Source organism: Psychrosphaera haliotis (assembly GCF_039523615.1).
Lineage (GTDB): Bacteria > Pseudomonadota > Gammaproteobacteria > Enterobacterales > Alteromonadaceae > Psychrosphaera > Psychrosphaera haliotis.
Window position 1 is genome coordinate 57,672 of record NZ_BAAAFQ010000005.1, and the last position, 115,343, is coordinate 173,014.

Below are 115,343 nucleotides of genomic sequence, written 5' to 3' on the forward strand. Positions count from 1 at the left end.
TCATTTTTGTTAGCAATTTTTGTTGTTTCATTTTTTGGTGGGCATTTTCTATACTCTGGGGTGGGTGTGATTTTTTTAGCGTTGTTTTTTACGGTATTAAATAGAAATGAATGCTAAGTTTTTAGCTCTTATAGCTACAGGGATGCCAGGTTTGCATAAGCTGCTTTCTTTAGTAGCAGCAACGGCCGTTTGGGGTAGCGTTGGCGGCGGTGTTTATGCTGTAGAGTTTGCGCTTATTTATTTTCTGTGTATTTTTTCATCATCAGGCATTAATGCATTAATATTAAAAGAAGTGCCGGCTAATAAAACTGAAAAACGAATTGAAATACTATGTACTGCAATATTAAGTTCTCTAGGTATCTCTTTTTTGACATTGGTTATTTGGTTGATTGCTGCACATATGTTTCCTTTGCTTAATAGTGATTATAAATTTGGTGTTATTTTATTTGTAATGTCAATTTCTGTTTATCAACAGATAAGGATGTTTCTTTTAGCAACTAAATGCTATTACAGGCTTATAGCATTTGATACGCTGCTATTACTTAACTTCGTTTTACCAATATTTATATTTACAATAGAAAAATATTTTCTTTTTGCGCCTTTGGGTAGCGTATTAATTATTGGAGGATATTTTGTAATATTTGAACTGTATAAAAACTCCCGGATAGACATTCCAATGTTTTTGAATGGCACAGTGGCACTCTATACGTTTAATATATTGGTCAGTACAGGGATTATAGCGATTTTCCCTAAAGTTATTGACTTTTATTGGGGGGTGGAAAATGCAAATAAGGTTGCTATGTTGATGTCTGTTTTTGGGTTTTTTACATTGTTTTCTAGAGGGTTGAGCAACTACTATTCTCCCGATTTATCTAATGCGATTAATTCAAAGGGAAATACAAAGATTATTCTTGAGAAGTTTAGAAACGTGGTGAAGATTGTATTCTTAATTTCTGGAGTATTTTCAATCATAGTGATTACTAGTTTAGTTTACCTAAATCTAGGTGCAGTTAACCCGTTCGTATCAAATAACTTTCTGCTACTAGGAGTGTTTCTTTTTACGTTAGCCCCATCGTTTTCTGTTCCAGAGGGGCTTTTGCTTTTCTTTGCTTCAAAGCAAAAATACAACGTATCTTCGAATATGGCATACTCGTTATTTTTTGTTGTACTTTCTGTGTTAATTAGCAGAAAAGTAGGTGTTACAATGGAATGGTACATTCTAGTTCTTTCTCTTGCTAGTTTTGCGAGAGTCGTTTATTTACGTCAAAAGGTAAAAGGTTTTTATAAATATGCAAGCAGTAATAATAACTAGTCTTATAGATTTTGAGAAGCTCGAAAGTCAATGGGCCGACATTTCTGGGGAGACATCTGTATTTTCAGAGTATGTCTGGCTCAAGTCTCAATGGGAAAGCGGTTGTTTAGACGTGAGATTGATTTGCATATTTGATGGTGAGGCTCTAATTGGAGCTCTTCCTCTTCAGGTTGTGGAATATAGATTTCTTTGGAAGAGAATTAAGGTGTTGACGGCCCTAAACAATAAGTATTCTGATTATGTGGACGTAATTATTAGTGGCGGTGTAAGTCGTGTTAAAGTAATTGCGAAAATTTCGAAATCTATTTCACAACTATATAATGAAGTGGATTTTGTGAAGATCGATAACCTATCTAGCGGTGAGCGTAACTGTAGGTTGTTGTTAAGGCACCTTAAAGATATGCAGGGGTATAAGTTATACTATCAAAATGTAACAACCCCTCGACTTAAATTTGATAATTTCAGTGAGATACCAAACAAGCAGGCCAAAGATGTTGAGCGTAGGTTGAAAAAACTTAAGAAAAATCATGTGATTAAGTTTAATCATCAAGACGGTGTTAAAGGTTTAGGTGGGCAGTGGTTTAAGTTAGTGGAATTCCACAAGAATAAGTTTCCAAATATTGGCTTTAATACCCCCAAGCAACAAAGTTTCTATAGGAAATTATTTGAAAACGGTTTTGAGCAGTTTGTTGAGTTTTCATATATGGAAATTGATGGAAAGGTCGTAGCCTGCCACTTTGGTTTTAAGAAAAACTCAAAAGTATATTATTATATCCCTAGCTTTGACAAAGAGTACCAAAAACACTCAGTTGGTATGATGTTACTATTTAGCATTGTGGAACATTATAAGTCACTTGGTTTCAATGAGTTTGACATGTTACGGGGCGCAGAGGCTTACAAGCGTTATTTCTTGACAGACGAGTACTTAAATATGTCTTTCTGTGCGACAAATAAAGGGTTATTAAAGCGAGTTCTATTACTGTGTTTTTCTTTGTTCAAAAATAGGCCGTTTAAAAATGAGGCTTAAAATTTTAAAAAAACTCTTTTATCGTATTAGAAAGAGATTGAATTCCAATGTTTGTCTCGAGATTTTTGAGATTGAAGGTGGTAAATCGGAGGTTTTATTACCAAACGGCTTAAATGCTAAGGTTGTTAGCACACAATCGGAGTTACAAAGCCTTCAGCTTAAAAATTGTTACTGTTTGGGTATCGTCGAAAAAGAAATTGAAAAAGGGAGTCAAATCTTACTGTTTGTTGAAAATAGCATAATTGTACATTTTTCTTGTTTTACAAATAAACATATGTATGCAGGCGAAGTGAGGCGTACTTTTTGTTTTCCTAAAGGCAGCCTTTATATATACAACTGTTATACGAAAACCAGTCACCGCAATAGGAAGTTGTATTTTTATGCTTTATCCATCATTTCAGGGCAGTCTAAAGGTGAAGTTTTTATTGCGTCTCTAGTTGAAAATCTAGGATCTATTCACATTATAAAGAAAGTTGGTTTTAAATCTGTTGGGCTTATTTACTATACCTCATTTATGTTCTTTGAAAATGTTTCGAGTGAACTGTTACAAACAAAAATAGAGATTAGGCATTAGAATGATTAAAATTTCAAAATGGTCTAGAGGGTTCAGAAGTCCATTGTTGTTTATGGTCGATGACTTGGCTAATATTTACTTTTCTAGGGAAGGTGGAGACTGGGGAGGGAAAACGACCGAAAAAGATGGGCTTTTTAGTTTTCTAGAGGAGCATTTTGTTGCTAGATGTTCGGGTTTAAGGTTTACATTTTTTTTAGTGGCAGGCGTTCGAACTATTCAGTCCTCCGGAGATTATGACTATGCACGCAGTTGTGATGTTGGGGCGTTTCCTGATTTTATAAAATATATAGAAAGTAAAGGTCATGAAATCGCCTATCATGGTCTGACCCATGGTACGCTATTGCCGAACCGTCAGTTTGTGCAGGAGTGGTCGGCTTTTGAGAGTTTAGAGGAAGCAACAGAAACGACACAAAAAGGGCTTTCGATAGTATCAAAGGCACTAGGGAGGACTATCCGTGGAGGGAAATTCTGTGGGTACGAAAGCGGTAGTTATGGGCACAACTCATTAGTTGAAAACAATATTGCGTGGTGGTTTGATAAGTGGGACGAGAATGAATTGGCACGCCCTGATGGAGAGCTAATAGATTCTGTCTTTTATTTCCCATCTAATGTGGATTGTTCTAGGTACGGTTTGGAGCAAATATTTAATGTTCCACTTAAGAAATACCTAACTTCTAATTACAGAAGTTTTTTTCATGGCTCTATAAAAAGAAAAATATCAAAAATATATCAAAATCAGGGTATTATAACACTTCAAGAACACACTTCTCCCTTGAGGACTGATGGGGTTATCCAGTACCCTAATGTTGTTTCAGATAAACCACAAATACAAACTATTTTGGACTATATAAGTGATATGAGTATTTGGTATGCGACTGCAACAGAGGTTTATTGTTACATCATGATGAGAAGAAATACCAAGTTGCTTGAAACAGATAACGAATTAGTAATTGTGTTCACAGGCTCCTCAAAACTGCTCAATTATTTGATTGGGGAAAATACAGAAATAACAATATTACTTGATAGAAACATTGAATTACCCATAGGTTATAAGGTCGAGTGCAATAAAAATGGAATGTTTTTTCAAATTCCAGCAAGAAAACTACAACAACCTTTACAGTTTAAAAAATGCAAAGGGTTGTAATGTGAGAAAAAAAATAGTTGTTATTGGGCCGGATATAAATTCGAATGGTGGTGTGGCGAAGCAGTTATCAGGCTATCCAAGTATTTTCGCTGGCAAGGTAGACATACGCTTTTTATATACATACAAAGATGCTTCTAAACTTAAAAAAATTTATATTTTGTTTCTAGCATTAGTAAAGCTCGTTTACTTGTTTTTATCATATAAACCAGACCTTATTCATATTCACTGTGCAAGCAATGCCAGTTTTTATCGTAAATCCTTATTTGTATTACTTTGTAGATTATTTAGATTCAAATATATATTTCATATTCATGGTGGGGGTTTTGAAATATTCTATAAGAAATCAAAATATTTAAACAAACTTTTTATAAAACATGTTTTGATTAATTCAAAAAGAGTTATTGTAGTCTCTCAGTACTTTTTTAACTTTTTCTCGACTGTTGTGGAATTGACAAATATAACATTAATCCACAATTACTCTCTGATGAACGCCAATGACAAAAGCCGTGTACTCCCTAAAGCCGGCGCTAGCCTATTGTATATGGGTAGAATTAGCAGAAATAAAGGCTTTTTAGACTTTTGTAATGTTGCAAAAGCCTTGATTGAAGGGGGGTATAATTTAACTTACTATATCGCTGGGATTGACGAAGAGGGCTTGTTGCGTTCAGAAGAGTATAAGTCTATTGAATCCAACTGTAAGTATTTAGGCTGGGTCAATGAGCTTGAAAAGAAAGCTGTGCTAGAGAAGTCCACATTACTATTATCACCAAGTTATTTTGAGTCATTTGGATTGGCAGCGTTGGAAGCTAGTCTATCCGGTGTCCCTGTGGTAGCTTATAATGTGGGTGGTTTAGCAGATGTTATTGTAAATGGTCAAACTGGTCTTTTAGCTCATCCGGGAGACTTAGATGAATTAGAGAGAGCAGTCAGAAAAATATTAGATAGTGAAAGATTGTATTCTGACTTAAGTAAATCCGGGCTCACATACACAAACCTAAAATTTTCTGAATCGGTTTATACCCGAAAACTAACATCAATTTATTTATCAACATAAGTGCACCATGAATAAAAAGTTAATATTAGAGTTAATAAGCAAACTTCCAGTCAGGTTTAATTTATATTTAATGAAGCTGAATGCCTTTCCATCGCTAATTTATGGCAAGGAATACAAAAAAATACGAGAGGAGTTTTTTGATAGTCAAACTTCTGAATTTATAAATTTCGCTAATTTAACCTTGGAGAAAAATTGTTTTTATAAAGCTCTGGATTATCCAACGGTTAAAAGCGAAGAAGATTTTAAACGATATGTAAACTTTATTGATAAAGAAATAGTAATTAAAAATACGGATACTCTGTTTAATGGAGATACTGAAAATACTGACCTTTGTACAACTGGTGGAACTAGTGGTAGACCTTTGTCTATATATTTGCCAAAGACTCGCTATCGAAATGAGTTAGGCGCTTTGCACGCTATTTGGCACAAAATTGGATGGGATAATGATATACGGGCGGTACAACGCAATGATAAATTGGGGAGTAAGACCCATTTAGTGAACCCAATAACAAAGGAAGTTGTTTTTGACGGGTTTAGACACAACGATGACTATTTATTTAAAATATATAATACGATGAAAAAGTTACGAATTAAGTTTTTTCATGGTTATACATCCAATGCTGAAAGGTTTGTGAATTTCTTGCTAACACATAAATTGGATTATAGCTTTATGAAGGGAATAATTACGTCTTCAGAAAACCTATATCCTCATCAAAACCTGCTTTTTGCTAAGTTAGAAGGCGTAAAACACCTTAATTTTTATGGTCATAGTGAAAAACTGATTCTAGGCGCTTGGTGCGAAGAGAGCCATTCTTATCATTTTTATTCATCTTATGGGTACCCCGAGTTAGTTGACGAAAGTGGTAATACAGTTGAAGAAGAGGGGCTGGTAGGGGAGTTGATTGGCTCAACGAACTATAATAGGCAAATGCCCTTAATACGCTATAAAACTGGAGACTTTGCAGTAAAAGGAAAAAGTTCTTGTAGTTGTGGTTTTAGTGGACTTTCGGTTTCTAAAATTCTTGGGCGGTGGAATGGTGAGAAAATATATCTAAAAGATAATAGTTTTATAACTACAACAGCGCTTAATCTGCACTCAGATTTGTATTGCCATATCGAAGAGCTTCAGTATAAGCAAGATACGAAAGGTGTTTTAAAAGTTCTTATTGTTCCTGGTCCTACTTTCAATGAGAAAGTTAAACTGCAGTTATTGAGCACAATTCAAAAAGGGTGTTTGAATAGAGCAGAAATAGTGTTAGAGATCGTAAACGAAGTAACACGTCACGCTAATGGTAAGTACCAACTATTAATATCTAATTTGTAATTTATGGAAGTAGAACAATTTAATCAAGACCTTTTAAAACAGGTTAAAAAAGATAACTTCGCAGGTAATGATCCATTTGATGGATTAAACTCAAAATTTATTGATTGGAGCCCAGCACTAAAAAAATCCATTTTAGGCTTGGCATGGACACAGTTTTTTAAACGTTCACCAGTCAACTTTAGACCGCTGTTTTTGGTCCCTAAAAAACGAAATCCTAAAGGGATTGGTTTGTTTATTTTGGGCTTACTAAATGACTTTCACCGAACCAAAGACACTCATTATTTAGATGAAGCAGAGTCTTTAGGTCGTTGGTTGTTAACGCAACAATGTGACAAGTCGGTATGGGACCATAGTTGTTGGGGCTATCATTTTGATTGGAAGGCAAAGGCGTTTTATGTCCCTAAAGGGAAACCTAACGTTATTACTACCATATATGTCGCGCAGGCATTATATGAGCTTTCAAAGGCTATACCGAATGGAAATGAATTTGAGGCTGCCGCATTTGATTCGGCACTATTTATTCAAAAGCACCTGTATAGCAACTCTAATAGAGAAGGTGATTATATTGCCTATATTCCGGGTGAAATTGCGTTTGTTCACAACGCCAGTTTGTGGGGAGCTGCATGGTTAGCTGTTGTTGGAAAAGCAACGAACAATACAACCCTTAAAGAGATAGCGAAAAAGGTAGCGAAGAAGTCGGTAAACCAGCAGGCAGACGATGGTTCATGGGTTTATGGGGCTATGCCTCATCATCAATTTATTGATGGTTTTCATACTGGGTATAATTTGGAAGCTTTGGATATCATCCGAAAGTCACTAGGTATAGACGATTTTAATAATAGCATTGAAAATGGCATGGACTATTATGAAAGAACGTTTTTCACTGAAGACGGCGTAGCCAATTATTACCATAACAGCACCTACCCGCTAGATATGCACTCGGTTAGCCAAGCTATAATTACACTGTTAAAAATAGCTCCAACCAAAGCAAGACAGGAGTTAGCGGAACGGATAATTGAAAAGTCTTTTTTTACTTTGTATTTGCAGAAAGAGAATCGATTTGCTTATCAAAAAACTAAACAGCAATTAAATAAGGTAAACTACACTCGATGGACTCAAGCTTGGGTTTATTACTCTTTTGCCTATTATTTAAACTTTAAAACGGACAGTAACAGTTAAATGAAAGAAATATCGTTTCTAAACAGTAGAATGAATGCAGTATCGATGAAAGAAACGGTGGCATTAATAAAGGCAAGTATTGAAAAGGAAAAATTTTTTCAACACGTTGTTGTTAATGTGGCTAAACTAGTTAATATGCAATCAGACAAAGTATTACATGAGTCTGTACAGGCTTGTGATCTAATAAATATTGATGGTCAAGGTGTTGTGTTGGGCGCTAAGTTCTGTGGCCATGATATTCCTGAAAGAGTCGCTGGCGTTGACCTATTTCATGAATTGCTTGCTATGAGCCAAGATGAAGCCTTTCCAGTATTCTTGCTTGGTGCCACTCAAGAAGTAGTAGAGCAGACTCAAAAGAATGTAGAAAAACTTTACCCTAATCTAAAAGTGGCGGGAATAAATAACGGTTATTTTTGGGATGATGAGGAAGCGGTTGTTGCAAAAATTAGGGAATCTGGAGCAAAGTTGTTATTTGTTGCTATTACTTCTCCTAAAAAAGAAAACTTTATTAACAAATGGCAAGATCAATTAGGTGTAAACTTTGTGATGGGCGTTGGTGGTACTTTTGACGTTGTTGCAGGTAAGGTAAAGCGTGCGCCGGTTTGGATGCAAAAGTATGGACTTGAGTGGTTATATAGAGTGTTACAGGAACCAAGGAGAATGTTTATGCGCTATTTAGTAACCAATTCAAAATTTGCGGTTCTGTTGTTAAAAGAGAAATTTGCAAAAAAAGCTGAGCCAAAGGGTTAATAATGAAGTTTAGTCAAAGCGGTATATTACACAATAATCAAACCTTTGTTTCTTTGATGCAAAGAGTTATTGATATCATTGTTATTGTAGGATCATTATTGGCAGCAGTTCTTTATTTGGGCTTTACGTGGAAGCTAGAACAGACAACAGCTGCAGTTATTGCAGTTTTCCTTTTTCATTTTACTAGTGAGTTAGACAACCTTTATATATCCTGGCGCGGCTTATCTGTATTCAAAGAGCTAAAAAAAGCTTTTGTACATTGGTTTATAACCGCAAGCATTATGTTTTTGTCGGTAAGCTTTGTGTTTACTGACTATTTGAAATCTCAACAAATGCAGTTGATTTGGTTTATGTTAGCTGGTTTTTTTCTTATCTTATATCGACTGGTTTTAAGATTAGCGTTAAGAAAACTTAGGCAAAATGGTCATAATACCCGTACAGTGGTGATAGCAGGTGCTGGTGATCTGGGTCATAAGTTAGCTTACAAAATGCAAGAGTCACCATCATTAGGATTGGTTTTTAAAGGCTTTTACGATGACTCAGCTAAACCACGACACCCAGAACAGGTGAAAGGTAACTTGATCCAGTTAGTTGCCGACTGTAAAGCAGGTGGTATAGACCGCGTTTATCTTGCTTTACCAATGCGAGCCGAAGAGCGTTTAAAGTGGCTAATGAAAGAGTTAGCGGATACTACAGCTTCGGTTTATCTAGTACCTGATATTTTTACTTTTAATTTATTACATAGCCGAAGTGACGTGATTAGCGGTATTCCAACAATAAGTATCTATGACTCTCCGATAGATGGTAGCAATGGGATTATCAAGCGTATTGAGGATGTTGTATTTGCATCAATCATTCTTGTCATGATATCCCCATTTTTGTTGGCAATAGGCCTCGCCGTTAAGTTTACTTCTAAAGGGCCTATCCTATTTAAGCAAAATAGATACGGTATTGATGGTAAACCGATTAAAGTTTGGAAATTCCGCTCAATGAAGGTGATGGAAGACGGCGCTACAGTTACTCAAGCTACAAAAAATGACTCGAGACTTACACCAATAGGAAGCTTTATCAGACGAACATCTTTGGATGAGCTACCACAGTTTTTTAATGTTATTACCGGCCAAATGTCGATAGTAGGCCCAAGGCCTCATGCTGTAGCCCACAATGAGGAATATCGTAAACTTATAGAAGGCTATATGTTACGTCATAAAGTAAAACCGGGTATAACTGGTTGGGCACAGATAAATGGTTGGCGGGGTGAAACCGATACGTTAGAGAAAATGGAAAAGCGTATTGAATATGACTTAGAATATATTCGTAATTGGTCACTATGGTTCGATGTTAAAATCATAATAGGTACAGTATTTAAGGGATTCATTAATAAAAACGCCTACTAAACTAAGATTAAATGGAACTTATATGAGGGCATCACACCTAGTGATGCTCTATTTACCCTCGTACTTGGTCTAATCTATCAGTTTTTTATTTGTTGTATAAAAACAGCAGATTTGTCACTATATTTAAAGGATTTACGTAGCATACGCGTAAACACCAATTCAAATTAAAATAGCCAGACGGAACCTTGATGACCCATAACCAGCACTCTCACTTAAAAGATTTAGAAGCTGAATCTATTCATATATTAAGAGAGGTGATGGCGGAGTTTACTAATCCTGTGATGATGTACTCCGTGGGCAAAGATTCCGCGGTTTTACTGCATTTGGCTCGCAAAGCCTTTTTCCCAGCAAAAATTCCTTTTTCACTGCTTCACATAGATACCGGATGGAAGTTTAAAGATCTCATTAAGTTTCGCGATGAAACTGTTGAGAAATATAATCTAGATTTAATCGTGCATTGCAACCCTGATGGTATAAAGCAAAGTATTAACCCATTTAAGCATGGCAGCGCTGTTCATACCGACATTATGAAGACTCAAGCTTTAAAGCAAGCACTAGAGGCCGGCGGTTACGATGCGGCCATTGGCGGTGCAAGAAGAGACGAAGAGCGCAGTCGAGCGAAGGAACGAATTTACTCATTCAGAAATGCAAATCATGGCTGGGATCCTAAAAACCAGCGACCAGAACTGTGGAATATATATAACGGCAAAGTAAGAGAAGGTGAGAGCATTCGTGTTTTTCCTTTGTCTAATTGGACAGAGTTGGATATTTGGCAATATATAGAATCTGAAAAGATAGACGTGGTGCCTTTGTATTTTGCGGCCTCAAGACCAGTAGTAAAAAAAGAAAATACTCTGTTGATGGTAGACGATGAACGTTTTCCTGTTGCCAAGGAAGATGTGGTTGAACATAAAATGGTTCGATTTAGAACACTTGGGTGTTATCCCTTAACGGCGGCAACAGAATCAACGGCCACAACAATTCCCGAATTAGTAAAAGAAATTTTATTAAGCCATTTCTCAGAACGACAGGGCAGGCTTATCGATCATGATCAGGCTGGGTCTATGGAAAAGAAAAAGTCTGAGGGGTATTTTTAGTGAGTAATGAAAATGACGCTATTAGCCAAGAGTTTATTAAAAACAACATAAAAGGCTATTTAGATGCGCACCAGCATAAGTCGTTATTGCGCTTTATTACCTGTGGCTCAGTGGATGACGGAAAAAGCACGTTAATAGGCCGGTTATTGCTGGACTCAAATGCCATTTTTAAAGATCAAATCGATACCTTAGAACAAGACTCCAAACGATATAATTCAACTGATCAAGCGGTAGACCTGTCTCTGATTGTGGATGGTTTGCAGTCGGAACGTGAACAAGGCATTACTATTGACGTGGCCTACCGGTATTTTGCGACGTCAAAGCGTAAGTTTATTATTGCAGACTCACCAGGGCACGAACAATATACCAGGAATATGGCCACCGCAGCCTCAACGGCTCAAGCGGCGGTTATTTTGATTGATGCCAATAAAGGCTTGCAGCCACAAACCAATCGTCACAGTTTTATCGCTTCGTTGCTTGGCATTAAACATATTATTGTGGTGGTCAATAAGATGGATCAAGTGCAGTTCTGTGAGTCGGTATTTAATAATTTAGTGGCAGACTATAAAGCACTTGCCGAGCAGTTTGATTTTACGAATATCACCTATTTACCTGTTTCAGCCATTCACGGTGACAACGTGGTTCATCGTTCAAACTCTTGCCCTTGGTATCATGGGCCAACGTTAATACAGTGTTTAGAAAGTGTGCCCATTTTTAAAGGAGCTTATAACAGCCATTTCCGATTTCCTGTGCAATATGTAAATCGAGCGGATAGCAACTTTAGAGGATTTGCTGGAACTATTGCGTCTGGCTCAATTAGAGTGGGCGATGAAATCGCGGTGCAGCCAAGCGGAAAAACCTCAACAGTAAAAACAATAGTCACCTTTGATGGCGAGTTGTCAGAAGCTGAGGCAGGCCAAGCGGTGACTCTGGTATTAGAGGGTGAAGTTGATATCGGCAGAGGCGATTTATTAGTTCATAGTAATCAATTAGCCTTGGTTTCGAACAAGCTTAACGTTGACGTTATTTGGATGTCGGAAACGGCGATGATCCCAAAAAAGCAGTATGACTTTAAATTTGCATCTAAGGTGGTGAGTGGTTCGTTTTGGGCATTAGATCATAAAGTTAATATAAACAATTTAGAAAAACAGGACGCTTTACGTCTTGAATTAAACGAAATAGGTCAGGCTCAGTTGTCGCTAAACCATAGGGTAGCAGTGGACGCTTATAAACAGAATAAAACAACAGGTGCTTTTATTGTTATCGACCGAATGACAAATGCCACAGTGGCAGCAGGTATGGTAAATGCACTGAACAGAACAACAGAAAGCGAACATCAATTTTCAGAGTTTGAACTAGAATTTAACGCATTGGTAAGAAGGCATTTTCCACATTGGGAATCGAGAGACATTTCTAAGCTTTAACGAATAATGAGCGTAATCTATGAATGAAATACTCGTACTGGTCATTTTTGCATGTACGTTAATAGGACTTGTTAAGTTTCAGGACAGCCCAGAGAAGGTTTTTGGCGTTGCTAGCTTAACTTGTTTAGGGTTTAGCTTTGTATCAACTCAAGAGTTGTTGGTGAATGCGGTAAACCCAGGTTTAATTACTCTTATACTATTAGTGATTTGCGCTTTTGTATTAGAACGTACTAGCTACATTAGACGTTTGGCCCAGCTGTTAATAGGGCCTACGGTTATCGCCACAAATTTGAAAACGCTATTATCTACTTTTTTTGCCTCGGCATTTTTGAATAATACAGCCGTGGTGGCAACACTAATTAACCCAATTAAATCGAATAAGCTAATCCCCGCCAATCAATTATTGTTACCAGTTTCCTACGCCGCCATCTTGGGAGGCACACTCACACTTATTGGTACTTCTACCAACTTAATAGTTAACTCAATGTTAATAGAAAAAGGTTACAAGGGTTTCCAGTTTTTTGACTTTTTTGTGGTGGGCTTAAGTATATCGCTGGTGTGCCTAGTTGTTGTTATGATTCGAATGGTGAGACTGAAGGGAAAGATATCTGAGGACACAGACAGTCCTATCTATTTTTTAGAAGCGACAGTGGAAGCCGAGTCACCGCTAATTGAAAAAACCGTTGAAGCCAATGGCCTTAGAAATATTGATCAGCTGTTTTTAGTAGAGATTGTAAGAAGTGGACGATTGATTTCACCTGTGTCTCCTGCGGAGGTTATTTTACCCAACGATCGACTTATTTTTTCAGGGGATGTAACAAAAGTAAGTGTGCTGCAGCAATTTGAAGGTTTGTCTTTGTATGCTGAAGTAAATGGCGAATTACGAGACAATTTGACGGAAGTGGTTATTAAACCTGGCAGTGCAGTGATAGGACGTTCAATAAAAAGCAGCGGTTTTAGATCACGGTTTGATGCTGCCGTGGTCGCCATAAGAAGAGACGGTGGGCGCTTATCCGGTAAGTTGGGTGAAATTAGAATTAAGTCCGGTGACTTTTTAGTACTGGCTGTAGGTGCTGACTTTAATAAACGACAAAACATCACCAAAAATTTCTTTTTATTGAATGACATGCAACTTGAAAATGCACTCTCAGGCTGGCGAGAGAAGTTAGCATTATGGGGGTTTATTGGTGCTGTACTGATATCAATATTTAGCCCCATTAGCTTACTAACCAGTTTTATTTTTTATCTTGCGGTGTTGGTTGCCACCAATTGTTTAGACTTAAATGAAATAAAGCGACGATTCCCATTAGAGCTTTGGATAATAGTAGTGAGCGCACTCACCTTAGCGACCTCATTGGACAATGTTGGTTTGAGTGGACACCTTGCTGAAATTATTGAAACATCATTGTCAGGCCTTCATGTATGGTGGGCTTTTGCTTTTGTATTGCTGGTGACTATGGTGCTCACGGAGCTGATCACCAACAACGCAGCGGCTGCCTTGATGTTTCCGTTAGCGTATTCAATTGCCGTTGGTTTTGGTGTTGATATTGTGCCCTTTATTATGGCGGTAGCTTTTGGTGCTAGTGGCAGCTTTGTTAGCCCTTATGGGTATCAGACAAATTTGATGGTATATAACGCGGGCAGTTATTCTTTAAAAGAGTTTGTTCGTTTTGGTTGGCCAATATCTTTGGTTTATTTGGCCATGGCGTCCATTATGATCCCTATTGTATTTCCGTTTTAACTAAGCACAAAAAAAGCCCAAGTCGTTTTCACGCTCAGGCTTTCTCATTATTTTTAAAGAAAAGGACTAGTTTTCTAATCTTACTTTTTTAAACTTATTTGCCATTAAGATAGTCGCTAAAGGCTTCGCCCAAAAGAGGGTGGCGTTTACTGTATTCAACAAAGGCTTTCATGTAACCAAGTTTGTCGCCACAGTCATGATAGCTGCCTTTCATTACATAAGCGTTTACTTGTTCCCAATCCATTAGCGTAGCTATGGCATCGGTAAGCTGAATTTCATCGCCTGCGCCTACAGGGGTTTTTTCAAGAATGTCCCAAATATCACCAGATAGAACATAACGTCCTACTACTGCTAAATTAGATGGTGCGTCTTCAACATTTGGCTTTTCTACCATGCTTACCATGGCTTTTGATTCGCCCGCTTTGATTTTTACGCCATCTACGTCTGCAATACCATATTTATTCACGTCTTCATTTGGAACAGCGTCAACCATGATTTGGCTAGCTCGCGTTTCATTATAAAGACTGATCATTTCCGCTAGGTTGTCTTGCTTTAAATTGCTGTCGTAGTCATTAATCATAACGTCTGGCAGTACCACGGCAAAAGGGTGGTTACCAACTAGTGGACGCGCACATGCTACTGCATGGCCTAAGCCTTTAGCTTCACCTTGACGTACATGCATAATAGTTACGTCTTTTGGGCAAATGGCCTGAACTTCATCAAGTAATTGTCTTTTTACACGTTTTTCAAGAATGGACTCAAGCTCAAAGCTTTTGTCAAAATGGTTTTCTATGCTGTTTTTAGACGAGTGAGTCACTAAGATTATTTCTTTAATTCCCGCCGCGATTATTTCATTAACCACGTACTGGATAATTGGCTTGTCGGCTATTGGTAGCATTTCCTTTGGGATTGCTTTAGACGCAGGAAGCATGCGAGTGCCTAAACCGGCCACTGGAATAATAGCTTTTTTTACTTTTGATAACGATTTTGTTTGGTTTGTCATTGAAATCTCCTAAATGTCCTTTAATTCAATGTTATTGGATACTGATAATGCGCGTTTACCCTTTGTATTTAGCCAACAGGTTGCTGAAGTTAGTTCTTCACTACAACACTATTAGTACGACAATTGGCACCAAAATTCATGATGACATTAACAATATTCCAACTGCACTATAACAATATAATAGAATGACTTCATGAAATAATTATGACCTTAAATTGGCAATGGCTTTAAATATCTGTAAATCTAAGGTACATATAGGTTTGTTATATAAAAAAGAGCATTGGCATCATGAACGTGAGTTGGCACCCTCAGAAGGTTTCGCACCTGCAGCGGCAGCAATTTAATGGCCACCGTCCGGTTTTGTTATGGTATACGGGCTTAAGTGGCTCTGGTAAATCAACCTTAGCAAATGCCGTAGACGCATTATTGTTTGAACAAAACTGCCATACTTATTTGTTAGACGGCGACAATATCCGCCATGGGCTTAATGGCGACTTAACATTTTCCGACATAGACAGAGTCGAAAACATTCGACGCATTGGAGAAGTGAGCAAGCTTTTTATAGACGCGGGTTTAATTATATCTACTGCCTTTATTTCTCCTTTTAGTTCAGACCGAAAAATGGTGAGATCACAATTGCCAGAAGGGCAATTTATAGAAGTGTTTGTGGATACGCCTTTGCACGTTTGCGAAGCGCGTGATCCGAAAGGTTTATATAAAAAAGCCAGAAAAGGTGAGATCAAAAACTTTACGGGTATTGATTCCCTGTACGAACCACCAGAAAATCCAGAAATTCATATAAAAACCGGCGAACCAGGATTTGAAACTATTGAGGTGTGTGCGCAACACATAGTTACTCTTTTACTCAATATGGGCATTGTTTCAGCAAAATGAATTACGACGTATTTAATGGCGATGCCGACGGCATTTTGGCTCTGTTGCAGTTACGTTTAGCCGCGAAGAGTTCAGGTGATTCTGCATTATCAATGCGTTCGTCAGTAGAGTCGTCAATCAAAACACCTAATGAGCCAACGCTAATTACAGGTGTAAAGCGTGACATATCTTTGTTGCAGAAAATCCCCATCGATACTCTTAACAGCAACTCAGTGGTTACAGTGCTGGATATTTCAATGGAGAAAAACAGTTCTGCGTTAAAGCAAGTATTGAAAACTGGCGCAAATGTACTTTACATAGATCATCATCGTGCTGATGCTCATTTAGAGTCGGACAATGAGTTAGCAAAAGGCAACCTCCAAGCACATATTGATTTGTCGTCGGATACTTGCACAGCTTTAATTGTAGATAAGCTGATTGATGGTGCTTTTCACCACTGGGCTATTTGCGGTGCTTATGGTGACAACTTGGTTTCTATCGCGGATAGTCTATGTAAAGCCGCTAGCCTCAGCAATTTACAATCTGATCAATTAAAAACGCTAGGTATGCTTATTAACTACAATGGTTACGGTGCTGAGATAGGTGATTTGGCCTATCATCCGGCAGAGCTATTTACGCTTCTTTTACGTTATCAAAGCCCCTTTGAGTGCATTGAAGATCTGTCTTCGCCATATCATTTATTAAAAAGTAAATTTGAAGCTGATATGTCGCAGGCAAAACAGTCCGAGATAATATTTGAATCTGAGCATTTACATGCTTCTGTTATGCCTGATATGCCATGGAGCCGACGAATTAGTGGTACTTATGGCAATCAGTTAGCTAATGGAACACCAGAGCGTGCCCATTTGGTTTTTACTATTGTTGACTCTGAACACTACCTCGTTAGTTTGAGAGCGCCTCTTAACAATAGAGTAGGCGCAGGAGATTTGTGCTCTCAGTTTGATAGTGGTGGTGGACGAGCAGGAGCTGGCGGTATTAATCAGTTACCTCAATCGGAAGCTTTGGTTTTATGTCAACGAGTTCATGACTTTTATGCGAAATTAGACACTCGTTAATTAGTCATTCGTTAAATAGCCACACGTTAAATTACAGCCAACAGAAAATTTAATCGCTTTTTTACTTTTTTGTTCATGTACGTCCCTGTATATTAAACATTGCTAACAATAATTATAATAATAAGCACGGCAAACAAGCCCAAATGACCCGACGTAACTTTCTTGTTTTACTACTAATCGCAAAAGTCATCTTTTGTTTCATATCGTGGTACGTAATTGGCAGTATTACTAAGTTGGGCGATACTCAAGACTACCTCAGAGGTTATTTCTTATTTAGAGAAACTTGGACCTCCACTGCTTTCATAATGTCTATAACCGGTAAACTGTTTTCCAGTCTGGTAGGTTATAACGTTATTGCAAATTTTCCGTTCATGTTGATAGGCTTTTACGGTATCTACTTAGGTACCAAACAACTAGTTCTTACTAACTCGCAGTGGTTTGGTTTATTGGTCTGTTTGTGCTTTCCTTCCACGTTAATGTGGACCTCTATTCATTCTAAAGAAGCGGTATTAAACTTATTTTTTGGCGTGTTGGCGTTTTTACTTATCAAACGTTTAAATGGAGAGACTTGGAACGTTAAAGAAAAAATAATGTTGTTGATTACCTTTGCACTCATTAGCTTTTTTAAGCCTCTGTATGCCCCTGCTGTGTTTTGGTTTGCCTTTTATTCATCAACTTATAATCTTCGCGTAAAAAAATTACTTATAACCTTAACTATTAGTTTATTGGGTATAGCGTCCTTTATTGCGCTGCTGTATATATTTGAACAAGAGTTAGCTAGCTACCTTCAAACCTTCCACCGAAACTTTTCTGCAACAGGAGAGTTAACTCGAGTAGGCCGAGTATGGCAAACGGTGGACGACTTTTTACTCGATGCTTTAAATGGAATGCTCATCGCCTTTGTTGGCCCTACTTTTAACGAGGCTGCTGATAAAATAACCTTGCTGCCGTTTTTCTTTGAGGGTATAGCAACGTTATTTATATTTGCGGTATTGTTGCTCAAGTCTGTTGCTGCACCTAAAGGCATGTACGTACACACCTTTTTCATGTTGTTTGGCGGCGTTGTGTTGTTTTTCTTTGCGCAATATCCACTAGGCTTTTTTAATCCAGGTAGTGCCCTGCGTTATAAACAGGCCTTCCAACCCTTCTTGTTTATTATGTTTTTTTATTTTGCATTTAGCAGTCGCAACGGGCAAGTGAATACCCAAAAGAGTGGTCAGAAGTATGTTTCCTAAAATTTTTATTCAATCTATTTCTTTGGTATTGATTCAGTGGTTAGTCATCAAGTTTGTTTTGAACAATGAAGGCGTGGAGGGAATAGGGCTTTATTTCCTTTATATAAGTATTTTGTCGCCTGTTTTTATGTTTTTCACAGGGCACTTTAAAAACTACGGGACGCAAAACTTATACGGTGATTGGCCAACGCTGGTTAACATTAGGCTAATGCAGCTCGCCGCAACTTCTGCTTTTGTTGCTATTGCGTTTGTTTATTTCCCCTCTGCTATTTTTCTACTTGTTGTTGCACTCAAGTTGTTTGAAGTTGGGGTAGATACCAAACTTGCCCAAGAAACACGAAGAGGCCGTATTCACGTTACTTTTTTATGTATAGTTTTAAGCCTTGTATTAATGGCTTTTGCTACGTTTTATATAAGTGACGTAGAAATTTTAGTTATTTGGTTTTTAACCATCTTCACTGTATTTATTCTAAGTGTGGCTGTGCCACAAAAAAAGGAGTTGAGCCTAAATTCTGTACCAGTAAGACATTCATTTTTAACCATATTAAAAAGCGTAGGTTTACAGTCTGCCGTTGTTGCATTAGTGGGTACCGTACCAAGGTTATCTTTAGAACACTTTGTTGGGCTAGAGGCCCTCGCAGTGTTTGGCACCATGAGTTATTTTGTATTGCTGGCACATGTCATCACTATGTCTGTATTTCAAAGTAGTATTAGCAATGAAAATGAAACGCTCAGTTTATTAAAAGTTAAAAAGAAACTGTCCTTGTTGTTGTTAGTGGGACTTTTGGGCTTAGTTATCTCTTATTTTATTCACCAGCCTCTTATAGAAATTATTTTTGATGAGTCTATATCTCAGCATTCTCATTGGTTACCTTGGTTTGTGGGTTATATTGCAATTTGGGCCTTGGTTTCATTTTTAGAGCAAACAGCTATACAACAGGGCGGTTCTAACTATTTAGTTAAGCTCAATTTAGGTATTTTGGTTGTTGCACTAATAACGTGTCCGGCGCTCATTTACTTTTTCGAATTTAATGGCGTTGTAGTATATATGTATGCATTGAATACTGGTAAGTTAGTGTTGTTGTGGTTGTACCTGACCAAAAAGGTTAGGCTTGAGCATTAGGCAGTATCTAAATGAAAACATTATTATTTGTAGTTAATGTAGATTGGTTTTTCAAATCTCACCGTCTTCCTATCGCTGTAGAGGCAATAAAGCAGGGTTATGATGTGCATCTTGCCTGCTTAAATACTGGCTTATTTCCAGAGCTTACTAAGCTGGGTATTACCTGCCATAACGTTCCATTTTCGCGTTCAGGTGTGAATCCTTTAAATGAATTTAAGTGTATGTGGGTGTTGGCACGTTTGATTAAACGACTGAAACCAAGCTTAGTTCACACCGTCACCATCAAACCAGGTTTGTATACTGGTTTAGTATCAAAATTTGTAAAGATACCGGCTATCGTATTTGCTATTTCAGGTTTAGGTTTAGTTTTTTCTTCTAAATCGCAACAAGTTAAACGTCGTTTAGTTGAGTTGTTATATCGTGCTGCTTTTAGCCATAAGAATAAAAAAATAATTTTCCAAAATCCAGTAGATAGAGAAACCTTATTGAAGGTATTAAAGACGCCATTGGATGTAGCAGAAATGATTAAAGGCTCCGGCGTTGACTTAAACGAGTTTAACTATGTTGAGCCACCAACTGGTGATGTAAAAGTAGTTATGGCCGCTCGTTTACTTAAAGATAAGGGCGTTTATGACTTTGTGGACGCCGCACGTTCATACTCCGATTCGCACGCCAAAATGGAAGTGGGATTTGAGACTAAAGTAGAGTTTGTATTAGTAGGTGGTCCTGATTTAGAAAATCCGACCAGCGTCACACCTGCAGAATTTGAAAGCTGGCAACAGTCTAATTTTATTACCGTATTGGGTTCGCGTTCAGATGTGTCTGATATTTTTCAAAATAGCCATGTGGTGGTATTGCCTTCTTATTATGGTGAAGGTTTACCTAAGGTTCTAATTGAAGCCGCTGCTTGCGGTAGAGCCGTGATCACGACGAATAACCCTGGTTGCATTGAAGCTGTGATCCCTAATGAAACGGCGTTGATTATTGAGCCTAAAGATTCATCGGCACTGCTTGGTGCTATTTGTGACTTAGCTTTGAATGAAAGTAAACGTAAACAAATGGGTATTAAGGGCAGAGAGTTTGCCTTGAATACTTTTAATGTTAAAGCGGTTGTGCAACGTCATTTGACGATTTATAAGATGTTGGAATTAGAACAGTGAAACGAATATTAATTACCGGAGCGAGCGGCTTTGTGGGTAGCCACGTTGTCAATTATTTTGCTGATCTTGTTGGCGATTATGAGGTAATCGCGGCGGTAAGAACCTTACCCTTGAATACTGAATCTCCCTTGTTATCACCGAAGTTATCGCCGAAGTTAACGCTCATTGCCGTGGGGAATTTAACCGATCAAACTCAGTGGCAACAAGTCCTGCAAGATGTTGATGTAGTTATTCATTGCGCGGCGATTGCTACGGCACTGAACTCTGATTCATTGGCAGAGCAAAACAATGATTTTACTATGGTGAACACCTTGGCCACATTACATTTGGCTCGCCAAGCAGCCGAAGCTAAGGTAAGTCAGTTTGTGTTTATGAGTAGTATAAAAGCTGAAACCGCCGATGATGCTTATGGAAAATCAAAACAGGCTGCTGAAAAAGGGTTGCAAGCTCTTAATACTGATATGGTGGTGAGTATTTTAAGGCCGTCTATTGTTTATGGTAGCGGAGTAAAAGGGAATATTGCCAGTTTAACTAAAGTCTTAAAAAAGCACATACCTCTACCATTTGGATTAATTAAGAATAAACGTAGCTTTTTATCAGTACAAAACTTAGTTGGGCTTATTCAATATCTTATTGAGCAGAATAGAGCCGGTGTTTACAACGTATCTGATGGTCAAACAATTTCCACTACTGATTTGCTCAAGGCGATGAGGGCAGGAACGAACAGTAAAAGTATTTTATTACCAGTGCCTACCAGCGTATTTAAACTTGCCGGCAGGTTGCTGAACAAACAAGATGTTATCAGCCGTCTGGTGGGTGACGCTGAAGTGGATATTTCACATACCTTAAAAAACACAGATTGGAAGCCAAGTGGGAACACGGCTGAATTAATCACACAGTATTTAAAAAGTGAGCGATAACATGTTACGAATTCTTGATATTTTGTTTTCTTTAATGGGTCTGGTTTTAGGTTTTCCTATATTGCTGGTTATTTATTTGGTGGGTTTGTTTGATACTGGCTCACCGTTGTTTTTTCAACAACGAGTTGGTCGAAATAAAAAGCCGTTTACGTTAGTTAAATTTAGAACTATGTCGGTGAATACTAAGTCTGTTGCCAGTCATTTAGCCAGTGCATCAGCAATTACGCCTTTAGGTGGTTTCCTTCGTAAAACCAAATTAGATGAACTTCCTCAACTTTGGAACGTACTAAAAGGTGAAATGAGTTTAGTTGGACCGCGTCCAGGTTTGGACAACCAACTTGAGCTTACCAATGCCCGTGATAAACATGGCGTTTACAGTGTGAGACCTGGCATTACAGGAAAAGGCCAAGTTAATGATATTGATATGTCGACGCCAGAACGTTTGGCCAAAATTGATGCTGAGATGATAAATGAGTTATCCCTCAAGTCGTATTTTGTGTATATCATTCAAACAGTAACGGGAAGTGGTCAGGGCGACCGAGTCGGCTAGCAATGATGTTTGTCTGATGAGATGCCTCATAGGACATTAATAGCTTAAAGAATTATAAGAATAAGAAAAATAATAATAACAATAAGAAAAACAATGAATAAAAACTTTAGTTTATTTGATATATCGCGCGCATCTAAAACCATTATTGCGATTATTGTTGATAGTATGTTAATCGGTATTGCTTTTTTTGCCGCGCTTGCCGCTCGTTGGGACGACGTTTCAGTTATTTATGATCCCGCACATTGGTATATTTTTTCACTCGTGTTATCGGTTTCATTACTTGTTTTGATTCGTCTAGGGCTTTATCGCTCTATGCTTCGTTACCTCAACAATCAAGTGTTTTGGTCTATAACCTTAGCGGCGATGGTTGCCTTGTTTGCAACAATTAGCTTTTCCTTCTATTTAAAAATAATGATCCCCAGAACGGTGCCGTTTATTTTTGCTGGCTTTTTTATCTTGCTAGTGGGCGGCATACGAATGATTGCACGTGCTTTCTTGGCAGAAAAATCACTACGTGAAAAACAAACAGTAATTATATACGGCGCTGGCGCTGCCGGGCGACAACTGGCAACAGCATTAACTCACGGGTTAGAAAACTCAGTTGCTGGCTTTATAGATGATGATGAAAATAAACGAGATACCATCATTCAAGGCATTCAGGTATACAGTAGAGAAGAGTTACCTCAACTCATTGAAAAAAGAGCTGTTCATCATGTTTTACTCGCCTTGCCTAGCATCTCTAATGATGAGAGAAGAAACGTGCTTAATTTTCTTGAGCCTTTACCAATAAAGGTACTGACAATCCCTGCTATTTCTGATCTAGTAAATGGCAACGCGGCATTAGAGCAGTTTAAGGAAGTTGAAATTGATGATCTGTTAGGGCGAAACCCTGTTTTACCGAAACCAGAATTAATGGCCAAGAATATTAAAGATAAGGTAGTTTTGGTATCTGGTGCTGGTGGCTCAATTGGCTCAGAGTTGTGTCGTCAAATTATTAAACAACAACCAGCCCAACTATTACTTTTTGAACTAAACGAGTTTTCCTTATACGCCATTGATACTGAGTTAAAAGGCTTAGGTTTAGACAATGTAGAAGTAATTTCCTTAATTGGCAGTGTGCAGGATAAAAGGCGTGTTGAGTCTATTCTATCCACTTTTAGTATTGATACTATTTATCACGCGGCGGCTTATAAACACGTGCCTATTGTTGAGCATAATGTTACTCAGGGCGTTCGTAACAATGTGTTTGGTACTCTCGCAATGGCGACATCGGCGGTTAAGTATAAAGTTGCTACTTTTGTGCTGATTTCTACCGATAAAGCAGTGCGCCCAACTAATGTGATGGGAGCAACAAAGAGAATGGCTGAGTTGACGTTACAAGCGCTCGCTAAGCAAAAAAGTGATACTACCTTTTGTATGGTTCGTTTTGGCAATGTACTTGGCTCATCAGGCTCTGTAGTACCATTATTTAGAAAACAAATTCGAAATGGTGGACCAGTGACCATTACTCATATGGATATCACTCGGTACTTTATGACGATTCCGGAGGCATCTCAGTTGGTTATTCAAGCTGGCGCAATGGCGAAGGGCGGTGATGTTTTTGTTTTAGATATGGGTGAATCCGTTAAGATTGTGGACTTAGCTAAAAAGATGATCCGTTTTAGTGGTTTAGAAGTGAAAGACCAAAACAATATAAATGGGGACATTGAAATTAAGTGCACAGGCTTGCGACCTGGCGAGAAACTGTATGAAGAGTTATTGATAGGGGATAATGTAGCTGGAACGTCTCACGAGCGCATTATGACCGCGCAGGAAGTGATGTTGCCTTGGCCTGTATTGGAAGAGCTGCTTGATAGGTTAAATGAGGCATGTCGTGATAGCGACCAAATTATGATACGCCACTTGTTGTTAGAAGCGCCAACGGCCTTTAAACCTACAGACGAAATATGCGACCTAGTTTGGGGACAAAAGAACCGAGAGTTGGAAAGAGAATTGGCCATGTCATTGGAAGCATCAAAGGCCTTTGATGAAAAACCTGAGGACTTTCAGTCAGAGCAAGCAGGCTAACGTCTGCTCGCTTACATTTTTTGCAAGTTAGAAATAACTCGTTAAAAGTTATAAGACAAAGTAACGGCCAGTCCAATCATGTTGGTAAATGTATCTGGGCCGGTACTAGCTGGTAGGTCGTCTGGATGAATTTTATCACGGGCGATTTTGTCCATTAATTGCATTTCTGTGCCAATAGACCAGTTTTTCCAGCCTTTAGGTTGGTAAAAACCACCGAATCCAACAGTGTAACCATAAGCTGGCGAACGATAGTCGTATCGCGCTGCACCAATAAATGCACCGATTTGCCATTGCTCATCTAAAATATAGCGATAATCGATAGCTCTAAATGTTGTTAATAGGCTGCCTTCAATTCGTTGAAGTTCTATTTTTGTACCTACTAAACTATTAGCGCTTACCTTTTTGTTAATACCATAACCAATAATTGGCGAGGTTTTAACACTGCCGTAGTTCACTGACGGGCCGTCATGATCTTCAATGACTTTAAGTTGTAAAAAACTCGCACCAATATCAAAACGCGCATTCAGTTTTTCATCGCTATTTAAATCGATTGCCTGGTTATAAAAAGACGTTGTTAATAAAGTAGCGGCAATTGCACACTGTAAAGATGATTTTTTCATTATAAGTCCTAAAACAATGTAAATTGAGCTACCAAGCAACGCTTAAGGTTAAGCCAGTATGTTTTTCTGCAAGGGTATTTTTACCAGTAAGGAAGGTAAGCGTGGCTGGGAATTCATCAATATGACTGTACCAAGTAAGCTCTAGCTGGCGGCCAGTAACATAATCAAACGACGATAATGGTTCGTTTTTAGTTTGATTAAAGTTAAATACAAGCCTGTCTTGAGGGGCTATTTGCCAGCCAACGGTAATGTTGTGATGAGTTGAACCAATTGCATCGCCAGCGATTGACGCGGTTCTTAAACGTTGCTCTGCAGCAAAGTGGCCAATTAAGCTAGCGTCATTTTGTAGCCCGTCCCTGTATACGTGATGCGCGTACCATGCATTTTGCCACTGGCTGTATTCGTAGTTAATAGAAAGCGTTTTAAATACGATAGGTAAATCGACACCTGCGGAAATTGAGCTATTGCCTAAGCGATAGTTGGTACCACGGCTAGTATCTTCACCAGCGTATTCAAAATAAACAGAGAATGGCACTGAACCAATAAAGTCAAAACGGGAGACGATAGAGGCGGCTTGGTTGCCAAATTCTTCATCGGAATTTAAGTCTACGTTGGTATTGTCAGAGCCACTTGGATCAATAAAGGCTTCAAATATTTCTTTTAAACTTGGCGTTCCGCGCTCGTCGCCACCCGATTGAAAAATACGGTTTACCGCTAAGGTAAAACCATCAAAAGGGGACGCGGAAACATGAAGACCGGTAAGTAGTGGTTTACCAGAGGTGAGTTTTCCACCGAATGAAATGTTGTTGGTTTCAGACAATTCACCGGCAAACAATTCGTAGTTTATATTCCAGCTTGTCAGTGGGGTGTTGTTTGATAGCGATATATTGGCAAATGTCGGCGCGTGCGTACTCAGTAACATGGCTGATTGTTTGAATGGGGATAACCAATGAGGCTTATAGCCAATATCTAGCTGTGCTTGTGGTAGGCCAATAGAAACATATGTGTCTTCTAAATTAGAATCACCTTTCCATGCTTTTGCACCACCGCTTAACATTAAGTAGTTGTTAACGTTAAATACGCCTTGAGCTTGCACAGACCAGCTAGAGTTAAACGCTTCACCGCGCTGATTTTTTAGTGTCATTTCTGGTTGCGAAGCATAAAGGCCTGTTTGCTCTTTAATTCTAAGATCTAGGCTTGCGTGATTGATGTATAGCTTTTTATCGGTTTGCTTGAGGTATTTGTTTATTTCTAAACAGCCTTTTTGAATAGCAGGCTGGCCACGTTGCTCACGGTGACATACTTTTGCCACTGCCTTTTTAATGGTATTGATGGCATAAGGACGTTTAACCGCACCTAATTCCGCTGCAATCATTATTCTATTTACATGCGATTCTAACAATGTATTTTGGTTTAGTGGTAAGTAACCAGAAACTCCAGATTCACCCGCAAAAGAAAGGGTTGGTATGAGTGTACTTACTGAGAAAAGGGAGATTGCCGATACTAGGCGCAATAGCGTCATGTTTTTGATATTCCATTAAAGATCTTATGCCGTTATTCTAAACGACCAAGTTAGCTGAAAAAAGCCTTATTTCCAACTATCTGGAAATTCCCCCCTTAGTACATAACTAAATGCAATTAGCTCTGCTATTACAACGTATAAATTAGGAGGAATTGATTGACCTTTTTCAAGATGCTCTAGGCGCTTAAATAGCTCTGGATCTTGATGCACCAGAAGATCGTTTTGCTTAGCATGGTCTAATATTTCTTGCGCAAGTAGGTGATAGCCTTTAATAGCAACATTTGGTGCGTTTTTACCATCATATAGCAACGATAAAGCACCAAGCTCAAAGTTTGTATCCGTTGATTTGTTATCGCTATTGTTCACAAGGTGTGCCTTTTTTGTTTTGCTAGGTTCAAAATTCAAAATTCAAAATTCAAAATTCAAAATTCAAAATTCAAAATTCAAAATTCAAAATTCAAGGTTCAAGGTTCAAAATTTAAGGCTCAAAATTAATAGTTTAGACTTCAGGTTTTAAACTTTTATGTCGATCAAGCGTGTTCCTTTGTGCTCAGGCGCTAACGCTAAATTTTCATCCATTATACTTTCATTTTTCACGCTAAATCCAAACTTAGAAAGCCGCTCTTGTAACATGGGCCAATACTTCTCTACCTTTTGAAGCAAAGGCGTATTGCTGCAAGTGCATATTGATTGTAAGTTTAGTGCGTTAAGATTGATGTCGATAACAAGCAACCCTGTATCATCCAAATCAAACGTCAGGCTGAAAGACAGTGCTTGGTTATTACCTGGAGTATCGGACTGTCCTGTGCTTGATGAACTTCGTTCGTTAACTCTATTCTGGTCTTGCTCTTGTGCTGCGGTTAACTGAGCTTGTTCGTTGGTTTGTTTAGCCTGCTCTGCTTGCTGAGATTGTTGCAGCGACTGCGATTGTTCGCGAATAATTAAGCTGGCTTTGTCTTGCATTGATATTGGGATAAGCAATTTGAGTAACCCGCCGACCATAGCTTGGTTTACTTGACTCACAGAGCTACTTTTACTGGCCAAGCTTGATGAACCAATTAACCAAGATATCCGTAAAAGAGTAGAGTTATTGGCAAGCGCTGCTGTTTGTGCAAGTGCTGCGGCTGTTTGTGCATTAGGCGCGGAATTAAGCAACTGCATTTTCGTAATAAGTGGCAACCATTGCGACAGAGTTAAAGAACTAAGACCTTGCTGAGCTTGCAGTTGATTTAACGCAGGGACTAGCCAATTCTTTATAGCAGCTGGCATGCTTTCAATCGTGGGCGCTGGTTTACTCGTTAACCAAAGTGATAACTCGGCTTTTAATTTGTCAGGCACAACGAGTGATTGTTGTTGGACTTGGTGACTTACATGACCAGCTTTATCTGCAAGTTGTTTGAAAAGCACAGACGCCTGCTGACTCGTACTTGTGTCAGATTTTGTGTTCGCTTGTGTTGACGTAATAGGGAAAGTTTTTGATTCCATAATAAAAACCATGCTAGAGCCGCGATAGCAAATAGGCAAGCTGTTTTCGCTATGATACAATTTTGCCGCTGATATTTAGGCAAACTCATTTAATGTTTAGTATAAGAAAAGACGAAGTATGATCCCAGAACTTGGTAATTTTGCGCTATTTATAGCGTTCGCTTTCAGCCTATTGTTGTCTATTTTTCCGTTAATTGGTTTACGAACTAATAACCTTAAACTTATGCAACTTGCTCCAAACCTCACGGTAGGTTTGTTTAGCTTCACCTTATTTTCCTTTGCATGTTTAGTTTATTCGTTTTTAACGGATGACTTTACGGTTTTAAACGTAGCGGAAAACTCGAATTCACTATTGCCTATTCAGTATAAGTTCGCTGCTAGTTTTGGTAGCCACGAAGGCTCATTCTTGCTTTGGCTTGTGATGCAGTCTGGTTGGGCTTTTGCCGTTGTTTTAAAGTCTAAGTCTTTACCACCAGAAATGCGCACTCGTGTGCTTATGGTTCTTGGTTGGATTTGTGTTGGTTTTTACGCGTACATCATTACCGCTTCTAATCCCTTCGATCGCACTTTACCTTATTTCCCAGTAGATGGGCGCGACTTAAACCCATTGCTGCAAGACGTAGGGATGATCATTCACCCGCCGCTTTTATATATGGGTTATGTTGGTTTATCTATTAGCTTCGCCTTTGCGATTGCCGCGCTTTTAAGTGGCAAGTTAGATTCAACTTGGGCTAAATGGTCAAGACCTTGGACCGCAGCGGCGTGGGCCTTTTTAACATTAGGCATCACAATTGGTAGCTGGTGGGCATATTCCGAGTTGGGCTGGGGCGGCTGGTGGTTTTGGGATCCAGTTGAAAATGCTTCCTTCATGCCTTGGTTAGTGGCCACTGCATTACTGCACAGTTTAGCCGTATCAGAAAAACGAAATGCCTTTAAAAGCTGGACGGTATTTTTAGCAATCGCTGGTTTTTCTCTGAGCTTATTGGGCACGTTTTTAGTGCGCTCGGGTGTTATTGTATCGGTTCACGCGTTTGCTACCGACCCATCGCGCGGTGTGTTTATTCTTATTCTGTTGGCCTTGGTGATTGGCGGAAGTCTAACCTTGTACGCATTGCGTTCAGGCGCCATTAAAAGTGTTGGTAAGTTCTCTACTTTTTCAAGAGAAACCATGCTTTGGGCTAATAACGTATTGTTGGTAGCCGCCACTATCATTGTATTGTTAGGTACTTTGTTACCACTGGTTCATAAAGAAATTGGCTTAGGTTCTATCTCTATTGGCGCGCCATTCTTTAATCAAATGTTTACTTATTTAACGGTACCTTTTGCGTTGCTATTAGGTATTGCCCCATTTGTAAGATGGAAACAAGACAAGCTGAATAAATTTTTAACCATGCCTGCCGTGGTTGGCGTAATTTCTATTTTACTGTCAGTAGTTTGGCTTAAATTAGAATTTGGCGAAGTTAAGTTTTACGCTGCACTTGGCGCAACACTAGGGTTATGGGTCACCTTGTTTACGGCTTTAGAATATCGAAAAACAGCGAGTAAACTAGGCGTTTCGAAGGTTCCGTTAAGTCATTATGCGATGGGACTAGGGCACATTGGTATTGCGTTTGTAATTGCTGGTGCCGGTTTAACCTCGCAATATACGCAAGAAAAAGACGTAAAACTTTGGCCAGGCGATTCAGCGGAGTTAATGGGATATACCTACCAGTTTAATGCAATTAAAGATGTAAACGGTTCAAATTACAACGGTTGGGCTGCCGACATTTCAGTGTACAAAGGTAACTATTTAGAAGCGGAGTTACTGGCGGAAAAGCGCTATTACCCAGTGCAGCGCAATACCATGACAGAAGCAGCTATTGATGATGGCTTTACTCGAGACTTGTATGTGTCATTAGGAGAGCTATTACCAGATGATTCATGGGCTATTCGTATTTATGTTAAGCCTTACGTTCGTTGGTTATGGTTAGGCGGTATATTAGTGGCGCTTGGTGGTTTCTTAACACTGTTCGATAGACGTTATCGCGGTGTTAAATTATCTAAACAAGCTGGAGCAAACGCATGAGCGCAAATAAGTCCTCAAAAAGATTAGCTTTTTTGCCGCTGGCGATATTTGCTGTGCTGTGTGTCTTTTTGTTAAAAGGGTTGTTCAGTAATCCAAATGAACGCGAGTCAGCTTTAATCAACAAACCGGTACCTGAGTTTTCGTTACCTGATTTATACAATGAATCTCAAATTCATAACAAACAAACATTAATAGGAAAGCCCGTCATTCTTAATGTTTGGGGAACTTGGTGCACAACCTGTAAGTACGAACTTCCTTATCTTACAAAACTCCGTAACGAATACGGTGTAAGAATTGTTGGCGTTTACTACGACCAAAATCATGCGCCTGCGTTTGGTGAGTTCGCAGATGTTAACGAAATAAGAGTGGATGTTCGTAACATGTTGGGACAATTAGGTAACCCTTATGAGTACAATATTCTGGATTTAGACCGAACTTTGTCTCTTAATTTGGGCATTAGTGGCGCGCCTGAATCTTTTGTTGTTGATGCAAACGGCGTTATTCGTTTTCATCACATGGGAGATATTAACGAGCGTATTTGGCGAGATAAAATTGCGCCAATATGGAATGAGGTATCACAATGATTGCTAAGTTTAAGACCTCAAAAGAGTTGGCAACATCAACTAACGATTCAAACTCACTTTCAAGTTCAGATTTACTTTTTAGCTCAGCAAAAGGGCTATTTTTGTTAGCTGGAAGTTTTGTTTTAGTAATTGCTTTAACCACACTAACTTCGACTCAGGCATGGGCATTTTCCACCTCAGGTGAAATCATCAAGTTTAAAGATGACGCACAAAAATCTGCTTACCAAGAGTTGGTGATGGAATTGCGTTGTCCTAAATGTCAGAACCAAAACATCGCCGATAGCAATGCGGTGATTGCACGGGACATGCGAGTTAAAACAAAAGCCTTGTTAGATGAAGGTTACTCTAGACAGCAAGTTATTGATTATATGGTGGACCGTTATGGTCAGTTTGCTCATTATCAACCGCCAATGACTATTGCGACCAGTATGTTGTGGATTTTACCTGGCGCATTTGTTTTGTTTGGCATTATCGTGCTTATAAGACGTTCGCAAAATGTTAATCGAGTTCAGGAAGATGCTGATCAAGAATATGCAGGTCATGCTGAACAAGAGCAAAAAAAGATTAATGACGATGAAATGGAAAAGCTCGATGCCGAGCTAAATGCACTACTAGAATCTGGTGAAGAGAAGAAATAAAACATGACTTTAAGTATTTCTACATTTTGGGCTTTAGCTGTATTAATGATCGCAATTGCTTGCGTATTTGTGGTGGTGCCATTTTTTAAGTTTTCACAAGCCAATACTAACAAAGGGCTAAAATCTAACTGGTACCGAACTCGCTTGCAGGAATTAAATGCAGAGTTAGAAAAAGGCCAATTTAGCCAGCAGCAATACAATGATGCGTTAAAAGAGCTAAAACTAACGGCCACCGATGAACTTCGTGAAGAGCAGAATCAAGAACTGAATCAACAGCAAAGCCAAGAGCTAGGCCAACAATCGAGCCAACAGCTAAGTCAACAAAACGCTGAGAGTCAAAAAACAGCGCAATTGTCAGAAGACTCTAATAAAGCGACCAACATTCAGCGTTATACGTTTACGGCACTTGTTTTATTAGTAATAACGACATTCACGGGCTATTGGTTTTACGGACAACAAGAAAAGCTAGTGCATTGGGAAGACGCGTTAGAACGCTTTCCAGCTTTATCAAAAAAGGTAGTAGAGGACAGAACTAGCACACCTACAAGTGAAGAGCTACGCGATTTATCATTAGGCTTGCGTACCAAACTGCAAACGGATCCAAAAGCAATAGGTTGGATGTTACTTGGTCGAAATTTGCATATTTTAGGTGATGTTAAAGGCGCAATTGACGCATTTGAAAAGTCATATAACTTAGATCCTAATTCAATCGGCAATATGATTAGTTATGCAGGTGCCTTACAGCAAAATGGTCAGCCGGGTGACTATTCGCGCTCTATTAGAATATTAAAAAATGCGTTAACACTGCAGCCTCAAAATTTGACTGCGCTAATTTTAACGGCAGAAGGGTACATGTTAGACGAGCAGTTTGAACGGGCTTACACTGGCTTTGAATTGGTTTCCCGCGTAATAGACCCTCAAGACCCTCGCGCTTTACCTATACAAGACAGGTTACAGTTTTTGAGCAAGGAACTTGAAGTTGCAGACAGCCAACAAGCTTCTAATGCAAGCCAAAGCACTGATCAGAACACTAGCCAAGATAGAATTGAGAACAATAGCGAAAACGCCAGTCAGGAAAAGGGTTCGTCGGCTGACTCAGCTGAAGTGTCAGGGCCAGATTTGGAAATTGTTTTAAATGTGAGGATTGGCGATAATATTGACTTAAGCCAGTTTAAAACGCTGTTTTTATTCGCGAAAAAGCCGGGAATGGCGATGCCATTGGCTGTTAAAAAGCTAGACGTAGAGAAATTAAACTTTAGCAGAGCTAGAAGATCAGAAGCTAATGCCACTGATGGAAATTATTCTGAAGGCAGTTCTTCTGAGAGCATTGCCACTGACAGCAATACCGCTGAAGTGAGAACTTTTGTTGTCTCGCTAACAGATAAAAACGTAATGGTGCCAGGAATGTCATTGTTAGGTGAGCCTCAAGTAGATATATTTGCAAGGTTGTCGAAAGATACATCAGCACCAAAAGAGCTTGGAGATTTAGAAGCGTCAGTGACAAACTTATCATTGCCTGCAACTAAACCGGTTGAGCTATTAATTAAGAAATAAAACAAGGTAATTTAATGAACGCATTTTTGAAGGCGTCGCTAATAACGGCGATCTTAGTATTGACGACTGCTTGTGCTCAGCAGCCAGATACAACGTCAGTTGCTGTTACGACTAATACAAGCCAACAGCAACAGGACGCTGAATCAACAGTAAATGAATCACCAAAAATAGCGTCGGTGCCTGTTGATGAACAAGTTGAAGATGCGCCATTAACGGCTCAAATTCCTGTTTATGTAGATGAACGAGACCCATTTGAAGATTTTAACCGTTCAATGTGGGACTTTAACTGGGAAGTACTTGATGAGTATCTTTTACGTCCATTAGCGGTAGGTTACACGTCATTACCGCAAGGTGCGCAAACCAGCGTGAGAAGTTTTGTCACTAACCTAGAAGAGCCTGGTTACGCATTAAATAGCTTGTTACAAGGCAAGCTTAAAAAGACAGGTGTGGCAACAGGGCGCTTTTTAATTAACTCAACCATTGGTTTGTTAGGGTTATTTGATGTAGCCAATCACATGGGTTTAGTGCGTCATAAAGAAGATTTTGGTCAAACCCTCGCAGTTACAGCAAACGTTGGCAATGGCCCATTTTTAATGTTACCAGGATACGGACCGACTACCGTTCGTGATGGTGTAGGTGACTTTGTTGATGGTCAAATTTTTCCATTATATTTAATAGACTGGCCGTGGAATTTAGTTAAAACAGGCATCAAAGCCGTATATAGCCGTGCAGACTTATTGCAACAAGAACAGCTAATTAACGACTCTACGGACCCGTATATATTTGTTAAAGAAGCTTACTATCAAAATCAAAACTATCAAATCTTTGATGGTAATCCACCAATTAAAGAAGAGTTTGAGCTAGACGAAGCTTTACTTGATGAAATTGACTAATAGCTTTTGAAATATGGATTTTTAAATAAAAACTATCTTAAGCTGGATTTATTTTAAGTAGAAACTATTTGAAATAAAAACTGGCCAGAAGGCTTTTAAGCAGAAATGTTTAAAAGCCTTTTTTGTAGGAAAGGCTCGTCAGTTGTCAAAGAAGTGTCAGTAGGGGAGTCAATTTTATCCTTTGGCCGTTTTAGTATAAGGACTCAAAGTAGCTTTCTAAGATAACAACAGCGGATTGCGCGTCGATATTACCTTTCTTTAAATTACGGTATCCACCACTTTCAAACAAGCTCGCCTTGGCATCTGTTGTACTAAGGCGCTCATCATGCATGTGAACTTGCACACCAAAACGGCCATGAACTCTATTCGCGAATTTCTTCGCTTTTTGCGTAACAAGCTGCTCAGTGCCATCCATATTAAGCGGCAAACCCACTACCACTAAATCAGGTTGCCACTCGGTTAATAACTTACCCACGTCGTCCCAGTTAGGAATGCCTTCCTTTGCCTTAAGCGCTTTGATAGGCGATGCGGTGCCAGTAAGAGATTGGCCGATAGCAAACCCGATGCTTCCAGTTCCAAAGTCTATGCCCATGACGGTTTTTGGTGATGTAGATTCTGTCATTATGAATGGCCCGCAATATGTGAAAGTTGAGAACTAGAAATACCTAACTTTTTAAGTGCTAACTCCCAACGTTCTTTTGGTGGTGCGCCAAAAATAATCTCTGGGTCTGCATCAACCGTTAACCAAGCATTGTTGGCAATTTCATCTTCCAATTGTCCAGCGCCCCAGCCTGCATAACCTAGCGTAACAACAAAATCTTCTGGACCATCTGTTGTGCCTAAGTTTTCTAGAATATCTTTAGAGGTAGTGACCATGAAGTTTTGCTCTAGTTGTAAACTCGATGACCAAACTCGACTGCCAGTATGTAAAACAAAACCGCGATCTTCTTGCACTGGGCCACCTGACATTACCTTTTTATCGTCAAGTGGAGAGTACTCAGGCACGGCGATGTCGATTTCTGATAGTAAGTTTTTCACTGACATATCTGTTGTTTTGTTAACAACTAGGCCCATTGCGCCATGTTCGTCATGTTCACAAATGTAAGTTAGCGAGCGACCAAAATAACTTTCGTCCATCGACGGCATAGCAATTAGAAATTGGTTCGCCAGACTTAAGTGGCTTGATATTTTTAAAGTCATCGTTTTGTTGTTCGCTTCTATTTTGCTTCTAAACGCTTTTCAATGGCATCAAATAAGTGGCCGGTAATGCTGATGTCGTAAGCAGCTTCTATTTCTTTAATACACGTTGGGCTGGTTACGTTAATTTCCGTAACACAATCGCCAATCACATCTAAGCCAACAAAAATTAAGCCTTTTTCCTTTAACGTTGGACCAATCGCCTTGGCAATTTTCCAGTCAGTATCGCTTAATGGCCTTGCTTCTCCGCGACCGCCTGCAGCCAGGTTTCCGCGTGTTTCACCTTTTGCTGGAATTCTTGCTAACGTGTATGGCATTGGTTCGCCATCAACAATAAGGATGCGCTTGTCACCATTTGTGATATCAGGAATAAAGGCCTGAATCATTGCATAATTTTGGGCATGAGCCGTTAACGTTTCAATGATCACCGATAAGTTTGGATCGCCTTCTTTTACTCTAAAGATAGACGCGCCACCCATACCATCAAGCGGTTTTAAGATGATGTCGCCATGCTCATTGTAAAAGTCTTTTATAAGACCAGCATCACGAGTCACAAGTGTCGGCGGTGTAAATTCTGAAAACCAACTGGTATAAAGTTTTTCATTAGCATCACGCAGGCTCTGCGGTTTGTTAACTATTAATGTACCTTCATCTTCAGCGCGCTCAAGCATGTAAGTTGCGTATACAAACTCGGTATCAAAAGGAGGATCCTTGCGCATCAAAATAACGTCTAAATCGCCCAGTGGCATAGTTTGAACATCACCAAGTGAATAAAAATCGTGAGCGTCATTTTTAACACTTAACGGCTTACAACGACCAAAAGCTCGACCATCACGCAAGTACAAGTCATTCATTTCTAGATAAAATAACTCATAGCCTCGAGACTGAGCTTCTAATAACATCGCAAAACTAGAGTCTTTTTTGATGTTGATGTCTTTGATGGGATCCATCACGATGCCGAGTTTAATAGTCATAGTTGTTCCGTTCTTAATAGGTTTTCGTCGTTTTTAAACACGTTTTCTAACGCCCAACTTAGCAGGCCAAATCACCAAACTTCACTTGCAGAGCTGTTAATAAAGTTAGTGCTGCTGTTTCTGTTCGCAGTACACGAGGCCCCAAAAGTATGTCTTGGTAACCCGCATTGTTCGCCGCTTCAATTTCTTGATCGTTCAAACCGCCCTCAGGACCGATTACAAATCTTACACCTGTTTCAGGCATATTTAGCGATGAAACAGATATGGAGGCACGTGGGTGTAAATTCAACTTTAGCTGTTCAGTTTGCTGTTCGATAAAGGCTTTGAACTCAATAGGGCGGTGGATAGTTGGTACAATTGCACGGCCAGACTGTTCACAAGCTGCAATGGCTATTTTTTGCCACTGTTGATGTTTTTTGTCGAGACGTTCGCCTTTAAGTTTTACGCCACAGCGCTCTGTAAAAATTGGGGTGATATCCGTTATGCCTAACTCAACCGACTTTTGTATAGTGAAGTCCATTTTATCGCCACGAGAAATACCTTGTGCTAAATGAATAGCTAGAGGACTCTCGTTTTCTACTTTGACGCTACTGTTAACAACAACTTGAACTGTCTTTTTAGACACGCCAACAATACTTGCTTGATAGTCAAAACCATCACCGCAAAAAAGGGCTAGCTCATTACCTTCGCTCATTCGTAATACGCGGCCAACATGGTTCGCAGCGTCAGCGTCTAGGTCAAATGGTGTGTCTAATTCAATCTGAGTTGAGTGATATATTCTTGGGATCCGCATACTTTGGCAAATAGTTGAGTTTTAATGGCTTTATTCTAGCAATCAAACCCCTAGATAGAAATGAAGAATTGGTGTCTAATGATGTTAATGATGTTAATGATGTTAATGATGTTAATGATGTTAATTGCGCGATTTCGAGGAAACAAAAATGTCAGCTGTAGTTGAAGTCAAAAATCTTCGCAAAATATATGACGATGTAGAGGCCGTAAAAGGTGTGTCATTTAGAGTTGAGCAAGGCCGTTGCTTTGGCTTACTAGGACCAAATGGAGCCGGAAAAACAACAACCATTGAAATGATGGAAGGTCTAATTGAGCCATCAGGTGGCGAGATTTCGTTTTTTGGTTCGCCTTTAAACAAAGAGTCGCTAAAGGAAATTGGCATTCAGTTTCAACACACGGCATTGCAAGACTTTTTAACCGTTGGTGAAACCTTAGATTTATTTGGTGCGTTTTACCCCAATTCCGCCAGCAAACAGTCTGTGATGGAAATGTGTAACCTAATTGATATTGAAAATCGCCGACATCAAAAACTATCGGGCGGTCAGAAACAACGACTTTTGTTAGCACTTGCGTTAATTAATGATCCTAAAATCCTCTTTCTTGATGAGCCAACAACAGGCTTAGATCCTCATGCAAGACGAAACTTCTGGGACCTAATTACAAAAATAAAGCAACAAGGTAAAACCGTTATCTTAACCACGCATTATATGGATGAAGCTGAGTATTTATGCGATGACATTGTCATCATGGATCAAGGTGCCATTATTGCTCAGGACACACCATCTCGTTTACTCAATCAACACTTTTCGGGTGCTATTATTCGCCTGCCAATAGAAAATTTAGGTAGCTTGGATATTAGTGAGTTTGGGCGTCCATTTGGCCATCATCATGTAGATATTGATGCTAAGGATGTAGAAGTTTCTATCTCTAATTTACTCGAAAAAGGCGTTAAATTAGACGGGCTGCAGGTAAAATCAGCAAACCTTGATGATTTATTCATTAAGTTGACCGGACACCAATTAACGGAGGCTAAAAAGTCATGAAGGTATTTTTTACGCGATTTTATGCCATCCTGAAGGCGCGCAATTTAGAGTTTTTTAGAGACCGTTCCTCTTTGGCTTGGAGTGTTATATTTCCAGTATTGTTGCTCGTTGGTTTTGCAGTGGTTTTTTCTGGTGATGGCAAAGATGTATATAAAGTAGGAGTGTTAAACTCAGAGTCTTCATCACCTTCTGTTCAGCCGCATCCATTTTTGCAGACTAAATATATTGAGTTTGTTGATTATAGGGATCCTAAAAAGGCGTTATCAAAGTTACACCAGCACAGACTTGATCTTTTGGTAGATTTTGAAAAACATCAATACTGGCTAAATGAATCATCGCCGAATGGTTATTTTGTTGAAAAATTACTGATGGCATCGTCGCTAAAGGTTGAAAAAGATGGTTCGAATACTTCTGTTGATGGCGAACTAGATTCAAACGGTAAGACTCTTAAAGCTCTTACCACCGAAAACTGGCAGCAACAAACGGTGGATGGCCGTCAAATTCGGTATCTAGATTGGGTCTTACCTGGAATTTTAGGTATGAATATGATGTTCAGTTGTCTATTTGGTGTAGGTTATGTGATTGTTCGATATAGAAAGAACATGGTTTTAAAACGACTTAATGCCACACCGGTTACAGCGTTAGAGTTTTTAACCGCGCAAATTGTTTCTCGACTTATGATTGTGATGTTTTTGTCATCAATGGTTTTCATTGGTTGCGATTTATTATTTGATTTTTATATGTTGGGAAGTTATTTAGATTTAATCGTTATTGCGGCATTAGGTGCGTTTGCGCTTATCTCATTAGGCTTAATGATTGCTTCTCGTTCGAGAAGTGAAGAGCTAACGGGGGGTTTATTAAATTTAGCAACGTGGCCAATGATGATTTTATCTGGCGTTTGGTTTTCTTTAGAGGGCAGCCCGGAATTTATTCAAACTATTTCTATGGCGTTACCTCTTACACACTTAGTTGAAGGCGCGCGAGCTATTATGACGGAAGGCGCAAGCTTGATGGATATCAAACATCATGTGTTTACTCTTTTAGGCATGATAGTTGTGTTTTTAACGGCGGGAACGCTTTTGTTTAGATGGGAAGGGGATGGTCGATAACCACCGCTTGTCATGACTGCGAGCTTAGCTTTGATAGCGGGCTTAGCTGTGATTGTTATGCAACGAGGACGGCATAAATACGTCCTTGTAGCCTCAACGATTCATCCCTGAATCGAACGCCTCGTTGATAAGCAATCATCAGCGCGCCTTGCCTGCTCTTATCTCAAAGCACACACCGCATACACCGCTCAAACCCAAAGCCCAGCTCAATTACTTTCCTAATGAGGTTTCCAAGGCATGGATGCCTTGGCGAAGCGCTTCATGGATGAACTCGAGCGTCCGAAGTGGGAAGTAACTGAGCTGGGTTACCCAATCAAATGGATGCCTTGGCGAAGCGCTTCATGGATGAACTTGAGCGTCCGAAGTGGAAAGTAATTGAGCTGGGTTCACAACAAAAATCTTGTTACAAATTAAAGACTAAAAAACGCCCAAGGACAGTTTTTTTATTAGCCATATCATGCCATTCTAGGAAAAGCCCAAATAACTAAACGGAATTCAAATGTTATCAATTTCAAACTTATCAAAAACTTATAACAATGGTGTGAAAGCACTTAACAACGTGAACCTAACTGTTCCAAAGGGAATGTACGGATTGCTTGGACCAAATGGTGCAGGTAAATCATCGTTAATGAGAACCATTTCAACATTGCAAATGCCAGATTCAGGCAGCATTACTTTTGATGGTATCGACGTATTAAACAACCCAAACGAATTACGTCAACGTTTAGGTTATTTACCGCAAGATTTTGGTGTTTATCCTCGTGTGAGTGCTTATGACTTGCTAGATCATTTAGCGATTTTGAAAGGTCTTGAAAATAAAGCTGAACGTAAAGAGGCGGTAGAAGGCTTATTAGCTCACACCAACTTATTCCAGCATAAAGATAACGCGGTAAGTGGTTTTTCGGGCGGCATGCGCCAACGTTTTGGTATCGCGCAAGCTTTATTAGGCGACCCAGATTTGTTAATTGTTGATGAGCCAACGGCTGGATTAGATCCAGAAGAACGTAACCGTTTTCATAATTTATTGGTAAGTTTAGGCGAAGAGAAAGCCATCATTCTTTCTACACATATTGTAGATGACGTCACTGAATTGTGTCCAAACATGGCGGTATTAGGTGCGGGTCAAATTCTGTTAGAAGGAAATCCTATTGAGCTGACTAACCAGTTAGGTCAACAAATTTGGAGAAAGACAGTTTCACAGCAAGAGTTTGCTGAGATTGAAGCTAATCTGCCAGTGATTTCGCAGCGCTTGTTTGCAGGTAAAACAATTGTACATGTGTATGCCGATACTCAACCTGAAGGTTTTGAAGCGGCACCAGCTAATTTAGAAGATGTCTATTTCTCGACACTTTATAATTCTCGTCAATCAGCTCCATCTAACAGCACAGCAGCTTAGGGGCTTTGTATGTTTTTAAATATGCTTAAATTTGAGTGGCGATACTACGTTCGTCAACCGTCGTTTTATGTAACGTGTTTAACGTTCTTTCTATTGCCATATTTGGCGATGGTGAGCGACTCCGTCATAATTGGTGGTCAGAATACAACGTTTAATGGCTCTTACGCTGTTGCACAAACCATGTTGATCTTAGGGATTTTCTCTATGTTTTTAGTGGTTAATTTTATGGCCACTACCGCAACTAAAAATGACTCGTCTCACATGGCCGAGTTACTTTATACCAAACCAATGAATCCGTTAAAATATCAATTGGGTCGCTTCTTTGGTACATACCTAGTGATATTAGTTGTGTTTGCCATGGTGCCATTAGGCATTTTAATAGGCTCCTGGATGCCTTGGTTAGACACTGACAGACTTGGGCCAACTAACCTTAGTTTCTACTTGTCTACGTACTTCTATTTTTCTGTACCTACGTTATTTGTGTTCTCGGCTATATTTTATTCAGTAGCGCAAAAGTTTAAATCGATGATGTCGGTTTACTTGGCTGCAGTGGCAATGTTTATCTTGTACATCATTAGTGGCAACTTTATTAGTGAACCTGAATATCGTTTTATCGGAGCGTTAACTGATCCGTTTGGAATTAGAACTTTTGCCGATATTACTCGTTACTGGACGCCGGTAGAGCGTGACAATCAAGTCATTAATTTAGAGGGAGTGCTGCTATACAACCGCTTAATTTGGTTGGGTATCAGTGTTGCTATATTAGCCCTGTTTGGCAAGTTAGCGTCACCGTTAACATTAGCGCCAAAGCCAGCACCTAAAAAGAAAAAGGCTAAACAAGCAGAAGTAGCACCGGTAAACGCAAAAATTAATTACAAAAGCGTAACCTCTGGTACTTGGACTAAGTTCAAAACCAGAACCTTGTTTGAAATCAAACAAATTATGTTCAGCCCTCCGTTTTATATCCTATTGATATTTTCAGGGTTTACTATTATCTCTTCGTTTTTCGGAAACGGCCCTTTTTACGGTACATCTGAGTGGGCATTAACTAAATCCATGGTCACTCAAATATTTGGTAGTTTTAGTTTGATGATGATTGTCATCATAACCTATTACAGTGGTGAAGTTGTTTGGCGTGAACGCAGCTCAGGAATGGGTGATATTGTCGATAGTATGCCGGTGTTTAATATGACGTTCTGGTTATCTAAACTCATCGCAGTTTGCTTAACGTTATTGTCATTATTTGTCATTGGTATGTGTGTCACTATTACTTATCAGCTAATTGTTGGAGTAAATGATCTTGAATTAGGCCAGTACTTTATTAGTCTATTCTTTTTCCATGCGCCAGGCATGTTGATGATGGTGGTTTTAGCGTTTTTCCTTCAAGTTTTAAGCCCAAACAAGTTTGTCGGTATGCTTTTGTTCTTAGGCTATTTCTTAGCAAGCTTGAGCTTTTATCAATTAGGCTTAGAACACAACTTACTTAATTTTGCCGCAAGTCCAATGATGCAATATTCAGACTTAAATGGGTACGGATGGTACTTGGAAACACAAGCTTGGTATCTAATTTATTGGGGCGCAATGTGTGTCATTTTAAGTACAATTAGTTACGCGCTGTGGCAACGAGGCCCTCAAGTCGCATTAAAGCATCGCTTTAAACAAATGGGTTATCAGATGCAGACCGGTGGTAAAATTACACTTGCTTCAGCTGCTATCGTCTTTGTACTTTCTGGTAGTTATATTTACTACAACACAACGGTCGTTAATGAGTATTACTCTAGTGACGAGATGATGGAGATCCGCACTGATTATGAAAAGCAGTTTGATCAGTATGTAAACGATCCGGTTCCCGTTATTACTCGCGTTAATGCAAAAGTAGATATCACGCCAAGTGAAAGGACTATAGTTGCGGCCGCTGAAATAACGGTTAAAAATAAGTTTGATAAGCCAATTACTCGTTTCTTGGTGAACGCACCTCGTTTCGCAGAGACTTGGGGTGTGCAGCTCCCTAATGGTTTAATGCAGGAAGTTGATTCACGTTTGGGTTCAGCTTGGTTTGTATTTGAAAAGCCTTTACAGCCTGGCGAGACTTTGGAAGGTGAAATTACCGTAACCCGAACTGTTAAAGGCTTTAAAGATAAAGGCTTTGATGTACAACTAGTTAAAAACGGTACCTTCATTAATAACTTTGAGTTATTCCCAATTTTTGGTGTAAACACACAAGGTTATTTATCCGATAGACATGAGCGAAGAAAGCGAGATTTATCACCGCCTAAAAGAGCTAATAAGTTAGAAGATGAAGAGTTTCATAATCAAAGTTTCTTTGGAAAAGGAAACGATTTCATAGACTTTGAAACTACAATATCTACTGAGTTAGACCAAGTGGCGATAGCGCCTGGTTATTTGCAGAAAGAGTGGGTGGAAGGTGATAAACGTTATTTCCATTATAAAATGGACTCGCCTATGATTAACTTTTACTCCATTTTGTCGGCTCGACTGGATGTGAAAAAAGAGGTTCACAAAGGCATAAATATTGAGGTTTATTATCACCCTCAACACTTTATGAATGTGGATGTCATGATTGAGTCTACCAAAGACTCTATCGATTACTTCACTGAAGCATTTGGCCCGTATCAGCATAAGCAAATGCGCATCATTGAGTTCCCAGGATACCGAAGCTTTGCTCAGAGTTTTGCTAATACGGTGCCTTATTCTGAAAACATAGGTTTCACTACAGATTTACGTGACCCTGAAAATATTGACCCTGTTTATTATGTTACTGCGCACGAACTGGCACACCAATGGTGGGCTCATCAGGTAGGTAGTGCGGATGTACAGGGTAGTGCAATTCTATCTGAGTCGTTGTCACAATACAGTGCGATTATGGTAATGGCGAATAAGTATGGTGAAAGCAAATTACGTAAGTTCTTAAAGTATGAACTCGACAGTTATTTGCGTGGACGAACTCGAGAGTCGCTTGAAGAGATGCCATTAATGCGAGCTGAAAATCAGTCGTATATTCATTATCGTAAAGGATCAGTGGTAATGATGGCGATTAAAGACAGGTTAGGCGAAGAACGTTTGAATCAAGCGTTAAGAAGCTTATTGCAAGAGTTTAAGTTTAAGAGTGATCCGTATCCAACAACTTTGGATTTAGTTGCTAACTTAAATGCAGTCAGTAATAGCGAAGAGCAGTCGTTTATAAAAGACTTGTTTGAAGAAATTACGCTTTATGACTTACAAGCTAAAACAGCAGACATTGTTGAACTAGATAACGGTAAGTATGAAGTAGTATTTACCATCGAAGGCAAACGTTATAATGCTGATGGAAAGGGTGCTGAAACACCGGCTGATCTTAAAGAGTACGTTGATATTGTGCTATTTAGTGAAGATCCAGAAGACTTAAATGCGGGTGATATTGTCTTGTATGAAAAGAAACACTTAGTCATAGAAGGTGAAAATACCTTTAAGCTTATCGTGGATTCAAAACCTAAATTTGCCGGTATTGACCCATTCGTTAAGTTGATTGACCGAGACAGCTCTGACAATGTCATCAAGCTTTAATACCTAAACTTGACGATTCAAGTTTTAAGTCTTAAACCAGACTAGCTTGAACATCGCTGAGAGGCGACACTATTAAAAGGACCTTCGGGTCCTTTTTTGTTTTATAAACGCCGTTGTTGATAATCAATCACAGCACGCTCGCGGTGGAGAGGCAGGGCTTAGCTGTGATTGTTATGCAACGAGGACGGCATAAATACGTTCTTGTAGCCTCGACGATTCATCCCTGAATCGAAACGCCTTCGTTGATAATCAATCGCAGCACGCCGTTGCCCCTTGCACTCAAACTGGCCACTACATGCCGAACACACAGCGCACTCCAAATCAAAACCCAGCCCAATTACTTTCCAAATGAGGTTTCCAAGGCAAGGATGCCTTGGCGAAGCGCTTCATGGATGAACTCGAGCGTCCGAAGTGGAAAGTAATTGAGCTGGGTTCACAGCGACAAGGATGCCTTGGCGAAGCGCTTCATGGATGAACTTGAGCGTCCGAAGTGGAAAGTAATTGGGCTGGGTTCACAGCGACAAGGATGCCTTGGCGAAGCGCTTCATGGATGAACTTGAGCGTCCGAAGTGGAAAGTAATTGAGCTGGGTTAAAGCTCAGTATGGAAAGTAATTGAGCTGCAGTCGTTAAATTGGAGGCACAAAAAAAGGACCCGAAAGTCCTTTTTTAAAGCAGCGCCTGTCTCACTCATTTGCTGCAAAAGCTTTTTATAAACCAGCGTCAGCGCGCAAGGCTTCAACTTTGTCAGTGCGTTCCCACGGGAACTCTTCACGACCAAAGTGACCGTAGGCAGCTGTCCCTTTATAAATAGGACGCTCTAGGTCTAACATTTGTGTTAAGCCATATGGACGTAGGTCGAAGTGACGACGTACTAATTCGATTAGTTTGTCTTCTTCAAGCTTGCCTGTACCAAATGTTTCAACACTGATAGACGTTGGTTCAGCAACACCAATTGCATAAGAAACTTGAAGCTCTGCTTTGTCAGCAAGACCAGCTGCAACCAGGTTTTTAGCAACGTATCGAGCTGCATATGCGCCTGAACGGTCAACTTTTGATGGATCTTTACCAGAGAATGCTCCGCCACCATGACGTGCCATGCCGCCGTATGTATCAACGATAATCTTACGACCTGTTAATCCACAGTCACCCATTGGTCCACCAATTACAAAGCGGCCTGTTGGGTTGATGAAGTATTTAGTATTAGCAGTTAACCATTCTGCTGGAAGGGTAGGCTTTACGATTGTTTCCATTACCGCTTCAACTAGATCTTTTTGGCTGATGTCTTCGCTGTGCTGAGTTGAAAGTACTACCGCATCGATGCCAACTGGTTTGCCATCTTCATAAACAAACGTAACCTGTGATTTTGCATCAGGGCGTAACCAAGGAAGCGTACCGTCTTTACGCACTTGCGCTTGACGTTTAACTAATCGGTGAGAGTACTCAATTGGAGCAGGCATTAACACTTCAGTTTCGTTACATGCATAACCAAACATTAAACCTTGGTCACCAGCACCCTGTTCGCTAGGGTCTTTACGGTCAACACCTTGGTTGATGTCTGGAGACTGTTTACCAATCGTGTTCAAAATTGCACAAGAATCAGCATCAAAGCCCATGTCTGAGTGTGTGTAACCAATTTCACGTACTGTGCTACGAGTTAACTCTTCAATATCAACCCATGCAGACGTTGTTACTTCACCGCCAACCATAACCATGCCGGTCTTAACGTATGTTTCACACGCAACACGTGCCTTAGGGTCTTGCTCTAAAATAGCGTCTAATACCGCGTCAGAAATTTGGTCTGCGATTTTATCCGGATGACCTTCAGATACGGATTCCGATGTGAACAAATGTTTTGCCATTTAAACTGTCTCTTGTATTACCTAAATTTGGCGTAATTTTAGCTAACTTTTGTAGATTTGCCTAATACTTTTTTACGCCTAGACGTCTAAACATTCAAATGGTTGGTGAATCGTAACAAACTGTTACAAGTTTGAAGTTAGAAACCGTGCCTAATTTTGGTATAAAACAGGTATTACAATAAGTGATATAACAATAACTCCAGGGAGCTTCATTTAATGAAGATTTTCACTAGTAAAAACAAATCAAAATTTACTAAAACTTTATTGGCGTCGGCTGTATTTGTAGCATTAGCGGGTTGTTCGGCAACTCAACAAAGCGCGGCTCCAGAAGTAGTGGTAAAAAATGCAACAATGGATTTTGTTCGCAATGTTGAAGGCATCAATGAGTACACTTTGTCTAACGGCATGAAAGTATTAATGTACCCAGATGAAGCTCAACCAAAAACGCTGGTTAACATAACTTATAAAGTAGGTTCTGTTCATGAGAAATATGGCGAAACCGGCATGGCTCATTTATTAGAGCATATGTTGTTTAAAGGCTCTGACAGCTATAAAGCTATTGATACAGAATTTAACAAACGTGGTATGCGCGTAAATGCAACAACTTGGTTAGACCGCACAAACTATTTTGAATTGTTTGAATATGATGAAGCAAACCTAGAGTGGGCTTTAGGAATGGAAGCAGACCGTATGGTTAATGCAACATTCACAAAAGAGCAATTAGACTCAGAAATGACAGTGGTTCGCAACGAAATGGAACGTGGTGAAAATAGCCCATTCCGTATGTTGTCATCTCGTTTAGCGTCAACGGCGTTCTTATGGCACAACTACGCAAACTCTACAATTGGTGCGCGTTCTGATGTTGAAAACTTCCCATTCCAAGTATTAAGAGATTTCTACAAACGTCATTACCGTCCAGATAATGCCGTACTTACTGTTGCGGGTCGTTTTGATAAAGAAAAGACTATCGCAATGATCGAAAAAACGTTTGGTAAGCTTCAGCAACCTGAAACGCCAATCGAAAAATTATACACAGTAGAGCCAACTCAAGACGGTGAGCGTGAAATAAACTTACGTCGTACTGGTGATGTGCCAATGATTGCTGCGGTTTATCATGTACCTTCTGCGTTACATGAAGATACGCCTGCTATTCAAGTTCTATCTCAAATCTTATCTGATAGCGCTCGTGGACGTATGCAGAAGAAGATGGTTGAGCCTGGATTAGCAACAGGAGCTTATGCCTATTCTTATCTATTAAAAGACCCTTCAACGTTCACTATTATGGCGCAAGGCTCTAAAGGCAAAGAAACGTCTGCTATGGAGAAAACGTTAATCTCTATGGTTGAAGGCATTAAAGAGAACACAATTTCAGAAGCTGAAGTAGCAGTGGCTAAAGCTGCACTACTGAAAGAAACAGAAGAAGCGTTACGTAACGTAACTTCGGTAGGCATGGAGCTATCTGAGTACATTGCGATGGGTGACTATCGTTATATTTTCTACTTCCGTGACTTAGTAGAAAAAGTAACAGCAGCAGATGTGCAACGTGTAGCAGAGCAATACTTTGTAGAAAGTAACCGTACGCTAGGGCGCTTTATCCCAACCAAAGAGCCTGTGCGTGCGGAAATTTCTGAAGCAAAAGACATTTCTGAATTGTTAGCTGACTATAAAGGTCGTAAAGCAGTAGCAAACGGCGAAGTTTATGACAACAACGTTGAAAATGTATTGGCTCGATTAAAAGAGTTTACATGGGCAACGGGCACGCAAGTGAGTGTTTATCCTAAAAAGCTTCGTGCAGGCGAAGTTAACATGGCAATGACATTCCCAGTTGGCTCAGCTAAATCTTTAAAAGGTTATGAGTCAGACTTTAAAATGTTAGGTGGCTTATTAATGAGCGGTACTGAAAAGTACAGCAAAGAACAAATCGCCTCTAAAATGGATGAGCTTAAAGCGAGCATCAGTATTTCTACTCGTACTTTAGGAGAAATTAACGTTTCTGTTAAAGCGGTAAAAGAAAACTTAGATGCAACATTAGACTTTGTTCAAGAGTTATTAGCTAACCCTACGTTTAAAGCATCTGAAGTTGAAATTGACCGTAAAGCCATGATCACAGGTTTAGAAATGAATCGCAGTGAGCCAAGCTCTGTAGCGGTATCAATTTTAAGTAAAACGTTTAATGGTCACGAAGCGGGCCACCCATCGGCGTTTAAAACGATTGATGAGCAAATTGATGGCTTGAAAAAAGTAACAAGCAAACGCCTTCAAAAATTACACTCTTCACACTTTAATGTAAGCAATGGTTTTGTAGCGATTGTAGGTGACGTTGATCCTAAAATTATTTCTACCCAATTAGAAATGCGTTTAAGTGAATTAAATGGCAAAGCAACCTTTGCGAAGCTAGAAGATGAAGTTAATGAAGTAACTGGCCAAGAAAACTGGATTGAAACACCAGACAAAGCAAATGCTCAGTTATACATTGCTCATGTTGTTGACTTAAACCCTCAAGAAGATGATTACTATGCGGCGTACATCGCGAACCAAATTTTTGGTGGCAGTGGTTTTGCTTCTCGTTTAATGCAACGTATACGTGTTAAAGAAGGTTACAGCTACGGTACTGGTTCTTGGTTACAAATGGAGTTTGATGAAGAGAAGGGCATGTACATTATGTCTGCTATCGCCGCTCCAGAGAATATGAAAAAAGTAGTTGAAGCATACAAAGAAGAAGTTCAAAAAGTATTAGACGAAGGTTTCTCTGACAAAGAAGTAACCGACGCTATTAACGGTGCTTTAAAATCACTTCGTGTAACTTGGTCAAGTGAAGCTTACATTGCTCGTATGCTTAACGGCAACAAGCAAATGGGTCGTGATATGAAGTGGTTCTCTGATTATCAAGAAACGCTTCCAACGGTAACCGTTGAGCAAGTAAACGCAGCATTTGCAAAATACATTGCACAGCAAGAACTAAACATCTTTGCTGCAGGTGATTGGGCAAAGTTAGAAAAATAAGGCTCAGCCTTTTTTCTAATGCTATTCGTTAGATACGACTCATTAAACGTGATTTGTTAATACGACTAGCAAAAAATGTGAAAGCGCGGCAGTTAATATTGTCGCGTTTTTTTGTGCCTGATGTTTATTAAAATGTGAATGTTGGCATTCTATCGTAGGTTGTTTGTTTTTTATTCATAAATAAGAGTACAATCTTTATCAACTCATTAAGAAATAAAGGATTTGAGATGAAACGCTATACTTGGTTATTACCTCTAGTTCTGCTCTCTACGCAGAGTGTCGCTAACGAAAAAGTGGAACCAGAAAACTCTTCAAAACTGTTCCAAGCTGAAGATATTTTTGAGCTGGAATATGCCTCGTCACCTCAAGTTTCGCCTGATGGAAAGTGGGTGATCTACACACGCAGAAGTCACGATATTATGACGGATGGAACGCGTTCTAACTTATGGGTGGCTCGCACTGATGGTTCTTTACATCGCCCATTATTGTCGGGTAAAAAAGCCTTTTATGGCGCTAAATGGTCTCCAAGTGGTGACCGCGTAGCTTATTTATCAAATGAAGAAGGCCGAAGCCAGCTTTACGTGCGATGGATGGATACTGGCCAAACCGGTGTGATCACTAATGTTCAATCAGGCATTGGTAATGTGACTTGGTCGCCTGATGGCACTCAAATAGCCTTTACAATGTCGATAGCAGATACAGACCGACCGCTTTCAGTAAAAATGCCAAAACGCCCAAAGGGAGCAAAATGGTCAGAGCCTGTTCAATACGTCACAAAAGCTCGTTATCAGGCTGATGGTGCTGGTATTTTAGAGCCAAAGTTTAGCCACATTTTTGTTGTGCCAGCAGAAGGCGGGACACCTAGACAGTTAACTCATGGAAACTTTAATCATGGTGGAACTCTAGCTTGGTCGACTAATGCTGAAGATATTTTCTTTTCGGCATATCGCAACGATGATTGGGAATACCAAACACGTGAATCAGATATTTATAGCGTTAAGGTCAAAGGTGACAATGCGGGACAAATGACGCAAGTCACAAACAAGCCAGGTGGAGAATACGGTCCGGTTATTTCACCGGATGGTAAAAAACTAGCGTACGTTAGTATTGATAACAAAAAGCTCGCTTACCGAAATCGAATCTTAGAAGTGTTGGATTTAGGCACGAAGAAAAACAAACAAATTACTGCCGACATAGACAACTCTGTAAGTGGCCTAAAGTGGAGTGAAAACAATTCGGGTTTGTATTATCAAATGACGGAAAGAGGGCTGATCACTGTTGGTTACTCAACGTTGTCTGGTCGTCATATGAAAATTGTTGAAGGGTTAGGCGGCACTACCATAGGAAGACCATACGCGTTTGCTAACTTTGACGTAGACGCTGATGTAGTGGCTTATACAAAAGGCAGCGCTCAACGTCCAGCAGATATATTTGTTCGAAGAAAAGGCAAAGACTTTCAAATTTCTTCATTAAACGAAGATTTGTTAGGTCATAAAACGTTAGCCCAAGTTGAAGAAGTGGTTTATCAATCGTCAATTGATGGTGAAGAGATCCAAGGTTGGTATTTATTACCACCAAATTTTGATAAAACAAAAAAATACCCTTTGATTTTAGAGATTCATGGTGGACCACACTTAGCTTACGGCCCTCATTTTTCTGCAGAAATGCAACGTTTTGCTGCTGAAGGATATGTTGTATTTTATGACAATCACAGAGGCTCTACAGGATACGGTGAGCGTTTTGCACTGCTATTACAGAACAAATACTCCAGTAAGTGGGATTTTGCCGACCATATGTCGGGTGTTGACGCCATGATAGCTAAAGGCTTTGTAGATCCTGATAAGCTTTATATTACAGGCGGCTCAGCTGGTGGCATAGCCTCAGCTTACGCTATTGGTTTAACCGACCGATTCAAAGCCGCTGTAGTAGCGAAACCGGTTATAAACTGGATTTCTAAAGTATTAACAGCAGACAGCTATTTAGGACAAATACCATTTCAATTCCCAGGGATGCCATGGGACAACTTTGAACATTACTGGGAACGTTCGCCTTTATCACTGGTTGGCAATGTTACAACGCCTACTATGTTGATTACCGGTGAAAATGACCGTCGCACACCTATCTCAGAAACAGAGCAATTTTATCAAGCTTTGAAACTTCGCAAAGTGGATACAATCATGGTTAGAGTACCAGGTTCTCCACACGGAATTGCAGGTAAGCCTTCAAGAATGGTCGCAAAAATCGAAAATATTCTAGCCTGGTTTAAGAAGTACCAGTAAAACGAGTTAATAATGGACAAAAAATTGTTGGCTAAAGTGTTGAGTCAAGCACATGTGAAACCCAGCTGTTTTTTGTCCAGCTTTAATGACTTGTTATACTTTTTAGACTAAACTGTACGACATTACCGTACATAAGGTTTTTATTATGAATAGCATAAGTGTGAACCAATTTCGAGACAACTTAAAAACATACGTTGAACAAACAGTTAGTGAACATGAGCCGATAAAAGTGACAAGACGAGCAGGTGAGGCTTTTATTGTAATGAGCGCAGACGACTGGGAAAGAGAGCAGGAAACATTACACGTTTTACAAAGTAGTAGCTTAATGCAGCAAATTGCTGAGTCTATGAAAACGCATACGAATAAGAAAGGTTATAAACCAACAAAAGAGCAGTTAGATGAGATCACTAATCTTTGAAGGTGAGACTTGGCTCGCATATGAAAAATTAAGAGAAAAAGATAAAAAGTTACACAAAGCGTTGTGCAAAATATTAAAGGAAATGCTTCGCTCAGATCCTAGTTCAGGCTTGGGTAAGCCTGAAGCGCTAAAGCACAACTTGTCGGGGTTATGGTCAAAAAGAATATCCCAGAAAGATCGACTGATTTACAAATTCGATGAAGATTACGTCTATATATTCGCCATTGGTGGGCACTACGCCGATCATTAAAAAAGATAGTACCTTAAAAAAGAACAGTTAAATGCACTTCGCCGGTTTAGGCAGTCCTGCAATTCTAGTGGCTTGTTTTGCAGGCCCTTTTGGAAATAACTTGTATAGATAAATACTATTTCCTTTGTCTGCGCCTAGTTGTTTAGCCATCGCTTTTACCAACATTCTAATTGCAGGTGAAGTTTTATATTCTTTGTAAAAGTCACGCACAAAATTAACCACTTCCCAATGATTATCTGTCATGGTGATTTTCTCTAATTCTGCGATATGCTCTGCTAGTTCCACACTCCAATCATCCAAGTGCAGCAAGTACTCGTGCTTATCTGTTTCATATTCTTTATTATTAAATTCAATCATTTATTGTTTTTACCAACTAATTATATTCTGTGCTTGTGCTGTTAATTTAACCCAAAGCTCATCGTCAATTGCCTCAACTAATACAGTACCAGTCACAGCAGAGTCACTTACACTATTTTCAGTTAGGTTATTTCCTAGCAGTTTTATTTTTCTAGCTGAAACGTCTAACGCTCTTGCATATAACAACTCACTTGGGCTTTGCAGGTCGCTTTGTAGCAGGTACACAGCGTCTTGCAGAAATAGAATACGATCGTTTGATTCAATGGTATTTTTTGCTAATGCCCAGCTATCAGGGCTAAAGATTAAATGGAGAGTATAACGATGAGAAGAAAAAGGCATGTTTAACTCCGATTAAATTACAAAAACGTGATCAACGTTATTTTTTAAAGCAAGAAAGTCCGTATGTTCTATAGGTAATACATTACTTAAACGCTCATTGTTTTCTAGCCCATATTTAACAAGGCTGTTTGTATGAACATACACTTTTTCAATGTCGTAAATGTCTAACGCTTTGATTGTGCTTGTATAATCTTTCTGCGAAAAAGACTCAGGATCTTGATGGGCTAAGGTTTGAAAAACACCTTGTTGATAAAAAACGACAGACACGTCCTGTTCGTATGACCCCAATATCAAGCTTAAATCTAACGCCTCTTTACCCTGTAAGTCATTAAATGCAGGTTGCGTATGAATGATTAGAATGGATTTTATATTCATTACTTTCCTACTTAAATTGGATTACTTTATCAACGATGGAGCAACGCTCCGCAAATTCGGCTAAACCTGCGATTTTAAAACCATGCTCAACATGAGTTTCGTGAATGCCGCGTTTTACACCAGCCGTCACGCAAAGCCATAACGGTACACCAAAAGCTTTATGTAGTTTGAGCAACTCTGACTGGCCGTTTAATTCATCGCTACTTATTTCAAGATTAGGAAGGGCGTTTGTTACGCCGTCTTGATATAAAAAGATAGCATCAATAATGTGGCCTTGTGCAATGGCCGCTTCGCTAAACTGACAAGCTGATAGTACGGATTGTTCCGACCAAGCTTTACCATGAAGCATTATTAAATAGCGCATGAAAGTCTCTTAGGTAAATGTGAATAGGTATAGTTTAAATCATATTGAAGGGTTAACCCATCTCTGCCTTGAAAAACAGGCAAAAAAAAGCGCCACACGAAGCAGCGCTTTTAATGGTTTTGGCGATTAGTCGTCGTTGCCGCCGAATGCCATTAAGATATTAATTAAGCTGATAAAGATATTGTATATAGATACAAATAACGTCACCGTTGCAAGAATGTAGTTAGTCTCGCCGCCTTTAACAATCGCTTGCGTTTGCATTAGGATTGCGCCAGATGAGAATAAGATAAACATTGCACTAATAGCTAAAGATAACGCTGGAAGTTGTAAGAAGATGTTTGCTACAACTGCTGCGATTAGTACCCAAAAACCAGCAACCATCATTCCGCCTAGGAAAGACAAGTCACGCTTTGTAGTTAATGCATAAGCAGAAACACCAAAGAAGGTAAGGGCTGTGCCACCTAGTGCCATCATTACGATTTCACCGCCGCCAGCACCAATAACCATATTAAGGATTGGGCCTAACGTGTAACCAAGGAAACCAGTGAATGCGAATACAGCTACTAAACCCATTGAAGAGTTAGCTGCTTTATGGACAAAGAATAATAAGCCATAAAAACCAACCAACGTCACAATTAACCCCGGGTGAGGTAAGTTTAATGCCATTGCACCGCCAGCAACCATAGCAGCGAACGCTAAAGTCATAGCCAATAATGAATAAGTGTTTCTTAGTACCTTGTTCTGCTCTAATACAGAGGTTTTAGTACCTTGATACGCCATTCTGCTGTCCATTTTGAACTCCTGTTGTTTCATAATATAAAACGTTGTTTAAAAACTAATGGTAGTTTTCATTAAATTGCATTCCTGGTCAATATATATAGGTAAACAATTTAGTTTCAAGATATTTATACGAAATAAAGTCACGATTGATTCACTATTTCACACTAATTTCGACTACATACCATTTGATAGGTTCCCCCAAATATAAAACTTTGTTGATTTGCTCAAGCGGATATATTTGGTTTTGCCTTGGTAATGAAGTAACTGGCTGATTTCGATCAAAAACCAACAAACTCAGCTAAAAAAGCCTCACTTTGATTTAAAATTAGCCGAACAAACCAGAAAACCTAACTTTTTTTAAACTTTGACTTTACAAGAGTTAGTTAGGTCTCTAATATGCGCTTCATCAAGTGGAGAGGTGGCAGAGTTCGGTCGAATGCACCTGACTTGAAATCAGGCGAAGGGTTAAACCTTCCGGGGGTTCGAATCCCTCCCTCTCCGCCACTTATACAAACTATGAGTTTTTAATTAAACTTGTGGCAAACGACTTAGGAAAGCTGGCAGAGCTCGGTCGAATGCACCTGACTTGAAATCAGGCGAAGGGTCAAACCTTCCGGGGGTTCGAATCCCTCGCTTTCCGCCAAATCAACGAAGCCCGATCATTTGATTGGGCTTTTTTGTATCTAAAATTTACCTTTCATTTATAGCATCAGTTGCTTCGTGAGTAGTAACGCTTAGCTGTGATTGTTATACAGCGAGGACGGCATAAATACTTCCATGTAGCCTCGACGATTCATCCCTGAATCGAACGCCTTCTTGATAATCAATCAGCAGCACGCTACCTCGACATTGGTAATGCTTAGCTGTGATTGTTATCCAACAAGGACGGCATAAATACATCCATGTAGCCTCGACGATTCATCCCTGAATCGAACGCCTCGTTAATAATCAATCAGCAGCACGTTAGTTCGATACTGGTAATTCTCAGCTGTGATTGTTATGCAGCGAGGGCGGCATAAATACATCCATGTAGCCTCGACGATTCATCCTTGAATCGAACGCCTCGCTGATAATCAATCATCAGCACGCTAGCCACTCTCGCCTAAACTGGTCATGAATTCACTGCACACGCCAAACCAAAACCCAGCTCAATTACTTTCCTAATGAGGTTTCCAAGGCAAGGATGCCTAGGCGAAGCGCTTCATGGATGAACTTGAGCGTCCGAAGAGGAAAGTAATTGAGCTGGGTTCACAACGACAAGGATGCCTTGGCGAAGCGCTTCATGGATGAACTCGAGCGTCCGAAGTGGAAAGTAATTGAGCTGGGTTCAAGCTAAAGAGTGGGTGAGTTTGAGCAGGGCTCAATCTAAGTTATGCATCTTCCCGGCGCACTCAATCGCACTTAAATATGCACCTTCAACACGACCACCTTTTGCCCATTCACCAATGATCGCAAATTGCTCTTTATCATTAAAAATCACATTGCTGTCATCTGCTTTATACTTTTCAAGATAACTTTCCGTTGGTCGAGCGTATCGCCAATAGTGCACATAACTATCAATCAATGTAACTGGCTCACCTAGATTGTTATTTACGATAAGTTCGTTCAACCAATTTAATGCTTCCTGCTTTATTACATTGGCATTTTCTCCAATGTTTTGCTTTGTATATTCGGCAGAAAAATGGATGTTCCAAATGTCTTCGATTTGCTGTGACTTCTGATTCTCTGTTATTTCACGAGCTGGTTTGTGGCTTTGTTTTGCTAACCAAGACACTTTTTCTTTACTGAACACGCCTTGTAATACTGGGTTAACGCTACCTTTTGTTGCTAACGTTACGGCCCAGCAAGGATCATGCACGTCAGATGGGATTTGTTTACTAATATCAGGAAGGTCATTAAATAGCTCTCTCGCTTGTTCAGCTGGAATGGTTGAGATGAGCCAGTCAAAAACACCAACTAATTCCATATTATCTCGCCATAAGAGCCACTTTCCGTCATCAAATGTAATGTGGTTAATCTTTGTGTTTAGTTCGACTTTTTTGTCGTTTAAAAGCTGTTTGGCGATGCTGTTCATTTCAGGTGTTGCAACATAACGTAATTCTGCATCGGGTGACGTAGCGAGCGTCTTTTCTCTTAAAAGTTGAGGTTCAAGGGTCCAGGGCGACACTAAGCCTTTCATTTCCCACTTTTCAACAGCACTGACGAAGCGAGAATCCCGGGCGGTAAAGTATTGAGCACCCATATCACAGTTGCCCCAAGACAAACGTTTGGTATTCATTCGGCCGCCTCGACCTCGAGACTTTTCAATCACGGTAATGTCGTATCCTTTCGAAGACAATTCGTCAGCTATGACTGCGCCAGTTAATCCAGCTCCAACAATCGCTACTTTCATTTAAACCTCATTGTTTTCATTATTAAAATGTCATTACCCAAAATAAATGGAACACTTCTACAAATTACAAATTACAAATTACAAATTACAAATTACAAATTACAAATTACAAATTACAAATTACAAATTACAAATTACAAATTACAAATTACAAATTACAAATTACAAATTACCAACTGATGGTTTTACCTTGCCAATCAACATAACTTAACTCTTGGTCAAACCTTTGGTTTTCAACCACCGTTAAAAAATACTTTGCTGATTGCTCTGAGGAAAAAAGTTGTTCCGATGGCACATTAGCTTGGAATGGCTTTGATAGTGGGCTGTCGGTTGTGCCTGGGTGGTAACTTATAAATTTAAGGCCTTTATAACTTCGCGCGCATTCAATGGTGATGTTTTTGAGCAACATGTTAAGTGCAGCTTTGCTAGCACGATAACTATGCCAACCACCAAGTCCGTTATCAGTGAGACTACCTATGCGAGCAGACAAAGCCGCTACTTTAAAAGACTGATCTTTATTAATAGCTTTTAAAATAGTTTGAATGATTAGTATTGGAGTTGTGGTATTTGCTTTGATTACCTTTTCGAATGTGAGCGGGTCAAATTGGCTCAAGGCTTTTTCTGGTCGAAATTGTTGGCTGTGTAAAATCCCATTAAAAATATACAAGCCCGTTAAGTTTATTTGGTTGATATCTAAATATTGAATAACTGAATCAAGTGTCGCCTGCTCGTAATCACTAACTGCGTGGTGTGTGATATTCGGCTTATTCCAGTCTAATTGAGTACGGCTAAAGGTAATAACCTGATGATTTGGGTTAACGCTTAGTTGCTCAACAACGGCCTTGGCGATAGCGCTAGAGGCGCCAAAGATTAAAAATGTTTTGGTATTGTCTGACATGTAAACTAGTCCTTGAGGCGACCGACTTGGCAAGACTCACACCGAGCCTTTCCGGTAAAGAATGCTGAAATTGAATATCTATTTTTTGCAAACCACAAGTAAACAGGGTCAGCGAAAAATCGAACCCAAGACCAAGTTAAAGGTTTAAACAACCAGCCTTTGCCTACTGTGTCCCACGCTTTGTAGGTAACATCAAGCCCAAGAAGTAATGTCCCGTTGTTATCGATAGCGTGTAGGATTCGGTTTGCATAGTCAGGATCAACATTGGGGTATTCGTTCATATCAACGCTGTTCTGAATATTAATAAATTCAATAGCATCGTTAGTATCGGCGTTGGCCAACTTTTTCATTTCAGCAACACATAATGGGCAACAGCCATCGTAAAACAAAATAAGATCGTGAGATGTTTGAGTCATAACAAACTGCCTTTATATTTTCCAAAAACTAAAAAACTAAAAAACTAAAAAACTAAAAAACTAAAAAACTAAAAAACTAAAAAACTAAAAAACTAAAAAACTAAAAAACTAAAAAACTAGCGCGTTAACCTTTTAAAACATCATGTAACGCAGGCGACAATGTTTCAAATTTGAAGGTATAGCCGGAGTCTAATAATTCTTGTGGTACTGCTTTTTGACCATATAAAACCAAATCAGCCATTTCACCCATCGCGAGTCTTAAAACAAACTCAGGAACTGGAAACAGGCAAGGGCGACCAAGCTCAGAAGCCAATGTTTTACTAAACTCTGCGTTTGTTACAGGGTTAGGTGCCGTAAAGTTAAAAGGCCCAGTAAGTACAGGATGTTCAACTAAATATTCTATTGCACTCACCATATCGTCAATATGAATCCAAGGCATAAATTGACGTCCTGTGGCAATACGTCCACCAAGCCCTAATTTAAAGGGCAACAGCATTTTATCTAATGCGCCACCTTTGTTACTCAATACTATGCCGGTTCTGATCACGGCGACATTTGCATGTTTGGCGTGAAGTGCAATATCTTCCCATTGATGGCAAAGTTTATGACTAAATTCTGGGAAATGGTTTGTGAATTGCTCAGTTATTACCGTTGAACCTTGTCTTCCATAAATACCAACAGCACTGCCACTAATTAAGCGGATAGGGCGATCGTCAGAGCATTCTTTGCTAATTTTATTAACGACTTGATCCGTCAACGTCCATCTACTTTTGCATAAACGGTCTTTTTGTTTGTCAGACCATCGTTTTGATACGATAGGCTCACCAGCCAAGTTCAACACAACGTCAAAGTCTTTAAAATTAACTTCTGATAAATCACTAACAATTAGTACATAAGACGGGAGCTTTTTTTGAGCTTGGGCTTTATCTCGAGTTAGTACCGTAAACTGAGCATTCGCATTAGTTATGTGATGTTGCTCAATAAATGCTCGACCAATCAAGCCAGTACCGCCTGTTATAAAATAATTCATAATAAAAAGCCGTTTAAGTGGGATTTAACTTGTTAATTAATCATAGTTCTTTTACGGTATTTAGCTGAAAAACGGTCACAAATTACGAAAAAGAATTTAAGGATGAGTGATGCCCAAGCTAGAAGTCAATTTTGCTACCAAGTTTTTGTTTATTATGGCGTGTCTTGTCATTTTATTAGCGGGCATAAAAGCCTCTAGCGCAATTTTGGTACCTTTTTTACTGTCCATTTTTATTGCAATTATTACAAATCCACTGGTTGCTAAGTTAGTCTCTCTAAGAGTCCCTAGAGTTGTGGCTGTGCTCATTGTACTGTCGTTATTACTCGTTGTTGGTATGAGCTTAGCGGGTGTTGTAGGGCAATCATTTAATGACTTTTCAAAGTCCTTACCAGAATACCAAGAAAAACTAGCTGGCGAATTACATTGGTTAGTAAGCCAGTTGGCTTTGTTTAATATTGAAGTAGATAAGTCTCAGTTAACGGAATACTTTAACCCTGGCGTTGCCATGCAAATGGTTGGAAATTTGTTAAGTGGTTTTGGTGGCGTAATGGCCAACTTATTCTTAATTGTTTTAACGGTAGTGTTTATGTTGTTTGAAGCGCCTGATGTGAACAAAAAAATTCACATTGCGTTGCACGATCCAAAAATGAAGCTTCACCATATTGATAGATTTTTAGAGTCTGTAAACAGCTACTTAGCGATTAAATCCCTAGTGAGTTTAGGCACCGCTGCACTGGTTGCCATTTTGTTGTGGGTACTCGATGTAGACTACGTTCTACTTTGGGCTGTGTTGGCTTTTCTATTTAACTTTATTCCTAACATTGGTTCTATCATCGCTGCTGTGCCAGCCGTATTATTGGCGATAGTAGTACAAAGCCCAGCAGTTGCAGGTTTGGTAGCGCTTGGGTATGTAGGCATAAATACGATAATGGGCAATATTGTAGAGCCTAAGTTTATGGGCAGAGGCTTAGGCTTATCAACGTTGGTTGTATTCTTGTCGTTAATATTTTGGGGATGGTTATTAGGGACGGTTGGGATGTTATTGTCCGTACCTTTAACTATGATTGTTAAAATAGCCTTAGAAGCAAATGAAGATAGTAAATGGCTTGGCTTGTTGCTTGGCAATGTTGATGAGCAAAAATTAAAATCTGAATTTGAAGAGTTGTCAGAATAAACAAGGAGTTGATGTGATTAGTCTATTAGCAAAATTATTAAGTGTTCTTAATTCCGATACGAAACCGAGTCAAATAGCGTTGGCAATTGCATTAGCATTGCTTGTTGGTTTTAACGGTGTTGTAAGCAGCATTGGTTTATTAGTGATTTTATTATTGTTTGTGGTGCGTTGTAATTTAACAATATTCTTAGCTTTTACTGCGGTGTTTGCTGTTCTTGGAAAATTGTTTTCTTTCCTAACTCATTTAATAGGTGAGGCTGTTCTAACCGCTGAAGGTTTACAAAGCTTGTTAACAGATTTGTACCAGACATACTGGTTTAGGCTAGATGAATTAAACAACACGGTTGAAATGGGAAATTTGATTTTCTCCGTTGTTGCCTTTGTGCCTGTTTATTTTATAAGCATAATTATTGTGAATAAATACCGCGTCTCATTAATGGGATTTGCGAACAAATTTAAAGTAGTACAAACGCTTAAAGCGTCTAAGTTTTATCGTATTTACGCTGCAACACAAAGCTAAGAAGGACCACTGAATATGGAAACTGAAAACAAGAAACAGCCAGGGCCAATTCGTGTTGGTGGTATAGCAACACTAGCAATCTCAGTCGGAGTGATTACCGCAGCTGGATACTTTTTAGCGGCACCATTTGCTAAGAGCCTTATTTCTACTGGCATGGAGCAAGCTTTTGGAGCAGAAACGAATATTGATTCCGTTGATATTAATTGGCAGCCATTTGGCCTTACGATTAACGGCTTGAAACAAACAAACCCTGACAATTTGGGCGAAAATTTATTTGAGTTTAATCAAGCCGCGGCGAGTGCTAACTTGTGGGAATTGCTTATAGGCAACGTACTCATTGAACAGTTGACGGTTGATAACTTGATGTTCAATACACAGCGCGCTGAAAAAGGCGAAGCAATAGAGTCAGATGACGAAAGTGAAGAAGGACTAGAAAAGGGTGACTCTGAGTTAGGCGGCGGAATTGAAGTTCCTAGTGCCGATGAGTTGCTAGCTAAAGCAGATTTAATTACTGAGAAAAAAGCAAAAGCACTAAAACAAACATGGAATACGGAAAACGAACAGTTAAAAGCAAAAGTTGATGCATTGCCAAGTAAAGATGCGCTTAAAAAATATGAGGCGCAGTGGAAAGAGATAGAGAATACAAAAGTAAAATCGCTTGAAGACTTAGAAACATTAAAGAAAAAAATCAACGTTTTAAAAGCGGATCTTAAAAAAGACAAAGCCGCGATTTCAGAGTTAAAGTCTCAATACAAAGAGAGTAAAGAAAAGGTTGATACTGCTTATAAAGAGTTAAAAGCCGCGCCAGATCTAGATTGGCAAAATATTAAGTCTAAATTGCCTATTGATGATCCGAATGCTGTTGCCATTTCAAAACTAATATTTGGCGATGAAGTAACGGGTTATATCGTTAAGGCGGAAGAGTTATATCAAGCAGTAAAACCATTCATTGATGCAAACAAAGAAGTTAAAGCACAAGACAAGTTGTCAGCCGATAAACTTGAAACTGGCAGAGACATTGAGTTTAAACTGGAAGATAAATGGCCAACGTGGGTTATTAAACAGTTGCTGATAAATGTTGTTGCACCTAACCAACAAAAATTTAAAGTTACTGGCGAAGAAATAAATGTAGAAAACTATGTTCGTAATAAACCAAGTCAATACAGTGTAAATTTAGACTCTGAAATTAAAGGTGAGAGCTTAACGTTATCAGGTAAGTACTTTGTTGATACGGTTGGTGATATCTCCACTGACGGCGACTGGTCTGCAAGTGGAATTAATGTTGATAGCAAATCTCTAACGGATAGCAGTGATTTAACAGTAACAATGCAAGACGCCATTCTGTCGGGTAATGGTCGTTATCAAGTTAACCGGCTGCTAGAAAGTCAGAACACCGTTTCATTTAGAAACGTTAACTTAGCGGGCGAAGCATCAACAAAGCTTGCTCAACTGACTTTAGATACCTTAACAAAAGTATCTGAGTTTAACCTTAATGTGAACCTCGACGGTGAAGTATCATCGCCAAATGTATCAATTAAATCAGATCTAGATAACCAATTGAATACAGCATTTAAAGAGCAAGTTTCAGATCGCTGGAATGACTTACAAGATGAAACAAAAGGCAAACTAAAGGATAAGTTACAGGCAGAGTTGAACTTAAACGCAAAAGATCTCCAAAAGTTTAACGAAGTCAAAGCACAGTACGAAGCTGCTGAGTCTGATTTACAGAAGTATGGACAAGAGCAACTGGATAAGTTTTTAGACGAGAAAAAATCTGAGTTGAAAAACAAAGCTAAAGATAAACTAAAAGACAAGCTGAAGGATAAGTTGAAAGGTTTTGGATTTTAAATAACCTTTGACGCTGGCAGTTACTTGGATAGGCAGGTAACTACTTGGATAGGCAGGTAGCTACTTGGACAGCTAAATAGTTATTTAAAACTGTTCATTCAACAGAAACAAAAAAAGCGCTCATAGAGCGCTTTTTATTTGAATAAAGTTAGTCTAATAAGTTACTAGACTAATTCTAACTATTATTTTGACTTATAGCGTCTTGCAGTAAATGCCAAGCCAGCAGCCATTAACAACCAAGTAGAAGGCTCAGGTACATTATTAGAACCACCTGATGGTGGTATTGGCTGACCTAAATTGCCATTTCTCATTGCCATTGAATACTCTCTATCCATACCTTCAATCAAAATTAGATTATCTAGGTCGGTAAGCAAAAAGCGACCACCACCGTCTAGATCAAGAGTAGGTTCATGAAATATGACTGTATCATACGAAGTGCCAAGCGCTGGAATAGCTGGAGCGTTTAAATTAGTGCTTTCTATAGCGAACGAGCTCTCACCAGAGCCACCATTACCCCAAAATACGGTGTTAAGATCGTTGGCAATAAACAAACTAAAATTGTACATACTTGGAGTGAAAACGTTTGTCATTATAGATATTACGTCTATTTTGTCGTCACCAGGGTTGGTTTGATTTATGAAGTTAAAACTTGCTTGGTAAGACAAATTTGAAAAACCTGCTGATGTTATTGCATTTATACCGAAATCTAGCTCTCCGAATAGGCTGAATAAACCAGTGCCTTGCACTTCATATTCATCAGCTCCGATAAAGGTAGTACCTGAATAATCAATATCAAATTCATATTCAATTGGAGATGCGACAGCAACACTTGATAAAAGCATCGACGCTGCAATCACGCCATTTTTGATAAGTTGTTTCACTATTAACCCCTTAGACTTCTAACAGTGTTTTGATCATTTTGGCCGAATATTAATCAAATAGCAATAAACTTTTGTTTTCAAGATATAAATAATTGGCTAGACTGGATAAATACTTTGTTGAAGTCCGACCAGTCGCTGTTTTGTCTTGAGCAATTAACAAAAGGATAAGTAACATGGATATCGAATCGATATTTGAAAATTTTAGTGAGAAGCAAGAAAGTTATAAGCTGACTATCCCAGATAATTGGTCTCAAGGGCGTACAGTATTCGGAGGCCTTTCTGCTGCATTAGCTTATCAAGCCGCTGAAAACTTAATCTCAGATGGACGAGAGCTAAGAGCGTTCCATTGTAATTTTGTTGGACCATTAAACGTTGATGAAGAAGTTGAAGTTAGCGCTGAAGTGTTGCGAACCGGAAGGAACGTAACTCAAATATTAGCTAAAGTAGTTCAAAACGGTCAAGTAGGTGTAATGGTACAAGTTTGTTTTGGTGTTTCTCGAGAATCAAAACTTAATCACATAGACCACCCTAAACATGACATGCCCATCCCTAAAAAAGCTAAGTTCATCCCACAAATACCTAAAATCGTGCCTAAGTTTATTCGACATTTTGATCTTGCGTTAGAAAAAGGAAGCTTTTCAGTTGGAACTAAAAAGGATCCTGAAATGCACGGTTGGTGCCGACTATCTAAAGCCCCAAGCGAAATGAAAATGGCTTACCTAATTGCATTAATGGACGCGTGGCCGCCGACTATGTTCCAAATGATGAAGTTACCCGCTCCAGCAAGCACAATGAGTTGGGACATAGAGTTTATTCACCCAATAAGTGAAATATTACCAACAGACTGGTTAGCTTGTGTAGTAAAAGCATCGCATGTAAACCAAGGGTATGGTCACGAAGAGGCAGACTTTTGGGATCAGAACGGTAGACTTGTCGCTTTATCAAGGCAGGTCGTAGCGGTATTTGGTTAAAAGTAAAAAATTGCTGACGCATATCAGTTAAATACTCGTATACTATTGCTAAGTCATTGTTTAAGAGGACATGCTGGTGGAATTATCTAATCTCCGTCGCGAGTATTGCCAAGGCAATTTAAGTGAATCGGATGTAAATCCGAATCCGTTTTTACAGTTTGAGTCTTGGTTGCAACAAGTTATTGAGGCAAAACTTCCCGATCCAACGGCGATGGTTGTTGCTACAGTTGATGCAACCGGCCAGCCATCTCAACGAATAGTATTGTTGAAAAACTGTGATGAAAACGGGTTTGTCTTTTTTACTAATTTAGGTAGCCGAAAAGCTCAAGAGTTAAAAAACAACCCAAAAATATCATTACATTTCCCATGGCATATTTTAGAGCGACAAGTCATTGTTTATGGTGAAGTAGAGCCTCTAAGTACCAAAGAAAATATGGCCTACTTTTTATCTCGGCCTAAAGAGAGCCAGTTGGCAGCTTATGCTTCTCACCAGTCTCAACCAATTAAATCAAGAGAGCTTTTAATGCAAGGTTTTGCACGCATGAAAGATAAGTTCTTAAAAGGTGAAATACCTGCGCCTGATTTTTGGGGTGGCTTTAGAGTTAAACCAATTAAAATTGAGTTTTGGCAAGGTGGTGAGCATAGACTTCACGATCGCATGCTTTACACAAAAACACCGCAGGGCTGGTCAATTGAGCGTTTGGCTCCTTAAGCCCTAACGTTAAGTCATGAGCTTTATTAAATATAATGTTAGTTGATAGCCATTGTCATTTAGATTTTGAGGTGTTTGCCAAAGATCTTGATCAAGTTTTGTCAGATGCCCATCAAAACCATGTGGAGAGGTTTTTTGTACCCGGTATTAAATCTCAACAATGGGCATCTTTAAAACAGCTTTCTCAAGTAAATACGTCGATTAAGTCGGGCATTGGCTTACACCCATATTTTTTAAACGAATTTATTACCAGCGACTTAGACCAGCTTGCTCGTTGCTCAACAGAGAACTGGGTTAGTGCCATAGGTGAATGTGGCATTGATGGTGTTCTTGCAGAACGTAAGGAAGAAGAGTGCTTCAGTGTAGCGCATCAGCAAACTGTTTTTGAGGCGCACATAGACATCGCTAATCAATGTAACAAACCGCTCGTTATTCATCATCGCAAATCACATCATTTGATTCATCAAAGCTTTAAACGAATACAGCCTCTTAGCGGTGGTGTAATTCATGCCTTTTCTGGCAGTTTGGTAGACGCGCAACGATATATTAATTTAGGCTTTAAGTTAGGCTGTGGCGGCACTATTACTTACGAGCGAAGTAAAAAAACTCAGAGCACTTTTAAAAACCTAGATTTGTCACATATCGTGTTAGAAACGGATTCACCAGATATGCCTTTAAATGGCAAACAAGGGCATAGAAATGAACCTGCTAACATTTTAGAAATTGCATTATGTTTGGCAAGCTTAAAGGAATTAACACTTGAAGAAGTGGCTTTAAAGACTAGCGAAAATTGCAAAGAGTTATTTGGATTTAGTCTTTAACCATATAGGCATTTGCTGAAAATGGTTTGAGTCCATTCGTAAACAAGTAGCCAATTAATCCGGACAGTAACATGATCAATATCACCTGTTTTGTCATTGTATAGACGTAATTAATGCCAGATGTTTGTAGATTTCTAATTAATACGGTTACACGAATAAAACCGAGCAAACGTCCGTCCTCACTATAAATGTCGGTAACATAGGGTGTTGGCAAGAAACCATTTAGTTCTTTGTCTATATTCACAAAGCGTTCCTTAGCAGGAACTGCGTTACTACTTTTACTCAGTAATTCCCCATATTTATTATAAATTAGCATTTCGTAAATGTTTTCTGAAACTAAAGCCGAAGCTGTTAATATTTCTAAAGATTCAATGTCATTTTCTGAAATATAATAGGCAGCGCTGTGACTGCTTTGTTGCAATAAATTATCGGCAAGTACGATGGCACTTTCTTCTAACAACTGATTGCCTTTTGTTTTTATGTCTACCCATAAACTCAAGGTAAAAATAACTAAAACTACGCCTGCCAATAACTGCAGTAGCTTTTTATTTACCGATGAAGTTTTAATATAGGTAACTTTGGTGGCCATATTGGTCCATTTAGCTTGTTAGAAACAAAAAGAAGATTAATAAATAGTGCGCATTTATTCCAAAAAAAGCAATGTAGTTTGGTATATTCTAAGAAATTGTATTTTAGAGTCTTAATTCGAATGACATCAACCGCTCCATTTTCTTATAGCCATGTTTTTAATCTTAGTGACTGTTCACTTGTTGAAGTGATGGCCGAGTTACAAACAACTCAGTATTTTACACTTAAGTTTTTAACGGATAATACAGAAGGCGCAAATACAGCTGAAAGTGCGGTGTACGTTAAATTCGAGAAATTCAGTACAAAAGAAGATTCGCAAGTCAGCAAGGTTGTCGTTTTTAAAAACAACATATCAGCTAATACAGCTAATAACACAGGAAATTCATCTTCTAGTTCTGGTTTTGAATGGCAAGCCTTGTTTCAGATTTATTCGGTTATTAAAGGCCTTGGTGTTGAAGTCGTTGCGCGTATCGTTAAACCGTTAGCGTCGCTACCTGGTGCGGTTGAGTTTTTGATCCCAAATCATTCTAATATTAAAAGCTCAAATATTGAAAACTCAATTAATGCTATCGCTGATGAGTATAGTCTTGAGGTTGCATTCATTAATAGTGAATCCAAAGTACCGGGCCTAAAAGCTCCTGCACTTAATAAACCTGGGTTATTGGTCATGGACATGGATAGTACCGCTATTCAAATTGAATGCATTGATGAAATTGCCAAATTAGCAGGCGTTGGAGAACAAGTAGCGGCGGTTACAGCCTCGGCAATGCGCGGTGAGTTAGACTTCGCAGAAAGCTTACATGCAAGAGTAGCAACATTAAAAGGGGCACCTCAATCGGTAATAACAGATGTTGCGAGTAAATTGCCCTTAATGCCAGGTTTAGAATCGTTAGTATCGTGTTTAAAACAACACCACTGGAAAATTGCCATCGTTTCAGGTGGTTTTACAGCAATGACAGAAGCGTTAAAAGAACAATTAGAACTTGATATAACGTTAGCTAATAACTTAGACATTAAAGACGCTAAGCTCTCGGGCACCGTTAGTGGTAAAGTAATAGATGCACAAGCTAAAGCTGACGCCGTTTTAGACTTATCAAAACAATTTAACATTCCAATGTCGCAAACTATTGCCATGGGCGATGGTGCAAACGACTTAAAAATGATGGCAGTTGCCAGTTTAGGTGTCGCGTTTCATGCTAAACCTCTAGTGTGTGAGCAAGCAGATGTATCAGTTAGGCAAGGTGGGCTTGATCAGTTATTGTACTTAATTGGTTAAAATTAAAGTGTAAAACGTGGTTGGTTTGTTAAAATGCCGCCATTAAGGAATTAGTGTGTCAGCAAGGCTACACTAATTAAGCAACTCAACAAAAACTAAACAGAATCAGGAAAACACATGTTACGCATTTACAATACTTTGTCCCGTCAAAAAGAGACGTTTAAACCTTTAGTAGCAGGCAAGGTAGGCATGTATGTGTGCGGTATCACTGTATATGATTTATTGCATATGGGTCATGGTCGTACTTATGTCGCGTTTGACGTAATGCAGCGCTATTTTAGACATACCGGATATGACGTAACGTTTGTTCGAAATATTACAGACGTTGACGATAAAATCATCAAACGTGCAATTGAAAATAACGAAACCTGTGATGAGTTGACGAATCGTACAATTGCGATGATGCATGAAGACTTTGATGCATTAAAAATGTTACCAGCGGATATTGAGCCAAGGGTAACAACGCATATGCCTGAAATAATTGACGTTATTGAACGTTTAATTAAAAAAGGGCATGCGTATGTAGCCGGAAGCGGAGATGTATTATTTGAAGTGTCTACTTTTAAAGAATACGGCGCGCTAGGTCGTCAAGATTTAACGCAATTGGTTGCTGGTGCAAGGGTTGATGTTGAAGAGACAAAACGTGATCCACTTGATTTTGTTTTGTGGAAGTTAGCAAAACCAAATGAACCAAGCTGGGAATCACCGTGGGGCAATGGTCGTCCTGGTTGGCACATTGAGTGTTCTGCAATGAACTCAAAACATTTAGGTACACACTTTGACATTCATGGCGGCGGTTCAGATTTACAGTTCCCTCACCATGAAAACGAAATCGCTCAGTCATGCTGTGCATTTGACACGCCGTATGTAAATTACTGGATGCATACAGGCATGGTGCAAGTTGATAATGAAAAGATGTCAAAATCTTTGGGCAACTTCTTTACTGTCCGTGAAGTATTAAAGACTTATGATGCGGAAACCGTTCGCTACTTTTTATTGTCAGGTCATTACCGTAGCCAGTTAAACTATTCTGACGACAACTTGAAACAAGCAAAGTCAGCATTAGAGCGCCTATATTCTGGTTTAAGAGATGTTGAGCCTAATATGGATGTTGATGTATCGACTTACCCTCAAGCTGCAGACTTCTATGAAGCGATGGATGATGACTTTAATACACCAATCGCCTTGTCAGTTTTGTTTGATTTGGTTAAGCAATTAAACAAAGAAAAAGCGGAAGGTTTAGCTTCGGCCAACAATACGGCAGGTGTACTGGTTAAATTTGGTGAAGTTTTAGGGTTATTGCAAAGCAACCCAGAAAGCTTTTTCAAAGGCGAACAAGATGACGATGAAGTAGCTAAGATTGAGCAATTGATAGTTCAGCGTAATGAAGCTAGAGCGAGTAAAGATTGGGCAATGGCCGATGAAGCACGTGATGCGTTAAATGCATTAGGTGTTGTGCTAGAAGATGGGGCTAACGGTACTACTTGGCGTAAAAGCTAGATATTAGTTTTAGTAAATAAAAGAACATTAATTTACGAAAGAAAGTTAATGTTTAAATAAAAAAGCCGACTGTGATGTCGGCTTTTTTGATGGTTGATATTCTATTTGAGTTGTTGGCTAGGTCTAAATAACTTACTCAACAACTTATTATCAAATGTTAGTCTAGTGGCTAAACGCTGGTGCGTAACCTGAGCTCCAGAACATTGCAAACGAGGTCATAATACACACTAGTAATATAAGACCACAAGTTACCACTGAACTAGCATAAATAAAGCCACGCTCTTCTGGTATATGCATTAAAATTGGCACGCCTGCATAAAGTAAATATACAGAATAAGACAATGCAATTAAGCCAACAATCATTACAAACCAAACTTCAGGATATAGTGCAGCAAAGCCAGCCATAAATAACGGTGTTGCTGTGTATGCTGCTAATTCTAATGTTTGTGTGTAAGTTGGTTCTGAACCAAACGTGTGAGCCATCCAATGCGCTAAGTAGCCAAGCAAAAATACGCCAGCGATTAACGCGAAGTACATTCCTGCGCAAAGTAATAGTGCAGTGTCAGGGGTCATTTTAAGAGGTTCACCAACGCCTACACTCCAACCCATTTGAGTTACTGAGAAATAGCCACAAATTGCTGGTATTAATGCGATGATCATTATGTGAGACATCGAATATTTAAAACTTTCATGACGATTGTCAATGGTGTGCCATTCTTCAACCGGATGCGCGTACAGACCCCATAGGTGGTTTAGTATCATAATTATGTTCCTTACTGTCTAGTGATCGCTTAATTGCGCAAATGTTACACAATATGAGTATGTTATGGTCAAATTTTGTCTCAGAGTCAAGACTAGAATCGATTAATAAATCATCTAATTAGACGATGTAGTTATAAAGAGACAACAAACTCTCGCCGAGTAAATATTCTAAAAGTAGACTCAAATAGTTGTGTTTGTTGATGATTTTAGTGCTTTTATAAAAATAAAACTAAAGCGGTATTACAAGATAAAAAAGATCTAAAAATTTAAGCGTTTTATTAGATCCTGATTATACTCTGGGTAAGAAGTCCTTATTTCTACCATTTCTGCATGGAAAATATGTAGGTCAACTTTTATGTCAATCAGTATTCCTGTTTACTAATTAGAGAGTAACTATGATATTCGGATCTAAACAAAAAGAAGAAATTAAAACACTCAAGGAACAGTTAGAAAACATTGTTTCAAAAAACGAACAGCTCGAAAGTGAATTAAAAGACGTCAAAATTGAAAACAGTAGACTCAGACATCAAGAACAAGATACGAAGGAAAAAGATAGTACGACGTTAAGTGATTACGGAAAACTTTGGATTCAATCTTCTAGTTTAGTAAATCAAATTCGTGAAAGTTTAGCCGAGTCATCGGCCCAGTTGATAAGGCATCGTGGTGACTTTGATGAGTCAAAACAGTTATTTGATTCAGTAACTAAAATGTTATCAAGTACATCAGGCTCTACTATTGAGATTACCGAAAATACAAAAAAAGCGTCTGAATCAGCGGATGAGCTTAAAAATGTTATGTCGGGAATAAATGACTTTGTCAATATTATCAAAAGTATCTCAGACCAAACAAACCTATTAGCACTAAACGCAGCTATTGAAGCCGCCAGAGCTGGTGAGCAAGGCCGGGGTTTTGCCGTAGTTGCCGACGAGGTGAGAACATTAGCACAGCGTTCATCAGAGGCCTCAAATGAAATATCGAGTTTGATTGAACAAGTGAACCAACAGATGACCGGAGTTATAGCTGGTATCAATAGTGTTGGTGAGAAAAGCAGCGAAATTAGTGATAGCACAACCACAATAGAGAAAAAGGCCAATGAAATCGTCACAATGTCTAAAAGCATGTATTCGGTTATATCTTACTCGTCGGCAAACTCGTTTATTGAAACTGCAAAAATGGATCACGTTGTGTGGAAAGGAGAGGTATATCAGCTTTTACTAGGTATGTCTGACAAAACGATTAACGACTTTACTGACCATACCGAATGTCGATTAGGCAATTGGTATTACAATGGTGATGGCGCTGACCAGTTCTCTCACTACTCTGCGTTTTCGAAAATAGAGAAGCCTCATGCAGATGTTCATAACTTTGGTAAACAAGCTTTGGAGGCTCATGTTGAGGGTAACAAAAAGAGATCAATAGAGTTATTGGCGCAAATGGAAAAGGCGAGCTTAGCGGTCTTTTATCAACTGGAAGAGCTTTCTGAACAGATAGAGTCAGATTCGATGAAAAAAAATAAATAAGGCATATGAAATAGGATTGTGAGATTTGGGCCTGAACACGTTAGAATAACGGCAATAGAGAAACTAATGTTTTGGCCCAATGAATTTAGATAACCTGATACAACCAATAACGTCCTTTTTAAATTGTTCTACTCCTAATGAGTGGATAGCAGCCGCAATTCAACCTGAAAACCTAGATGTACTTCTTATCGATCACATGATTTGTGAGCTCAAGGCCGCACAAACAGCAATGTGGTTAATGCGAAAATACGCTGTTGATAAAGCAAGCGGTGATCAATTGTTGGCGTGGCTTAGTCCATATGAAAATTTCATTTATAAACGAGAAGGGCGTTTAGAAGATCTCAGGGACTTAAAAGGTATAAGTAAAAAATTAGTGATTAGGCCAGATAGTAAATATGGCCAAGACTTAGTTGATAAGATGGTGATGCTTATTAGAGAAGAGTTACACCATTTCTATCAAGTATTAGAGATTATGGAAGAAAAAGGCGTAGATTATAGAAGTATTACGCCAGGCCGTTATGCTAAAGGCATGATGCGACATGTTAAAACTCATGAGCCAGACACTCTTATTGATAAACTTATTTGCGGTGCCTACATCGAGGCCCGTTCATGTGAGCGTTTTGCAAAACTAGCACCGCATGTAGAAAAACGCCTAGGTGATTTCTATGTTTCATTATTGCGATCTGAAGCTCGACATTTCCAAGACTACTTAGTGCTCGCCGAAGAAATTGCAGGGCACGACATTTCTGAGCGTATTGTTTATTTTGGGAAAGTAGAAGCCGAACTAATCTCAACTCCAGATAGCGATTTTAAATTCCATAGTGGTCTACCCGTTTTTATCGTGTAATTAACTCTTTTATATAACTTTATTTTTACTTCTGGTAGTCTAAATTACCAAAAGAAACAGTTATATAAATATTAAAGGGTTAAAATGAAAACATTTTTTTACGCTTTGCTTTGTATAGGCATTGCTGGATGCGGTGGAGGCGGTGGTTCTGATGAAAAGCCTTCACAATCCTCTAGTACAGTACCAACATACACGTTATCAACGAGTGCAGATGACGGCGGTTCAATATCCCCGAGTTCTCAAACTGTAAATAGCGGCGAGTCAACTACCTTTAATATAACTTCTGATGATGGTTATGCTATTAGTACTGTTGAAGGGTGTAATGGGAGCTTAGCTGGCAATACATATACAACAGGTGCAATTAGCTCTAACTGCACTATTACAGCCACTTTCTCAGTTACGACTCCAACATATACAATTGCAACCAGCGCCGATGACGGCGGTTCAATATCCCCAAGCTCTCAAACTGTAAATAGTGGTGAATCAACTACGTTTACCGTAACTCCCAATGATGGTTACAGTATTGGTTCTGTTGAGGGGTGTGATGGAAGCTTAACCGATAACATATATACAACGGGCCCTGTCAGCTCTAACTGTACGGTAACCGCCACTTTTTCAATGGTAAACAATTCAGATTCTTTAGGGGCTCAAAAAACACTTTTTGCATTAGTAGGTTTTTCAGACCAAAAGAAAAAAGTGACAGAAGAAGAGTTAAAAAAATTAGTATTAGACAATACAGACTCTTTAAATAAATTTATTTTAGAAAACTCTAGTGGGAAGGCATGGGTAGATGCCGAATTTACAAACTGGATCGATTTGGAAAAAGCCTCAACATTTTACTTCAATGATAATGATAGAAAAAATGATGAGTTTCACGCAGATGCTGTGACAGCGATTAGCAAAGTAAAAGATTTAAGCTTATTTGATCGCTTAGTATTGATAGGTACTAGAGCTGAGCAAGGTAATCCTGGCTGTTATGCCTATCAGCAGAAAATAACTTTAGGCAATGATAACGAATACGAGGGTTACTTTGCTGTTCTCGGCGGTGGTGGAAGTACCGAGGATGACATCGGTTGTATTAGTCCTGGACGAATTGCACATGAGTATGGGCATACCTTTGGTTTTGGTCATACTTTTGAAACGGCTTGTCCTTTAGACTATTTACCAATTAGCTTACTTGATCGACACTACGAAAACTCTTGTGTTAATAATGGGTATTGGGAAATGTACGATACCATGAGCTATGACATTAACTATCCCTTGTATTCATCAATATGGCGAAATAGTGTTAACTGGTTGGATGAAGCTCAAGTGTTAACAATAACCGAGTCTGGTGTATATAAACTAGAGCAATCATCGGCTGATTCGAACGGCGTTAAACTGTTTAAAATTCCTTTAGGCAAAGGATTAGAAGAGAAAGAGCTATTTTACTATATAGAATATAGAAAAAAATTAGGCTTGTTTGATATTAAAGAGTTTGAAAGCACTGGGGATGAGTATGAAGTCCTTGTTAGGCATACTGATTTTAAGTTTGGTAAGTTTAATAAGGATAATATTGGTTACAGTTATAGTTCATCAGAAATCAATGCACTCGATGTAGGAACAGACTTTGTAGATCAACATCGCGATATTAGTTTTTCTGTCGTGTCTATGTATGATAATCAAGAAGCATCAACTGTTGATATAAAAATTCAAGTACCTAGGGTCCAAATAACACCTTCTTATGTGCTTTCCTTTGATGATAAAGACCAATTAAAGAAAACCTTTACGATAAAAAACATATCAAACTCTACGTTTAAAGTTTCATCAATAACAATGGGTGGGAGAACGGCAGAGGCACTAACAGTTGTATCTGAGGACTGTATAGATGTTGATATTGCGGCTAACGGCGAATGTAACGTTGAAGTGGAGAGAGTTAGTCAAATGGCAGTATTGGCTTTTGCAGAGGTGCAAATCAATAGTGGTGAAATAAAGCAAGTTGTTGAATTAACAGGTGCAAACATAGCTGAAACAGAGCCTTATGATCCGAACAAAGAGCTTGAGTGGCAAAATTTGGATAATGATTATGGAAAAGATCTAAATTGGCAAGCTTCTGTAAGTTATTGCCAAAACTTGTCATTTAATGGTTCGAATGACTGGAGACTACCAACTCTTGACGAACTAAGAGCTGAGTTTCAATTAAGTAATGAGCCACTATATGATGTATCTATTGATTTATGGTCAATTAGCGAAGATCTCGATGATATTCTTAGTGCTTATTTTATTCGTGGTAACTCTGAATGGTATAAAAATGACAAGAGCCAATCATATAATGCTCTTTGTGTCAGGGATAAATAAAACGTAGCGTCCTGTAAAACATTATTCTTAACCAAATAATCGCCGGTAAAACTTATTATCGGCGATTTTTATTTTGGAATTACCCTATTTATTAGTTTAGTAATGAAAGCGCAGCTTGTGGCAGTTGATTTGCTTGACTTAATATTGACGTCCCGGCTTGTTGAAGTATTTGATGTTTAGTTAACTGTGCCGTCTCTTTTGCAAAGTCGGTATCTCGAATTCTAGCTCTAGCTCCAGATGAGTTTTCTGAAATATTAGAAAGGTTTTGAATAGTCGAGTTGAGTCTGTTTTGGATAGCGCCCAAAGTCGCTCTGCTTTTATCTATTTTTGCAATGGCCCCGTCTATAACACTAATTGCATTTTGTGAGCCTTCTGATGTTGTTACATCAATTGACGCTATTGAAACTTCACTCGATTGAATGACTGCGCCAGAAGCAGTGGCGCCAGTTAAGTCACTATTAGCTTCACTGGATGTTACATTAAAACTTGTCGAGCTATCTAATTTTACTTGTCCTTTTACCGTTACATCTTTGTTAACTGCATTTAACGTCAAAACTGATCCGAAGCCGCGTACACCATCATAACCACCACCTTCAACATCTATTGTTGCATTGCCATCTGTAAGATCATTCCAATTTGAGACGGTAATATTATTTCCACCCTCTGAGGTCAACTCAAGGATAGGGGCGCCATTACTTTCTTTTGGAAAGTAATGTGCAGAGATTCCTAAGACTGCAGCTGACTCATTAATTTTATTTTGCAGTTTTTGAAAGTCTAAATGAGCAGAGCCTGAGGATGAAAAAGAAATTGTTTCTGTGTGACTTCCATTACTTAAGTCAAAACGGATAGAGTCACCAACAGAACTATTAGAATAGTTAGACATAGCTAACACGGTTCTAGAATCTGCGATGATGCCAGTGGCATTGGATACTGAATTTATTTTACTGGCCACCTCTGACGCGGCGTCAAATTGGTCAATAGAAACTAGCTCTTGGTTTATTCCATTTAAAGTCAAAGTTTCGTTTGTGCTTGCCAATGGACTGTTTGTTCCGTAAACAGGCGAGCCCATTGATGTAGCTGCTGAGCCGATACCAAATGCATCACCTAACGTATAAGTTGAACTGCTTAAATCATTCACTTTGGCTGAGTTAATGGATATGGCAATCGTTTCATTGGCTTGAGAGCCAACCTGTAGTTGTTTAGACCCAAAAGATCCGTTTAGTAACTGTTGCCCACCAAAAGTAGTAGTTGTTGCGATGCGCTCTAATTCAGACTTTAATTGAATGACTTCCTCTTGAATGCTTTTACGGTCAACGGATGAGTTTGTTGCATTAGCAGATTGAATAACTAAGTCACGCATGCGATGTAAGATGTTTGTTGACTCTTGTAAAGCACCTTCAGCTGTTTGTGCCAATGAGATGCCGTCGTTGGCATTTCGCACGGCAACATTTAGTCCATTTATTTGTGAAGTTAGTCTGTTAGAAATTTGCAGTCCAGCTGCATCGTCTTTAGCACTATTAATTCGCATTCCTGAGGCAAGCCTAGACATTGACGTTTCAAGGGATAAAGATGATTTGGATAGGTTTCTTTGACTATTAATAGACGCGGTATTAGTGTTTACAAAAAGGTTCATTACTTTCCATGGCCGACAACAGTTTGACCGAATAAAGCAAACTTTGTACCCATTTATTACCCAATAAAATCATTCGGTTAAATATTGGGCGGTAGGGTTTGGTTTTTCCCCTTTACCCTATTTAGCTCCAAAGGCAATAACTGGTTGAAAAATAGCTCAGAAGAGAGAATACTACTGCGCATAAATTTATTACAAATCAATAGTTAACATAAGGGCTGGATGGACTTTGAGCAAAAGGTGACTCACTTTAGAGAAGAGATGGAGTATCTTGGTATTTGTCAGTATGCTGCTGCGCCTTTGCTTTATCGAGTTTTGTGGTTCCTAGGGATAGCAGAGCCGCCGCCATTTTTTGCAAGTAGGTGGAGAAGTTTGAGTATTCATGCAACTTGTTATTCGTTACTGCTGGCGTTTATTTTGTTGACGTTGCATATATTTGTGGCACTAAATCTATCAACAAGCGTTAATTTATTCGTTATCGTGCTGATGTTTAGTCTGGTGTATAGCTTTTACATGGCTTCTAATTACCAATACCAAAGCCGAATGTTAGAGCTCCCAAGTTGGGAACTCTATTTGTCTGAAAAACACAAAATTAACTCTGCAAATATTTCTTAACAAGGTTTAAAAAATATCATTAACAGCAATGCCAATGCCTAGTTTTTGTTGCTTATGATTATAGTCAATCAAGCTTTCCCCATATCCACTAAAGTATTGCGCAAATCCAACCAATCTCGACGAGCCTGGAAATGGAAACGAATAGTTTAGCTCTATAGAACCGTTACCTGTTTTCCAGTTCTTCCGCACATTAAAAGACATTTTATGATCATCGTTAAAGGCGTATGCGCCAAAGACTTCGTAATGTCCTAAGTATTTATGAATATCTGGATTATCGTCACCTTTAGGATCTAAAGGGTCAGACTTTTCGTTTTCTTTGAATCGGTACCAAGGCTTTACACCAATGGCGAAGTCATCTTTCTCATACACAACAGACGCTAACAAACGGTTCCAGCTTCTGGAAAGCAATTGTGTTTGGCCATTGGATTGATGTTCAAAGTGAACCGTAAACGCCATATTTCCATCATTAGGTTGCCATGGTAATGGTGCAATATAGAAAATCTCTGGAGTGTAGTTCGTTTCCCTAAATGGTTTAGATATTTCGTCTGAATATACTTGCCACCATGCTTGAATTGTCATTCCAAAGTACAGACCATCACCTGGAATAAATAAAGTACTGCTTCTTAGCGGAACCTTAAAACTAACTTGATACTTTGATTCATAATCTTCTAATTGCCCAGAAACAAGTTCATTGCTTTCGTAAGGTTTACGATTGAAGTTATCGGATTTAACGAAGGGTAATATGTAACTTTGTCTGTGTGGTGTAATAACAAAGGGATTAAGCTCCGTCGACCGTTCGTTAATAATACGTTGGGCTAATCGACCTTTCTTAATGCCTCTAGATAATATCCTTGTTTCACAATATCTATAAATCAGTTTTTCATCACCAGTAACAAACCCAGTTTCTTTTAGACTTGATGCACAGGTTTTTATTTTTTGTTCCAACGCTATTTCTTCAGGTGTTTTTACAATGTCATCAATCCCACCCAGAGCCTGTAAGGGGATAGCCGCCGCTAATAAAATTCCCGCGTATTTGATTCTACCGCTTATAACTGACATGAATTTCCCTAAATTAGAACAATTGGAGTACAACAAGATACTCATAATAAAAGACTTTTATGTACTAATGCTAGTTAGGATTGAAAAACTTGCAGGGTCACTGTGAAAATATTTTAAGATCTGAATTGGTTTCGTTTTTATTAATGCTCGTTAGATTTATATCGAATTGGTTTAAGTTGTTGTATTTTTTAGGTAATTTAATTTATTTTAGGTATTCCCACACCTTGGCATGTAAGTGGCAATATATCTACTGAACAAATGAATTGCAGTATTTAATTTAAACGTCGACTTAAGGAGCTATCATGTTATCTTGGATTATTACATTTTTTGTGATTGCAATTATTGCCGGTATTTTTGGATTTGGTGGTATAGCGGGCGCTGCAACAGGTATTGCAAAGATTTTATTTTTCATCTTTTTAGTGGGATTTGTAGTTACTATAATTTTGAATGCATTCCACGGACGTAAAACAAACCTTTAGGTTAAACAGGAGATATATTATGAAGTTATTAAAGCTATTACTTATCGCAACACCATTAGTACTTTCAGCATTCGTTTTGCAGGGTTGTGAAAAAGGACCTGGCGAAAAGGCTGGTGAAAAGGTTGATGAAGTAGTGACAGACGCAGGTAACGCATTAGAAGACGCTTGTGAAGATGTAAAAGAAAAAGCGGACGCTAAAGACAAAGACTGTTAATTAGCTACCACGCTATTTTAAACGAGCAAAAACGTGATTTTCACCCCTAACGGGATGTGAATAAAAAAGCCCACTTAATGAAGTGGGCTTTTTGTATCTAATATGAAATAAGTTTCAATTTATTTCAGGACCGTTCAGTGTCTAATAAATGATATTTAATCAGAAACCCGACATCAAAGTTCAAACAAGTAGTTAAATTTAACACCTACTGACCTTGGTTGAATCACATAATGACCATAAGTACGGCTCAGTTCTGATAAGTCTTTATTTTCACTATCAAATACTGAATTGCCAGACCAAGATGGGTCACGACGGTTGGCACTATAGGCATACTTATCAAACAAGTTGTTAACGTAGGCTGTCACTGACCAGTTGTCGTCAGAAATAGTGGCTGAAAGATTACTTACAGCGTAACCAGGTAATGACTCACCATCTGCTTTTAAACCCACCTTAGTATAAACATCACTTTGTGCGGTTAAACCATAATTTACTGACAAGAGTTTATTATCGAAAACCTCATTTTGATAATTAACACCAAAAGTTGCTTGTTTCTCCGGCGCTCCAGGTAGTCTGTCTCCTTTTTCACCATCGTAAAAGTTTTGCAACTCAGTGCCAGTTTCACTTGCTACTTTAAAGAGGAAAGGGGCATCTTCCGTTAGTTCAGCTTTTGCATAAGAAAAGCTTGCAAAAATTGCCCAATTTTTAATTAAAGTGGTACGTGTAGAAAGCTCAATACCTTGGGATTTAGCCTGACCAGCATTTAATGTAATTGGCTCAGCACCATAAACCGTTGCCGCACTAATTTGAGCGTCATTCCAGTCCACATTAAAGATAGCCGCGTTAAAATGAAGCTTGTTGTTGAACCAAGTGCTTTTTAAGCCGATTTCAGTGTTTTGTGTTGTGTCCGATTCAAACTCAACTTCGTTTGGTAAAGCGCAAACCTGAGCCGTTACCGGTGTAGTACAAGCAATAATGCCGTTACCACCACCTAATCTAAATCCTTCACTTACCGTAAAGTAACCTAGAATATTATCATCCAATTGGTAGCTTAAGTTTAACTTAAACAAACTACCTGAATCATCGGCATTTACCGTTTCGTATTGCAGATCGTCCTTAGTGATTATGGTATCTACATCAAGCGGTGCAGCTGCGGCGGAAACTGTGTTAACTTCATATTTATATAAACGAGTACCTACGGTTACTTCAAGCTTATCTGTGGCGCTATAGGTAAATTCGCCAAATACGGCAGACTCTTTACTTTTGTTGTAACCAGTGGCGATGTATTCAAGGTCGTAATCTAAGCTTTCGTAGTCATCATTATACCAAGCTAATGTAGCGCCTGGCATGTACTCACGATCGTCAAAATCGTATTGTGAATCACTATAAAACACACCTGCAATCCAGCTAAAGTCAGAATCTGTATCGGATACTAGTCTAAACTCCTGAGATAAAGAGTCACCTTCGCCATAATCTCTTGTGTAAGCAGGGAATTCGCCATAACCAGACCAAATATCTTGCATTAACAAGTCGGTTTGATCACGTTGTCCCGTTTGTTCAAATTTAGAATAACCCGTTGCAGAAACTAAATTAACGGAGCCTAAATCAACCGTTAGCTCAAGGCTTAGCAATTCATCGGTTTGCTCACCTGGCTCTTCGTATCGCATTGAGTTTTGATATGGCTGAATAATAGAAGAAAGCGGATTGTCAGCGGATAGGGTATTAAACTGATCAATTGAATTACCACCTACTTTTTTGTTTTGGTATATGTAGTTTAACATTGCCTCAACATTGTCAGATGCAACCCACTTTATGGCTGTACGAGCAGTAAATGTTTCTTCCGTATTGGCATCTTTAACCGTTTTTAAATTAGCGTTAACATCAGACTCGTTTTGCCAGTCAGGATCAGCAGAGGATACGCCAGGCTCCTTCAAAACTTGGGTATAATCTATAAAACCAGGACTTGAAAAGTGGTTTAAATTAAATCTAATGGCTAACTGATCTTCAATAAGTGGCAGGTTAAAAACAACGCCAGCTTCAGTGCCTAAGTCATCACTTTCTGCCAAAGCAAATGTATCAAACGCTAAGTTTACAGTGGTTTCGTCAAGCGCAGGTTCATTTAAAATATAACGAATAGCCCCACCCAAAGAGCCAGTGCCGTATAAAGTACCTTGTGGGCCTATTAAAACTTCAACACGTTGAATATCCGTAAGACGTAAATCTGAATCAAAAGCTATGTCGCCTAAGTAGGTAGCAACTGTGCCACCGTCAGCAGATCTATCTGAGCTATTAGTGTTCAGACCTCGAACGATAATAGATGCGCCTTCACGTCCACCTTGATCCGCAATGGTTAAACCTGGTACCCATCTCGCAACATCTTCAGGTGTATAGATATTTTGTTGTTTCATAATGTCGCCATCTAATGCAGAAATGTTCATGGGCACTTCTTGCACTGTTCCGCTTCGTCGGCTTGCGGTTACCTCAATTTTTTCTATCTCATTTAAGCCTTTTTTCTCTTGTGATATTGCATTGCTAGATAAAAAGCTAGCGGCAATGGCCAAAGAAATGACTGACGATTTAAAAATTGGAGCTGAGGTGGCGTACATTAATGTTTTCCTATTTATTTTACGTATTTAAATTAAGTTGATTTATGTTCTTTTAAATCTACCTAAATAAGTTTTTGTTGTGAATTCTTATTCTGTATTTGTGCATAATTATATTAATTGGGTTTTTCGTCAACAGGTTTTTCGGTATTTAATCTAATAATTATTCATGTTGGTTATTAATTTTTCTAATGCCCTTGAATTTGAGATTTATAACGTCAGATATGAAGGACAGATAAAGTCGATAATTAGCTGAACAAAAACAGCGCGTTTTAAATAAAATCTATTTATAACGACATGAATTGAAGGAATAAAAATGAGTACTAACAAATCAATACATTTAGTAGCACGCCCAACAGGCGGTCCAATTGACAACAGCCTATTTGAAATCAAGGAACGTGAAGTACGTTCAATTACCGAAGGCGAAGTGCTTGTTAAACAAAATATGATGTCGTTAGACCCTGCCATGTTTGGCTGGATGAGCCCAGATACAGAAAGTTATATTCCACCAGTAGAGCTTGGCGATGTAATGCGTAGCTCAGGCATTGGTGAAGTAGTAGAAAGTAAAAGCGATAAATTTAAAGTGGGCGACCGTGTTATGGGCATGATGGGGTGGCAGCAATATTTTGCTGGCAGCGCAGAAGGTCTAAATAAAATTGAAGCGCCAGTTTCAGACGAAGCGGTATTGTCGGTTTTTGCTTTACCAGGACTAACGGCAACGCAAGGTTTATTAAAAGTAGGTAAACCTAAGTCAGGCGAAACTTTAATTGTTACAGGTGCCGCAGGTTCAGTTGGTTCTATTGTAGGTCAGTTGGCAAAAGCGGAAGGGCTTAACGTTATTGGTGTAGTAGGTAGCGATGAAAAAGCCGAATGGATCACTAAAGAGTTAGGCTTTGACGGTGCTATTAATTATAAAACCGACGATTTAGCCGCTAAATTAGATGAGTTAGCGCCGAAGGGCATTGATGTATTTTTTGAAAACACAGGTGGACCAATCCAACACCATATTTTTGAGCGAATGAATGCACATGGTCGAGTTGTTGTTTGTGGCCTGATTGCCGACTATCCAAAAGCGGAACCTGCGCCAGGACCAAGTTGGTTAAATGTTATTAAAAAGCGTGTTCGTATTGAAGGCTTCACTATGCCAGATCACTTTGGTGAAATTCCTCAATTATTACAAACGTTAACGCCGTATGTAATGAGCGGCCAAGTTAAGTACCGAGCGCACACACTAGAAGGTTTAGAGTCAGCAATAACAGGCTTGAACTTATTCTTTACCGGCGATAACAAAGGTAAGCTTGTAGTTAAGTTATAAGTTAAAAGCTATAAGCTTTTTGCGAATATTAACGGTACTTTTGGGCTATTCGGTTAGCCCAATTGCCGTTATGTTCAAGCTTACAGCGCTCTTCCGAGTCAAACCGAATTTGTTTAGTTGCGTTTTTAAGGTTTATATTTATTGATTGCAGTGACTTTTGTACATATTCGACGGCCATCTCTTTTGCGCTGGATGACTCAAACATAGCTTGATTTTCATTGCTATCAAAAACGCAGATAACCCTCAAACTTACATTTATACTATTAAAGTTTACTTCATGACTTAGCCATACAAATCCATCAATTGATTCAAAATGGTCTTCACATACGTTTGTTAAACATTGTCGTAATTGCTTATCTAGTTTTTTATCGGTTTTTTTCATAATTCACTTAAATCAAGTTGAAGCTAAAATGGTGGTTATAAAAAGCTTTGTCTTTGTCGTAATGATAGTTACATTAGCGCATTGTCCAATTTAATACTTTAACCCTTGAGATACTTACTATTGTCTGAGTTTGAACAACCCCGCGAGACTTTGTTTACTGTACCTGACAAGCACAGAAGCCGTACGTCTGATGTAATGCAATATTTAATTGACCGCACCGAAGATAAAGAAGTCACGTTAAGCTCTTTAACTCAACGTTTAGGGGATCGTACATTCGGTATTTTACTGCTTTTAATGGCGGTATTTAACTTAATTCCCATTATATCTATTTTGTCTGGATTGCTGGTGGCTGTTTTAGGGCTGCAACTTGTTATCGGCTTTCAGGAAGCTAAATTACCAAACTTTGTTTTAACCAAAAGTTTGCCAGCAAAACAAGTACGAGCTGCACTGCATGTATTTTTACCAAAGATTAAATCGCTCGAACGTTATATTAAACCAAGGTGGCAATTCACTGAAGCTGCTATTTTTGATCGGGTTAATGGCGTCATATTAATTGTCGTAGGGCTTATGATTTTATTACCTATTCCATTGGCAAACGTAATTCCAGCTTTTGTGGTATTTATGATGGGACTAGGATTATTAGAACGTGATGGATTACTGCAGATGTTAGCGTTAGGTTTAAGCTTTATAACAGGTTTATTGATTTACCTATTTGTGTTTTAAGTGGTGGTCCCAAGGTGCCGATGAAAACCAAACCCTTGAACAACCGACGTGTTCAAGGCGGACACCATATTCTCACCGTAGGCTTCTCGATTCACGCTCGAAAGCGAGCCGAGCTTGCGCAATAGCAAGAAAGATGACGTCCTTTAAAAAAAGTATCGGCTCAGGGATATGTGTTCTCTGTCAAACACCCCAGGTACCATAATAAATCACACTTATAACCATAGAAGAGACACAAAATTTATCCAGAACAGTTCTGATTAGAAGTTTGTCTATCTATGACAAAGCGGAATATAACATCTCAAACTTACAGTACAATGAAAATAGGGATTTGGATGACTCAACTGGGTGATTTTTTAACAAAGTGAATAAATTTCCCACGGTTACCGCGGCTTAGGTCTTCAAAATGTGTACAATACTTCTGATTTTCCTCGGTTTCTATTACACTTAAACAAATTTAATAAAAGTAGCGAATTCAAATGACGCATCAAGATCTAGTACAAGTTTTAAATGAGCAAGACTTTACGGCAACGGCCAGTGAGTTTCACGGTTTGTTAGCGGGCTTAATATCTGGTGGCATGTTCAAAGGCAACAAAGACTTTTTAGAGCATTTATCAGAGCTGTTTAACAACGGCATGTCCATCAAAGGCAAAGTGAAAATTGCAGCTCAAGATCTCGTTAATGACATTTATGACAAGCTAGAGTCTGGTGAAATGGCATTTGAAATTTTATTAATGGACGATGAAGAAACCTTAACAGATCAAGCGGAAGAGCTTATCAATTGGGTTCAATACTTTTTAGTTGGTTTTGGTTTAAACAAACGCGACTTAAAATTAGCCAGCAACGACGTTCGTGAAGTGATTGAAGACTTAACTAACATAACACGTATGGATTCTGAAATGGAAGACAACAACGAAAACCAGGCTGACTTTTATGAAGTGGTTGAGTTTGTTCGTGTTTCAGCCATATTATGTCATCAAGAGTTTGGTACAGAAACCACTGTTCCAGATGATGAAAACAAAACTTTGCATTAAATTCTGGTTTAAATGCTTACACATAAACACTTAACCTAGACTCTATGCACAAACACTAAAATCAATGAATATAAAGTTGCCGGAACTCAAACTCCGGTACCATTTTTTAGAGGTATAAATGATAAACTCAATTCCTGTTAACGAATTTGTAAACCGCAGAATCGCACTTGCTGAAAAGATGAAAGACAATAGCGTTGCGATCATTCCTGCAGCCCAAGAGTTAACAAGAAGTAGAGATACTGAGTTTGCCTTTAGACAAAATAGTGACTTTCATTATTTAACGGGTTTCCCAGAGCCGGATGCCTATTTAATTATTGAAAAAATGGACGGCGTTCACGCGTCAACCTTAGTGTGCAGAGTAAAAGATAAGTCAGCTGAAATTTGGCATGGCCGAAGAATTGGTAAAGAACAAGCCGTTAAAAGCTTTGAAGTACATCGTGCGTTTGATACTACGGAATTAAACGAAACGATTAAAGACGCTATTAATAACAAGTCAACCTTGTACTTTGCGCAGGGCGAGTATGATTATGCTGATGACTTGGTTTTTAATACTATGCATGAACTGCGCATGGGACCTAAAAAAGGCTGGTCTGCACCTACAGAAATGCTAGACGTTCGTCCGCTTGTGCACAATATGAGACTGTTTAAATCGGAAGCTGAAATTAGCGTTATGCGTGAAGCAGGTAAAATTTCTGCTGCGGCACATAAACGAGCAATGCAGTTTTCAGCAGCGCAAACAAAACAAAACTTACCGGTTTTTGAATATCAGCTTGAAGCAGAAATTCATCATCATTATGCCATGAATAAAGCCCGTCACCCTGCCTACGGTACCATAGTAGGTGGTGGCGAAAACGCCTGCATATTGCATTACACAGAAAACCAAGATGAAGTGAAGTCGGGCGATTTAGTATTAATAGACTCTGGTTGTGAACTCGAAGGTTATGCGGCGGACATCACTCGTACATGGCCAGTAAATGGTAAATTTAGTGAAGAGCAAAAAGCCATTTATAACGTGGTACTGAATGCTCAACAAGCGGTATTAGATGCTATATCTCCAACGGCTTCATTAAAGTCGATCACCAATGCCTCAATTAAAGCGGTGACAGAAGGGCTCGTTGCACTTGGTATTTTATCTGGTGATGTTGATGAGTTAATTAAAGACAATGCACATCGCGCATTTTACATGCACGGCTGTTCGCATTGGATTGGGTTAGACGTTCATGACGTTGGTGACTATAACCAAGCTGGCGCTGAGCGCTCACTAGAGCCTGGTATGGTATTCACCGTTGAACCTGGAATTTACATTGATAGTGAAGCCAACTGTGATGCTAAATGGCATGGCATTGGCGTTCGTATTGAAGATGATATTTTAATTACCAAAAATGGTTACGAAAACTTAACCGAAAGTGTGCCTAAGACCGTAGAAGAAATTGAAGCTATTTTTTCTTAGTAAAGCAAACGCATAAAACGTTAAGGGGCTGTTTTGAGTTTAAGCGCGGATACAAATGTAAAATTTGATGTGGTTGTGTCTGGAGGCGGTTTGTCGGGCCTACTTACGGCAATTGGCTTAAAGCAAGAAACACCAAGTTTACGAGTGGCGATTGTTGAGACCGTTGAACAAACGTCTGAACAAACTGTGCAATCAAATTTTGACCAGCGCTGCTTAGCGTTATCGCATGGCTCTTTACAGCTTTTGAATCATTGGAAGGTGTGGCCAGAACTTAAAAAGAACGGCTGGCCGATCCAAACAATCATCACTTCAGATCGCGGTCATGTTGGTAAAACCATGATGCAAGCGAAAGACTATGGCTTAAATGCCATGGGACATGTGGCATCAATGCACAATTTAGGTTGTGCACTCAAGGCAACGGCTAAACACTTTGATTTACATTGGTTTTGTCCGGACCATATTGTCGCGTTAACGACACCATCTGCGTTATCCGAGCCAGTAGAAATCACGTTAAGTTCTGGCAATAACATTAAAAGTCAGTTGCTGGTGGTAGCCGAAGGGGCAAACTCTCCAACACGTGATTTGTTAAAAATTAACAATAAAACCAGCCAATACCAACAAGCCGCTATTATTGCCAATGTTCGAACTGAAACGGCACCTAAAAACCTCAAAGCCTATGGCGCTAATGTCGCCTTTGAACGTTTTACGACGAACGGCCCCATTGCATTTTTACCTATTGGCAAAAACGAGTTTAATGTGGTTTGGACTCAATCACCTGAGCAAGCGCTTGTTAATAAAGAGTTAGACGATGACGCTTTTTGTGAAGCGCTGCAACTCGCCTTTGGTTATGCTGCCGGGCGAATAGTGAAATGCTCAAAACGAGCGTATTACCCACTGAGCCTGACTAAAGTTGAACGTTTGATTGCAGCCAGAACCGTATTATTGGGCAATACCGCACATACGGTTCATCCTATTGCAGGGCAAGGTTTTAATTTAGGTGTTCGAGATATTGGCGTATTGGTTTTTGAAATAAAACAAGCACTTGAAAATAGCACTGACATTGGCTCATTCTCGGTTTTAAACAGTTATCAAAGAAATAGATTGGATGATATTGAGCGCATTACCGAATTTACCGACATGTTAGTCCGACTATTTGCTTTGCCTGGCAGGTTGCCTGCATTTACCAGAACCGCAGGGCTAATGTCTTTACAGAAATGCGACGGACTGCAGCAGTGGTTAGCACTGCATTTTATGGGCAGTCATAAACAGTTTAACTTACCGCAAGCAAAACAAGCAGAGTGTTAAAATGATCTCAACAGATATAGTAGTAATTGGCGGTGGTTGTGTTGGTTTAACGGCAGCCTTGGGGCTTGCGGAGCAAGGTTATAGTGTTGTTGTTGTAGATCGCGCATCAGAGCTTGTAGAATTATCTGAGCCTCAGCCTAGAGTCAGTGCATTATCATTAGCGAGTCAGCAAATTTTAACCAATCTTAATGCTTGGCAACATATGGCGTCAGACCGATTGTCTGCTTACGACTCAATGAAGGTATGGGATAAAGAAAGCTTTGGCGATATTAGTTTTAATGCAGATCAGGTAAACCAATCTCACTTAGGCCACATAGTTGAAAACAGTAATATACGAAATGGTCTTATTAAAGCGGCCAAAGCTCAATCGCTTATAACGCTTAAATTTGAAACTGAAATAACCGCTATCCATAACAATGATGAACAGGTAGTGCTGACATTGGTTGATGGAGGCGCTGATGCAAACAGCCTAGTAATGGCTAAGTTAGCCATTGCCGCTGATGGAGCCCAGTCTTGGGTTAAAAAACAACTCAAATCGGCCACTACATTTTCTGATTATGATCATCACGCTATTGTGGCTAATATCAAAACCGCAGAGCCACATAATCAATGTGCTCGACAAGTATTCTTGCCACAAGGCCCGCTCGCGTTATTACCTATGTTTGGTGAGCAGCAAAATATTTGCAGTATTGTTTGGTCTACCTCGCCTGAACAAGCTGAACATTTAATAAATATGGACGAGGTTGATTTTAACAAGCATTTAACCGCTGCAACCGACAGCGCTTTAGGTCCTTGCGAAGTAACTACCGTACGAGCTAGTTTTCCTTTAACCATGCGCTATACGCAACAATGGTTAGACAAACGAGTGATCTTTATTGGTGACGCAGCTCATACCATTCACCCATTGGCGGGTTTAGGCATGAACTTAGGTTTATTAGATGCGGCAAGTTTGGTGGAATGTTTATCGTCTAATTCTTCTAACGCATTATTAAACGACCAAGTTAAGTTAACAAAACAGCTCAGAGAGTTTGAACGCTGGCGTAAAGCAGAAGCACAGGTACTCATTGTTGCAATGGCCTCGTTAAAGGAATTGTTTGAAGGTTTAAACCCAATAAAAAAACTAATACGAGGTGTGGGGCTGAAGATAACCAATAATACTCCGCTCGTAAAAAACAAAATTATTGAGCAGGCAATGGGTATCAGCGGTAAGTTGCCAGTATTAGCCCAACAGGTTGATGAAATATAACCACGTAAAACAAAGTTAAATTAAAGCCACTCCCTAAAAAGAGTGGCTTTTTAGTAATAAAACAACAAAGGTTTGCATCAATATTACTAATCAGTAACGCATAGAGTTATGGTTTTGTATGGGGTATACTCTGACGCAAATTTTTACTGCAGTCTTTTACAGCACTCTTTTATAGAAAGGTAATGTTCATGAGCAACAGAACGGTTTTATTTGATAAACACGTCGAAGCAGGCGCGAAGATGGTAGATTTCCATGGTTGGGAAATGCCAATTAACTACGGCTCTCAAATCGAAGAGCATCACGCTGTTCGTCAAGATGCTGGAATGTTCGATGTGTCACATATGACCATTGTTGACATTAAAGGTGCAGACGCAAAAGTATTCCTACAGAAGCTAGTAACAAATGACGTTGCTAAACTTCAAGTTGCCGGTAAGGCTCTTTACACTGGTATGCTAAATGAAGAAGGCGGTGTTATTGACGACCTTATCATTTATCACTTTGACGAGACGTTCTACCGTATGGTGGTTAACTCGGCAACACGTGTTAAAGACTTAGAGTGGATTAACAAACAAGCCGCGACGTTTAACGTTACCGTGACTGAACAGCCTGACTACGCAATGATTGCCGTTCAGGGCCCAAATTCAAAAGAAAAAGTAGCCACAATTATTTCAGCAGAGCAACAAGCTTTGGTTGAAGGTATGAAGCCATTCTTTGGTGTTCAAGCTGGCGACTTATTTATCGCAACAACAGGTTACACTGGAGAAACAGGTTACGAAATTATTCTTCCACCGGAACAAGCTGCTGATTTTTGGCAACAACTAATTGATGCGGGCGTTCAACCTGCTGGATTAGGTGCTCGCGATACATTAAGACTTGAAGCCGGTATGAACCTTTATGGTTTAGACATGGACGAGTCAGTTTCTCCGTTAGCAGCAAACATGGCTTGGACTATCTCTTGGGAACCTGCAGAGCGCAACTTCATTGGTCGTGACGCACTTGTTAAATTGAAAGAGCAAGGTTCAGACAAGCTAGTGGGATTAGTGATGGAACAGAAGGGCGTATTAAGAAGCGGCCTTAAAGTGATCACAGATGCTGGCGAAGGCGTAATAACGTCGGGAACTTTCTCTCCAACATTAGGCTTCTCAGTGGCCATGGCTCGTGTACCAAAAGGTGCAGAGCTAGGCAGCACAGTACAGGTAGAGATGCGTAAAAAGTTGGTTGACGTAAAAGTAGTTAAAGCTGGGTTTGTTCGTAACGGCAAGTCAGTTCTTTAATTAACTAAAGTAACGTTAGCAACAAGACAAATATTTGAATGATGAGGTTGAACATTTTGTAAAGTGCCATTATCTTTTCACATGGCTAACAAAATAGACAACCTGGTTATCTAAACAACTTATAAAATTAATAAAGAAAGATCCCTAAGGAACTTAAAATGAGCACTATTCCATCGGACTTAAAATACGCGTCTTCACACGAGTGGGTTCGCAATGAAGGTAACGGCGTTGTTACTGTTGGTATCACTGAACACGCACAAGGCCTTCTTGGCGACATGGTATTTGTAGATTTACCTGACGTTGGTGATGAATTTGCAGCGGGTGACGATTGTGCAGTAGCAGAATCTGTAAAAGCCGCTTCTGACATCTACGCACCTGTAGCTGGTGAAGTAGTTGCCGTGAACGAAGAGTTAGAAGACTCTCCTGAAAACGTTAACTCTGACCCATACGGAGACGGTTGGTTATTCAAGTTAAAACTTGAAGATGCGTCTGAGTTAGACGACTTGTTAGACGACGGTGGTTACGCCGACTCTATCGACGAAGATTAAGTCTTAGTCAAAAAATTGAAAGCCTCGCTCGGATAATCCTGCGAGGTTTTGTCTATTTTAATTGTAGGAAATCTGTTAGCCATGTCAGAAAAATTTAGCCTAACTCAACTTGAGCAAAATGAAATTTTTATTCGCCGCCATATTGGTCCTAGCGAAGACGAACAGCTTGAGATGTGTAAAACTTTGGGCGTAAGCTCTGTTAAAGAATTGATTGACCAAACGGTACCTGGTTCTATCCGTTTACCGGAAGCCTTAAATATTGGCGACGCTCAAACAGAAGAGCAAACGTTAGCGTATTTAAAGTCGGTTGCGAGTGAAAACCAAATAGCTAAATCATATATTGGTTTAGGTTATCACCCGGTTTCAGTGCCAAACGTAATTCAACGTAACGTATTGGAAAATCCAGGTTGGTATACGGCTTATACGCCTTATCAGCCAGAGATTGCACAAGGTCGTTTAGAGTCACTGCTTAACTTCCAACAATTAACAATAGACTTAACTGGCTTAGAGCTAGCAAGCGCTTCTTTATTAGATGAAGCAACCGCAGCTGCTGAAGCAATGGCGTTAGCTAAACGTGTTGCTAAAGCCAAAAAAGCGAATACATTTTTTATAGCAAACGACGTATTCCCACAAACTATTGACGTTGTTAAAACACGTGCTGAATTGTTTGGTTTTGAGATTGTTGTTGATGCCGCTGAAAAAGTATCAGAATACGACATTTTTGGTGCATTGTTCCATTACACTGGCCAAGAAGGTCAGGTTAATGATATCAAACCACTAATCGAAGCGACTCAAGAGAAAAAAGCCATTGCTATTGTTGCAGCGGACATCATGAGCTTAATCATGTTAGAAGGCCCAGCACAATTTGGTGCAGACGTGGTACTTGGTTCTGCACAGCGTTTTGGTGTACCAATGGGTTACGGTGGTCCACACGCTGCATTCTTCGCAACAACAGATAAGTTCAAGCGTTCATTACCAGGTCGTATCATTGGTGTTTCTAAAGACCGCCGTGGTAACAAAGCATTACGTATGGCTATGCAGACTCGTGAGCAGCATATCCGTCGTGAAAAAGCGAACTCAAACATTTGTACTGCACAGGTTTTACTGGCGAACATGGCATCATTTTATGCTGTTTACCACGGACCAAAAGGCTTAAAAGCCATTGCGCAACGCATTAACCGTTTAGCTGACATTTTTGCTTTGGGCCTAAAAGAAAAGGGCATCAAACTGGTTAATGATTCTTGGTTTGATACGGTAACGTTTGAAGCTGCAAACAAAGACGAAATTCTTGCACGCGCAGCGGACAAGCTTGTTAACTTCCGTTCAGATTTAGACGGTAAGTTATCTGTGTCTATGCACGAAACGGTTACTCGTGAAGACATCATTGAATTATTTGATGTTGTTTTAGGCGAAGGTCATGGTCTTACAGTAGAAGCATTAGATAATGCAGCTCAAGGTTTTGATTCAGTACCAGCAGAATATACTCGTAAAACAGACATTCTTACTCACCCAGTATTTAATGCCTATCAGTCTGAAACTGAAATGTTGCGTTATATTCGTAAACTAGAAAGCAAAGACTTGTCATTGAACCACTCTATGATCTCGCTTGGTTCTTGTACGATGAAGCTAAATGCGACAGCGGAAATGATCCCTGTTACTTGGCCTGAGTTTGGCAACATGCACCCGTTTGCGCCAATGTCTCAAGCACAAGGCTATCGCAAAATGATTGGCGAACTGTCTGACTGGTTAATTGAAATTACTGGTTACGACAACATTTCAATGCAGCCTAACTCTGGCGCGCAGGGTGAATACGCTGGTCTTATCGCTATTCGTAAATACCACGAAAGCCGTGGCGATCATCACAGAAATATCTGCTTGATCCCAAGCTCAGCGCACGGAACTAACCCTGCTTCTGCTCAAATGGCAAGCATGAAAGTTGTACTTGTTGAGTGTGACAAGCAAGGCAACATCGACATGGCTGACCTAAAAGCCAAAGCGGAAGAGCACAAAGACGCACTTTCTTGCATCATGGTGACGTACCCGTCTACACACGGTGTATATGAAGAAAGCATCCGTGAAGTATGTGACATTGTTCATGACAATGGCGGTCAGGTTTATATGGATGGTGCCAACATGAACGCACAGGTTGGCCTTACAGCGCCTGGTTTTATCGGTTCTGACGTATCGCACTTAAACTTGCATAAAACATTCTGTATTCCACATGGTGGCGGTGGTCCAGGTATGGGCCCAATTGGTGTTAAAGCGCATTTAGCGCCGTTTTTACCAAATCACCAAGTGACTAAAGTTGAATTCTTCGGTGACAATGACATCGACGGCATGACAATTAATGGTGGTGCTGATAACGGTGCGGTTTCAGCTGCTCCATACGGCTCTGCTGGCATTTTACCAATATCTTGGGCATACATTGCCATGATGGGTAAACATGGTCTTCAACAAGCTACAGAAGTTGCAATCTTAAACGCCAACTACATTACTGAGCGTTTGAGCAAACACTTCCCAATTTTATATCGTGGCCGTAATAACCGTGTTGCTCACGAATGTATTGTTGATATTCGCCCATTAAAAGAAAGCTCAGGCATTTCAGAAATGGATATTGCTAAGCGACTAAATGACTACGGTTTCCACGCTCCAACTATGTCATTCCCAGTAGCTGGCACATTAATGATTGAGCCAACAGAATCAGAAGCTAAAGTTGAAATCGACCGTTTCATTGACGCGTTAATCTCTATTCGTGAAGAAATTGCGAAAGTAGAAAGCGGCCAATGGACGTTAGACAACAACCCACTTGTTTTTGCACCACACACATCGGAAGACGTGTTAGACCCTAACTGGGATCGCGCCTATGCACGTGATTACGCTGCATTCCCATGTGAAGCGGTTAAGCAAAACAAATTCTGGCCAACGGTAACTCGTATAGATGACGTATACGGCGACCGTAACCTGATCTGTTCTTGTCCGGATATTGACTCGTATCGCGACGAATAATTTTTGATCTTTAAAGAAACCGCCGAAAGGCGGTTTTTTTTGTTCAAAAAGTTAAGTTCAAAAATGAAGTTGTAAAACCAGAAAATGGATTGTAACTTTTGAAAGAAATCTAATAGTGAGTCAAAAGTGAATACTCAGTTTAACTAACTTATAAAGGTGTGTTACGGTAAAAACATTCTTAGCCTAAATTTATTATCAAATTGAATGGAACCTAACTACGAAGAATACAGCTTAGAAGAGCTAATAGACGTCAAAGAGCGAATTGATAGGAATCGGTTTCCTCAACGCTATGAAATAGTTTTATCGCTTTTAGAAAAAAAAGTCTCCTAAGTCCATCAAAAAAAAGGAAATACCAGAAGAAGTTTTTCGAGAACTGTACAAGGAACAAAGTAAAGAAAAAGTCCATTTTTGGCCGCTTGTTCGAGGGGCTGCGTCCGGTTTTATCGCGGTCAAAACCATGCAATACCTAAATTGGACGATGAGCCAAATGATCATAGGTGGGATTATATTCTCTGTTAGTTACTTCTTTTTATTGGTACAAATAAACAAAATTAAATATGATCGTTTTAAGGCTGGGTTTCGAGCAGATAGCTAGCTTCTGAATTCAGTATTTGCAGGAAAGGACATAATAAAAATATGGAAAATTTTTACCTAGAAATTTCAATTATAATAGCGTTAATTCTAAACATCATCGCGGGGCTACAAGTTCTAAAATCTGACTATTTTGAAAAGAATCAAAAAGTAGCACAAATCATAATCATTTTTCTCATTCCATTTATTGCTTCCATTGGGATTATTTTGTTCTTGCGAGGCCAAGAAAGACCTTTCACTACCTCAAATGGTAAAGGAGGCCGCGGCCACAGTAGCATCGACGTATCAACTGGAGACTAGTGATAAGTAATTTGATGTGTGCTTTTGGCACAAATAGGATGAAGTTATGGAAAGCTATATACTGTTAATTTTGGGTTTGGCTACTCCCCTTAATTGGAGGCGCTGGTATATGTCTATTCTATAAAAGTATTGATAAACCAATTCCGAAACCAGAAAGCTTCACTAAACGCGCCGAATTCAGCAGCTCTTGGCAGGATACACCCTAACTTTTAGATGGTGTTTATACCTACAAATTAACGTGTAAGATCAAATATGAACCGTTAGAGTTAAGTGAGTGCGAGGCCGTAATGTCAAATATAATTACTCACAAACGTTATTAAATTTAACTAAGCTAAATTCACTAGAATTATCAATCCAGTCATAAACTATATTAGATTTTCGGCTTGAAAAAATCCTTATAAATTAGGCAACCGACTCACAAACTTTATTCGAGTACGACATTTTGAACAGGAAAATTATAGATGAAAGCTCTAGAATTATTTATTTGAAAATCGAACGTTTATAGTTCGCTTTTTGCTTTTAAAATCAAAATAACTACTAAATAGAGTTTGCTTATTAACGCTATTTAGTGATTATAGGAAAACAAGCATGTCACACAGGGAAGTACTTATGATTTTAACGTATAAAAATTTAAAAAAACGGCAGCGTAAAGAACGTGAGAATTACCAGTTGAACTTAAGTCTTCGAGTCCACCGAGCCTTAAGTTGGTTAGATCGTGCAGAGCAAGCAAAAGGCGATCAAGACGCACAGTTTATTTTCCTATGGATTTCTTTTAATGCTGCTTATGCTAATGAAATAGACGACCATCACCGGTTTACCGAGCAAGAAACCTTTCGCAACTTTATTGATAGGTTATGCCAGCTAGATGAAGACAACTTACTATCAGATTTAGTTTGGAAAGAGTTTTCCAGCAGTATTAGAGCGCTTCTTAGTAACCAGTATGTGTTTCAACCATTCTGGGATTTTCACAATAACAAAAAAACAGAGCAAGAATGGCAAGATGACTTTAAAACAGCTAATTCCTATGCGCACAAAGCACTAGGCCACAAAAACACATCAGCTGTGTTATCAGTTATATTTGCTCGTTTATATACCTTACGTAACCAGACTGTACACGGCGGTGCAACATGGAGCAGTGCTGTTAATAGAGACCAAATGCGTGATGCAGTAGCCTTTATGAGTAAATTTGTTCCATCCATTATTAACATAATGATGGACAGTTCGAATGAGCTTTGGGGCGAACCATGCTTTCCTGTTGTTGGTGACTGTTAATTTTTTATTATTGGTAAATCTATGAAAATAACATTTTTGATATTAATGTGTTTATTAAGTCTGTTTGGTAACATCTCGACCGCTGTGTCTCAAGAGAAAAACAAGCCAAGCATGTTTGAGCAGGATGTAAGCCACGTGATCTCGGCGTACAGCAAACTAGATTGGTTTACTGGTAATCTCCTGGTGGTTGAAAAGGGCAATACTATATTGCGCTCAGACACGGGGATGGCGAGTACCAAGCGTGATGTAAAGAATCAACAATGTACTCGATTTAACATCGGCTCTATAACTAAACACTATACAGCTGTATTGATCTTACAATTGATTGAACAAGGCCAGCTCAGTTTTGATACACCACTGTCTAACTTCGATTTTGGCTTTACTCAAGTAGATACTAACACCATTACCATTGAGCACTTGCTCAAACATCAAGCTGGGTTTAGAGACATATTTGTTGCTGAATATATGAATAACCCACTTGCCTATAACAGTCTTGATAAAAAGATCGCGCTTTTGATCGATGAGCCACTGAGGTTTACACCTGGTAGTGATTCAAAGTACTCAAATTATGGTTTCATTATTTTAGGCGCTATCGCTGAGAAAATTACGGATAAAAGTTTTGCTCGTCTTTTAGAAGAGCGCATCTTCATACCTACCGGAGCAAAAAGTAGCTCGTTAATTCGCAGTGAAAATGACAAGTGCCAGTCCGATCGTTTTACTTATTCAATATCAGGTAAAAATGTTGAGACGCAGTTTCGGGAGGTGTCGGGTCCTGATGGAGGCATAGAAGCAACCATTGATGACGTGTATCGTTTTTACGACACACTTTTCTTCTCTGATTTACTACTCCAGAGAGAAGGCGATATTTTTAAACGCTATTTTAACGAAAATAATCATATTCGCTCCTACGGTGGAGGGACTGGTGTGAGTGCAGCTGTTGAAGTCTTGCGAAGCGAGCAGGTAATAGTGGTGGTCCTAGCCAATACAGATGAATTAGTGGCTGAACGTGTCTCTGTACGAGTACTAGAAGCTGCACAGGGAAAGCCAATTACGCCCGTTAAGTTGCCCGCCAAACATTTTGTTTATAAACAATTTAAAACATTAGATCCGCAAACCTTTAAAACAACATTTAAAGATATTTACCAATCTTCTGGATACAACATGTTCCTTGGTCGAGCGATTAATGAAGCTGGCCTCAGCATTTTAAGGACAGCTCCTGATAAAAAAGGGCTTGAGATTATCCAATTACTCGGACATTTCTATCCAAATGCGCCTCAAGCGTATGATAGTGAAGCTTATGCTCATCAACTTCTTGGCGATGAAAAAAAAGCGCAACAAGTGTTCAAAAAGGCCCTTGCTATAAATCCAAAGTTTATTAGCGACTACAACGAAAGTAATTTTGGTTTAAAATAATTTTTTACAATTGCCTTTAATTAAAGCTTTTATCTTTAATTCAATAGGTTAAATTAGCCACTCACGAACATAATTGATGTGTAAGTACACTTGCCCGACGTACTGACCTTTTTAAATGGGCATGGAGAATAAAAATGAAAAAACTATTAGTAGCATCGGCTTTATTATTGGCTATGGGCTCAGCTCAAGCTGCAGACAAGGTTCGTTGGGATAGCGTTTCTGCGTCTTACGAGTCTTTAGATTTGGATGGTTCAAAATTTACTGGATTTGGCGTTTCAGGCACAAAACTATTAAATGAAAATGTATTTATAACGGGTAGTTACTCGTCATTGTCTGACGACATGAAGGTTTTTGGAAGTACAATTGACCTTGAAGTGAGTACTCTTTCTGTTGGCATAGGTTATCGTTATGAACTGTCAAGCAATACTGACGTTTTTGGTGTTATGTCACGTCTTGACTTCACTGCAGATGCATCAGGTTTTGGTACATCAAGTGATACTTCAGGAAACGGACTGGGCTTTGAAGGTGGTGTTCGCTCGCTACTAAACGAACAGTTTGAGCTAATGGGCTCTATAAGCTATTCAGATGTTGATGATGACTCGGAAGTTGGCTTTGGTGTGAAAGGTATTTATCACTTTGATGATAAGTTTTCTGCTTCACTTGGCTACCTAAGCGGTGATGACGCTGACCAGATCAGCGCTGCTGTAATTATGTTCTTTTAATTGAACTGATTCACCGGTTACTTATTTTAAGTATTTAAAACGCCTGTAACCGTAGCAGGCGTTTTCTTTTCTTCTCCATTACTTCCAATTTAGTCAGTGGCGTCCATTTTTATTCCACGCGACAAAAAAAAGCTCATTTTTTTGTATCATTATTAAACAATTTATGGAAAGCTAAAATCATAAGAATTTTACACTTCTTTAACCGCATGGAGCGACAAATATCACCTTAAATGAGACCTTGAATAAATTGAGAAACATTTATCAGTCAGTTATAACAATATGGCTCATATTATTAGTCATGTTTTCTAGTGTTTCAGTAGCCAAATCAATTCCACTCAATACGCAAATAGCGCTTGTTAATTCAGAGTTGTTTATCCTAAAAGATCCAAAACTCTTGTTGGACGTGGATGATGCATTCGCTAGGTTTAGGCTTGGTGATTTTGTCAAAAACCATGACAATAAAGTAAGCTTCGGGTTCACCAATAGTGCGGTTTGGGCGGTATTACCCATTAAAAACACGTCAGATAGCTCAGTGCCGTTAATCTTGAAAGTAGATAACGCTTGGTTAGATGAAATAGACGTTTTCTTTTACGAGCAAAGTATTTTAGCTAAGACTGTAATGCTTGGTGATACTAGTGCTTTTTCTAGTCGAGAGCGTCAAAAGCGTATGCCCTCAGTTGCTTACCAGTTTAAGCCTGGTACTACTTATATTGTAATGCGCTTAAAGTCAGATGATCCCATGACATTTCCGGTTTATATTGGTGACGTAGAAAGCGTTGAAGAATTTGATCAACAGAACGGTTATTTTTATGGTGCATTGTACGGTGCTTTAATTATTCTACTCATTTATAACTTGGCGCTTTACGCCTACTCCAAAGAGCTAAGATACTTTTTGTACTCCTTTTATTTGTTTTCATTTACTGCATTCAACTTTATGTATACCGGGCATGGATTTTGGTTGCTATGGCCAACAGAGCCTGCATTACAACAATGGTTAATGCCACTGCTTATGTTTGTGTATTTATGTTCCGGGGTTATGTTTACCATTGAGTATTTACAAGTTGAGAAGTATTTACCTAAGCTATATTCCTACCGACCTTTTATCTATGGATTTTTGGCCATAGTTGGCTGCCTTATTGTTATAGTCGGTAGCAAATCACTTGCGGTTATGGCGCAACTCATCATTCTCAGTACGGTCACAGTCTGGATGTTAGTTATTGGTTATTACTCGTTAAAAAGTGGCAACCCATTAGCTAAGTTTTTTGTTCCAGCTGTATTGCTAGGCACTACCGGTTCCTTCGTATCTAGTATGACAACGTGGGGCCTATTTCCTTATACACAATGGGCGTTTAGAGGCATAGAAATAGGTATGCTTTTAGAAATGTCACTATTGTCAGTATCCTTCGCTTTTAATTTTAAAGTGGCTTACGACGCAAAACTAACGGCTGAACATTATGCTCGAATTGATCCATTAACAAGTTTGTACAATCGCCGGGCTCTTAAAGAACTAGTTTATCCCGTTTGGAACCTAGGCAGTCGTCAACAAACTTCAATGTCGATATTGCTGATAGATTTAGATTGGTTTAAGCGTATCAATGATGAATTTGGCCATATTGTGGGAGATGATGTGCTCAAACACGTTGCACACGCTCTTAAAAGTCGCTTACGCGCATCTGACATTATTCTTCGGTGGGGCGGAGAAGAGTTTCTTGTATTCTTGCCCGATACGGATGTTTTACAAGCCAGAGCGTTAGCAGAAAAAATGCGATGTTATTTTGATGAGAATAACGTTAATGATTTTGCCAAAGTCACTATTAGTGTTGGTGTAGCGAGCGGAGTTGCTAATAAAGTTAGTTTTGATGACTTGCTTAAGTTGGCCGATGCATCGTTATATAAAGCGAAGAAATGCGGACGAAACCAAGTGGTCATAGTAGATGAACTGTCACAAGAGCTAGTTTAATAGTGAAATCCTAATAACGTACTTTTACCAAAGTTCTCTTTTGGATAAGAAAAAATCTATAAAGGCTCTTACCTTTGGCTGTTCTATTTTTACATTATGATAATAAAGATAAATCTCTGCGTTTTGATACCAGTACTCAGTTAATACCGGAACAAGTTGTTTATTTTGAACCGCCTGTTTTATGTCATTGTTGTCATGAAGCGCATTAATCAATCCTAATCCATCAATGGCAAGTTTAGAATGACAAGCCACCGTCTTAATTGGCGCGTTTAATATTTCAAATTCCATTTCTATTTGTGCGCTGTTGGGCGTTTGATTAACGGCTAGAGCATTGTCTGGTTGCGAATGAGTATGACTGATCATGGAATGCTCTCGCAGTTCTGCAGGTGTTTGAGGCGTACCATATTTCGCTAAATATTTAGGTGAGGCAAAGATCCCCAGTTTGGTTTTCCATAAAGAGCGCCTTTTTAATCCTGGATGTTTTTGACCTAGGTAATCAGCAACGCCCCAGTATATGTCGTTGGGCTTTTGTTCAATATCTATGGCATTTTCTTGCACATCAAACGACAACTCTATATCAGGGTACAACTGATTGAACTCCGCTAACCATGGAAAGATAGTTTCTTCATAAGTTTGAATATCCTGACTCAATATTTTTAATGAGCCCGTGAATTCTCCACTTTGTGTTTCTAGCCAGTCTTGAAGTGCCTCGTGTTGCTCAAGTATGTTGTTTGCTTTGATTAAAAATGATTGGCCAAATTGCGTTAAGTTGACCTTACGAGTTGTACGTTCAAATAAGGGAGAGCCTAAGCGCTGCTCAAGCTGGGAGACTTGCTTGCTAATCGCCATGGGGGTTTGTTGGTGCTCTTCAGCCGCTAATGTGAAACTGCGGTGTTTTGCTACAAGTACAAAGGCAATGAGGGTTTCTGTTTTAAACATCTTTTATAAATTTTTGGTATGGTTATATAAAACTATAATAGTATTTGTTTATTATTTTTGAAAGGTACTATGGGGATTCATTCTTAACCCTTACTTTAAAACAAAGAGAAACCTATGGAATATTTATTGTGGGCCTATTTTTTATTGTACCCAGTTTACATTTATTTTACTTCGCAAGCGGATAAACGCTTAGTTTTGTCCAACCCAAACAAGCGCATAGGTTTATATGTCAGTACTATTGTAATGCTCTGGTTACCTGTTCTGTTGCTGATGTTTGTTGTATTTCAGAGTGGTGCTGGCAGCAGCCTTAATTTAAATGATATTGGATTTGTTTTTAAGTGGGATTGGGTAAACCAACTGGGGCTTTTGCTTGTTTTATTGTTGGCAGGGTACTTTTATTACTCACTACAACAGCTTAAAAAGAAGGACGAAGAACAACAGACTTTAAAAACGCAAATGGCATACATTCAGTGGTTTTTACCAGCTAACCTTAAAGAGTATCGTTGGTTTATGTATGGCGTTTCTATTAGTGCTGGAATTTGTGAGGAAATTCTATTTCGAGGTTATTTAATGCATGCCTTAGGTGACGATTTACCCACCTATGGAGCGGTCATTATTTCTAGTATTTTATTTGGTTTGCCTCATATTTACCAAGGCCCTATTCATGTGATCCGTACTGCGGTACTTGGTTTAATCATGGCATTGATTTATTTAGCAACGGGATCATTATTAGTGCCAATTCTCTTGCATATAGTGGTTGATATGTATGGCGGTGCCATGGCTTATTTGGTGTTTGGTGCACACCTAAAACCTAGTTGTGTGCAAAATTCAAACTAACCGTTAATGTTGTAATTAAAAATATTATCCCACTTTTCATCAAGTTGTTGCTTAGCTTCTTTTAGAGGCTTAGCAACATAAACTTCGTTACTGTCGACATCAACCTTTTTATTTACTAGGTCCATACGATCCAATTTATCAAGCGCATCTTCAACTTCAAAATCGAGTTTACATTTGTGAGTTTGCTCAAACCAGGTTTCAATGGTTGTATCCAATTCCGTAGCGTTCATCCCGTCAGGGTTTTTAAGTAAAAACGTATAGGCGAGCAGGGCTTCTTTTACGTCCTCTTCTTCCGCTGAATCAATAAGTGTATGGAAAACACCTGCGTTATTATCTAAATTTTTAAAATACAGGCTGTCAGATAAGGCTTTCATAAACTTTATTTTGCGGTTTTTAAACTTACTCCATTCTTTAAAAACAAAGCCGCCTAAAACTCCAAAACCCATGCCTAAAGTAAACAGGTGTTGTTTGGTGATTTCAACGGGGTTGTCTTTAAGTCCTAACCAAAAACCAAACAATGCAGCAAGAAGAATAATAGAAGGGCCTAGTTTTGTTGCTAAAACAACGGAACCACCAACCGCGGCGGATGCGCCAATAAGGATTTTGTCGATGCGACGCATTTTGACTTCACTGTTAGGAAATAACATTTCCAAGTCTGCCTTAGGCACGTTTTGAAACAGTTTGATTATGGTTGAGCCTGGTTCAAAACCGATAGGTGCTTTGTTTTTCTTACTAAAATGCGCAGCGCTTTTTAAGGTAATGAAAACGGCAACGCGATCGTAATTAGTGAACTCTATAACCTGCTTGCGTAAGCCAAAAAACGAACGAAGTGTTTCACTTTTTTGAGATTCTCCGCGTCGGTAAAAGACCACTTGCTCAAAATCTTCAAATTCGACTTCCAATCGAACTTTAAATAACGATTCTTCCGTTAATGCGTCTTGAAGGTCTTGTTCTGTGATCTTTTCGTAATTGGCGGCATTTAAAACGTTGGCAAAGTTACTGGCAAAAGACTGCTGGCATTGACGTTTTTGTGCATCGCTTAACGCATTTAAAAGTCTGGTGTCGGCATTGGGATCAAAAGGTGCATAGTCATTTTTAAGTGACTCTAAAATACCGTGATAGTTGAAATGTATATAACTTGAAAGCAACTCGCTAAATTGATGAAAAGACTCTAAATCAAATTTATTTGCAAGTTCACTACTGCACATTTCAATAATGTCTTGTTTTCTAAACGGAATAAATCGGTCAGCTTGCATTTTAAGTCTCACTATTAGCGGTTGGTTACATTGTAATCAAGTTTATAATGAACTCAATGGTTTAGTTTAATTTCAATGGTAAAACTCAGGCGCTCAATATGAACGTTGACCTAAAGGTTATGTTGTACCAAAATACCCCAATAAAGCAGATAACCTGTAGTTTTGCTGATATTTACGTTATTCATATTCAATGTTATTACCAAAGGAAATAAAGATGAAAATAGGAAAGAAAATAGCTCTTTCAAATTTAACAGTAGCGTTATTAGCAGGCATGTCTCACTCTGCTTTTGCTGAAGACAATAATCAAATTGAGAAAGAGTGGCCATACGCATTAGGCTTTTATATTGGTGGGCAAGTAGGCCAAGCTAAAACAGACGTTTCATCACAAAGCTTAGATAGATTTTATGCAAACTCTGGAATAACTCCGAACACAACCTCTATTGACCGAATTGATACTAGCTACAGTCTTTTTGTTGGTTACCGCTTTAACCAGTACTTTAGTGTTGAAGGTGGTTATCAGGATTTAGGTGATCGTTCAGCAAGCTTTTCAGGCACTGCAAACAACTTACAGTCTTATTATGATTTAGCCGAGCGTGTTTATCCAGAAACGGCGGATGGCATGTCATTTAGCATTCTTGGTACTTTGCCATTAGAAGACGGTTTCACTATCACCGGTAAACTTGGTTATTACGATTGGGAAATGGACACTATTTCTACAAAGTTAGATGGTGTTGCTATAAAAAATATGGGAACGGATAAACGTTCAGATTCAGATTCAGGTTTTTGGTTAGGTGGTGAAGTTGGATATCACATTAATTACAATACACAAGCTTACCTAAGCTACCAGCATATTCCATTACAGGACGATGATGTGAGTGTTGTTGCTTTAGGTGTTCGTTATTTCTTTGATGACAATGGACCTACTTACACGCCTGCAGTTCAAAAGCCTGCGCCAATCGTAAAGTCTGAGCCGGCAAAAGTAATTCAACCGGCGCCAGTCCAGCCAGTTGCAGCTGCACCAGCAGAGCCTAAACCATTAGATACTGATGGTGACGGTGTTTATGATGACAAAGACAAGTGTGCAGATACGCCGATTAACCATGTTGTAGATAAAGACGGTTGTTCTCAATATGTTGTTCAGCCTGTTGATAAAAGAGTTGTGGTTTTATACGACAATAATAGCTCTGAAATCAATGAACGTTACTACGGTGACTTGGCAGAGTTAGCTGCGTTTATTAAAGAGTATAAAGTGGATACGCTTAATGTAGTTGGTCACACATCTGCATCTGGCCCTGCGGCTTATAATCAAACGTTGTCGTTAAAACGAGCACAGTCAGTAGCTTCATTTTTAACTGAACGTTTCGGTATAGACTCTTCAGTTATCAACGCTGAAGGTAAGGGCGAAACTGAATTAGTGAGCGACGATGCGAACAAAAACCGTCGTATGGAAGTGTATATTAAGTCTGATGTGCGTTTACCACTGCTGAAAAATTAAGTTAGCTAGCCAGTAAGTTAGCTAGTCAGCCTGTAAGTTAGAATAGGCAACTTAAATCACTTATAAAGAACGAGGCAAATGGCCTCGTTTTTTTATGCAAAAATTTAACAATTATTCACTTACAAAGCGTATTGAACCACGTGGGTTAGTCCCCATATTTACACTTTGATGAATTCGAAGGCAATGTAATGAACAATAAAATTAAATTAGACATTATTTCAGACGTTGTGTGCCCATGGTGCATTATTGGCTACAAACACTTAGAGGCAGCCATTGAAGAGCTGAACTTATGGGACAAAGTAGAAATTGAATGGCAACCTTTTGAATTAAACCCTGATATGCCCGTAGAAGGCGAAGAGCTTAAAGCTCACGTAGCCAGAAAGTATGGTTCAAGCAGTGAAGATAGTGATAATGCTCGTAAAAACTTAACTAAGTTAGGTGCCGACTACGGCTTTGAATTTGATTATTTTGATGGCATGAAGATAGTAAATACCTTTGATGCCCATTTGTTATTGGACTTTGCACATCAAATTGGCAAACAAACAGAGCTTAAAATGCGTTTGTTCTCTGCTTTTTTCACAGAGCGTCAAGATGTATCTCAACGAAGTGTATTGATTGAAGAGGCGGGTAAAGTTGGCATTACTGCTGAGCAATGTGAAGCTGTTTTTGCCGATGTTCAAACTCAGAACAAAGTAAGAGCATTAGAAGCTCAGTGGCGTCAAATGGGCGTAACAGGCGTACCAACCGTTGTATTTAACCGTACCAGCGGACTAACAGGTGCTCAGCCTCAAGCTACATTTAAACAAGCATTACAAGACCTTATTGCCGAGCAAGAAAATAATAAATAAGGGTTTTGTTAATTTAGGGTTTTCTAATATAGTGGTTGCTTGTATCGTTTACGCCTAAAATTTTATTTTGGTATTGAGGACACACTTTATGAACAACAACAAATATACAATTCAAGAATTTTTGGATCATGATAGTGAGACCTTTAGTTACGTTGTCTTTGACCGTGCATCAAAACAAGCTGTAGTGATTGACCCTGTGCTTGATTTTGATTATCAGTCAGGCCGCACATCTGAAGTTGGCGTTAATAAAATCGCTGAGTATATAGATTCCAATAGTCTCTCGTTGGAGTGGGCACTAGAAACTCATGCTCATGCCGACCACATTTCTGGTGCGCCGTATTTTAAACGAAAATATGGGGCGAAAATTGGTATTGGTAGACACATTACTAAAGTTCAAGATACTTTTAAGAGCTTGTTTAATCTAGAAAAAGAGTTCTTACCTAATGGCTGCCAATTTGATCAACTGTTTGATAATGGTGATGTTATTAAGCTGGGGCAGCTGCAATTTACTGTCATGCACACCCCTGGACACACGCCTGCAGACCTTGTTTACTTCCTAGAAAACGAAGTCATGTTTGTCGGGGATACTATTTTTATGCCGGACGTGGGTACAGCACGTTGTGACTTCCCAGGTGGCAGTGCTTCTCAACTATTCGAATCTATTCAGTTACTCTTATCAAAGCCTGAAGATACCTTTATTTACGTTTGTCATGATTATCCAACTGAAGGCCGAAGTCACAGAAGTCACGTATCTGTGAAGGAGCAAAAAGAGTCTAATAAACATGTTCACGACGGCATATCGAAGGCAGAGTTTATCGAAATGCGTGAAACACGGGATAAAGGACTAGCGATGCCAAGGCTTATTTTACCCGCCATTCAATTAAACATACGTGCAGGTGAAGAGCCGCCAAAAGAAGAGAATGGAACAAGGTACTTAAAAATCCCACTCAATCAGCTTTAGCTAAAACCCATTAACTAACATTGCTCAGCCGGTTAAATAACTTTTAACAGAGTTGGGTAGGAGAAATACTATGATTGTGCTCGGTTATTTCATGGCGGTAGTCATGGGGATTATATTGGGAGTAATCGGTGGCGGTGGCTCTATTCTTACAGTGCCTATCTTGGTTTACTTAATGGGCGTATCACCAGATATTGCGACGGGCTACTCACTATTATTGGTAGGTGCAACAGCGGCTTTTGGTGCATATCGTTACTTTAAAGATGGGCTTGTTGACGTTAAAGCCTCTCTCTTATTCGCAGCGCCTTCAATCGTTGCTGTGTATGTTACTCGCGCATTTGTTATGCCAAATATCCCTGATACTTTAATTAGCTCGCCTTTTGAATTGTCGAAAAACACGGCTATCATGTTGTTTTTTGCTGCGTTGATGTTGGCTTCTGCTGTGATGATGTTGTTAAAGGCCTATAGGAAAACTCCGCCCACAAACGACGGTGTAGATGAGCAACCAAAACAAGTTAATGTCGCGTTAATTATGTTTGAAGGTGCGGTAGTAGGATTTGTCACTGGCATATTAGGCGCAGGTGGCGGCTTCTTAATTATTCCAGCGTTAGTACTGTTTTTAGGAATGCCGATAAAGAATGCCGTTGGAGCATCGCTGTTCATTATTGCTCTTAAATCTCTAATTGGCTTCATAGGCGATTTACAGGCTGGGATCCCTTTAGAAATACCATTGTTACCCCTTATGTTAGTTGCAACCTTGTTAGGTATGGCGTTTTCTACCAAATTATCGAAAAGGCTAGAAGGACCTACGTTACAAAAGTTCTTTGGGTTTTTTACACTTGTTATTGCCGTCTTCATCATATCGAAAGAGCTTGTTTGAGCAATCTATAAATATTAGTTTGCACTAAAGGTCACGACTAATCCTTGAGCCATTGTTGAGTATTGACTACAATGGCGCACTTTTTTTATGTCATGCCTGTAATTGATGTGGCAAGTAGCGGAATTTTTAACATGAACGACAAAACTGATTTACCAGAATTACCAAATCACTTATCTATTAATCCTCGTAGCCCACATTACAACGAGGAAGTTATTGAGCACCACATTGGTATTCTATTAAATGGCAAAGAGCGCAATGACGTAGAAGAATACTGCATTAGCGAAGGTTGGGTTAAAGTAGCGTCTGCTAAAGCTCTTGACCGTCGTGGCCAGCCTTTGTTAATTAAAATGAAAGGCACTGTAGAAGCTTTTTACAAGTAATTGTAATGGGAAGTCTTAGCGTTTGCGGACTTCTGCGTATTCTCAGTAAAAAATAAAGTATGAATAAAAAATATAGCCAATGTCGAGATGAGTATAGCGAGGTTGGCTATTTTGTTTTACGAGACTTTTTTACACAAACCGAAATAGCCTCACTAAAAACTGTGATCTTAGAGTTCCATGAACATTGGAAAGTCGATAATCAAACCTTCTATAATGAAGAAGCCTTTAACTCTTCATTAATAACGGGAAGCCAATATTTGGACGACGCAGGCAGATTGTCGTTGTTTAACTTTATTAGTAGCTCGAAACTATTAGAAGTGGTTCACACAGTTATTAAACAAAACCCTGCTTTTATGAACACTCAGTTGTTTTTTAATCCTGTAAGGCCTGAACAAAAAGACTTTTGGCATAGAGATTGTCAGTATGATCATGATTTAGAGGGTCAGAAAAAAGCAATACAAGAAACCCAAGTTGTTCACTTTAGGATCCCGCTATTTGATGAGCTAGGCATGGAGTTAGTGCCAGGCAGTCATGTGCGCTGGGATAATGAACAAGAGCTTAATGTTAGAGAGGAGCTTAATGGCTATCAAAGCTATGATGACTTACCTTTAGGCAAAAAAATCCCCTTAGCAGCTGGAGACTTGTTAGTATTTTCTGCTGATATGATCCATCGCGGTATATATGGTTTAGACAGACTTGCCTTAGATGTTCTGGTATTTGACTCATCAGCAGACTTTATTGATTACGTAGACGATGACTGCTTGCCTGAGCCTAAACTCCTTGAACAGATTAGCAACCCTGCTTTATTCAAAAATACACTAAGGTTAAAGTCGCTTTAATCGTATTAAGAGCTTTAACCGCTTTAAGTTCGGGTATTGAATTTACTGTGTTAGTTTATCAAGTATAAATTTGAAAAATCAGACGTATTGTCTTATGTTTCATTATTAGAGACACATAATAGAAAGTCTGCGTGTGATTCATTTTTTATTTATACAAATCAACCAATAAGGTGTTAGTCAATCTTCATGATAAAAAGAGTTCAGGACTACATTCATAGCGGTGTCCGTCCGCAATATAAAGATGAGACAAATCGTCGAATAATGGTAGTGAACCTGTTTGCAGCCGTTGGCGTGTCTGTTACTTTTTTATTGTGTATCAGAGCTTTACTAGATGACAACTTTGGTTTGACTGCAATACTCGCAATGGCCAGCGTAATATTCTTTATATCCCAGCGTATTCAAATCAAATTCGAATCGTCGACGGGACGGTTTATATCTGTCAGTCTGCTCATTGCCTGTTTAATGATATTGGTTTTAGCATTGTTAGTCACTGGTGGGGCAGATAATACTGGGCCGTTATGGATTTATTTAGTCGCGCCGGTCACCATGTTTTTTGCTGGGTTTGTAAGAGGGGTTTTGGCTTTAATTGCATTTGTTGTTGCTTGTGCAGCGTTGTTTTTTGTTTATGACGACTCTCTTTTGTTAACCTCTTATTCATATACCTTTAAAACAAGATTATTGTATTCATTTATAACGGTTGGCTTTCTGTAAGCATTTTACGAATACAGTCGAGAGCGAAGTTATCGCACTACATTAAAACTATCAGAACAGTTTGACCGAATGGCTCATCATGATCACCTGACTCAATTGATGAACAGACGTGGTATTCAAACGGTACTTGAGAGTGAATATTCTAGGACACAAAGAAGTAACCGTTGCTTTTGTATTGCTATAGCCGATATCGATCACTTTAAACATATTAATGATTCGTTAGGCCATGAAAAAGGAGATGAAGTGCTGGTGGCTATTTCTTCTATTTTTAAGCACCGTTTACGTAAACAAGACTTTTTGGCGCGGTGGGGTGGTGAGGAGTTCATGTTTGTATTACCTGATACGAATATTGATCAAGCTAATAAGGTATTAACCTCATTAAGACAAACTCTGAGTGCCAATCCACTTAAGATAGGTGGCAAGGAGCTGTTAGTTACCAGTAGTTTTGGTGTATGTGAAGTCACTCAAAATAACAACGTTTCTGATGCAATTCGAGGTGCCGACAAAGCTTTGTATACAGCAAAAGAGCGAGGCCGAGATAGGGTAGTACAAATTGTGGAAGGCTCAGTAGTTTAATAGGTATAGCTCATAGATATAGCTGATAGTTTAGCTAAAAGTTTAGCTAAAAGTTTAGCTAATAAAAAAGGAGACAGCCGTCTCCCTTTTTTATACTGATTTAATACTGACTCGTATTAAAAGCGACCAGTAAGGCCAATTAGAACACCATTGTCACTGCCGTCTAATAAAACATATTCAACGCGAGCAGAAATTGAAGGGGTAAAGAAGTGTTGAGCTCTGATTGTGCCGTTCACACTTTCTTCTGAAGACAAGCTAACACCGATACTAGATTGAGGTGACCAAAAGTAGTCAGCGGCTGCAACAATGTCGCTGTCAAAGTTTTTGTAAGACACTTCAAAATTTACAAACTGGCCGTCGCCTAATGTTGCAATGTACTTTGAGCTTAATACCAACGTATCAGAAAAATCTTCTTCAGAAGCGGCAACCGACACCATCCAGTTTGGTTTTAGAAAATAACCTACTTCACCTACTAAACTTGTATCGCTATCGAAGCCATCAACGTCTGCATACACAACGTCTAAGCCAAAAAATAAGTCGTTATTATAGTAATCACCGCCTAGCACTAAGTTAGATATGTCGCCGTCGAAGTCTGTGTAGCTAACGTTTACACTAGTATTTCGACCCATGAACGCCGCTTCTGCCCATGCGGTATTATTAGTAGAAACGCTTTGAAGGTAATGCGTACCTTCTAGCTTAATTATGTTAGAGCTCTCTACGCTGAAATAGTCAACGTCTACTTGATTATTGTAGGTGTTTGCAATTGCGCTTGAGGAAAGAAGAGATAGGCTCAGTATTAATGCACGTGTTTTCATTTTTAAATCCTTTAATTATAGATGGACCTATTGGCACCAATGAGTCGTATAAATCTACGTACTACTATTGGTGAAAGTCCATTTCGGCGCGAAGTTTACTTTTTAAGGTAATGATTTACAAGTGGTTTATGTCATACTGGCTTGGTTGCTAGCCGATAGGCGACTAGGTTGCCAGATGTGGGCTCTGCTGAGTTAATTTAGGGTTGATGTTGCTATTTGTATTTAGCGTAATGGTTCAAAAGTAAGGGGTATCAGTTTATAGTTAGCTTCCCACAATAAAAACTAAGACTATTTAAGTGAAAACGAGCAAAGAAACAACGGTCAAATCAAACACGCCCATAAGTATCGTAATTGCAAGACTTTGCTTATTAGTAGGGACAGTTACTTCTTTGTTTTTTGTTCCTTGGATATTAGTTTATGCTTGGCTGTTGCCTCTACCAAATACAGTTCAAGCACAGGTTGATGAAGCTATTGGGCATGGCTTTGATGGCATGATTGTTTATGTTCAAAAGGGCAGTGAACCCGCTAATTTTTATACAGGTGGCTGGAATGATCGAGCTAATAAAATACCAGCTGATCCGACATCACTTTTTAAGATTGCCAGTATCAGCAAGCTCTATGTTTCTGTCTCTATAGCTAAGCTAGTCAATGAAGGACGTTTGTCTATTGATACACCTGTTTCAGAATACTTCCCTGAACTCGTTGGTCACATTGAAAACTTAGACCAAATAACCATACACATGATGACACAACATCGCAGTGGCATTCCTAACTTTTCTAACAACCCAGAGTTTTGGCTTGATCACCCTCACACCACAGATGAGAGTTTGCAATTTGCGTTAGATTTACCAGCCAGTTTTGCACCAAACGAAGGTTATGAGTATTCGAATACCAACTACTTATTATTACGTAAAATAATCGAGCAAACGGTAGGTTACGATCATTATCAATTTATAGATGAGCGCATTATTAAGCCTCTTGGGCTTCAAAATACCTACGGCTCTATTAATGATGTTAATTTAGATGACGTCATGAGTGGTTATTATGTTGGTAATGAAGAAGATCAAAAGGCACAAGATTATGGCATGATGGCCACCGCTGAAGATGTAGGGATTTTTCTTCGAGCATTAAACGACGGCTCTGTATTTGAAGAAGGCGAAAAAGAAATTTACGACCAGTTATATGTATACGAGCATGGTGGGTTGGTTGTTGGCTATCAAAGTTATGCTGAGTACCATCATGATATAGACACGGTTGTAGTGCAGTTTATTAATACGACTGATTTTGAAGGTTATGAGTGGAATTTATCTGAAATTATGATTAATCGAATTGTGAGAATACTAAAGAACCAGACAAAGTCTGAAAACTGAAAACCAACCTTTAGAATTTAAGTTTAAACCTAGGCAAAACCAAAACCAAAACCAAAACTAAAATCAAAATTTAAAAAGGAACAAAATGTCGCTCCCTCCTTGTCCAAGCTGTAAGTCTGAATTTGTATATCAAGACCAGCAACACCTTGTGTGTCCTGAATGTAGTTACGAATGGAACCCGGTTGAGTTAGAAGCCGAAGAAAAGATAATAGTAAAAGACGCTAATGGCACGTTACTAAATGAAGGTGACAAAGTAACGGTGGCGAAAGACTTAAAAATAAAAGGCAGTTCCCAAGTGATAAAAGTAGGCACTAAAGCAATGATTCGCCGAATTGTGGAAGGTAAAGACCACCAACTTGATTGTAAAGTTGATGGCATTGGGGAAATGATGGTGACAGCAAAGTTTGTTAAGCGGGCTTAGCTACGTCGTTTGGTAATTTCATTGATATTAGTGTTGTAAGCGTAATAAAAACGAATGAAATGATTAGGCAATACTCAAGGCCATATTGCTGGTAAATATAACCAGATAAAATTGTGCCTAATAATCGCCCTAATGCGTTTGCCATGTAATAAAACCCCACGTCTAAAGAGACGCCATCAGCATCGGCCATGCTCACAATAAGATAGCTATGTAACGAAGAGTTAATGGCAAATAGAACCCCAAATACCATCAAACCAACAATGACAAATACTTCAACGTACCAGTTAAAGTGCAGCGAGAGCGCAATAACCAAAGGTGTAATAGCCAAAAGTGATACCCACTTTACCGTTTGTTGCGAAGGTGACATTGGCTCGTTTGTTTTTATTAATTTAGGCGCAAACGATTGCACTATGCCATATCCAATAACCCACAACGCAAGAAAGCCACCAACCTGCCAGTGATCCCAGTTGAATATTTGCGATAGGAAAACAGGCAGGGCAACAACAAACCAAACGTCTCGCGCACCAAATAAAAACAGGCGTGCAGCAGAGAGAATATTGATAGATTGGCTTTTAGAAAAAATGTCGGTGAATTTAGGTTTTGTTTTGGCTTTACCCAAATCCTTTTTAAGCACTATCATGCTGAATACCCAAACCAATGCCAATATTGACGCCATAAATATCATAGCGCCTTTAAAGCCAAGTAAGGTCAGCAATACACCACCTAAGAAAAAGCCAATTCCTTTTAACGCATTTTTGGAGCCGGTTAAAATAGCAACCCATTTAAATAGGGTATCTTCTTGGCCCTGTGCAACGAGGGTTTTTATAGAGCTTTTGGCGCTCATTTTATTAAGATCTTTAGCTATGCCCGAAAGTGCCTGGGCTACCATTACATAGGCAACCGTTAGCCAGCCACTAGGAACCGCGAGCATCAGCAATGCAACAACTTGCAGCGCTAAACCAATATTCATGGTTTTGTTTAAGCCAAGCCTTGCCCCAATCCAGCCACCGACTAAATTAGTAACAACGCCAAACACTTCATAAAACAAAAACAGCATGGCAATACTCAGTGGTGTATAACCTAACTGATGAAAGTACAAAACCACGAGCATTCTTAATGCGCCGTCGGTTAGCGTAAATGCCCAGTAATTACCTGTTACTACTAGGTACTGTTTTATTTCTGAAGGTAGATTAGCTAGTCGTTGCATTAACTTCTATCTCTGCGTTAGGGTTTATAACTATCGTTTATTTGTTGATAGAACGAGCGACTTTTAACGCGAGTTCTGCCGTTCGGTTTGCGTAACCCCATTCGTTGTCATACCAAGTATAAATTTTAACTTGTGTACCGTTCACAACCATAGTGGACAGTGCATCAACAATGCTTGAACGAGGGTCAGTTTTGTAATCAATCGACACTAGCGGCTTTTCTTCATAACCTAAGATACCTTTTAAATCGCCTTCAGCAGCCTCTTTCATCCAACCATTAATTTCTTCGCTGGTGGTTTCACGCTGCACTTCAAATACACAGTCGGTAATTGAAGCATTTGCTAAAGGAACTCGTACGGCATGACCATTTAATTTACCTTTTAATTCAGGGAAAATATGAGTAATAGCGGTTGCCGAGCCAGTGGTTGTTGGGATTAAACTCATGCCACATGCTCTTGCTCTACGTAGGTCTTTGTGCGGCGCGTCTAAAATAGTTTGGGTATTTGTGATGTCATGAATTGTCGTCATAGAGCCATGTTTGATACCAATCTTGTCTTGCAATACTTTCACTACAGGTGCTAGACAGTTTGTGGTGCACGAAGCAGCTGTAACGATATCAAACTCTTCACTTGAATATAGGTGGTCGTTAACACCAATCACAACATTTAACACACCGTCTTCCTTTACCGGAGCCGTCACAACAACTTTTTTAACACCTTGGTCAAAATAGCTTTGTAGTAGGGCTTTAGTCTTCATTTTGCCAGAAGCTTCAATAACTAAATCACATTTAGACCAATCTGTATCTGAGATGGCCTTATTTTGAGTGACGTTAATAACGTGGTCATCAATTTTGATAACGCCGTCACTAGCGGTTACTTCGTTTGGCCAAATACCATGAACCGAGTCATATTTTAATAAGTGAGCGAGCGTTTCCGCATTACCTGCAGGATCATTTATGTGAATAACTTCAATGTCTTGCCAACCAAAAGCGGCGCGAAGTGTTAAGCGGCCCATACGACCAAAGCCATTAATACCTACTTTTATAGCCATATTTATCTCCAATATTTGTTCACTGATAGTTTATATAATTGTGTTTATAGCCATTTCTTAAAAAGGCTAATTAAAAAAATAATTTAAGATTAAGTACTTAATTTTATTTACTTTATGTACTTAGCTTTAAGTACCTAGCTTTAGGCACAGCACGTTTCAACCCGTGTTGGTCTGTCACCCATTGCATTAAGCTGAGCAAGTTCTTCATCAATAAAATGAGGCTCATTAACAATGGTTATTTTAATGACATTTTGCATCCAGTGGGGCAGGTCAGGATTAACAGAGTAGTAAACCCACTGTTGGTGCTTTCGACTGGACAATATTCCTGCTTTTTTTAGCTGCGCTAAGTGACGCGAAACCTTTGGCTGACTCTCTTCTTTTAACGCAGCCATTAACTCACATACACATAACTCTTTTTCGACGGCAATGAGGACCAAGGTTTTTAATCGAATGTCATCTGCTAAAGATTTATAAAAGAGAGTAGGGGTAATTGGCGCAGGTTTTTGCTTTTCTTGGATCAGTAAAAACATTTTTAGTCGCGAATTGAGTTCTTGTAGCGTTTTTTCGTAAGGATTATTATCTTTTCTTGTTCGAGGTTCAGGGAAGTCCCAAGCTAAATTATGATCGCCCGTCACTTCTATATTGCATTCTTTTCCCGCTTTTTCACAAAGTGTAATGACATAGTCAAAATGTTCGCCAGCAAACTCACTGACGTTTTTAGAAAATAACCCGTTAATACTTAACCCAAAATGTTCGAGGGCTTGGCGTGCCTGAGTGTTTATTCCCGCAGGACTAGTGCCCGCACTGTACACATCGTATTCGCCTTTGCCATGATGCTTAAGCAACGCTTCAGCCATAATTGAACGTGCTGAATTTTCTGTACATAGGAATAAAACTTTCATAACAACCTTAATATATAACAATTTTGTTATATATTAATTTTGTTATATTGAGTTGGCAAGGCTATTTTTGTTATTTAGGCTAAAAATTGTCTGTTATTAAATTGCCGTTTAACCATTATCAATAATCTGTTGATACTAATTGTTTAATATTGAGTATTATCAAATTTACACTAGGTGCATATACTCATTTCATTAACTCCAAACGAGGAACTTGAAATGAAAACAATGATAATAAAAGAATTTGGCGGAACAGAATTATTCGAAGCGGCTGAATTAGCAAAACCAGAAGTTAAAGCCGGACACGTTGTTGTTAAAGTAGCAGCAACAAGCGTAAATACGGTTGATATGATGATACGCCAGATGGGAACAGAATTAGGTCCTTTGGCTCCGCAACTTCCTGCGGTATTAGGTATGGACTTTGCTGGTGTTGTTGAATCAGTTGGTGAAGGTGTAACTAACTTTAACGTTGGTGACGAAGTGTATGGTTGTGCTGGCGGACTAGCAGATTTACAAGGTGCGTTAGCTGAATTTATGTTGGCAGATGCTAAATTGATCGCGCACAAACCTAAGTCTTTAACTATGCGTGAAGCTGCGGCTATTCCATTAGTGGGCATTACTGCTTATGAAGGATTAGTACGAGCTGGTGTTACCGAAGGTCAAAAAGTATTAGTTCATGGCGGTGCTGGCGGCGTAGGACATTTAGCTGTTCAACTGGCTAAGTATTTTGGCAGTGAAGTATATG

106 protein-coding genes, 2 tRNA genes and 1 other RNA gene (2 of these 109 cut by a window edge) are annotated in these 115,343 nt (G+C 39.2%); 76 read left to right on the forward strand and 33 right to left on the reverse strand.

What is annotated here, in order from left to right; translation table 11 throughout:
* The 13 genes from ABD009_RS07165 to ABD009_RS07225 all read left to right on the forward strand — a co-directional run.
* Positions 1-117, forward strand: the 3' portion of a protein-coding gene (locus ABD009_RS07165) for an O-antigen ligase family protein (protein ID WP_343824029.1). It extends 1,071 nt beyond the left edge of the window; only the last 117 of its 1,188 coding nucleotides appear in the window; the start codon falls outside the window, past its left edge; it ends in the stop codon at positions 115-117.
* A complete protein-coding gene (locus ABD009_RS07170; RefSeq protein WP_343824031.1) occupies positions 107-1,312 on the forward strand; it encodes a hypothetical protein in 1,206 nt (401 codons plus the stop codon). The genes ABD009_RS07165 and ABD009_RS07170 overlap by 11 nt, the downstream gene beginning before the upstream one ends.
* The gene (locus ABD009_RS07175; RefSeq protein ID WP_343824033.1) at positions 1,290-2,339 is read left to right on the forward strand and encodes a GNAT family N-acetyltransferase; all 1,050 of its coding nucleotides are present in this window, start codon (positions 1,290-1,292) and stop codon (positions 2,337-2,339) included. The genes ABD009_RS07170 and ABD009_RS07175 overlap by 23 nt, the downstream gene beginning before the upstream one ends.
* The gene (locus ABD009_RS07180; RefSeq protein ID WP_343824035.1) at positions 2,329-2,913 is read left to right on the forward strand and encodes a hypothetical protein; all 585 of its coding nucleotides are present in this window, start codon (positions 2,329-2,331) and stop codon (positions 2,911-2,913) included. Before ABD009_RS07175 ends, ABD009_RS07180 begins: the two co-directional genes overlap by 11 nt.
* Before the next feature lies 1 nt (position 2,914).
* Complete coding sequence (locus ABD009_RS07185; RefSeq protein ID WP_343824037.1) at positions 2,915-4,057, forward strand: polysaccharide deacetylase family protein; 1,143 nt, start codon at positions 2,915-2,917, stop codon at positions 4,055-4,057.
* Position 4,058: 1 nt separating this feature from the next.
* On the forward strand, positions 4,059-5,111 hold the full coding sequence (locus ABD009_RS07190; protein ID WP_343824039.1) for a glycosyltransferase family 4 protein: 1,053 nt from the start codon (positions 4,059-4,061) through the stop codon (positions 5,109-5,111).
* A gap of 7 nt (positions 5,112-5,118) precedes the next feature.
* The gene (locus tag ABD009_RS07195) at positions 5,119-6,435 is read left to right on the forward strand and encodes a phenylacetate--CoA ligase family protein (protein WP_343824041.1); all 1,317 of its coding nucleotides are present in this window, start codon (positions 5,119-5,121) and stop codon (positions 6,433-6,435) included.
* 3 nt (positions 6,436-6,438) lie between these two features.
* Complete coding sequence (locus ABD009_RS07200; RefSeq protein ID WP_343824043.1) at positions 6,439-7,614, forward strand: prenyltransferase/squalene oxidase repeat-containing protein; 1,176 nt, start codon at positions 6,439-6,441, stop codon at positions 7,612-7,614.
* Positions 7,615-8,364: a WecB/TagA/CpsF family glycosyltransferase gene (locus ABD009_RS07205; RefSeq protein ID WP_343824045.1), complete on the forward strand. Its 750-nt coding sequence runs from the start codon at positions 7,615-7,617 to the stop codon at positions 8,362-8,364.
* Between the two features lie 2 nt (positions 8,365-8,366).
* On the forward strand, positions 8,367-9,761 hold the full coding sequence (locus ABD009_RS07210; RefSeq protein ID WP_343824048.1) for an undecaprenyl-phosphate glucose phosphotransferase: 1,395 nt from the start codon (positions 8,367-8,369) through the stop codon (positions 9,759-9,761).
* A gap of 188 nt (positions 9,762-9,949) precedes the next feature.
* Positions 9,950-10,858 (forward strand): sulfate adenylyltransferase subunit CysD, encoded by a 909-nt coding sequence (gene cysD, locus ABD009_RS07215; protein ID WP_343824050.1) that lies wholly within the window; start codon positions 9,950-9,952, stop codon positions 10,856-10,858.
* On the forward strand, positions 10,858-12,282 hold the full coding sequence (cysN, locus tag ABD009_RS07220) for a sulfate adenylyltransferase subunit CysN (protein WP_343824052.1): 1,425 nt from the start codon (positions 10,858-10,860) through the stop codon (positions 12,280-12,282). Before cysD ends, cysN begins: the two co-directional genes overlap by 1 nt.
* Positions 12,283-12,301: 19 nt before the next feature.
* Entirely contained in the window at positions 12,302-14,023 is a 1,722-nt protein-coding gene (locus tag ABD009_RS07225; RefSeq protein ID WP_343824054.1) for an SLC13 family permease, read from the forward strand.
* Between the two features lie 94 nt (positions 14,024-14,117).
* On the opposite strand, the gene galU is transcribed toward ABD009_RS07225, so the two are convergent.
* On the reverse strand, positions 14,118-15,026 hold the full coding sequence (gene galU, locus ABD009_RS07230) for a UTP--glucose-1-phosphate uridylyltransferase GalU (protein ID WP_343824056.1): 909 nt from the start codon (positions 15,024-15,026) through the stop codon (positions 14,118-14,120).
* A gap of 288 nt (positions 15,027-15,314) precedes the next feature.
* On the opposite strand from galU, the gene cysC reads away from it, so the two are divergent.
* The 8 genes from cysC to ABD009_RS07270 all read left to right on the forward strand — a co-directional run bounded on the left by cysC (position 15,315) and on the right by ABD009_RS07270 (position 24,030).
* Positions 15,315-15,920 carry an adenylyl-sulfate kinase gene (gene cysC, locus ABD009_RS07235; RefSeq protein ID WP_343824058.1) on the forward strand — a complete coding sequence of 202 codons (606 nt, stop codon included), beginning with the start codon at positions 15,315-15,317 and terminating at the stop codon, positions 15,918-15,920.
* Complete coding sequence (locus ABD009_RS07240) at positions 15,917-16,975, forward strand: DHH family phosphoesterase (RefSeq protein ID WP_343824060.1); 1,059 nt, start codon at positions 15,917-15,919, stop codon at positions 16,973-16,975. Before cysC ends, ABD009_RS07240 begins: the two co-directional genes overlap by 4 nt.
* 143 nt (positions 16,976-17,118) lie before the next feature.
* Complete coding sequence (locus ABD009_RS07245; RefSeq protein ID WP_343824062.1) at positions 17,119-18,210, forward strand: hypothetical protein; 1,092 nt, start codon at positions 17,119-17,121, stop codon at positions 18,208-18,210.
* Positions 18,200-19,333: a polysaccharide biosynthesis protein gene (locus tag ABD009_RS07250; RefSeq protein ID WP_343824064.1), complete on the forward strand. Its 1,134-nt coding sequence runs from the start codon at positions 18,200-18,202 to the stop codon at positions 19,331-19,333. Before ABD009_RS07245 ends, ABD009_RS07250 begins: the two co-directional genes overlap by 11 nt.
* A gap of 11 nt (positions 19,334-19,344) precedes the next feature.
* The gene (locus ABD009_RS07255; protein WP_343824066.1) at positions 19,345-20,493 is read left to right on the forward strand and encodes a glycosyltransferase family 4 protein; all 1,149 of its coding nucleotides are present in this window, start codon (positions 19,345-19,347) and stop codon (positions 20,491-20,493) included.
* Complete coding sequence (locus ABD009_RS07260) at positions 20,490-21,413, forward strand: NAD-dependent epimerase/dehydratase family protein (protein WP_343824068.1); 924 nt, start codon at positions 20,490-20,492, stop codon at positions 21,411-21,413. Before ABD009_RS07255 ends, ABD009_RS07260 begins: the two co-directional genes overlap by 4 nt.
* Before the next feature lies 1 nt (position 21,414).
* Entirely contained in the window at positions 21,415-21,963 is a 549-nt protein-coding gene (locus ABD009_RS07265; protein ID WP_343824070.1) for a sugar transferase, read from the forward strand.
* Positions 21,964-22,056: 93 nt separating this feature from the next.
* Positions 22,057-24,030, forward strand: coding sequence for a polysaccharide biosynthesis protein (locus tag ABD009_RS07270; RefSeq protein WP_343824072.1), 1,974 nt, complete (start codon positions 22,057-22,059; stop codon positions 24,028-24,030).
* A gap of 41 nt (positions 24,031-24,071) precedes the next feature.
* Here ABD009_RS07270 and ABD009_RS07275 read toward each other — a convergent pair whose 3' ends face one another.
* The 4 genes from ABD009_RS07275 to ABD009_RS07290 all read right to left on the reverse strand — a co-directional run bounded on the left by ABD009_RS07275 (position 24,072) and on the right by ABD009_RS07290 (position 27,657).
* On the reverse strand, positions 24,072-24,650 hold the full coding sequence (locus ABD009_RS07275) for a hypothetical protein (protein WP_343824074.1): 579 nt from the start codon (positions 24,648-24,650) through the stop codon (positions 24,072-24,074).
* Positions 24,651-24,678: 28 nt separating this feature from the next.
* Entirely contained in the window at positions 24,679-26,172 is a 1,494-nt protein-coding gene (locus ABD009_RS07280) for a capsule assembly Wzi family protein (RefSeq protein ID WP_343824076.1), read from the reverse strand.
* Positions 26,173-26,238: 66 nt separating this feature from the next.
* Positions 26,239-26,538, reverse strand: a complete 300-nt coding sequence (locus ABD009_RS07285; RefSeq protein WP_343824078.1) for an EscU/YscU/HrcU family type III secretion system export apparatus switch protein — start codon at positions 26,536-26,538, stop codon at positions 26,239-26,241.
* Positions 26,539-26,685: 147 nt separating this feature from the next.
* Positions 26,686-27,657 (reverse strand): hypothetical protein, encoded by a 972-nt coding sequence (locus ABD009_RS07290; protein WP_343824080.1) that lies wholly within the window; start codon positions 27,655-27,657, stop codon positions 26,686-26,688.
* A 118-nt stretch (positions 27,658-27,775) separates the two neighbouring features.
* On the opposite strand from ABD009_RS07290, the gene ABD009_RS07295 reads away from it, so the two are divergent.
* Genes ABD009_RS07295 through ABD009_RS07315 form a run of 5 tightly spaced genes read left to right on the forward strand, consistent with a single transcriptional unit; the run spans position 27,776 to position 33,391 of the window.
* On the forward strand, positions 27,776-29,722 hold the full coding sequence (locus tag ABD009_RS07295) for a heme lyase CcmF/NrfE family subunit (protein WP_343824082.1): 1,947 nt from the start codon (positions 27,776-27,778) through the stop codon (positions 29,720-29,722).
* On the forward strand, positions 29,719-30,306 hold the full coding sequence (locus ABD009_RS07300; RefSeq protein ID WP_343824084.1) for a DsbE family thiol:disulfide interchange protein: 588 nt from the start codon (positions 29,719-29,721) through the stop codon (positions 30,304-30,306). The genes ABD009_RS07295 and ABD009_RS07300 overlap by 4 nt, the downstream gene beginning before the upstream one ends.
* A complete protein-coding gene (locus tag ABD009_RS07305) occupies positions 30,303-30,944 on the forward strand; it encodes a cytochrome c-type biogenesis protein (RefSeq protein ID WP_343824086.1) in 642 nt (213 codons plus the stop codon). Before ABD009_RS07300 ends, ABD009_RS07305 begins: the two co-directional genes overlap by 4 nt.
* A gap of 3 nt (positions 30,945-30,947) precedes the next feature.
* Positions 30,948-32,498, forward strand: coding sequence for a c-type cytochrome biogenesis protein CcmI (ccmI, locus tag ABD009_RS07310; RefSeq protein WP_343824088.1), 1,551 nt, complete (start codon positions 30,948-30,950; stop codon positions 32,496-32,498).
* A gap of 14 nt (positions 32,499-32,512) precedes the next feature.
* Positions 32,513-33,391: an MlaA family lipoprotein gene (locus ABD009_RS07315; RefSeq protein WP_343824090.1), complete on the forward strand. Its 879-nt coding sequence runs from the start codon at positions 32,513-32,515 to the stop codon at positions 33,389-33,391.
* Between the two features lie 190 nt (positions 33,392-33,581).
* On the opposite strand, the gene ruvX is transcribed toward ABD009_RS07315, so the two are convergent.
* From ruvX to rsmE, 4 genes are read right to left on the reverse strand one after another with little or no spacing between them, the layout of a single operon-like run.
* Complete coding sequence (ruvX, locus tag ABD009_RS07320) at positions 33,582-34,013, reverse strand: Holliday junction resolvase RuvX (protein ID WP_343824092.1); 432 nt, start codon at positions 34,011-34,013, stop codon at positions 33,582-33,584.
* On the reverse strand, positions 34,013-34,591 hold the full coding sequence (locus ABD009_RS07325; protein WP_155693945.1) for a YqgE/AlgH family protein: 579 nt from the start codon (positions 34,589-34,591) through the stop codon (positions 34,013-34,015). Before ABD009_RS07325 ends, ruvX begins: the two co-directional genes overlap by 1 nt.
* A 17-nt stretch (positions 34,592-34,608) precedes the next feature.
* Positions 34,609-35,562: a glutathione synthase gene (gene gshB / locus ABD009_RS07330; RefSeq protein WP_343824096.1), complete on the reverse strand. Its 954-nt coding sequence runs from the start codon at positions 35,560-35,562 to the stop codon at positions 34,609-34,611.
* Between the two features lie 58 nt (positions 35,563-35,620).
* Entirely contained in the window at positions 35,621-36,355 is a 735-nt protein-coding gene (gene rsmE / locus ABD009_RS07335; protein ID WP_343824099.1) for a 16S rRNA (uracil(1498)-N(3))-methyltransferase, read from the reverse strand.
* A 148-nt stretch (positions 36,356-36,503) separates the two neighbouring features.
* Here rsmE and ABD009_RS07340 point away from each other — a divergent pair, with 148 nt between their 5' ends.
* The 4 genes from ABD009_RS07340 to ABD009_RS07355 all read left to right on the forward strand — a co-directional run bounded on the left by ABD009_RS07340 (position 36,504) and on the right by ABD009_RS07355 (position 43,466).
* A complete protein-coding gene (locus tag ABD009_RS07340; RefSeq protein WP_343824101.1) occupies positions 36,504-37,397 on the forward strand; it encodes an ABC transporter ATP-binding protein in 894 nt (297 codons plus the stop codon).
* A complete protein-coding gene (locus ABD009_RS07345) occupies positions 37,394-38,506 on the forward strand; it encodes an ABC transporter permease (protein WP_343824103.1) in 1,113 nt (370 codons plus the stop codon). Before ABD009_RS07340 ends, ABD009_RS07345 begins: the two co-directional genes overlap by 4 nt.
* A 499-nt stretch (positions 38,507-39,005) precedes the next feature.
* On the forward strand, positions 39,006-39,902 hold the full coding sequence (locus tag ABD009_RS07350; RefSeq protein WP_343824105.1) for an ABC transporter ATP-binding protein: 897 nt from the start codon (positions 39,006-39,008) through the stop codon (positions 39,900-39,902).
* Positions 39,903-39,911: 9 nt separating this feature from the next.
* Entirely contained in the window at positions 39,912-43,466 is a 3,555-nt protein-coding gene (locus tag ABD009_RS07355) for an ABC transporter permease/M1 family aminopeptidase (protein WP_343824107.1), read from the forward strand.
* Between the two features lie 708 nt (positions 43,467-44,174).
* On the opposite strand, the gene metK is transcribed toward ABD009_RS07355, so the two are convergent.
* A complete protein-coding gene (metK, locus tag ABD009_RS07360; RefSeq protein ID WP_155693932.1) occupies positions 44,175-45,326 on the reverse strand; it encodes a methionine adenosyltransferase in 1,152 nt (383 codons plus the stop codon).
* A gap of 216 nt (positions 45,327-45,542) precedes the next feature.
* Between metK and ABD009_RS07365 the strand changes: the two genes are divergently transcribed.
* The 4 genes from ABD009_RS07365 (at position 45,543) to ABD009_RS07380 (ending at position 51,276) form a co-directional block, all read left to right on the forward strand.
* Entirely contained in the window at positions 45,543-48,329 is a 2,787-nt protein-coding gene (locus ABD009_RS07365; RefSeq protein WP_343824109.1) for a M16 family metallopeptidase, read from the forward strand.
* A 227-nt stretch (positions 48,330-48,556) separates the two neighbouring features.
* Positions 48,557-50,608 carry a S9 family peptidase gene (locus ABD009_RS07370; protein ID WP_343824110.1) on the forward strand — a complete coding sequence of 684 codons (2,052 nt, stop codon included), beginning with the start codon at positions 48,557-48,559 and terminating at the stop codon, positions 50,606-50,608.
* Positions 50,609-50,753: 145 nt separating this feature from the next.
* A complete protein-coding gene (locus ABD009_RS07375; protein ID WP_155693926.1) occupies positions 50,754-51,026 on the forward strand; it encodes a type II toxin-antitoxin system Phd/YefM family antitoxin in 273 nt (90 codons plus the stop codon).
* On the forward strand, positions 51,007-51,276 hold the full coding sequence (locus tag ABD009_RS07380; RefSeq protein WP_343824113.1) for a Txe/YoeB family addiction module toxin: 270 nt from the start codon (positions 51,007-51,009) through the stop codon (positions 51,274-51,276). The genes ABD009_RS07375 and ABD009_RS07380 overlap by 20 nt, the downstream gene beginning before the upstream one ends.
* A 27-nt stretch (positions 51,277-51,303) precedes the next feature.
* On the opposite strand, the gene ABD009_RS07385 is transcribed toward ABD009_RS07380, so the two are convergent.
* From ABD009_RS07385 to ABD009_RS07405, 5 genes are all read right to left on the reverse strand, one after another.
* A complete protein-coding gene (locus ABD009_RS07385) occupies positions 51,304-51,633 on the reverse strand; it encodes a TusE/DsrC/DsvC family sulfur relay protein (protein WP_343824115.1) in 330 nt (109 codons plus the stop codon).
* A gap of 9 nt (positions 51,634-51,642) precedes the next feature.
* Positions 51,643-51,972 (reverse strand): hypothetical protein, encoded by a 330-nt coding sequence (locus tag ABD009_RS07390; protein WP_343824117.1) that lies wholly within the window; start codon positions 51,970-51,972, stop codon positions 51,643-51,645.
* A gap of 12 nt (positions 51,973-51,984) precedes the next feature.
* On the reverse strand, positions 51,985-52,347 hold the full coding sequence (gene tusC, locus ABD009_RS07395; protein WP_343824119.1) for a sulfurtransferase complex subunit TusC: 363 nt from the start codon (positions 52,345-52,347) through the stop codon (positions 51,985-51,987).
* A gap of 7 nt (positions 52,348-52,354) precedes the next feature.
* On the reverse strand, positions 52,355-52,711 hold the full coding sequence (gene tusD, locus ABD009_RS07400; RefSeq protein WP_155693916.1) for a sulfurtransferase complex subunit TusD: 357 nt from the start codon (positions 52,709-52,711) through the stop codon (positions 52,355-52,357).
* A 126-nt stretch (positions 52,712-52,837) separates the two neighbouring features.
* Complete coding sequence (locus ABD009_RS07405) at positions 52,838-53,503, reverse strand: Bax inhibitor-1/YccA family protein (protein ID WP_155693914.1); 666 nt, start codon at positions 53,501-53,503, stop codon at positions 52,838-52,840.
* 400 nt (positions 53,504-53,903) lie between these two features.
* Between ABD009_RS07405 and ABD009_RS07410 the strand changes: the two genes are divergently transcribed.
* A tRNA-Ser gene (locus ABD009_RS07410) sits at positions 53,904-53,995 on the forward strand.
* Positions 53,996-54,042: 47 nt separating this feature from the next.
* Positions 54,043-54,134 (forward strand) — tRNA-Ser (locus ABD009_RS07415).
* A 717-nt stretch (positions 54,135-54,851) separates the two neighbouring features.
* Here the strand turns inward: ABD009_RS07415 and ABD009_RS07420 are convergent.
* The 4 genes from ABD009_RS07420 to ABD009_RS07435 all read right to left on the reverse strand — a co-directional run bounded on the left by ABD009_RS07420 (position 54,852) and on the right by ABD009_RS07435 (position 58,227).
* On the reverse strand, positions 54,852-55,883 hold the full coding sequence (locus tag ABD009_RS07420) for an NAD(P)/FAD-dependent oxidoreductase (RefSeq protein ID WP_343824122.1): 1,032 nt from the start codon (positions 55,881-55,883) through the stop codon (positions 54,852-54,854).
* Between the two features lie 169 nt (positions 55,884-56,052).
* The gene (locus ABD009_RS07425) at positions 56,053-56,781 is read right to left on the reverse strand and encodes an SDR family NAD(P)-dependent oxidoreductase (protein WP_343824124.1); all 729 of its coding nucleotides are present in this window, start codon (positions 56,779-56,781) and stop codon (positions 56,053-56,055) included.
* Positions 56,782-56,786: 5 nt separating this feature from the next.
* Positions 56,787-57,197, reverse strand: coding sequence for a thiol-disulfide oxidoreductase DCC family protein (locus tag ABD009_RS07430; RefSeq protein ID WP_343824126.1), 411 nt, complete (start codon positions 57,195-57,197; stop codon positions 56,787-56,789).
* Between the two features lie 124 nt (positions 57,198-57,321).
* Positions 57,322-58,227, reverse strand: coding sequence for a TIGR01777 family oxidoreductase (locus ABD009_RS07435; protein ID WP_343824128.1), 906 nt, complete (start codon positions 58,225-58,227; stop codon positions 57,322-57,324).
* Positions 58,228-58,336: 109 nt separating this feature from the next.
* Between ABD009_RS07435 and ABD009_RS07440 the strand changes: the two genes are divergently transcribed.
* From ABD009_RS07440 to ABD009_RS07450, 3 genes are read left to right on the forward strand one after another with little or no spacing between them, the layout of a single operon-like run.
* Positions 58,337-59,401, forward strand: a complete 1,065-nt coding sequence (locus ABD009_RS07440) for an AI-2E family transporter (protein ID WP_343824130.1) — start codon at positions 58,337-58,339, stop codon at positions 59,399-59,401.
* A gap of 13 nt (positions 59,402-59,414) precedes the next feature.
* A complete protein-coding gene (locus ABD009_RS07445; protein WP_343824131.1) occupies positions 59,415-59,921 on the forward strand; it encodes a TIGR03546 family protein in 507 nt (168 codons plus the stop codon).
* Between the two features lie 15 nt (positions 59,922-59,936).
* A complete protein-coding gene (locus tag ABD009_RS07450; protein WP_343824133.1) occupies positions 59,937-61,769 on the forward strand; it encodes a TIGR03545 family protein in 1,833 nt (610 codons plus the stop codon).
* 182 nt (positions 61,770-61,951) lie between these two features.
* Here ABD009_RS07450 and ABD009_RS07455 read toward each other — a convergent pair whose 3' ends face one another.
* Positions 61,952-62,650, reverse strand: a complete 699-nt coding sequence (locus tag ABD009_RS07455; RefSeq protein ID WP_343824135.1) for a PEP-CTERM sorting domain-containing protein — start codon at positions 62,648-62,650, stop codon at positions 61,952-61,954.
* A 173-nt stretch (positions 62,651-62,823) separates the two neighbouring features.
* Between ABD009_RS07455 and ABD009_RS07460 the strand changes: the two genes are divergently transcribed.
* From ABD009_RS07460 to ABD009_RS07470, 3 genes are all read left to right on the forward strand, one after another.
* The gene (locus ABD009_RS07460; protein ID WP_343824137.1) at positions 62,824-63,621 is read left to right on the forward strand and encodes an acyl-CoA thioesterase; all 798 of its coding nucleotides are present in this window, start codon (positions 62,824-62,826) and stop codon (positions 63,619-63,621) included.
* A 76-nt stretch (positions 63,622-63,697) separates the two neighbouring features.
* Positions 63,698-64,333, forward strand: a complete 636-nt coding sequence (gene pdxH, locus ABD009_RS07465; protein ID WP_330997663.1) for a pyridoxamine 5'-phosphate oxidase — start codon at positions 63,698-63,700, stop codon at positions 64,331-64,333.
* A 35-nt stretch (positions 64,334-64,368) separates the two neighbouring features.
* On the forward strand, positions 64,369-65,154 hold the full coding sequence (locus tag ABD009_RS07470) for a TatD family hydrolase (RefSeq protein WP_343824140.1): 786 nt from the start codon (positions 64,369-64,371) through the stop codon (positions 65,152-65,154).
* Here the strand turns inward: ABD009_RS07470 and ABD009_RS07475 are convergent.
* Positions 65,144-65,743, reverse strand: coding sequence for an AhpA/YtjB family protein (locus tag ABD009_RS07475; RefSeq protein ID WP_343824142.1), 600 nt, complete (start codon positions 65,741-65,743; stop codon positions 65,144-65,146). The genes ABD009_RS07470 and ABD009_RS07475 overlap by 11 nt on opposite strands.
* A 120-nt stretch (positions 65,744-65,863) precedes the next feature.
* Here ABD009_RS07475 and serB point away from each other — a divergent pair, with 120 nt between their 5' ends.
* Complete coding sequence (gene serB, locus ABD009_RS07480) at positions 65,864-67,018, forward strand: phosphoserine phosphatase SerB (RefSeq protein WP_343824144.1); 1,155 nt, start codon at positions 65,864-65,866, stop codon at positions 67,016-67,018.
* Positions 67,019-67,135: 117 nt separating this feature from the next.
* Positions 67,136-68,518 carry a cysteine--tRNA ligase gene (cysS, locus tag ABD009_RS07485; protein WP_343824146.1) on the forward strand — a complete coding sequence of 461 codons (1,383 nt, stop codon included), beginning with the start codon at positions 67,136-67,138 and terminating at the stop codon, positions 68,516-68,518.
* A 162-nt stretch (positions 68,519-68,680) separates the two neighbouring features.
* Here cysS and ABD009_RS07490 read toward each other — a convergent pair whose 3' ends face one another.
* A complete protein-coding gene (locus ABD009_RS07490; RefSeq protein WP_343824148.1) occupies positions 68,681-69,280 on the reverse strand; it encodes a Yip1 family protein in 600 nt (199 codons plus the stop codon).
* 395 nt (positions 69,281-69,675) lie between these two features.
* Here ABD009_RS07490 and ABD009_RS07495 point away from each other — a divergent pair, with 395 nt between their 5' ends.
* The 3 genes from ABD009_RS07495 to ABD009_RS07505 all read left to right on the forward strand — a co-directional run bounded on the left by ABD009_RS07495 (position 69,676) and on the right by ABD009_RS07505 (position 73,984).
* Positions 69,676-70,800, forward strand: a complete 1,125-nt coding sequence (locus ABD009_RS07495) for a methyl-accepting chemotaxis protein (protein ID WP_343824150.1) — start codon at positions 69,676-69,678, stop codon at positions 70,798-70,800.
* Between the two features lie 79 nt (positions 70,801-70,879).
* A complete protein-coding gene (miaE, locus tag ABD009_RS07500) occupies positions 70,880-71,647 on the forward strand; it encodes a tRNA isopentenyl-2-thiomethyl-A-37 hydroxylase MiaE (protein ID WP_343824151.1) in 768 nt (255 codons plus the stop codon).
* Positions 71,648-71,731: 84 nt separating this feature from the next.
* Positions 71,732-73,984 (forward strand): InlB B-repeat-containing protein, encoded by a 2,253-nt coding sequence (locus ABD009_RS07505; RefSeq protein WP_343824152.1) that lies wholly within the window; start codon positions 71,732-71,734, stop codon positions 73,982-73,984.
* A gap of 91 nt (positions 73,985-74,075) precedes the next feature.
* On the opposite strand, the gene ABD009_RS07510 is transcribed toward ABD009_RS07505, so the two are convergent.
* The gene (locus ABD009_RS07510) at positions 74,076-75,617 is read right to left on the reverse strand and encodes a flagellin N-terminal helical domain-containing protein (RefSeq protein ID WP_343824154.1); all 1,542 of its coding nucleotides are present in this window, start codon (positions 75,615-75,617) and stop codon (positions 74,076-74,078) included.
* Positions 75,618-75,836: 219 nt separating this feature from the next.
* Between ABD009_RS07510 and ABD009_RS07515 the strand changes: the two genes are divergently transcribed.
* Positions 75,837-76,229 carry a DUF6404 family protein gene (locus ABD009_RS07515; protein ID WP_343824156.1) on the forward strand — a complete coding sequence of 131 codons (393 nt, stop codon included), beginning with the start codon at positions 75,837-75,839 and terminating at the stop codon, positions 76,227-76,229.
* Between the two features lie 6 nt (positions 76,230-76,235).
* On the opposite strand, the gene ABD009_RS07520 is transcribed toward ABD009_RS07515, so the two are convergent.
* A complete protein-coding gene (locus ABD009_RS07520) occupies positions 76,236-77,288 on the reverse strand; it encodes a phospholipase A (protein WP_343824158.1) in 1,053 nt (350 codons plus the stop codon).
* 302 nt (positions 77,289-77,590) lie between these two features.
* Here ABD009_RS07520 and ABD009_RS07525 point away from each other — a divergent pair, with 302 nt between their 5' ends.
* The gene (locus ABD009_RS07525; RefSeq protein ID WP_343824160.1) at positions 77,591-77,767 is read left to right on the forward strand and encodes a DUF1328 family protein; all 177 of its coding nucleotides are present in this window, start codon (positions 77,591-77,593) and stop codon (positions 77,765-77,767) included.
* Positions 77,768-77,786: 19 nt separating this feature from the next.
* Entirely contained in the window at positions 77,787-77,981 is a 195-nt protein-coding gene (locus tag ABD009_RS07530) for a hypothetical protein (RefSeq protein WP_155693873.1), read from the forward strand.
* 173 nt (positions 77,982-78,154) lie between these two features.
* Here ABD009_RS07530 and ABD009_RS07535 read toward each other — a convergent pair whose 3' ends face one another.
* Positions 78,155-80,584 (reverse strand): TonB-dependent receptor, encoded by a 2,430-nt coding sequence (locus ABD009_RS07535; protein WP_343824162.1) that lies wholly within the window; start codon positions 80,582-80,584, stop codon positions 78,155-78,157.
* Between the two features lie 313 nt (positions 80,585-80,897).
* Between ABD009_RS07535 and ABD009_RS07540 the strand changes: the two genes are divergently transcribed.
* Complete coding sequence (locus tag ABD009_RS07540) at positions 80,898-81,896, forward strand: NADP-dependent oxidoreductase (RefSeq protein WP_343824163.1); 999 nt, start codon at positions 80,898-80,900, stop codon at positions 81,894-81,896.
* 28 nt (positions 81,897-81,924) lie between these two features.
* On the opposite strand, the gene ABD009_RS07545 is transcribed toward ABD009_RS07540, so the two are convergent.
* Complete coding sequence (locus ABD009_RS07545) at positions 81,925-82,278, reverse strand: Fis family transcriptional regulator (protein WP_343824165.1); 354 nt, start codon at positions 82,276-82,278, stop codon at positions 81,925-81,927.
* Between the two features lie 120 nt (positions 82,279-82,398).
* On the opposite strand from ABD009_RS07545, the gene ABD009_RS07550 reads away from it, so the two are divergent.
* Positions 82,399-83,001, forward strand: a complete 603-nt coding sequence (locus ABD009_RS07550) for an exopolysaccharide biosynthesis protein (RefSeq protein WP_343824167.1) — start codon at positions 82,399-82,401, stop codon at positions 82,999-83,001.
* Positions 83,002-83,003: 2 nt separating this feature from the next.
* Here ABD009_RS07550 and ssrS read toward each other — a convergent pair.
* Positions 83,004-83,200: non-coding RNA, 6S RNA (gene ssrS, locus ABD009_RS07555), on the reverse strand.
* A 277-nt stretch (positions 83,201-83,477) separates the two neighbouring features.
* On the opposite strand from ssrS, the gene ABD009_RS07560 reads away from it, so the two are divergent.
* The 12 genes from ABD009_RS07560 to ABD009_RS07615 all read left to right on the forward strand — a co-directional run bounded on the left by ABD009_RS07560 (position 83,478) and on the right by ABD009_RS07615 (position 99,119).
* Complete coding sequence (locus ABD009_RS07560) at positions 83,478-84,032, forward strand: UPF0149 family protein (protein ID WP_155693858.1); 555 nt, start codon at positions 83,478-83,480, stop codon at positions 84,030-84,032.
* A 121-nt stretch (positions 84,033-84,153) separates the two neighbouring features.
* Positions 84,154-85,482 (forward strand): Xaa-Pro aminopeptidase, encoded by a 1,329-nt coding sequence (pepP, locus tag ABD009_RS07565; RefSeq protein WP_414153666.1) that lies wholly within the window; start codon positions 84,154-84,156, stop codon positions 85,480-85,482.
* Positions 85,483-85,515: 33 nt separating this feature from the next.
* Positions 85,516-86,787 carry an FAD-dependent monooxygenase gene (locus tag ABD009_RS07570; protein WP_343824170.1) on the forward strand — a complete coding sequence of 424 codons (1,272 nt, stop codon included), beginning with the start codon at positions 85,516-85,518 and terminating at the stop codon, positions 86,785-86,787.
* A gap of 1 nt (position 86,788) precedes the next feature.
* Positions 86,789-88,033: an FAD-dependent oxidoreductase gene (locus ABD009_RS07575; RefSeq protein ID WP_343824172.1), complete on the forward strand. Its 1,245-nt coding sequence runs from the start codon at positions 86,789-86,791 to the stop codon at positions 88,031-88,033.
* Between the two features lie 188 nt (positions 88,034-88,221).
* Positions 88,222-89,307, forward strand: coding sequence for a glycine cleavage system aminomethyltransferase GcvT (gene gcvT / locus ABD009_RS07580; RefSeq protein ID WP_155693852.1), 1,086 nt, complete (start codon positions 88,222-88,224; stop codon positions 89,305-89,307).
* Between the two features lie 158 nt (positions 89,308-89,465).
* Positions 89,466-89,855: a glycine cleavage system protein GcvH gene (gene gcvH / locus ABD009_RS07585; protein ID WP_155693850.1), complete on the forward strand. Its 390-nt coding sequence runs from the start codon at positions 89,466-89,468 to the stop codon at positions 89,853-89,855.
* Between the two features lie 81 nt (positions 89,856-89,936).
* Positions 89,937-92,861: an aminomethyl-transferring glycine dehydrogenase gene (gene gcvP, locus ABD009_RS07590; protein WP_343824175.1), complete on the forward strand. Its 2,925-nt coding sequence runs from the start codon at positions 89,937-89,939 to the stop codon at positions 92,859-92,861.
* A 636-nt stretch (positions 92,862-93,497) separates the two neighbouring features.
* Entirely contained in the window at positions 93,498-93,752 is a 255-nt protein-coding gene (locus ABD009_RS07595; RefSeq protein ID WP_343824177.1) for a hypothetical protein, read from the forward strand.
* Between the two features lie 609 nt (positions 93,753-94,361).
* Complete coding sequence (locus tag ABD009_RS07600) at positions 94,362-95,024, forward strand: hypothetical protein (RefSeq protein WP_343824179.1); 663 nt, start codon at positions 94,362-94,364, stop codon at positions 95,022-95,024.
* A 21-nt stretch (positions 95,025-95,045) separates the two neighbouring features.
* Entirely contained in the window at positions 95,046-96,437 is a 1,392-nt protein-coding gene (locus ABD009_RS07605) for a serine hydrolase domain-containing protein (protein ID WP_343824181.1), read from the forward strand.
* A gap of 134 nt (positions 96,438-96,571) precedes the next feature.
* The gene (locus ABD009_RS07610; RefSeq protein ID WP_343824183.1) at positions 96,572-97,159 is read left to right on the forward strand and encodes an outer membrane beta-barrel protein; all 588 of its coding nucleotides are present in this window, start codon (positions 96,572-96,574) and stop codon (positions 97,157-97,159) included.
* Positions 97,160-97,457: 298 nt separating this feature from the next.
* The gene (locus ABD009_RS07615; protein WP_343824185.1) at positions 97,458-99,119 is read left to right on the forward strand and encodes a sensor domain-containing diguanylate cyclase; all 1,662 of its coding nucleotides are present in this window, start codon (positions 97,458-97,460) and stop codon (positions 99,117-99,119) included.
* Between the two features lie 24 nt (positions 99,120-99,143).
* Here ABD009_RS07615 and ABD009_RS07620 read toward each other — a convergent pair whose 3' ends face one another.
* Positions 99,144-100,058: a LysR family transcriptional regulator gene (locus tag ABD009_RS07620; RefSeq protein ID WP_343824187.1), complete on the reverse strand. Its 915-nt coding sequence runs from the start codon at positions 100,056-100,058 to the stop codon at positions 99,144-99,146.
* A gap of 114 nt (positions 100,059-100,172) precedes the next feature.
* Between ABD009_RS07620 and ABD009_RS07625 the strand changes: the two genes are divergently transcribed.
* On the forward strand, positions 100,173-100,895 hold the full coding sequence (locus tag ABD009_RS07625; protein WP_343824189.1) for a CPBP family intramembrane glutamic endopeptidase: 723 nt from the start codon (positions 100,173-100,175) through the stop codon (positions 100,893-100,895).
* On the opposite strand, the gene ABD009_RS07630 is transcribed toward ABD009_RS07625, so the two are convergent.
* On the reverse strand, positions 100,892-102,151 hold the full coding sequence (locus tag ABD009_RS07630) for a TMEM143 family protein (protein ID WP_343824191.1): 1,260 nt from the start codon (positions 102,149-102,151) through the stop codon (positions 100,892-100,894). The two genes, ABD009_RS07625 and ABD009_RS07630, sit on opposite strands and share 4 nt — an antisense overlap.
* 214 nt (positions 102,152-102,365) lie before the next feature.
* Here ABD009_RS07630 and ABD009_RS07635 point away from each other — a divergent pair, with 214 nt between their 5' ends.
* The 8 genes from ABD009_RS07635 to ABD009_RS07670 all read left to right on the forward strand — a co-directional run bounded on the left by ABD009_RS07635 (position 102,366) and on the right by ABD009_RS07670 (position 108,838).
* Positions 102,366-103,646 carry an OmpA family protein gene (locus ABD009_RS07635; protein ID WP_343824193.1) on the forward strand — a complete coding sequence of 427 codons (1,281 nt, stop codon included), beginning with the start codon at positions 102,366-102,368 and terminating at the stop codon, positions 103,644-103,646.
* A 188-nt stretch (positions 103,647-103,834) separates the two neighbouring features.
* Positions 103,835-104,494 carry a DsbA family oxidoreductase gene (locus ABD009_RS07640; RefSeq protein ID WP_343824195.1) on the forward strand — a complete coding sequence of 220 codons (660 nt, stop codon included), beginning with the start codon at positions 103,835-103,837 and terminating at the stop codon, positions 104,492-104,494.
* A gap of 88 nt (positions 104,495-104,582) precedes the next feature.
* Entirely contained in the window at positions 104,583-105,455 is an 873-nt protein-coding gene (locus ABD009_RS07645) for an MBL fold metallo-hydrolase (RefSeq protein WP_343824197.1), read from the forward strand.
* Between the two features lie 70 nt (positions 105,456-105,525).
* Positions 105,526-106,332, forward strand: coding sequence for a sulfite exporter TauE/SafE family protein (locus tag ABD009_RS07650; RefSeq protein WP_343824199.1), 807 nt, complete (start codon positions 105,526-105,528; stop codon positions 106,330-106,332).
* Positions 106,333-106,463: 131 nt separating this feature from the next.
* Complete coding sequence (locus ABD009_RS07655; protein ID WP_155693810.1) at positions 106,464-106,712, forward strand: DUF3297 family protein; 249 nt, start codon at positions 106,464-106,466, stop codon at positions 106,710-106,712.
* 59 nt (positions 106,713-106,771) lie between these two features.
* Positions 106,772-107,551, forward strand: coding sequence for a phytanoyl-CoA dioxygenase family protein (locus ABD009_RS07660; protein WP_343824201.1), 780 nt, complete (start codon positions 106,772-106,774; stop codon positions 107,549-107,551).
* Positions 107,552-107,737: 186 nt separating this feature from the next.
* A complete protein-coding gene (locus tag ABD009_RS07665) occupies positions 107,738-108,262 on the forward strand; it encodes a hypothetical protein (RefSeq protein WP_343824203.1) in 525 nt (174 codons plus the stop codon).
* A 69-nt stretch (positions 108,263-108,331) separates the two neighbouring features.
* Positions 108,332-108,838 carry a GGDEF domain-containing protein gene (locus ABD009_RS07670; RefSeq protein WP_343824205.1) on the forward strand — a complete coding sequence of 169 codons (507 nt, stop codon included), beginning with the start codon at positions 108,332-108,334 and terminating at the stop codon, positions 108,836-108,838.
* Positions 108,839-108,954: 116 nt separating this feature from the next.
* Here the strand turns inward: ABD009_RS07670 and ABD009_RS07675 are convergent, their stop codons facing one another.
* Positions 108,955-109,653: a putative porin gene (locus ABD009_RS07675; protein WP_343824207.1), complete on the reverse strand. Its 699-nt coding sequence runs from the start codon at positions 109,651-109,653 to the stop codon at positions 108,955-108,957.
* A 296-nt stretch (positions 109,654-109,949) separates the two neighbouring features.
* Between ABD009_RS07675 and ABD009_RS07680 the strand changes: the two genes are divergently transcribed.
* Together ABD009_RS07680 and ABD009_RS07685 are read left to right on the forward strand one after the other, a co-directional pair.
* Entirely contained in the window at positions 109,950-111,023 is a 1,074-nt protein-coding gene (locus ABD009_RS07680; RefSeq protein ID WP_343824209.1) for a serine hydrolase domain-containing protein, read from the forward strand.
* A gap of 85 nt (positions 111,024-111,108) precedes the next feature.
* Positions 111,109-111,444, forward strand: a complete 336-nt coding sequence (locus tag ABD009_RS07685) for a zinc ribbon domain-containing protein YjdM (protein WP_343824211.1) — start codon at positions 111,109-111,111, stop codon at positions 111,442-111,444.
* Here ABD009_RS07685 and arsJ read toward each other — a convergent pair.
* The 3 genes from arsJ to ABD009_RS07700 all read right to left on the reverse strand — a co-directional run bounded on the left by arsJ (position 111,431) and on the right by ABD009_RS07700 (position 114,601).
* A complete protein-coding gene (arsJ, locus tag ABD009_RS07690; protein ID WP_343824213.1) occupies positions 111,431-112,651 on the reverse strand; it encodes an organoarsenical effux MFS transporter ArsJ in 1,221 nt (406 codons plus the stop codon). The genes ABD009_RS07685 and arsJ overlap by 14 nt on opposite strands.
* Before the next feature lie 37 nt (positions 112,652-112,688).
* Positions 112,689-113,699 (reverse strand): ArsJ-associated glyceraldehyde-3-phosphate dehydrogenase, encoded by a 1,011-nt coding sequence (locus ABD009_RS07695; protein ID WP_343824214.1) that lies wholly within the window; start codon positions 113,697-113,699, stop codon positions 112,689-112,691.
* Between the two features lie 140 nt (positions 113,700-113,839).
* A complete protein-coding gene (locus ABD009_RS07700; RefSeq protein ID WP_343824215.1) occupies positions 113,840-114,601 on the reverse strand; it encodes a metalloregulator ArsR/SmtB family transcription factor in 762 nt (253 codons plus the stop codon).
* A 216-nt stretch (positions 114,602-114,817) separates the two neighbouring features.
* Between ABD009_RS07700 and ABD009_RS07705 the strand changes: the two genes are divergently transcribed.
* Positions 114,818-115,343, forward strand: the 5' portion of a protein-coding gene (locus ABD009_RS07705) for a zinc-dependent alcohol dehydrogenase family protein (RefSeq protein WP_343824217.1). It continues 464 nt past the right edge of the window; 526 of the gene's 990 nt are visible here — the first part of the coding sequence; its start codon is at positions 114,818-114,820; its stop codon lies off the right edge, out of view.

What these genes read in the sequence shown, in the direction of transcription:
- ABD009_RS07170 (WP_343824031.1), top strand. Translation starts at nt 107, where the DNA reads ATGAATGCTAAGTTTTTAGCTCTTATAGCTACAGGGATGCCAGGTTTG.
- ABD009_RS07175 (WP_343824033.1), top strand. Translation starts at nt 1,290, where the DNA reads ATGCAAGCAGTAATAATAACTAGTCTTATAGATTTTGAGAAGCTCGAA.
- ABD009_RS07180 (WP_343824035.1), top strand. Translation starts at nt 2,329, where the DNA reads ATGAGGCTTAAAATTTTAAAAAAACTCTTTTATCGTATTAGAAAGAGA.
- ABD009_RS07185 (WP_343824037.1), top strand. Translation starts at nt 2,915, where the DNA reads ATGATTAAAATTTCAAAATGGTCTAGAGGGTTCAGAAGTCCATTGTTG.
- ABD009_RS07195 (WP_343824041.1), top strand. Translation starts at nt 5,119, where the DNA reads ATGAATAAAAAGTTAATATTAGAGTTAATAAGCAAACTTCCAGTCAGG.
- ABD009_RS07200 (WP_343824043.1), top strand. Translation starts at nt 6,439, where the DNA reads ATGGAAGTAGAACAATTTAATCAAGACCTTTTAAAACAGGTTAAAAAA.
- ABD009_RS07205 (WP_343824045.1), top strand. Translation starts at nt 7,615, where the DNA reads ATGAAAGAAATATCGTTTCTAAACAGTAGAATGAATGCAGTATCGATG.
- ABD009_RS07210 (WP_343824048.1), top strand. Translation starts at nt 8,367, where the DNA reads ATGAAGTTTAGTCAAAGCGGTATATTACACAATAATCAAACCTTTGTT.
- cysD (WP_343824050.1), top strand. Translation starts at nt 9,950, where the DNA reads ATGACCCATAACCAGCACTCTCACTTAAAAGATTTAGAAGCTGAATCT.
- ABD009_RS07225 (WP_343824054.1), top strand. Translation starts at nt 12,302, where the DNA reads ATGAATGAAATACTCGTACTGGTCATTTTTGCATGTACGTTAATAGGA.
- galU (WP_343824056.1), bottom strand. Translation starts at nt 15,026, where the DNA reads ATGACAAACCAAACAAAATCGTTATCAAAAGTAAAAAAAGCTATTATT.
- cysC (WP_343824058.1), top strand. Translation starts at nt 15,315, where the DNA reads ATGAACGTGAGTTGGCACCCTCAGAAGGTTTCGCACCTGCAGCGGCAG.
- ABD009_RS07240 (WP_343824060.1), top strand. Translation starts at nt 15,917, where the DNA reads ATGAATTACGACGTATTTAATGGCGATGCCGACGGCATTTTGGCTCTG.
- ABD009_RS07245 (WP_343824062.1), top strand. Translation starts at nt 17,119, where the DNA reads ATGACCCGACGTAACTTTCTTGTTTTACTACTAATCGCAAAAGTCATC.
- ABD009_RS07250 (WP_343824064.1), top strand. Translation starts at nt 18,200, where the DNA reads ATGTTTCCTAAAATTTTTATTCAATCTATTTCTTTGGTATTGATTCAG.
- ABD009_RS07255 (WP_343824066.1), top strand. Translation starts at nt 19,345, where the DNA reads ATGAAAACATTATTATTTGTAGTTAATGTAGATTGGTTTTTCAAATCT.
- ABD009_RS07265 (WP_343824070.1), top strand. Translation starts at nt 21,415, where the DNA reads ATGTTACGAATTCTTGATATTTTGTTTTCTTTAATGGGTCTGGTTTTA.
- ABD009_RS07270 (WP_343824072.1), top strand. Translation starts at nt 22,057, where the DNA reads ATGAATAAAAACTTTAGTTTATTTGATATATCGCGCGCATCTAAAACC.
- ABD009_RS07275 (WP_343824074.1), bottom strand. Translation starts at nt 24,650, where the DNA reads ATGAAAAAATCATCTTTACAGTGTGCAATTGCCGCTACTTTATTAACA.
- ABD009_RS07280 (WP_343824076.1), bottom strand. Translation starts at nt 26,172, where the DNA reads ATGACGCTATTGCGCCTAGTATCGGCAATCTCCCTTTTCTCAGTAAGT.
- ABD009_RS07290 (WP_343824080.1), bottom strand. Translation starts at nt 27,657, where the DNA reads ATGGAATCAAAAACTTTCCCTATTACGTCAACACAAGCGAACACAAAA.
- ABD009_RS07295 (WP_343824082.1), top strand. Translation starts at nt 27,776, where the DNA reads ATGATCCCAGAACTTGGTAATTTTGCGCTATTTATAGCGTTCGCTTTC.
- ABD009_RS07300 (WP_343824084.1), top strand. Translation starts at nt 29,719, where the DNA reads ATGAGCGCAAATAAGTCCTCAAAAAGATTAGCTTTTTTGCCGCTGGCG.
- ABD009_RS07305 (WP_343824086.1), top strand. Translation starts at nt 30,303, where the DNA reads ATGATTGCTAAGTTTAAGACCTCAAAAGAGTTGGCAACATCAACTAAC.
- ccmI (WP_343824088.1), top strand. Translation starts at nt 30,948, where the DNA reads ATGACTTTAAGTATTTCTACATTTTGGGCTTTAGCTGTATTAATGATC.
- ABD009_RS07315 (WP_343824090.1), top strand. Translation starts at nt 32,513, where the DNA reads ATGAACGCATTTTTGAAGGCGTCGCTAATAACGGCGATCTTAGTATTG.
- ruvX (WP_343824092.1), bottom strand. Translation starts at nt 34,013, where the DNA reads ATGACAGAATCTACATCACCAAAAACCGTCATGGGCATAGACTTTGGA.
- ABD009_RS07325 (WP_155693945.1), bottom strand. Translation starts at nt 34,591, where the DNA reads ATGACTTTAAAAATATCAAGCCACTTAAGTCTGGCGAACCAATTTCTA.
- gshB (WP_343824096.1), bottom strand. Translation starts at nt 35,562, where the DNA reads ATGACTATTAAACTCGGCATCGTGATGGATCCCATCAAAGACATCAAC.
- rsmE (WP_343824099.1), bottom strand. Translation starts at nt 36,355, where the DNA reads ATGCGGATCCCAAGAATATATCACTCAACTCAGATTGAATTAGACACA.
- ABD009_RS07340 (WP_343824101.1), top strand. Translation starts at nt 36,504, where the DNA reads ATGTCAGCTGTAGTTGAAGTCAAAAATCTTCGCAAAATATATGACGAT.
- ABD009_RS07345 (WP_343824103.1), top strand. Translation starts at nt 37,394, where the DNA reads ATGAAGGTATTTTTTACGCGATTTTATGCCATCCTGAAGGCGCGCAAT.
- ABD009_RS07350 (WP_343824105.1), top strand. Translation starts at nt 39,006, where the DNA reads ATGTTATCAATTTCAAACTTATCAAAAACTTATAACAATGGTGTGAAA.
- ABD009_RS07355 (WP_343824107.1), top strand. Translation starts at nt 39,912, where the DNA reads ATGTTTTTAAATATGCTTAAATTTGAGTGGCGATACTACGTTCGTCAA.
- metK (WP_155693932.1), bottom strand. Translation starts at nt 45,326, where the DNA reads ATGGCAAAACATTTGTTCACATCGGAATCCGTATCTGAAGGTCATCCG.
- ABD009_RS07365 (WP_343824109.1), top strand. Translation starts at nt 45,543, where the DNA reads ATGAAGATTTTCACTAGTAAAAACAAATCAAAATTTACTAAAACTTTA.
- ABD009_RS07370 (WP_343824110.1), top strand. Translation starts at nt 48,557, where the DNA reads ATGAAACGCTATACTTGGTTATTACCTCTAGTTCTGCTCTCTACGCAG.
- ABD009_RS07375 (WP_155693926.1), top strand. Translation starts at nt 50,754, where the DNA reads ATGAATAGCATAAGTGTGAACCAATTTCGAGACAACTTAAAAACATAC.
- ABD009_RS07380 (WP_343824113.1), top strand. Translation starts at nt 51,007, where the DNA reads ATGAGATCACTAATCTTTGAAGGTGAGACTTGGCTCGCATATGAAAAA.
- ABD009_RS07385 (WP_343824115.1), bottom strand. Translation starts at nt 51,633, where the DNA reads ATGATTGAATTTAATAATAAAGAATATGAAACAGATAAGCACGAGTAC.
- ABD009_RS07390 (WP_343824117.1), bottom strand. Translation starts at nt 51,972, where the DNA reads ATGCCTTTTTCTTCTCATCGTTATACTCTCCATTTAATCTTTAGCCCT.
- tusC (WP_343824119.1), bottom strand. Translation starts at nt 52,347, where the DNA reads ATGAATATAAAATCCATTCTAATCATTCATACGCAACCTGCATTTAAT.
- tusD (WP_155693916.1), bottom strand. Translation starts at nt 52,711, where the DNA reads ATGCGCTATTTAATAATGCTTCATGGTAAAGCTTGGTCGGAACAATCC.
- ABD009_RS07405 (WP_155693914.1), bottom strand. Translation starts at nt 53,503, where the DNA reads ATGGACAGCAGAATGGCGTATCAAGGTACTAAAACCTCTGTATTAGAG.
- ABD009_RS07420 (WP_343824122.1), bottom strand. Translation starts at nt 55,883, where the DNA reads ATGAAAGTAGCGATTGTTGGAGCTGGATTAACTGGCGCAGTCATAGCT.
- ABD009_RS07425 (WP_343824124.1), bottom strand. Translation starts at nt 56,781, where the DNA reads ATGTCAGACAATACCAAAACATTTTTAATCTTTGGCGCCTCTAGCGCT.
- ABD009_RS07430 (WP_343824126.1), bottom strand. Translation starts at nt 57,197, where the DNA reads ATGACTCAAACATCTCACGATCTTATTTTGTTTTACGATGGCTGTTGC.
- ABD009_RS07435 (WP_343824128.1), bottom strand. Translation starts at nt 58,227, where the DNA reads ATGAATTATTTTATAACAGGCGGTACTGGCTTGATTGGTCGAGCATTT.
- ABD009_RS07440 (WP_343824130.1), top strand. Translation starts at nt 58,337, where the DNA reads ATGCCCAAGCTAGAAGTCAATTTTGCTACCAAGTTTTTGTTTATTATG.
- ABD009_RS07450 (WP_343824133.1), top strand. Translation starts at nt 59,937, where the DNA reads ATGGAAACTGAAAACAAGAAACAGCCAGGGCCAATTCGTGTTGGTGGT.
- ABD009_RS07460 (WP_343824137.1), top strand. Translation starts at nt 62,824, where the DNA reads ATGGATATCGAATCGATATTTGAAAATTTTAGTGAGAAGCAAGAAAGT.
- ABD009_RS07470 (WP_343824140.1), top strand. Translation starts at nt 64,369, where the DNA reads ATGTTAGTTGATAGCCATTGTCATTTAGATTTTGAGGTGTTTGCCAAA.
- ABD009_RS07475 (WP_343824142.1), bottom strand. Translation starts at nt 65,743, where the DNA reads ATGGCCACCAAAGTTACCTATATTAAAACTTCATCGGTAAATAAAAAG.
- serB (WP_343824144.1), top strand. Translation starts at nt 65,864, where the DNA reads ATGACATCAACCGCTCCATTTTCTTATAGCCATGTTTTTAATCTTAGT.
- cysS (WP_343824146.1), top strand. Translation starts at nt 67,136, where the DNA reads ATGTTACGCATTTACAATACTTTGTCCCGTCAAAAAGAGACGTTTAAA.
- ABD009_RS07490 (WP_343824148.1), bottom strand. Translation starts at nt 69,280, where the DNA reads ATGATACTAAACCACCTATGGGGTCTGTACGCGCATCCGGTTGAAGAA.
- ABD009_RS07495 (WP_343824150.1), top strand. Translation starts at nt 69,676, where the DNA reads ATGATATTCGGATCTAAACAAAAAGAAGAAATTAAAACACTCAAGGAA.
- miaE (WP_343824151.1), top strand. Translation starts at nt 70,880, where the DNA reads ATGAATTTAGATAACCTGATACAACCAATAACGTCCTTTTTAAATTGT.
- ABD009_RS07505 (WP_343824152.1), top strand. Translation starts at nt 71,732, where the DNA reads ATGAAAACATTTTTTTACGCTTTGCTTTGTATAGGCATTGCTGGATGC.
- ABD009_RS07510 (WP_343824154.1), bottom strand. Translation starts at nt 75,617, where the DNA reads ATGAACCTTTTTGTAAACACTAATACCGCGTCTATTAATAGTCAAAGA.
- ABD009_RS07515 (WP_343824156.1), top strand. Translation starts at nt 75,837, where the DNA reads ATGGACTTTGAGCAAAAGGTGACTCACTTTAGAGAAGAGATGGAGTAT.
- ABD009_RS07520 (WP_343824158.1), bottom strand. Translation starts at nt 77,288, where the DNA reads ATGTCAGTTATAAGCGGTAGAATCAAATACGCGGGAATTTTATTAGCG.
- ABD009_RS07525 (WP_343824160.1), top strand. Translation starts at nt 77,591, where the DNA reads ATGTTATCTTGGATTATTACATTTTTTGTGATTGCAATTATTGCCGGT.
- ABD009_RS07530 (WP_155693873.1), top strand. Translation starts at nt 77,787, where the DNA reads ATGAAGTTATTAAAGCTATTACTTATCGCAACACCATTAGTACTTTCA.
- ABD009_RS07535 (WP_343824162.1), bottom strand. Translation starts at nt 80,584, where the DNA reads ATGTACGCCACCTCAGCTCCAATTTTTAAATCGTCAGTCATTTCTTTG.
- ABD009_RS07540 (WP_343824163.1), top strand. Translation starts at nt 80,898, where the DNA reads ATGAGTACTAACAAATCAATACATTTAGTAGCACGCCCAACAGGCGGT.
- ABD009_RS07545 (WP_343824165.1), bottom strand. Translation starts at nt 82,278, where the DNA reads ATGAAAAAAACCGATAAAAAACTAGATAAGCAATTACGACAATGTTTA.
- ABD009_RS07560 (WP_155693858.1), top strand. Translation starts at nt 83,478, where the DNA reads ATGACGCATCAAGATCTAGTACAAGTTTTAAATGAGCAAGACTTTACG.
- ABD009_RS07575 (WP_343824172.1), top strand. Translation starts at nt 86,789, where the DNA reads ATGATCTCAACAGATATAGTAGTAATTGGCGGTGGTTGTGTTGGTTTA.
- gcvT (WP_155693852.1), top strand. Translation starts at nt 88,222, where the DNA reads ATGAGCAACAGAACGGTTTTATTTGATAAACACGTCGAAGCAGGCGCG.
- gcvH (WP_155693850.1), top strand. Translation starts at nt 89,466, where the DNA reads ATGAGCACTATTCCATCGGACTTAAAATACGCGTCTTCACACGAGTGG.
- gcvP (WP_343824175.1), top strand. Translation starts at nt 89,937, where the DNA reads ATGTCAGAAAAATTTAGCCTAACTCAACTTGAGCAAAATGAAATTTTT.
- ABD009_RS07595 (WP_343824177.1), top strand. Translation starts at nt 93,498, where the DNA reads ATGGAAAATTTTTACCTAGAAATTTCAATTATAATAGCGTTAATTCTA.
- ABD009_RS07600 (WP_343824179.1), top strand. Translation starts at nt 94,362, where the DNA reads ATGATTTTAACGTATAAAAATTTAAAAAAACGGCAGCGTAAAGAACGT.
- ABD009_RS07605 (WP_343824181.1), top strand. Translation starts at nt 95,046, where the DNA reads ATGAAAATAACATTTTTGATATTAATGTGTTTATTAAGTCTGTTTGGT.
- ABD009_RS07610 (WP_343824183.1), top strand. Translation starts at nt 96,572, where the DNA reads ATGAAAAAACTATTAGTAGCATCGGCTTTATTATTGGCTATGGGCTCA.
- ABD009_RS07615 (WP_343824185.1), top strand. Translation starts at nt 97,458, where the DNA reads ATGTTTTCTAGTGTTTCAGTAGCCAAATCAATTCCACTCAATACGCAA.
- ABD009_RS07620 (WP_343824187.1), bottom strand. Translation starts at nt 100,058, where the DNA reads ATGTTTAAAACAGAAACCCTCATTGCCTTTGTACTTGTAGCAAAACAC.
- ABD009_RS07625 (WP_343824189.1), top strand. Translation starts at nt 100,173, where the DNA reads ATGGAATATTTATTGTGGGCCTATTTTTTATTGTACCCAGTTTACATT.
- ABD009_RS07630 (WP_343824191.1), bottom strand. Translation starts at nt 102,151, where the DNA reads ATGCAAGCTGACCGATTTATTCCGTTTAGAAAACAAGACATTATTGAA.
- ABD009_RS07635 (WP_343824193.1), top strand. Translation starts at nt 102,366, where the DNA reads ATGAAAATAGGAAAGAAAATAGCTCTTTCAAATTTAACAGTAGCGTTA.
- ABD009_RS07640 (WP_343824195.1), top strand. Translation starts at nt 103,835, where the DNA reads ATGAACAATAAAATTAAATTAGACATTATTTCAGACGTTGTGTGCCCA.
- ABD009_RS07645 (WP_343824197.1), top strand. Translation starts at nt 104,583, where the DNA reads ATGAACAACAACAAATATACAATTCAAGAATTTTTGGATCATGATAGT.
- ABD009_RS07650 (WP_343824199.1), top strand. Translation starts at nt 105,526, where the DNA reads ATGATTGTGCTCGGTTATTTCATGGCGGTAGTCATGGGGATTATATTG.
- ABD009_RS07655 (WP_155693810.1), top strand. Translation starts at nt 106,464, where the DNA reads ATGAACGACAAAACTGATTTACCAGAATTACCAAATCACTTATCTATT.
- ABD009_RS07660 (WP_343824201.1), top strand. Translation starts at nt 106,772, where the DNA reads ATGAATAAAAAATATAGCCAATGTCGAGATGAGTATAGCGAGGTTGGC.
- ABD009_RS07665 (WP_343824203.1), top strand. Translation starts at nt 107,738, where the DNA reads ATGATAAAAAGAGTTCAGGACTACATTCATAGCGGTGTCCGTCCGCAA.
- ABD009_RS07670 (WP_343824205.1), top strand. Translation starts at nt 108,332, where the DNA reads ATGGCTCATCATGATCACCTGACTCAATTGATGAACAGACGTGGTATT.
- ABD009_RS07675 (WP_343824207.1), bottom strand. Translation starts at nt 109,653, where the DNA reads ATGAAAACACGTGCATTAATACTGAGCCTATCTCTTCTTTCCTCAAGC.
- ABD009_RS07685 (WP_343824211.1), top strand. Translation starts at nt 111,109, where the DNA reads ATGTCGCTCCCTCCTTGTCCAAGCTGTAAGTCTGAATTTGTATATCAA.
- arsJ (WP_343824213.1), bottom strand. Translation starts at nt 112,651, where the DNA reads ATGCAACGACTAGCTAATCTACCTTCAGAAATAAAACAGTACCTAGTA.
- ABD009_RS07695 (WP_343824214.1), bottom strand. Translation starts at nt 113,699, where the DNA reads ATGGCTATAAAAGTAGGTATTAATGGCTTTGGTCGTATGGGCCGCTTA.
- ABD009_RS07700 (WP_343824215.1), bottom strand. Translation starts at nt 114,601, where the DNA reads ATGAAAGTTTTATTCCTATGTACAGAAAATTCAGCACGTTCAATTATG.